This is a genomic window from Halomonas sp. KHS3 (assembly GCF_000830495.1).
In the GTDB taxonomy this organism is placed as follows: Bacteria; Pseudomonadota; Gammaproteobacteria; order Pseudomonadales; family Halomonadaceae; genus Vreelandella; species Vreelandella titanicae.
The window spans coordinates 227,626-341,091 of record NZ_JWHY01000003.1 but is presented as its reverse complement, the minus strand read 5'-3'; the positions used below and the strand labels follow the sequence as shown (position 1 = coordinate 341,091).

104 protein-coding genes, 3 tRNA genes, 2 pseudogenes and 2 riboswitches (2 of these 111 cut by a window edge) are annotated in these 113,466 nt (G+C 54.6%); of the genes and pseudogenes, 64 read left to right on the top strand and 45 right to left on the bottom strand.

Going from position 1 to position 113,466, the window contains the following annotated elements:
- Window positions 1-594: the final stretch of an ATP-dependent RNA helicase DbpA gene (gene dbpA, locus RO22_RS10445; protein ID WP_190374810.1), read on the top strand. It extends 840 nt beyond the left edge of the window; only the last 594 of its 1,434 coding nucleotides appear in the window; its start codon lies beyond the left edge, outside the window; its stop codon occupies window positions 592-594.
- Window positions 595-627: 33 nt separating this feature from the next.
- Window positions 628-1,503 (top strand): PA4780 family RIO1-like protein kinase, encoded by an 876-nt coding sequence (locus RO22_RS10440; RefSeq protein WP_009288324.1) that lies wholly within the window; start codon window positions 628-630, stop codon window positions 1,501-1,503.
- 80 nt (window positions 1,504-1,583) lie between these two features.
- Here RO22_RS10440 and RO22_RS10435 read toward each other — a convergent pair.
- Window positions 1,584-3,998: pseudogene (locus tag RO22_RS10435) on the bottom strand (transketolase family protein).
- A gap of 39 nt (window positions 3,999-4,037) precedes the next feature.
- Window positions 4,038-4,985, bottom strand: coding sequence for a transaldolase (tal, locus tag RO22_RS10425; protein WP_041158285.1), 948 nt, complete (start codon window positions 4,983-4,985; stop codon window positions 4,038-4,040).
- Window positions 4,986-5,341: 356 nt separating this feature from the next.
- Here tal and RO22_RS10420 point away from each other — a divergent pair, with 356 nt between their 5' ends.
- From RO22_RS10420 to RO22_RS10380, 9 genes are all read left to right on the top strand, one after another.
- Complete coding sequence (locus RO22_RS10420; protein WP_027959983.1) at window positions 5,342-5,815, top strand: RpiB/LacA/LacB family sugar-phosphate isomerase; 474 nt, start codon at window positions 5,342-5,344, stop codon at window positions 5,813-5,815.
- 93 nt (window positions 5,816-5,908) lie between these two features.
- Window positions 5,909-7,639, top strand: a complete 1,731-nt coding sequence (locus RO22_RS10415) for a dihydroxyacetone kinase family protein (protein WP_041158284.1) — start codon at window positions 5,909-5,911, stop codon at window positions 7,637-7,639.
- Between the two features lie 38 nt (window positions 7,640-7,677).
- A complete protein-coding gene (locus RO22_RS10410; protein WP_235208667.1) occupies window positions 7,678-8,646 on the top strand; it encodes a sugar-binding transcriptional regulator in 969 nt (322 codons plus the stop codon).
- Between the two features lie 434 nt (window positions 8,647-9,080).
- Window positions 9,081-10,187, top strand: a complete 1,107-nt coding sequence (locus RO22_RS10405; RefSeq protein WP_041158283.1) for an MDR/zinc-dependent alcohol dehydrogenase-like family protein — start codon at window positions 9,081-9,083, stop codon at window positions 10,185-10,187.
- A gap of 58 nt (window positions 10,188-10,245) precedes the next feature.
- Complete coding sequence (locus RO22_RS10400; protein ID WP_035538219.1) at window positions 10,246-10,890, top strand: DUF2291 family protein; 645 nt, start codon at window positions 10,246-10,248, stop codon at window positions 10,888-10,890.
- Between the two features lie 9 nt (window positions 10,891-10,899).
- Window positions 10,900-12,441, top strand: a complete 1,542-nt coding sequence (locus RO22_RS10395; RefSeq protein WP_052475594.1) for a sugar ABC transporter ATP-binding protein — start codon at window positions 10,900-10,902, stop codon at window positions 12,439-12,441.
- A 25-nt stretch (window positions 12,442-12,466) separates the two neighbouring features.
- The gene (locus RO22_RS10390; protein ID WP_022522473.1) at window positions 12,467-13,564 is read left to right on the top strand and encodes an ABC transporter permease; all 1,098 of its coding nucleotides are present in this window, start codon (window positions 12,467-12,469) and stop codon (window positions 13,562-13,564) included.
- A gap of 78 nt (window positions 13,565-13,642) precedes the next feature.
- Window positions 13,643-14,596, top strand: a complete 954-nt coding sequence (locus tag RO22_RS10385) for a D-ribose ABC transporter substrate-binding protein (protein WP_009288677.1) — start codon at window positions 13,643-13,645, stop codon at window positions 14,594-14,596.
- Window positions 14,597-14,701: 105 nt separating this feature from the next.
- Complete coding sequence (locus RO22_RS10380) at window positions 14,702-15,607, top strand: ribokinase (RefSeq protein WP_022522474.1); 906 nt, start codon at window positions 14,702-14,704, stop codon at window positions 15,605-15,607.
- Between the two features lie 104 nt (window positions 15,608-15,711).
- Here RO22_RS10380 and RO22_RS10375 read toward each other — a convergent pair whose 3' ends face one another.
- From RO22_RS10375 to RO22_RS10360, 4 genes are read right to left on the bottom strand one after another with little or no spacing between them, the layout of a single operon-like run.
- Window positions 15,712-16,500, bottom strand: coding sequence for an HpcH/HpaI aldolase family protein (locus tag RO22_RS10375; protein WP_027959990.1), 789 nt, complete (start codon window positions 16,498-16,500; stop codon window positions 15,712-15,714).
- Window positions 16,497-18,023, bottom strand: a complete 1,527-nt coding sequence (locus RO22_RS10370) for a tripartite tricarboxylate transporter permease (protein ID WP_041158281.1) — start codon at window positions 18,021-18,023, stop codon at window positions 16,497-16,499. The genes RO22_RS10375 and RO22_RS10370 overlap by 4 nt, the downstream gene beginning before the upstream one ends.
- A gap of 4 nt (window positions 18,024-18,027) precedes the next feature.
- Window positions 18,028-18,498: a tripartite tricarboxylate transporter TctB family protein gene (locus RO22_RS10365; protein ID WP_022522477.1), complete on the bottom strand. Its 471-nt coding sequence runs from the start codon at window positions 18,496-18,498 to the stop codon at window positions 18,028-18,030.
- Between the two features lie 30 nt (window positions 18,499-18,528).
- Window positions 18,529-19,527: a tripartite tricarboxylate transporter substrate binding protein gene (locus tag RO22_RS10360; protein ID WP_022522478.1), complete on the bottom strand. Its 999-nt coding sequence runs from the start codon at window positions 19,525-19,527 to the stop codon at window positions 18,529-18,531.
- 262 nt (window positions 19,528-19,789) lie between these two features.
- Here RO22_RS10360 and RO22_RS10355 point away from each other — a divergent pair, with 262 nt between their 5' ends.
- Window positions 19,790-20,812: a LacI family DNA-binding transcriptional regulator gene (locus tag RO22_RS10355; protein ID WP_041158279.1), complete on the top strand. Its 1,023-nt coding sequence runs from the start codon at window positions 19,790-19,792 to the stop codon at window positions 20,810-20,812.
- 302 nt (window positions 20,813-21,114) lie between these two features.
- On the opposite strand, the gene RO22_RS10350 is transcribed toward RO22_RS10355, so the two are convergent.
- Entirely contained in the window at window positions 21,115-21,591 is a 477-nt protein-coding gene (locus RO22_RS10350; protein ID WP_039860244.1) for a 6,7-dimethyl-8-ribityllumazine synthase, read from the bottom strand.
- Between the two features lie 97 nt (window positions 21,592-21,688).
- A riboswitch (FMN riboswitch) is annotated at window positions 21,689-21,857 on the bottom strand.
- 230 nt (window positions 21,858-22,087) lie between these two features.
- Here RO22_RS10350 and RO22_RS10345 point away from each other — a divergent pair.
- The 3 genes from RO22_RS10345 to RO22_RS10335 all read left to right on the top strand — a co-directional run bounded on the left by RO22_RS10345 (window position 22,088) and on the right by RO22_RS10335 (window position 26,180).
- A complete protein-coding gene (locus RO22_RS10345) occupies window positions 22,088-23,128 on the top strand; it encodes an AbrB family transcriptional regulator (RefSeq protein WP_041158278.1) in 1,041 nt (346 codons plus the stop codon).
- A gap of 104 nt (window positions 23,129-23,232) precedes the next feature.
- On the top strand, window positions 23,233-25,125 hold the full coding sequence (locus RO22_RS10340) for an ABC transporter ATP-binding protein (RefSeq protein WP_009288174.1): 1,893 nt from the start codon (window positions 23,233-23,235) through the stop codon (window positions 25,123-25,125).
- A 47-nt stretch (window positions 25,126-25,172) separates the two neighbouring features.
- Window positions 25,173-26,180, top strand: coding sequence for a zinc-dependent alcohol dehydrogenase family protein (locus tag RO22_RS10335; protein ID WP_041158277.1), 1,008 nt, complete (start codon window positions 25,173-25,175; stop codon window positions 26,178-26,180).
- Window positions 26,181-26,263: 83 nt separating this feature from the next.
- Here the strand turns inward: RO22_RS10335 and RO22_RS10330 are convergent, their stop codons facing one another.
- Window positions 26,264-26,530: a hypothetical protein gene (locus RO22_RS10330; protein WP_027959997.1), complete on the bottom strand. Its 267-nt coding sequence runs from the start codon at window positions 26,528-26,530 to the stop codon at window positions 26,264-26,266.
- A 172-nt stretch (window positions 26,531-26,702) separates the two neighbouring features.
- Here RO22_RS10330 and RO22_RS10325 point away from each other — a divergent pair, with 172 nt between their 5' ends.
- Both RO22_RS10325 and RO22_RS10320 read left to right on the top strand, forming a co-directional pair.
- A complete protein-coding gene (locus tag RO22_RS10325; RefSeq protein WP_041158276.1) occupies window positions 26,703-27,851 on the top strand; it encodes a hypothetical protein in 1,149 nt (382 codons plus the stop codon).
- A gap of 40 nt (window positions 27,852-27,891) precedes the next feature.
- Window positions 27,892-28,728, top strand: coding sequence for a mechanosensitive ion channel family protein (locus RO22_RS10320; RefSeq protein WP_041158275.1), 837 nt, complete (start codon window positions 27,892-27,894; stop codon window positions 28,726-28,728).
- Between the two features lie 6 nt (window positions 28,729-28,734).
- On the opposite strand, the gene RO22_RS10315 is transcribed toward RO22_RS10320, so the two are convergent.
- Window positions 28,735-29,469, bottom strand: a complete 735-nt coding sequence (locus RO22_RS10315; RefSeq protein ID WP_022522486.1) for a YebC/PmpR family DNA-binding transcriptional regulator — start codon at window positions 29,467-29,469, stop codon at window positions 28,735-28,737.
- 236 nt (window positions 29,470-29,705) lie between these two features.
- Here RO22_RS10315 and RO22_RS10310 point away from each other — a divergent pair, with 236 nt between their 5' ends.
- On the top strand, window positions 29,706-30,323 hold the full coding sequence (locus tag RO22_RS10310) for a LysE family translocator (protein WP_022522487.1): 618 nt from the start codon (window positions 29,706-29,708) through the stop codon (window positions 30,321-30,323).
- A gap of 58 nt (window positions 30,324-30,381) precedes the next feature.
- Window positions 30,382-30,873 carry a glutathione peroxidase gene (locus RO22_RS10305; protein ID WP_039860245.1) on the top strand — a complete coding sequence of 164 codons (492 nt, stop codon included), beginning with the start codon at window positions 30,382-30,384 and terminating at the stop codon, window positions 30,871-30,873.
- A gap of 20 nt (window positions 30,874-30,893) precedes the next feature.
- On the opposite strand, the gene RO22_RS10300 is transcribed toward RO22_RS10305, so the two are convergent.
- Window positions 30,894-31,280 (bottom strand): hypothetical protein, encoded by a 387-nt coding sequence (locus tag RO22_RS10300; RefSeq protein ID WP_041158273.1) that lies wholly within the window; start codon window positions 31,278-31,280, stop codon window positions 30,894-30,896.
- 289 nt (window positions 31,281-31,569) lie between these two features.
- On the opposite strand from RO22_RS10300, the gene fabV reads away from it, so the two are divergent.
- From fabV to RO22_RS10285, 3 genes are all read left to right on the top strand, one after another.
- Window positions 31,570-32,781, top strand: coding sequence for an enoyl-ACP reductase FabV (gene fabV, locus RO22_RS10295; RefSeq protein ID WP_009288181.1), 1,212 nt, complete (start codon window positions 31,570-31,572; stop codon window positions 32,779-32,781).
- Window positions 32,782-32,836: 55 nt separating this feature from the next.
- Entirely contained in the window at window positions 32,837-33,052 is a 216-nt protein-coding gene (locus RO22_RS10290; RefSeq protein WP_022522490.1) for a hypothetical protein, read from the top strand.
- Window positions 33,053-33,230: 178 nt separating this feature from the next.
- Window positions 33,231-34,208, top strand: a complete 978-nt coding sequence (locus RO22_RS10285) for a GlxA family transcriptional regulator (protein ID WP_171051191.1) — start codon at window positions 33,231-33,233, stop codon at window positions 34,206-34,208.
- A 6-nt stretch (window positions 34,209-34,214) separates the two neighbouring features.
- On the opposite strand, the gene RO22_RS10280 is transcribed toward RO22_RS10285, so the two are convergent.
- The gene (locus RO22_RS10280; RefSeq protein ID WP_041158272.1) at window positions 34,215-35,009 is read right to left on the bottom strand and encodes an SDR family NAD(P)-dependent oxidoreductase; all 795 of its coding nucleotides are present in this window, start codon (window positions 35,007-35,009) and stop codon (window positions 34,215-34,217) included.
- Between the two features lie 233 nt (window positions 35,010-35,242).
- Here RO22_RS10280 and RO22_RS10275 point away from each other — a divergent pair, with 233 nt between their 5' ends.
- The 5 genes from RO22_RS10275 to astB are packed head-to-tail and all read left to right on the top strand — an operon-like array spanning window position 35,243 to window position 41,462.
- Entirely contained in the window at window positions 35,243-36,457 is a 1,215-nt protein-coding gene (locus RO22_RS10275) for an aspartate aminotransferase family protein (RefSeq protein ID WP_041158271.1), read from the top strand.
- 50 nt (window positions 36,458-36,507) lie between these two features.
- Entirely contained in the window at window positions 36,508-37,572 is a 1,065-nt protein-coding gene (locus tag RO22_RS10270; protein WP_041158270.1) for an arginine N-succinyltransferase, read from the top strand.
- Window positions 37,572-38,603, top strand: a complete 1,032-nt coding sequence (gene astA, locus RO22_RS10265) for an arginine N-succinyltransferase (RefSeq protein WP_041158269.1) — start codon at window positions 37,572-37,574, stop codon at window positions 38,601-38,603. Before RO22_RS10270 ends, astA begins: the two co-directional genes overlap by 1 nt.
- Window positions 38,604-38,625: 22 nt before the next feature.
- The gene (gene astD, locus RO22_RS10260) at window positions 38,626-40,098 is read left to right on the top strand and encodes a succinylglutamate-semialdehyde dehydrogenase (protein ID WP_027960010.1); all 1,473 of its coding nucleotides are present in this window, start codon (window positions 38,626-38,628) and stop codon (window positions 40,096-40,098) included.
- Window positions 40,095-41,462 (top strand): N-succinylarginine dihydrolase, encoded by a 1,368-nt coding sequence (astB, locus tag RO22_RS10255; protein WP_041158268.1) that lies wholly within the window; start codon window positions 40,095-40,097, stop codon window positions 41,460-41,462. The genes astD and astB overlap by 4 nt, the downstream gene beginning before the upstream one ends.
- Before the next feature lie 157 nt (window positions 41,463-41,619).
- Here astB and arcC read toward each other — a convergent pair whose 3' ends face one another.
- Genes arcC through RO22_RS10235 form a run of 4 tightly spaced genes read right to left on the bottom strand, consistent with a single transcriptional unit; the run spans window position 41,620 to window position 46,258 of the window.
- Window positions 41,620-42,525 (bottom strand): carbamate kinase, encoded by a 906-nt coding sequence (gene arcC, locus RO22_RS10250; protein ID WP_009288186.1) that lies wholly within the window; start codon window positions 42,523-42,525, stop codon window positions 41,620-41,622.
- A 15-nt stretch (window positions 42,526-42,540) separates the two neighbouring features.
- Window positions 42,541-43,542 carry an ornithine carbamoyltransferase gene (gene argF / locus RO22_RS10245; protein ID WP_009288187.1) on the bottom strand — a complete coding sequence of 334 codons (1,002 nt, stop codon included), beginning with the start codon at window positions 43,540-43,542 and terminating at the stop codon, window positions 42,541-42,543.
- Window positions 43,543-43,560: 18 nt separating this feature from the next.
- Window positions 43,561-44,790 (bottom strand): arginine deiminase, encoded by a 1,230-nt coding sequence (locus RO22_RS10240; RefSeq protein ID WP_027960012.1) that lies wholly within the window; start codon window positions 44,788-44,790, stop codon window positions 43,561-43,563.
- Between the two features lie 22 nt (window positions 44,791-44,812).
- Entirely contained in the window at window positions 44,813-46,258 is a 1,446-nt protein-coding gene (locus RO22_RS10235; RefSeq protein ID WP_009288189.1) for a YfcC family protein, read from the bottom strand.
- A gap of 276 nt (window positions 46,259-46,534) precedes the next feature.
- Here RO22_RS10235 and RO22_RS24430 point away from each other — a divergent pair, with 276 nt between their 5' ends.
- The 5 genes from RO22_RS24430 (at window position 46,535) to RO22_RS10215 (ending at window position 49,548) form a co-directional block, all read left to right on the top strand.
- Window positions 46,535-46,768, top strand: a complete 234-nt coding sequence (locus RO22_RS24430) for a hypothetical protein (protein WP_152618902.1) — start codon at window positions 46,535-46,537, stop codon at window positions 46,766-46,768.
- Between the two features lie 141 nt (window positions 46,769-46,909).
- On the top strand, window positions 46,910-47,779 hold the full coding sequence (locus RO22_RS10230) for a sigma 54-interacting transcriptional regulator (RefSeq protein ID WP_009288190.1): 870 nt from the start codon (window positions 46,910-46,912) through the stop codon (window positions 47,777-47,779).
- A 278-nt stretch (window positions 47,780-48,057) separates the two neighbouring features.
- Window positions 48,058-48,522 (top strand): GNAT family N-acetyltransferase, encoded by a 465-nt coding sequence (locus RO22_RS10225; RefSeq protein WP_027960013.1) that lies wholly within the window; start codon window positions 48,058-48,060, stop codon window positions 48,520-48,522.
- A 70-nt stretch (window positions 48,523-48,592) separates the two neighbouring features.
- Window positions 48,593-49,099, top strand: a complete 507-nt coding sequence (locus RO22_RS10220) for a DUF523 domain-containing protein (protein WP_009288192.1) — start codon at window positions 48,593-48,595, stop codon at window positions 49,097-49,099.
- A 23-nt stretch (window positions 49,100-49,122) separates the two neighbouring features.
- On the top strand, window positions 49,123-49,548 hold the full coding sequence (locus tag RO22_RS10215) for a GNAT family N-acetyltransferase (protein ID WP_027960015.1): 426 nt from the start codon (window positions 49,123-49,125) through the stop codon (window positions 49,546-49,548).
- Window positions 49,549-49,675: 127 nt separating this feature from the next.
- Here the strand turns inward: RO22_RS10215 and RO22_RS10210 are convergent, their stop codons facing one another.
- The gene (locus tag RO22_RS10210) at window positions 49,676-50,314 is read right to left on the bottom strand and encodes an NAD(P)-dependent oxidoreductase (RefSeq protein ID WP_027960016.1); all 639 of its coding nucleotides are present in this window, start codon (window positions 50,312-50,314) and stop codon (window positions 49,676-49,678) included.
- A gap of 21 nt (window positions 50,315-50,335) precedes the next feature.
- Window positions 50,336-51,262 carry a DMT family transporter gene (locus tag RO22_RS10205; protein WP_027960017.1) on the bottom strand — a complete coding sequence of 309 codons (927 nt, stop codon included), beginning with the start codon at window positions 51,260-51,262 and terminating at the stop codon, window positions 50,336-50,338.
- A gap of 96 nt (window positions 51,263-51,358) precedes the next feature.
- Here RO22_RS10205 and RO22_RS10200 point away from each other — a divergent pair, with 96 nt between their 5' ends.
- Window positions 51,359-51,847: a MarR family winged helix-turn-helix transcriptional regulator gene (locus RO22_RS10200; RefSeq protein WP_027960018.1), complete on the top strand. Its 489-nt coding sequence runs from the start codon at window positions 51,359-51,361 to the stop codon at window positions 51,845-51,847.
- 19 nt (window positions 51,848-51,866) lie between these two features.
- Here the strand turns inward: RO22_RS10200 and RO22_RS24120 are convergent, their stop codons facing one another.
- On the bottom strand, window positions 51,867-52,025 hold the full coding sequence (locus tag RO22_RS24120; RefSeq protein ID WP_223828122.1) for a LysR family transcriptional regulator: 159 nt from the start codon (window positions 52,023-52,025) through the stop codon (window positions 51,867-51,869).
- An 88-nt stretch (window positions 52,026-52,113) separates the two neighbouring features.
- Here RO22_RS24120 and RO22_RS10195 point away from each other — a divergent pair, with 88 nt between their 5' ends.
- Both RO22_RS10195 and bluB read left to right on the top strand, forming a co-directional pair.
- The gene (locus tag RO22_RS10195; RefSeq protein ID WP_027960019.1) at window positions 52,114-52,869 is read left to right on the top strand and encodes an NAD(P)H-dependent oxidoreductase; all 756 of its coding nucleotides are present in this window, start codon (window positions 52,114-52,116) and stop codon (window positions 52,867-52,869) included.
- A 57-nt stretch (window positions 52,870-52,926) separates the two neighbouring features.
- Window positions 52,927-53,604, top strand: a complete 678-nt coding sequence (bluB, locus tag RO22_RS10190; RefSeq protein WP_009288193.1) for a 5,6-dimethylbenzimidazole synthase — start codon at window positions 52,927-52,929, stop codon at window positions 53,602-53,604.
- 8 nt (window positions 53,605-53,612) lie between these two features.
- Here bluB and RO22_RS10185 read toward each other — a convergent pair whose 3' ends face one another.
- Window positions 53,613-55,133, bottom strand: a complete 1,521-nt coding sequence (locus RO22_RS10185; RefSeq protein WP_041158267.1) for a GGDEF domain-containing protein — start codon at window positions 55,131-55,133, stop codon at window positions 53,613-53,615.
- Window positions 55,134-55,250: 117 nt separating this feature from the next.
- Window positions 55,251-56,234 (bottom strand): helix-turn-helix transcriptional regulator, encoded by a 984-nt coding sequence (locus RO22_RS10180; protein WP_041158266.1) that lies wholly within the window; start codon window positions 56,232-56,234, stop codon window positions 55,251-55,253.
- Window positions 56,235-56,382: 148 nt separating this feature from the next.
- Between RO22_RS10180 and RO22_RS10175 the strand changes: the two genes are divergently transcribed.
- From RO22_RS10175 to RO22_RS10150, 6 genes are all read left to right on the top strand, one after another.
- Window positions 56,383-57,018 carry a glutathione S-transferase family protein gene (locus RO22_RS10175; RefSeq protein WP_041158265.1) on the top strand — a complete coding sequence of 212 codons (636 nt, stop codon included), beginning with the start codon at window positions 56,383-56,385 and terminating at the stop codon, window positions 57,016-57,018.
- Between the two features lie 281 nt (window positions 57,019-57,299).
- Window positions 57,300-58,211: a LysR family transcriptional regulator gene (locus RO22_RS10170; protein WP_041158264.1), complete on the top strand. Its 912-nt coding sequence runs from the start codon at window positions 57,300-57,302 to the stop codon at window positions 58,209-58,211.
- A gap of 163 nt (window positions 58,212-58,374) precedes the next feature.
- Window positions 58,375-59,796 (top strand): amidase, encoded by a 1,422-nt coding sequence (locus RO22_RS10165; protein WP_041158263.1) that lies wholly within the window; start codon window positions 58,375-58,377, stop codon window positions 59,794-59,796.
- Between the two features lie 11 nt (window positions 59,797-59,807).
- Window positions 59,808-60,035 (top strand): hypothetical protein, encoded by a 228-nt coding sequence (locus RO22_RS10160; protein WP_027960159.1) that lies wholly within the window; start codon window positions 59,808-59,810, stop codon window positions 60,033-60,035.
- A complete protein-coding gene (locus RO22_RS10155) occupies window positions 60,028-61,521 on the top strand; it encodes a sodium:solute symporter (RefSeq protein WP_041158262.1) in 1,494 nt (497 codons plus the stop codon). The genes RO22_RS10160 and RO22_RS10155 overlap by 8 nt, the downstream gene beginning before the upstream one ends.
- A gap of 75 nt (window positions 61,522-61,596) precedes the next feature.
- Window positions 61,597-62,919, top strand: a complete 1,323-nt coding sequence (locus RO22_RS10150; RefSeq protein ID WP_041158261.1) for a DUF2252 domain-containing protein — start codon at window positions 61,597-61,599, stop codon at window positions 62,917-62,919.
- Window positions 62,920-62,939: 20 nt separating this feature from the next.
- Here the strand turns inward: RO22_RS10150 and RO22_RS10145 are convergent, their stop codons facing one another.
- The 3 genes from RO22_RS10145 to RO22_RS10135 form a co-directional block, all read right to left on the bottom strand.
- Window positions 62,940-64,739: a GGDEF domain-containing protein gene (locus tag RO22_RS10145; RefSeq protein WP_009288201.1), complete on the bottom strand. Its 1,800-nt coding sequence runs from the start codon at window positions 64,737-64,739 to the stop codon at window positions 62,940-62,942.
- 246 nt (window positions 64,740-64,985) lie between these two features.
- Window positions 64,986-66,038: an SPFH domain-containing protein gene (locus RO22_RS10140; RefSeq protein WP_041158260.1), complete on the bottom strand. Its 1,053-nt coding sequence runs from the start codon at window positions 66,036-66,038 to the stop codon at window positions 64,986-64,988.
- 2 nt (window positions 66,039-66,040) lie between these two features.
- Window positions 66,041-66,535: an NfeD family protein gene (locus tag RO22_RS10135; RefSeq protein ID WP_027960029.1), complete on the bottom strand. Its 495-nt coding sequence runs from the start codon at window positions 66,533-66,535 to the stop codon at window positions 66,041-66,043.
- A gap of 177 nt (window positions 66,536-66,712) precedes the next feature.
- On the opposite strand from RO22_RS10135, the gene RO22_RS10130 reads away from it, so the two are divergent.
- Window positions 66,713-67,429, top strand: a complete 717-nt coding sequence (locus tag RO22_RS10130; RefSeq protein ID WP_084625314.1) for a trimeric intracellular cation channel family protein — start codon at window positions 66,713-66,715, stop codon at window positions 67,427-67,429.
- A 17-nt stretch (window positions 67,430-67,446) separates the two neighbouring features.
- Here the strand turns inward: RO22_RS10130 and RO22_RS10125 are convergent, their stop codons facing one another.
- Window positions 67,447-70,464: a hypothetical protein gene (locus tag RO22_RS10125; RefSeq protein ID WP_041158259.1), complete on the bottom strand. Its 3,018-nt coding sequence runs from the start codon at window positions 70,462-70,464 to the stop codon at window positions 67,447-67,449.
- A gap of 109 nt (window positions 70,465-70,573) precedes the next feature.
- On the opposite strand from RO22_RS10125, the gene RO22_RS10120 reads away from it, so the two are divergent.
- Window positions 70,574-71,287, top strand: coding sequence for a DUF3581 family protein (locus RO22_RS10120; protein WP_009288206.1), 714 nt, complete (start codon window positions 70,574-70,576; stop codon window positions 71,285-71,287).
- Window positions 71,288-71,332: 45 nt separating this feature from the next.
- Here the strand turns inward: RO22_RS10120 and RO22_RS10115 are convergent, their stop codons facing one another.
- The 5 genes from RO22_RS10115 to RO22_RS10095 form a co-directional block, all read right to left on the bottom strand.
- Window positions 71,333-73,057 (bottom strand): potassium/proton antiporter, encoded by a 1,725-nt coding sequence (locus tag RO22_RS10115; RefSeq protein WP_041158258.1) that lies wholly within the window; start codon window positions 73,055-73,057, stop codon window positions 71,333-71,335.
- 93 nt (window positions 73,058-73,150) lie between these two features.
- The gene (locus RO22_RS10110; protein WP_022522530.1) at window positions 73,151-73,576 is read right to left on the bottom strand and encodes a hypothetical protein; all 426 of its coding nucleotides are present in this window, start codon (window positions 73,574-73,576) and stop codon (window positions 73,151-73,153) included.
- A 61-nt stretch (window positions 73,577-73,637) separates the two neighbouring features.
- Entirely contained in the window at window positions 73,638-74,504 is an 867-nt protein-coding gene (locus RO22_RS10105; RefSeq protein ID WP_022522531.1) for a transglutaminase N-terminal domain-containing protein, read from the bottom strand.
- Window positions 74,501-76,927 carry a circularly permuted type 2 ATP-grasp protein gene (locus RO22_RS10100; protein WP_041158257.1) on the bottom strand — a complete coding sequence of 809 codons (2,427 nt, stop codon included), beginning with the start codon at window positions 76,925-76,927 and terminating at the stop codon, window positions 74,501-74,503. Before RO22_RS10100 ends, RO22_RS10105 begins: the two co-directional genes overlap by 4 nt.
- 63 nt (window positions 76,928-76,990) lie before the next feature.
- Window positions 76,991-80,341 carry a DUF2126 domain-containing protein gene (locus tag RO22_RS10095; RefSeq protein ID WP_022522533.1) on the bottom strand — a complete coding sequence of 1,117 codons (3,351 nt, stop codon included), beginning with the start codon at window positions 80,339-80,341 and terminating at the stop codon, window positions 76,991-76,993.
- Window positions 80,342-80,705: 364 nt separating this feature from the next.
- Here RO22_RS10095 and RO22_RS10090 point away from each other — a divergent pair, with 364 nt between their 5' ends.
- Together RO22_RS10090 and RO22_RS10085 are read left to right on the top strand one after the other, a co-directional pair.
- A complete protein-coding gene (locus tag RO22_RS10090; RefSeq protein WP_022522534.1) occupies window positions 80,706-82,187 on the top strand; it encodes a circularly permuted type 2 ATP-grasp protein in 1,482 nt (493 codons plus the stop codon).
- Between the two features lie 4 nt (window positions 82,188-82,191).
- A complete protein-coding gene (locus RO22_RS10085) occupies window positions 82,192-83,202 on the top strand; it encodes an alpha-E domain-containing protein (RefSeq protein ID WP_022522535.1) in 1,011 nt (336 codons plus the stop codon).
- Here the strand turns inward: RO22_RS10085 and RO22_RS10080 are convergent.
- A complete protein-coding gene (locus tag RO22_RS10080) occupies window positions 83,199-84,269 on the bottom strand; it encodes a putative zinc-binding metallopeptidase (protein WP_041158256.1) in 1,071 nt (356 codons plus the stop codon). The two genes, RO22_RS10085 and RO22_RS10080, sit on opposite strands and share 4 nt — an antisense overlap.
- 286 nt (window positions 84,270-84,555) lie before the next feature.
- Here RO22_RS10080 and RO22_RS10075 point away from each other — a divergent pair, with 286 nt between their 5' ends.
- Window positions 84,556-86,055, top strand: a complete 1,500-nt coding sequence (locus RO22_RS10075) for a CoA-acylating methylmalonate-semialdehyde dehydrogenase (protein ID WP_041158255.1) — start codon at window positions 84,556-84,558, stop codon at window positions 86,053-86,055.
- A gap of 88 nt (window positions 86,056-86,143) precedes the next feature.
- On the opposite strand, the gene RO22_RS10070 is transcribed toward RO22_RS10075, so the two are convergent.
- A complete protein-coding gene (locus tag RO22_RS10070; RefSeq protein WP_009288215.1) occupies window positions 86,144-86,836 on the bottom strand; it encodes a hypothetical protein in 693 nt (230 codons plus the stop codon).
- Window positions 86,837-87,014: 178 nt separating this feature from the next.
- Between RO22_RS10070 and RO22_RS10065 the strand changes: the two genes are divergently transcribed.
- The 6 genes from RO22_RS10065 (at window position 87,015) to RO22_RS10040 (ending at window position 93,211) form a co-directional block, all read left to right on the top strand.
- Complete coding sequence (locus RO22_RS10065; RefSeq protein ID WP_022522537.1) at window positions 87,015-87,596, top strand: peroxidase-related enzyme; 582 nt, start codon at window positions 87,015-87,017, stop codon at window positions 87,594-87,596.
- Window positions 87,597-87,720: 124 nt separating this feature from the next.
- Window positions 87,721-87,826, top strand: a riboswitch (TPP riboswitch).
- A complete protein-coding gene (locus tag RO22_RS10060; protein WP_009288217.1) occupies window positions 87,816-89,228 on the top strand; it encodes a sodium:solute symporter family transporter in 1,413 nt (470 codons plus the stop codon). Its footprint overlaps the riboswitch before it by 11 nt.
- On the top strand, window positions 89,200-90,168 hold the full coding sequence (gene corA, locus RO22_RS10055) for a magnesium/cobalt transporter CorA (RefSeq protein WP_022522538.1): 969 nt from the start codon (window positions 89,200-89,202) through the stop codon (window positions 90,166-90,168). The genes RO22_RS10060 and corA overlap by 29 nt, the downstream gene beginning before the upstream one ends.
- Before the next feature lie 164 nt (window positions 90,169-90,332).
- Window positions 90,333-90,911: an NnrU family protein gene (locus tag RO22_RS10050; RefSeq protein ID WP_009288219.1), complete on the top strand. Its 579-nt coding sequence runs from the start codon at window positions 90,333-90,335 to the stop codon at window positions 90,909-90,911.
- A gap of 45 nt (window positions 90,912-90,956) precedes the next feature.
- The gene (locus RO22_RS10045) at window positions 90,957-92,147 is read left to right on the top strand and encodes a zinc-binding dehydrogenase (protein WP_022522539.1); all 1,191 of its coding nucleotides are present in this window, start codon (window positions 90,957-90,959) and stop codon (window positions 92,145-92,147) included.
- Complete coding sequence (locus tag RO22_RS10040; RefSeq protein WP_009288221.1) at window positions 92,147-93,211, top strand: proline racemase family protein; 1,065 nt, start codon at window positions 92,147-92,149, stop codon at window positions 93,209-93,211. The genes RO22_RS10045 and RO22_RS10040 overlap by 1 nt, the downstream gene beginning before the upstream one ends.
- Here RO22_RS10040 and RO22_RS24115 read toward each other — a convergent pair.
- From RO22_RS24115 to RO22_RS10030, 3 genes are all read right to left on the bottom strand, one after another.
- On the bottom strand, window positions 93,178-93,408 hold the full coding sequence (locus RO22_RS24115) for a DUF1289 domain-containing protein (RefSeq protein ID WP_084625311.1): 231 nt from the start codon (window positions 93,406-93,408) through the stop codon (window positions 93,178-93,180). The two genes, RO22_RS10040 and RO22_RS24115, sit on opposite strands and share 34 nt — an antisense overlap.
- Window positions 93,408-93,824: an alternative ribosome rescue aminoacyl-tRNA hydrolase ArfB gene (gene arfB, locus RO22_RS10035; RefSeq protein ID WP_027960041.1), complete on the bottom strand. Its 417-nt coding sequence runs from the start codon at window positions 93,822-93,824 to the stop codon at window positions 93,408-93,410. Before arfB ends, RO22_RS24115 begins: the two co-directional genes overlap by 1 nt.
- A gap of 97 nt (window positions 93,825-93,921) precedes the next feature.
- The gene (locus tag RO22_RS10030) at window positions 93,922-94,869 is read right to left on the bottom strand and encodes a D-2-hydroxyacid dehydrogenase family protein (RefSeq protein WP_041158254.1); all 948 of its coding nucleotides are present in this window, start codon (window positions 94,867-94,869) and stop codon (window positions 93,922-93,924) included.
- 122 nt (window positions 94,870-94,991) lie between these two features.
- Between RO22_RS10030 and RO22_RS10025 the strand changes: the two genes are divergently transcribed.
- The 5 genes and pseudogenes from RO22_RS10025 to RO22_RS25305 all read left to right on the top strand — a co-directional run.
- A complete protein-coding gene (locus tag RO22_RS10025; protein WP_022522543.1) occupies window positions 94,992-95,606 on the top strand; it encodes a flavin reductase family protein in 615 nt (204 codons plus the stop codon).
- 318 nt (window positions 95,607-95,924) lie between these two features.
- Window positions 95,925-97,046 carry an ABC transporter substrate-binding protein gene (locus RO22_RS10020; protein ID WP_230803113.1) on the top strand — a complete coding sequence of 374 codons (1,122 nt, stop codon included), beginning with the start codon at window positions 95,925-95,927 and terminating at the stop codon, window positions 97,044-97,046.
- A gap of 45 nt (window positions 97,047-97,091) precedes the next feature.
- Entirely contained in the window at window positions 97,092-99,191 is a 2,100-nt protein-coding gene (locus RO22_RS10015; RefSeq protein ID WP_009288225.1) for a methyl-accepting chemotaxis protein, read from the top strand.
- 111 nt (window positions 99,192-99,302) lie between these two features.
- Complete coding sequence (locus RO22_RS10010; RefSeq protein ID WP_022522546.1) at window positions 99,303-99,872, top strand: DJ-1/PfpI family protein; 570 nt, start codon at window positions 99,303-99,305, stop codon at window positions 99,870-99,872.
- A 139-nt stretch (window positions 99,873-100,011) separates the two neighbouring features.
- A pseudogene (locus tag RO22_RS25305) lies at window positions 100,012-100,245 on the top strand (ribbon-helix-helix domain-containing protein); the annotation flags it as partial.
- On the opposite strand, the gene RO22_RS25300 reads toward RO22_RS25305, so the two are convergent.
- Both RO22_RS25300 and RO22_RS10000 read right to left on the bottom strand, forming a co-directional pair.
- Window positions 100,234-100,296, bottom strand: a complete 63-nt coding sequence (locus RO22_RS25300) for a hypothetical protein (RefSeq protein WP_350340063.1) — start codon at window positions 100,294-100,296, stop codon at window positions 100,234-100,236. The pseudogene RO22_RS25305 and the gene RO22_RS25300 overlap by 12 nt on opposite strands.
- Before the next feature lie 107 nt (window positions 100,297-100,403).
- The gene (locus tag RO22_RS10000; RefSeq protein ID WP_009288227.1) at window positions 100,404-101,171 is read right to left on the bottom strand and encodes a DUF1499 domain-containing protein; all 768 of its coding nucleotides are present in this window, start codon (window positions 101,169-101,171) and stop codon (window positions 100,404-100,406) included.
- Window positions 101,172-101,282: 111 nt separating this feature from the next.
- Here RO22_RS10000 and RO22_RS09995 point away from each other — a divergent pair, with 111 nt between their 5' ends.
- Window positions 101,283-101,642, top strand: a complete 360-nt coding sequence (locus RO22_RS09995) for a hypothetical protein (RefSeq protein WP_041158253.1) — start codon at window positions 101,283-101,285, stop codon at window positions 101,640-101,642.
- Here the strand turns inward: RO22_RS09995 and RO22_RS09990 are convergent.
- Both RO22_RS09990 and RO22_RS09985 read right to left on the bottom strand, forming a co-directional pair.
- Window positions 101,639-101,872, bottom strand: a complete 234-nt coding sequence (locus tag RO22_RS09990) for a DUF3820 family protein (protein WP_022522550.1) — start codon at window positions 101,870-101,872, stop codon at window positions 101,639-101,641. The two genes, RO22_RS09995 and RO22_RS09990, sit on opposite strands and share 4 nt — an antisense overlap.
- A 32-nt stretch (window positions 101,873-101,904) precedes the next feature.
- Window positions 101,905-102,789 carry a LysR family transcriptional regulator gene (locus RO22_RS09985; RefSeq protein ID WP_041158252.1) on the bottom strand — a complete coding sequence of 295 codons (885 nt, stop codon included), beginning with the start codon at window positions 102,787-102,789 and terminating at the stop codon, window positions 101,905-101,907.
- 134 nt (window positions 102,790-102,923) lie between these two features.
- Here RO22_RS09985 and RO22_RS09980 point away from each other — a divergent pair, with 134 nt between their 5' ends.
- Complete coding sequence (locus tag RO22_RS09980) at window positions 102,924-103,349, top strand: VOC family protein (protein WP_022522552.1); 426 nt, start codon at window positions 102,924-102,926, stop codon at window positions 103,347-103,349.
- 20 nt (window positions 103,350-103,369) lie between these two features.
- Here the strand turns inward: RO22_RS09980 and RO22_RS09975 are convergent, their stop codons facing one another.
- A complete protein-coding gene (locus RO22_RS09975; protein WP_041158251.1) occupies window positions 103,370-104,263 on the bottom strand; it encodes an AraC family transcriptional regulator in 894 nt (297 codons plus the stop codon).
- 220 nt (window positions 104,264-104,483) lie between these two features.
- Here RO22_RS09975 and RO22_RS09970 point away from each other — a divergent pair, with 220 nt between their 5' ends.
- Window positions 104,484-105,545, top strand: coding sequence for an NAD(P)-dependent alcohol dehydrogenase (locus RO22_RS09970; protein WP_009288229.1), 1,062 nt, complete (start codon window positions 104,484-104,486; stop codon window positions 105,543-105,545).
- Between the two features lie 129 nt (window positions 105,546-105,674).
- Here the strand turns inward: RO22_RS09970 and lnt are convergent, their stop codons facing one another.
- The 5 genes from lnt to miaB all read right to left on the bottom strand — a co-directional run bounded on the left by lnt (window position 105,675) and on the right by miaB (window position 111,489).
- Window positions 105,675-107,156: an apolipoprotein N-acyltransferase gene (lnt, locus tag RO22_RS09965; protein ID WP_041158250.1), complete on the bottom strand. Its 1,482-nt coding sequence runs from the start codon at window positions 107,154-107,156 to the stop codon at window positions 105,675-105,677.
- Window positions 107,157-107,219: 63 nt separating this feature from the next.
- Window positions 107,220-108,119, bottom strand: a complete 900-nt coding sequence (locus RO22_RS09960; protein ID WP_009288231.1) for an HlyC/CorC family transporter — start codon at window positions 108,117-108,119, stop codon at window positions 107,220-107,222.
- 179 nt (window positions 108,120-108,298) lie between these two features.
- Window positions 108,299-108,784, bottom strand: a complete 486-nt coding sequence (ybeY, locus tag RO22_RS09955; protein ID WP_009288232.1) for an rRNA maturation RNase YbeY — start codon at window positions 108,782-108,784, stop codon at window positions 108,299-108,301.
- On the bottom strand, window positions 108,781-109,860 hold the full coding sequence (locus RO22_RS09950; RefSeq protein ID WP_009288233.1) for a PhoH family protein: 1,080 nt from the start codon (window positions 109,858-109,860) through the stop codon (window positions 108,781-108,783). Before RO22_RS09950 ends, ybeY begins: the two co-directional genes overlap by 4 nt.
- 285 nt (window positions 109,861-110,145) lie before the next feature.
- The gene (gene miaB / locus RO22_RS09945; protein ID WP_009288234.1) at window positions 110,146-111,489 is read right to left on the bottom strand and encodes a tRNA (N6-isopentenyl adenosine(37)-C2)-methylthiotransferase MiaB; all 1,344 of its coding nucleotides are present in this window, start codon (window positions 111,487-111,489) and stop codon (window positions 110,146-110,148) included.
- 198 nt (window positions 111,490-111,687) lie between these two features.
- Here miaB and RO22_RS09940 point away from each other — a divergent pair.
- From RO22_RS09940 to RO22_RS09925, 4 genes are all read left to right on the top strand, one after another.
- Window positions 111,688-111,763, top strand: a tRNA-Asn gene (locus RO22_RS09940).
- A gap of 93 nt (window positions 111,764-111,856) precedes the next feature.
- Window positions 111,857-111,932, top strand: a tRNA-Asn gene (locus RO22_RS09935).
- Window positions 111,933-112,028: 96 nt separating this feature from the next.
- Window positions 112,029-112,104: transfer RNA gene (locus tag RO22_RS09930), tRNA-Asn, on the top strand.
- Window positions 112,105-112,266: 162 nt separating this feature from the next.
- A complete protein-coding gene (locus RO22_RS09925; protein WP_022522558.1) occupies window positions 112,267-112,632 on the top strand; it encodes a metalloregulator ArsR/SmtB family transcription factor in 366 nt (121 codons plus the stop codon).
- Between the two features lie 92 nt (window positions 112,633-112,724).
- Here the strand turns inward: RO22_RS09925 and RO22_RS09920 are convergent, their stop codons facing one another.
- On the bottom strand, window positions 112,725-113,466 hold the 3' portion of the coding sequence (locus tag RO22_RS09920) for a carboxy terminal-processing peptidase (protein WP_041158249.1). It continues 1,382 nt past the right edge of the window; the window shows 742 of its 2,124 coding nt (coding positions 1,383-2,124); its start codon lies beyond the right edge, outside the window — the gene reads right to left on this strand; it ends in the stop codon at window positions 112,725-112,727.

Genomic DNA, 113,466 nt, shown 5'->3' with positions numbered 1-113,466 from the left:
ACCGATGCTGGTTTTAGCGCCGTGGCGCTCAATGGCGATTTAGAGCAGAAGGATCGTGATCGCATTCTGATTCTGTTCTCTAACCAGAGTGCGTCTATTCTGGTGGCCACGGACGTTGCCGCCCGCGGCCTTGATATTGCCCAGCTGGACGCCGTGTTTAACTACCAAATTGCCCGCGAGCTTGATGTTCACGTGCACCGGGTAGGTCGCACCGGGCGTGCCGGGGCCAGTGGCATTGCCTGTACGCTGGTAACCCCTAAAGAGAGTTACCGGCTGGAGCGACTGGAAGGGTTGCTGGAGCAGGCGATTAAAACTGAGCCCTTGCCTAAACCGCAGCACTCGGTGCCGTTCGAGCCGCTAATGGCGACATTGCAGTTAGCCGGTGGCAAAAAAGACAAGCTGCGCCCCGGCGATATTCTTGGCGCACTGACCAGTGAAGGCGGCTTGCGCGGCGATCAAGTGGGTAAAATTAAAGTGCTCGCCCGCAGTGCCTATGTGGCCGTTGACCGCGATGTGATTCAACAAGCTCAGGCCAAACTCGAGCGTGATAAATTAAAAGGGCGGGCTTTCCGTGTTCGCCGTATCCGTTATTGAACGCGTACCAAAGAGGAGCCGACGCAGCTAACCATGAAAATCCCTAAGCGATTACAACCCCTGGTCGATGATGGAATGATCGACGAGGTGTTGGTGCAGTTAATGAGTGGCAAGGAAGCGCAGGTCTACGTGGTGCGCTGCGGTGAAGAAGTGCGCTGTGCCAAGGTATTTAAGGAGGCCAAACAGCGTAGCTTTAAACAGGCCGTTCAATATCAAGAGGGGCGTAAAGAGCGCAATAGCCGCCGTTCACGGGCGATGGCCAAAAAAACCCGTTACGGCCAGAAAGAGCAGGAGCAGGCTTGGCTGAATGCCGAAGTCGACGCGCTCTACCGTCTTGCCTCGGCGGGTGTTCGGGTGCCCGAGCCTCATGGTTTTGTAGACGGCGTACTGTTGATGGAGATGATCAGCGACGCCGAAGGCAACGTCGCGCCGCGCTTGGACGAAGTCACGCTAACGCCAGAGCAGGCCGAGACCTACTACGCCAAGGTCATTCAAGACGTGGTTAAAATGCTGTGCGCGGGCCTGATTCATGGCGATTTGTCGGAATTTAACGTGCTGGTTGATGCCTCCGGTCCGGTGATTATCGATCTTCCCCAGGCCGTTGACGCCGCTGGTAATAACAGCGCGGCAGCAATGCTGTATCGCGATGTGGATAACATGCGCAATTACTTTGGCCAGTTCGCTCCTGAACTTCTGAATACCGAATATGGCAGAGAGATGTGGGCGCTGTACGAAACCGGTGAACTACACCCAGATAGCAAGCTCACCGGCCACTTCGATGCCGACACCCATATCGCTAACGTCGATGAGTTGATGGAAGTCATCGACGATGCTAAAGAGGAAGAGGCGGAACGCCAGGCGCGTATGCGCGACGATGATGACGACGGCGAGATTCCGCAGCCTTACTAAACAGCCTCAATAAAGCTGGCTCCTCTCGTTTGATAGCAAAGTGAGGAGCCAGATTTGAGCTTGTGCCTGCTTTTTAAGATTTAACCCAGTAGTTCATTCGCTTGCTTGACCACATTCTCGACGGTAAAGCCGAAGTGCTTGAACAGGTCCCCCGCCGGGGCGGATTCGCCGTAGGTGGTCATGCCGATCACGCGGCCGTCAAGACCCACATACTTGTACCAGTAGTCGGCATGGGCGGCTTCGATGGCGATACGCTTGGTCACCGCCTTGGGCAACACGCTCTCACGGTACTCGGCGTCCTGGCCGTTAAAGCGATAAGCCGAGGGCATGGAGACCACGCGTACCGCTTTGCCCTGCTGCTCGAGCTCGGCGGCGGCGTCCATCGCCAGGCCGACTTCAGAACCGGTGGCAATCAGAATCAACTCCGGCTTTTTGGGCGTGCCTTCGCTATCTTTCAGAACCGGGTCTTTAAGAACATAAGCCCCGTTTTGAATGGCTGCCAACTGCGCTTTAGTGCGCTGCTGGTGAGGCAGGTTCTGGCGTGACAGTACGAGCGCCGTGGGGCCGGAGTGACGCTTAATCGCCGCATCCCAGGCGGCGGCGGTTTCGACCGCATCACAGGGGCGCCAGGTATTGAGGTTCGGCGTGGTACGCAGGCTGGTGAGCTGCTCAATGGGTTGGTGGGTCGGGCCATCTTCACCCAGGCCGATGGAGTCATGGGTAAACACGTAAATCACCTGCTGGCCCATCAGCGACGCCATGCGGATCGAGTTACGCATGTACTCCATAAAGATCAGGAAGGTCGCACCGTAAGGTACCAGGCCGCCGTGCAGGGCGATGCCGTTCATGACCGCCCCCATGCCAAACTCACGGACACCGTAGTGCAGGTAGTTGCCGCTGGCGTCTTCCGGGGTGATCGCTNCGCCGTGCAGGGCGATGCCGTTCATGACCGCCCCCATGCCAAACTCACGGACACCGTAGTGCAGGTAGTTGCCGCTGGCGTCTTCCGGGGTGATCGCTTGGGCGCCTTTCCAGAAGGTCAGGTTAGAAGGTGCCAGGTCGGCACTGCCACCCAGCAGTTCCGGCATTTGCGGGCCAATCACATTGAGTGCTTCGAAGGAGGCCTTGCGTGACGCAATGGTCTCGCCGCGCTCTTGGGCCTGCTCGATCAAGGCTTCGGTGGGCAGTTCCGCGGGTAACTGGCGCTTCATCCGGCGGGTGAACTCCCGCGCTTCCGTGGGGAAGGCTTCCGCGTAGCGGGCAAACCGCGCGTCCCACGCCTGCTGAGCCGCTTTGCCCGCTTCACGGGCATCCCAGGCGGAGTAGATCGGCTCGNGTGGGGAAGGCTTCCGCGTAGCGGGCAAACCGCGCGTCCCACGCCTGCTGAGCCGCTTTGCCCGCTTCACGGGCATCCCAGGCGGAGTAGATCGGCTCGGGAATATGGAAGGGCGCATGGGGCCAGTCGAGCTGAGTGCGTGCCAGGGCCACTTCGTCGTCGCCTAAGGGGGCGCCGTGGGCGTCTTCCTTGCCCTGCTTGTTAATGGAAGGGCGCATGGGGCCAGTCGAGCTGAGTGCGTGCCAGGGCCACTTCGTCGTCGCCTAAGGGGGCGCCGTGGGCGTCTTCCTTGCCCTGCTTGTTAGGGGCACCAAAGCCAATGATGGTCTTGCAGATAATCAGGCTCGGCTTATCGTCGTGGCTCTTGGCCAGCTCAATAGCGGCTTTCACCTCTTCAGGTTTATGACCATCCACATTGGGCACCACGTGCCAGCCGTAAGCTTCAAAACGCTTGGCGGTATCGTCGGTGAACCAGCCTTCCACTTCGCCATCGATAGAGATGCCGTTGTCGTCGTAAAGGGCGATCAATTTACCCAACTGCTGGGTACCGGCTAGCGAGGCCGCTTCGTGGGAGATGCCTTCCATCAAGCAGCCGTCACCCAGGAAACACCAGGTGTGGTGATCGACGATGGTGTGACCGGGACGGTTAAACTGCGCCGCCAGGGTTTTTTCCGCGATAGCAAACCCCACGGCGTTGGCAAAGCCCTGGCCCAGCGGGCCAGTAGTGGTCTCAATGCCTGGCGCGTAGCCGAATTCCGGGTGGCCCGCGGTGGGGGAGTGCAACTGGCGGAAATTCTGCAGCTGTTCCAGGCTTAGCTCGTAGCCGCTGAGGTGGAGCAGCGAGTAAAGTAGCATGGAGCCGTGGCCATTGGAGAGCACAAAGCGGTCGCGATCGGCCCACTTGGGGTCTTCGGGGTTGTGCTTGAGGTAGTCATTCCATAGCACCTCGGCGATATCAGCCATACCCATGGGGGCGCCCGGGTGGCCGGCGATCGGCCCACTTGGGGTCTTCGGGGTTGTGCTTGAGGTAGTCATTCCATAGCACCTCGGCGATATCAGCCATACCCATGGGGGCGCCCGGGTGGCCGGACTTGGCCTTCTGAACGGCATCCATGGACAGGGCGCGAATGGCATTGGCCAGCTCAAAACGGTTATTCATAGCAGTGATACCTTAGTTGTTATATTGAGTAGCGTGTCGTTAGGCGCGAGCAGCCAAGCGTTGAGCAATCAGCGACTCTAATGTTTGTTGGTCGCTGGCGAAGCGTCGGATCCCGTCAGCCAGCATCTCGTTGGCCATTGCATCTTGGTTATGCTGCCAACGAAAGCCAGCTTCTGATAGCGGTGTGAATGCTTTACGAGTGACAGTTTTCTGCTGGATTTTTGAGGCCACCTCTCCTTCCATGCTATCAAGCTGTTCTAGCAGTGCGGGAGAGATGGTCAGGCGATGGCAGCCCGCCAACGCTAATACTTGATCGGTGGTACGAAAACTTGCCCCCATGACGACAGTGTCATAATGACCAGTGGCAGCCCTCTCGCAAATCCCCTTTACAAATAGCACGCCAGGGTCTTCTTCTGGTGTGAACTGTTCACCTGTTGTCTTTTGGTACCAATCGCTAACGCGGCCAACGAAGGGCGATATCAGGTACACCCCTGCATCAAAGCAGACCTGGGCCTGAGCATCGCTGAACAGGAGCGTTAAGTTGCAATTGATGCCTTCACGCTCTAATTGCTGAGCCGCACGGATCCCTTCCCAGGTAGACGCGAGCTTGATCAGCACACGGCTGCGATTAATACCCATTTTTTCATAGCGCTCAATCAGTTCGTAGGCCTTGTGAATACTGGCTTGGGTATTAAAAGAGAGATGTGCGGACACTTCTGTCGATATTCGTCCAGGTACCACATTGGCAATTTGTCCGCCAATCGCAACCGAAAGTTGGTCAACTATCCGGCTTAGGTCGCTCTCATCACGACATGATTCAGCAAGCACCTTGTCGATCAGCTCTTGATAGCGAGGCAGTTCGAAGGCTTTGAGAATCAAAGAGGGGTTAGTGGTAGCGTCCTGCGGTTGATAGCGTTTTATGGCATCCAAGTCGCCCGTGTCGGCCACGACCAATGAGTGTTCGCGTAATCCATCCAGAAGCGACATTGCCTACTCTCCTTGAAAATGAACATGCTGTGTTCAAATGATTGTCCATTTAGACCGATTTAGTCAAATCAGCGTGTCGCTTAAATCGATTTTAAGGTCATTGAACAAAAGTATAATGCTTGGTAGATAATGCTTTATATCCAAGTAATTCTTTTATTATCAATATATTATTGATTGTTTCTTGATTTTTATCCTGAATCCTCCAAAAAAATATAACTAGATCTTATGATCGGTGTGTTTACAAATGATCGGTTAGTGATAGATTGAATAGCGTCAGTAGACGGCTGGCAACTGCGTGGTGGTATTCATCGTTGTTAGTCGTCCGCGTTTCTATTTCCTAGAAAGGGAGAGCATGAATGTCTAGTGCGACGTCTTCTCTCAGAGTCGCCATTGGCGGTGATGAGGCCGCTTACGACTTGAAAGAGATTCTTATTGGTTATATCCGAGAGTTAGGCTACGAGGTTGAAGATTTTGGCACTTTTAATGCCCAGCCGGTGCTGTACCCCGATGTTGCCTTTGAGGTGGCTACGGCGATTAAGGAGGGGCGCTTCGATCGTGCAGTACTGGTATGTGGCACGGGAATCGGAGTGGCTATTTCTGCCAATAAGGTGCCCGGTATCCGCGCTGCGCAGGCACACGATACTTACTCAGCAGCAAAGGCGCGCACCAGTAATAATGCACAGATTGTCACGCTGGGATCCAGAGTGATTGGGCCAGAGTTGGCTAAATCAATAGTGGCAACCTTTTTGGGCAGCCACTTTTCGGGTGGAAATTCCGAATTAAAAATAGCAAAGATTGACGAATATGAGTCTCGATTGAATACTCCGTAACCGTGGTATCGCTCATATTCGTCGACGCTGATTAATAACAACAGCATGCAAGCTGTGATCACGCAGTTTGGCCTCACTCCAGAGGATATAATAATGACACGCCTATTTAATGATCCAAATGATTTCCCTGAAGAAGCTCGTTTAGGTTTAGTAGCTGCTCATCGCGATAAGCTGATGGCTGTGCCGGGAGGTGTCGTACGCAGTACGCGCAGCCAGCCAGATAGTGTTGCGGTCGTGGTTGGCGGTGGTAGTGGCCATTACCCCACCTTTGCGGGGTTGGTCGGGCAAGGGTTGGCCCATGGGGCGGTCATGGGAAATCTGTTTTGCTCGCCTTCTGCACAGCAAGTTTATTCCGTCGCCAAAGCCGCCAACAACGGCGGTGGTGTGCTGCTCTCTTTTGGGAATTATGCGGGGGACGTGCTGCATTTTGGTGAAGCGCGCGAGCGTTTGATTGCGGACGGTATTCCCTGTGAAATCGTGCTGGTCACTGATGATGTCGCCAGTGCACCCTTGGCGGAGCTTGATAAGCGCCGGGGCATCGCAGGTGATCTAACCGTTTTCAAGGCCGCCGCCGCTGCAGCAGAAAAGGGATTGTCACTGGAAGAAGTAGTTCAAGTGGCGAAAGAGGCTAATCGCTGCACACGCTCTTTTGGGGTGGCGTTTGAGGGGTGCACGTTACCAGGGGCAGCCGATTCGCTCTTTCATGTGCCCGAAGGCCGAATGGCTATTGGGCTGGGCATTCATGGTGAGCCGGGGATTAGTGAGACGGATATCCCTTCCGCAGATGGCTTGGCAGACATCCTCGTTACCCGATTATTGGAAGAGGTGCCAGAAGGAATCAATATTAAGGGGGCCCGGGTGGCGCCGATACTCAATGGCTTGGGTACCGTTAAGTATGAAGAACTGTTCGTTATTTATCGTAAGGTTGACGAGCTGCTGCAGAAAGCTGGGGTCATCATCGTCGAGCCGGATGTGGGCGAGCTGGTAACCAGTCTTGATATGGCCGGGGTTTCGCTGACGCTGTTCTGGATTGATAAAGACATGGAGCCGCTGTGGACTGCCGCTGCGGATGCGCCGGGCTATCGAAAAGGCAGCGTGACACCAGCGCAGGCGCTGGATCCGGCCGAAGTCGAGGTGGTTGTCGAAGATGAGATTCCCAAGGCGAGCGATGCCTCGCGGGCATTAGCCAGGGGCGTTGTTGAGGCGCTCGAAGTGCTCGCAAATACGGTCAATGAAAACTGCGAGATGCTAGGCCAAATTGATGCTGTGGCGGGCGATGGTGATCACGGCATTGGTATGCAGCGGGGTAGCAAGGCTGCGCTTGAAGCGGCCAAAGAGGCGCTCAATGGTGGGGCGGGCGCCGAGACAGTGCTGCAGTGGGCTGGTCAGCGCTGGTCTGATAAGGCGGGCGGTACCTCTGGTGCTATCTGGCGGGTGATCTTAAAAGCGATAGGTGAGTCGCTTGGCAATGAGCAGCCGCTCTCAGAGCAGCGTCTTGCTGCTGGTGTGGTCAATGCCCGCCAGCAAGTCATGGCATTCGGTAAGGCAGAGTTGGGCGATAAAACGCTTGTTGATGTGTTGGTGCCTTTTGCCGATGCCTTGTCTTGGGAAGCTGAGAAAGGCCAGGCAGCTTTGGCTTGCTGGGAGTCTGCTGCACGCATAGCGAGTGAGGCGGCTGAGGCTACCAAGCAATTAATTCCCCGTGTTGGCCGCGCACGCCCATTGGCTGAAAAAAGTGTGGGTACGCCTGATGCCGGTTCTGTTTCATTGGCGCTGATTATTCAGGCGCTGATTCCTGTGTTGAAAAAGTGTCAAGCAAGCTGACATGATACATGCCCTTCAACAACCCCTGGATGCCGAGGATGAATGGTCAAGACGCTGCAGATATAGACTTAATGACAGAGATTTCAACTCTCTACTATGTGCAGGGGGAAACGCAGGAAGCGATCGCAAATAGGCTCGGGCATTCGCGTGTGCGAATAGGGCGGCTGCTCAAGCGTGCCCAGGCAGAAGGAATTGTCGATGTTCGCGTGCGCCTGCATCCCGCCGTTAGTGTTGAGATTGAGCAGGAGCTCAAACGGCGCTTTGGCCTGAAGCGAGCGTTGATTGCTCTGGATAATGCCGACCCAGATGTGCAGCGCTCGTCAGTCGCTAGTCTAGTGGCAGACCATCTGTCGCGTAGTTTGACCGATGGCCAGATCGTAGCCGTTGGCATGGGGCGTAACGTCGCCGCGGTGGCGGATAATGTTTTCCTGGCGGAGTCGTTAAAAGTTTCATTTGTGTGTGCAATTGGCGGCTCGCTGCGTGCAGGCGAGCATATGAATCCTGACCATATTTGTCGACGTTTGGCGAGCAGGTTTGGCGGTGACAGTGAGACGCTTTATGCCCCTGCGCTGGTGCAGAACGGTGAGCTTAGGGATGCATTGTATGAAAACTCTACAGTGCGCCAGACACTAGACCGGGCTCGCCGTGCGGATACCGCTTTGATTGGTGTAGGCGATGTCAGTGAAGACAGTAATATGGTGCGTATGGGGTGGTTTTCCGCCCAGGAGATTGCTGAAGCACGGCTCTCTGGGACAGTGGGCGATATGATGGGCTATGACTTTATCGATATCCATGGGAAGCCTTCCGCAACGCAGATGCAGGGGCGTGTGGTGGGGCTTAATATACAGGATCTCACGCGTATTCCAGACGTTATTGCCATCGCCAGTGAAAATACTAAAGCGGTTGGGATACTGGGGGCGCTGCGTACCGGGGTTATCGATACCTTGGCGACTAGTGTCACTAACGCGCACACCATTCTGCGTCTCGATGAAGCGACTACCGGGTAAGTGCGCGCTTGATTTGTATTCAAAACCTAAGGTTTCTCGGCATCTTACGCTTAGGTCGGCCCAACTTTCTCTGTTGCATTTATTGGCTTTTCTTGGGCATGTGGGCACTCTTTGGCATGCTTGGTTTCCCCCTTGTCCCTCGCTCCGATGTCAGTGATATTTGGCGGGTGTTTGTACATTTGTACGATGCTGGAACATATAGCATGGCTTTAAGTGATGCTTTCGCATGGCCGTAATAATAAATAGTTTCCATTTTTAAAATTTAAGTATAAAAAACAATCAATTATGATATTGGTCTAAAGTATAAGATTAGAAAGCTCCATTATGGATTGACTCAGCTATGCTTAAAGCAGTTAATTCATATGTACACAACAAGATCTTTTGTAAAGCGTGCGTCGCTAGCCAAGCAATACAAGATATATTAGGAGTGAGTAATGCATAACGCCGATAACAACAATCACACCGAACTGCCTCTGACCATGCAAGCCGTCGTAGCCTACGCGCCTGGTGATTATCGTCTTGAAGAGGTGGGCGTGCCGAAGGTAGGAGAGGGTGAAGTCCTGATAAAGGTTGAAGCGTGCGGAATCTGCGCAGGCGATCTCAAAGCCTATGAAGGCGCCCCCAGCTTTTGGGGAGACGAAACCCAGCCCGCTTATATCAAAGCACCGATGATTCCAGGCCATGAGTTTATTGGTCATGTGATGGCTTTAGGAGAGGGCGTTAAAAACCTTGAGGTCGGTGATCGCGTTATTTCCGAGCAAATCGTGCCTTGCTGGGAGTGCCGTTTCTGTAACCGTGGGCAGTACTGGATGTGCGAAAAGCACGATGTGTATGGATTTCAACACAACGTAAATGGCGGTATGGCTGAATATATGGTCTTTCCTAAAGAAGCCATTAATCACAAGTTGCCAGATGAGATTCCGATGGAGAAAGCGATTCTTATTGAACCCTATGCTTGTTCGTTACATGCCGTTAAGCGTGCGCAGATTGAACTGGGAGATGTGGTTGTCCTCTCCGGGGCAGGCACCTTAGGGCTAGGAATGATCGGTGCGATCAAAAAGTCCGGGCCTTCCAAGCTGGTCGTACTGGATCTCAATAACAAGCGCTTAGAACTTGCTAAACAGTTTGGTGCTGACATTGTCCTGAATCCCGCTGAAGTTGATGTTATTGACTACGTTAAAGGCATAACGGAAGGCTATGGTTGCGATATCTATATTGAGGCGAGCGGTGCGGTACAGTCGGTAGAGCAAGGTCTTTATATGATCCGTAAATTGGGTCGCTTTGTCGAATTTAGTGTATTCAAAGAGCCAGTGACTGTTGATTGGAGCATTATTAGCGATCGTAAAGAGCTGGATGTGCTGGGTGCGCATCTAGGCCCTTATTGTTACCCACCTGTCATTGAAGGCATTGGTAATGGTGATTTCCCAACGGATCATGTGGTGACCCATAAGCTGCCGTTAGCCGAATTCCATCAAGGGCTAGATCTAATGCGCAATGACCCTAACGCATTAAAGGTTGTGCTTATACCTGACGGGAAGTAGGTAGTGGAAGTTTCTTATTTATAACTTTTTTATAACTACAATGATAACCGGAGTGATTATGTCGGCGACATTAAATTCGGTGCCCGGTGATAAGCGTATAAAGGTCTATGTGGCAGCTGCTTTTGCGTTAGTGCTGTTTGCACTCATGGCGCTCGATACTAAAGTCATTAGTCTTACTGAACTTGAGAGCGCGGTGGGGTTTTCACCACAGCAATTTGCTCAGGAAACATTTCCAGAGATCCAAGCGTATGTCGAGAATAACGCTGTAAATGCATCGGTATTGGCGCCAGAGGTTCTCCAGGATGCCGGAGCGGCAGGTGAGAAATACGGCGTCGCTGCCGGCATTGGCCATATTGTGCCGGTCTCTTTATCCGGAGTTGCTGTAGAAAGCCGGGGGGGCGTTTACACCCTAGAGGTTGCCGATGTGCCTTCAGATATCGTCATTCGTGTGCAAACAGGCCCAGCCATTAATGGCACTACGCTGAGAGATACAACCGGCAATATTCAATTTGGCGACTTTACCAATCAGATTGAGTACCAAGATGTCGGCGCAGCGCTCAATGATGAAATGAAGCGTCAAGTGCTTGCGGATATTTCCGGACAAGAGTTAACCGGAAAAACGTTAGAGGTAGTTGGCTCTTTTACCATGATAAATCCCAAAAACTGGCTAATTACGCCGGTGAGTATAGCGATCATTGAGTGAGGGGCGGCTATGAGTATCGATACATCAACAGTGGAAGTGGCTCCGGTGATTCTTTCTGCACGCAATATCGAAAAGCGTTTCGGTGCCGTGCAAGCCCTCAAAGAAGTGAACTTCGATATATATCGAGGACAGGTGACAACGCTCTTTGGCGAAAATGGAGCGGGTAAATCTACGCTGATGAAAATTTTGTCTGGTGTCATTGCTCAGACGGCTGGGGAGATTGTATTGGAAGGAGAGAGCGTCAGCTTTTCTTCACCGTCGGATGCTGAAGCGCTGGGGATTACCATTATTCATCAGGAGTTGAGCTTGGCCCCTAACCTGAATGTGCGTGACAACATTTTTATGGGGCGTGAGCTGACTAAAGGAAGAGGCAGCGTCGACTATAAAGAAGAGGCACGTCAGGCTGAATTGTTAATGGAGGAGCTGGATGAACCGATCCACCCTCTTACCCTGGTCGAAGATCTACGGGTGGGGCAGCAACAAATCGTTGAAATCGCGAGAGCGCTGTCCAAGAACTCTCGCATTTTGATTATGGATGAACCGACTTCCGCATTGAGTGCCACGGAAGTCGAGACGTTATTCAAAGTCGTCCAGGATCTCAAAAACAAGGGTGTGTCGATTGTTTATATTTCTCACCATTTGGAGGAGGCGCTGCAGATTACCGATCATGCCGTTGTTCTCCGCGATGGGGTCATGACTGCTTACGCTCCACGTAGTGATATCGACCTGCAGTGGATCGTCAGGCATATGGTAGGAGAGAGTTTCGATCTTGGCTCACCGCCCACAGGGTATGAGCAGGGCTCCACCGCGCTCTCTATCCAGAACCTTTACATAAGCGACGATAAAGTGGCAGGTCGCTATGTTGTTGAGGATCTTTCTCTTGATGTGCGCGCAGGCGAGATTGTCTGCATTTATGGGCTAATGGGCGCTGGCAGAACTGAGTTATTGGAGTGTGTGGCAGGGCGAACCCGGCAGTCCAAGGGAGATATCTTGCTCAACTCAACTGACGTATCCCATTACAACATTGCACAGCGAATCGAGAGAGGGTTGGTGTTAGTGCCTGAGGATCGCCAGCGTGATGGGTTAGTACCCACCCTGTCAGTCGGTAGAAATCTGTCGTTAGCCAGTATCCATGCGTTTACTCGCAAGGGGCTTACTTCTTCCAGCTTGGAGGCAGAAATGATTAATTCAGCTATCGATAAGGTGCACATTAAAACAGACGGCGGGGAGGCTTCCATTGGTTCATTGTCTGGCGGTAACCAGCAAAAAGTGGTGATCGGTAAGATGTTGGCTACCCATCCAGACGTCATCATACTTGATGAGCCAAGCCGTGGTATCGACGTGGGCGCCAAGGCCGAAGTGTTCAAGTTATTGAGCCAAGGGGCTCGGCGGGGGTTGGCGGTTGTCTTTACAACATCTGAAGTAAGCGAGTGCTTGAGTATTCCACACAGAGTGCTGGTGATGAGCAAAGGACGGATCTCCGCTGAATTCAAACCGGGTGTAACGAAAGATGAAATTATGGCTGCTTCGGGCGAATCAGTTGCTGCATGATTATTCAATCGGATAGGTAATGACTATGTCTCATCACAACAATAACGCGTTACAAGATGAAAAAGGCAGTATCGATATCGTCAAGATTTTGCTGGAAGGTAGGGCTTTTTTTGCATTAATCGTGATCATTATTGTCTTTTCCATGCTCTCGCCTGTTTATTTTTCAACGGGTAATTTTTTAACCATGTCTTCGCATGTGGCTGTTTTTGGCTTGCTAGGCATCGGCATGCTGTTTGTCATTCTGACTGGCGGTATCGATTTATCGGTTGGCTCTACGTTGGCACTTTGCGGAGTGTTCGCGGGTATGTTGTTAGAAGGGGTGGAGATTGAAGCGTTTAATTTGGCTTTCTATCCTTCAGTGTGGGTCGTCGTGGTACTTACTTGCTTACTGGGCGGCCTCGTGGGGGCTATAAATGGCGTATTAGTTGCCTACTTCAAAGTGCCTGCTTTCGTGGCCACACTGGGCATGTTGTATGTCGCGCGCGGAGCCGCACTGCTGCTAACCGATGGATTAACGTTCAATAGTTTAAGTGGTGACCCTACATTAGGTAATACTGGGTTTGAATGGCTTGGGTTTAATAAACTATTCGGTATTCCTGTAGGTGTTTTGATTCTCTTTTGTGCTGCGGTTATTTGCATGTTGGCGCTCAGTCGTACGCCGTTTGGCCGGTGGATTTACTCTACCGGTGGCAATGCGCGTGCTGCAGAGCTATCTGGGGTGCCCGTCAATCGCGTTAAGCTCTCCGTCTACATTATTTCCGGCGTGTGCGCAGCCCTGGCTGGGATTGTACTTGCCTCACAGTTGACCTCTGCTGGGCCAACGGCAGGTACTACCTATGAGCTGACAGCGATTGCTGCTGTTGTTATCGGTGGCGCCTCACTGATGGGGGGACGTGGCACGGTTCGAAATACTTTATTGGGCGCATTTGTAATTGGCTTTCTCGCCGACGGTCTGGTCATCATCGGTGTGTCTGCTTATTGGCAAATGGTCTTCACGGGTAGCGTGATTGTCTTTGCTGTCATGTTAAATAATGTCCAATACAGTGCTAAACACAAGTCCTCTCAACAAGCCGAGAAAACGACAGAAAGTAAGCGTGAAGGTTCTAGAGCAAGTGCTACTTAACGTAGCATTGCTTAGAAGTGTGGCCTGCTCAGGTCTACCGATTCAAAGACCAACAATCATAACTATGAGGTAATAATCATGCTTCCAAAAAGTAAAAAAGTGCTTTTTACAGCTCTCGCCAGTGTCTCGATGCTCTTTAGTAGCTCTATAGTTGCTCAGGACAAGGGACTGATCTCAATTATTGTCAATGATATGTCAAACCCCTATTGGCAAACGGAAGGAACAATTGCTGAGCGTACAGCAGAAGAATTGGGCTATGATGCAAATGTAAGTTCCCATGTGGGTGACACCAACACTGAAAGCAATCAGGTCGATACGGCAATTACCAATGGGGCTAAAGCAATCATTCTCGACCCTGCTAATGCGGACGGTTCCATTGGCGCTGTGCGAAGAGCAATCGAGGCGGGAATTCCGGTATTTATTATTAACGCTGAGATTAACCAGCAGGGATTGGCCAAAGCGCAACTGGTTTCCAATAATGCGCAAGGAGCCGCGTTAGGAGCGCAACAGTGGGCAATGCAACTAGATGGCGAGGGATCCTATATAGAGTTAAAGGGACCCCCTTCTGATAATAATGCTGCGACAAGATCCAATGGCTATGAGACGGTGCTTAGCCAATACCCCGATCTTAGCCTTGCTGCGTCTGACATCGCTAACTGGGATCGGACGGAAGGGCGCAATAAAATGCAGAGTATGCTCCGTTCTCATCCTGATATTCGAGGCGTCATTAGTGGTAACGACGAAATGGCTTTAGGCGCCATTGTGGCTCTAAAGCAGGAGGGGCGGCTAGACGATGTAATAGTAGGTGGTTTTGACGGTTCACCAGATGCTGTTGATGCGGTTCGCTCGGGTGAACTGGCCTATACCGTTCTACAGCCGGTGGCCGTATTTGCAGAACATGCAGTAAAAATTGCTGATCATTACATTAATACCGGAGAAACAGGGTTGGATAGTGAAAAACAGCTTTATGACTGTTTCCTTATTACTCAAGATAATGTAGATAGCTATACCTCCCCCTTTGTGTTGGAATAATAGGTTTTAGAAGAGTAAGCGTTAGAAGAGTAGGTGTTAGAGGAACTTGCCTAGAGGCCAGTCAGCTTTAAAGCTGGCTGGCTTTTTGAATAAGAGGGGGTGTCAATGATCTTTAATTTTGGTTCCATCAATATCGATTATACTTACCGTGTACCCTATTTTGTCCGCCCTGGCGAAACCTTGGAAAGCGGTGATTATAATATTGGGTTAGGTGGAAAAGGCGTCAATCAGTCACTGGCAATAGCGCGCGCCAAAGGAAGGGTGAGTCACTGGGGGCGAGTTTCATCGCTAGATGCCTGGGTGACCAGTGAGCTTGAGTCTGCGGGTGTTGGTGTGAAAGATGTCGAATTGACCCCAGAGCCAAGTGGGCATGCCATTATTCAAATTGACGCACTGGGTGAAAACGCTATTCTTTTGTTCTCTGGCGCCAATCATGGTTTTACGCAGGAGAAAATGACGGCTCTTATTGCGCAAACCGCTCCTGGCGACACAATACTTATTCAGAACGAATGTAACGGGCTTGATCAGCTTATTCCATTAGCAGTGAGCCACGGCTGCAAGGTGATATTTAACCCAGCACCAATGACCTCGAAGGTATCATCACTCCCTCTAGACCAATGTGAACTGCTTTTTTTTAACCGTACAGAGGCCGCCGCTTTATTAGAGATGCCGGTAGAGTCGAGCGCCGCAGATTTGCTAAGGCGTTGTAAAGAATCGCTTGGCGATGTCGAGGTGGTTCTTACCCTAGGTAGCGAGGGGGCTTGGTATCAGCGCAGCAGTGAGACTCTTTTTCAATCGGCTTTAAAGGTAAAGGCCATCGATACAACGGCCGCAGGCGATACCTTTGTGGGTTACTTCCTTGCCGCTAGGCAAGCTGGCCTAAAGCCTTCACAGTGTTTGCAAAGGGCAACAGCGGCGGCTGCCCTGGCGGTTCAAAAACGCGGCGCTGCCAGTAGTATTCCAATGGCGGAAGAGGTTGATAGATTGATGTGTCAACAAGAAGCGCTATAGAGTGCGGCAGCGATTTGTTTTCAGCATTATCTTGGTCACTTTATCTTAGCGTCTTCAGAAGGCCGGTGGCAGTGACGCCCCGGCCACTAAGAACCATATCCGAATCAGGATCCTCCGAAATCAGCGGATTGCTCACGCCATAGTGCCGCCTCGTGGCGTAGGGTGCTGGCGAGCAGTGCGATGTCGTTGGGGCCGGCCACGAAGCGGTAGCCACTATTGGTCAGAGTGGTGACATCGCGACCGGGCCCGGTGATGGTGCCCATCCAGCGCCCGCTATTGGCGATGCGGCGCTCAAGATCCTCAATCAGACTGCGTACCTCGGGTGCCTCGAGACGTTCGAGCAAACCCATTGAGCCCGCCAGGTCGTTGGGGCCGATGAACAGCATGTCTATGCCATCAACCTCGGCGATCGCCTCGACGTTATCTGCCCCTTCAGTATGCTCGATTTGGGTGATCAACAGCAGGTCATCGTTGGCTTGACTAGCGTAATCACTGAAAGCGCCGTAGCCTGAGGCGCGTACGATAGGAGCCGCATAGCCACGCTGTCCATGAGGAGGGTAGCGGCAGGCATCGACGATAGCTTGAGCCTGTGCAGCGCTATTGACCATCGGCACCATGATCGAGCGTACCCCCATATCCAGGATCTTCTTCAGGTAGGTGGGGTCGTTGGCGGGAATGCGTAAAACCGCTTCACCACCTGCTGCTTCGATGGCGCGAACTAGATGCGCGGTATGCTCGAGGCTGGAGACACCGTGCTCGTTGTCGATCAGAATGGTTTTCCAACCGGCCCAAACGGCAATTTCGGCTAGTTCGGGGCTGGCGCTTTCCAACCACAGGGCGCTAATGGCTCGACCCTGCTTAAGGGCAAGTTTGGTACGGTTGCGATGGCTCATGGATAGGTTTCCGTTTCCGCAGAGGGGCTAGGATGGCGACGACGCTGAACACTCTCATAGATACCGCGAGTCAGCAGCAACGCCCAGAGCAGCAGGGTGAGTGTGCCTAGCGCCGCCGCCCAGGGGCGATCGAAGAAGGCCAGCAAGTCGCCTTGGGCCTTCATCATCGATGTCATGAAGTTTTCCTCGACGATCGTGCCGAGAACGATACCCAGTATGGCGGGTGCCAGTGGAAAGCCATTGGCCTCCATGGCGTAACCCAGGACACCCAGCGCCAATACTGTCCAGATGGCAATGACCGAATTGGTAATGGCGTAAGCTCCCACCAACGAGAACAGTAGTACACAGGGCATGAGCACCCGACGCGGGATACGTACCACCTGACTGGAAGCCATGATCACCAACAGGCCAGCAGGGATCATCGCGAGATTGCTTAGTGCGAAGGCGCCGTAAAGGGTATGTACCAGTTCTGGTGACTCGGTAAATATCTGCGGCCCAGGTGACATCCCGTTGAGTAGCAGGATGCCGATGGCAATAGCCGTGACGCTATCGCCGGGGATACCGAACACCAATGCTGGCGTCCAGGCGCCACCGATAGCGGCATTGTTGGCGGAGCCACCATCGGTTACGCCCTCAATGTACCCCGTACCGTAGCGTTCGGGATGGCGCGAGAAGCGCCGTGAAATCGCATAACAGATCCAAGCGGCGATATCTGCCCCGGCGCCGGGCAGCGCGCCGATCAGGGTGCCAAGTACGCTGGAGCGGGCGATGTTGCGCTTGAAGCGGCGCAGTACGAGCGCTGCCTCACGCAGCGCTTTGGAAAATGACTCTTGTACTGCATTGGCAGATTGGTCGCGATGTCCTATCTGTGCACTGCGCAGAATCTCGCTGAGCGCAAACAGGCCGATGATGGCGGGAATAAAGCTAATGCCATCGAACAGTTCGTAATTGCCGAAGGTGAAGCGTGGATGGCCGACGGCGACATCGATGCCGATAGTGGCGATAAATAGGCCGAGGAAGAGGCTGGAAAAGCTCTTGGCGACGCTACCGTTACTAGTTAGTACCGCGCAACTCAGTCCTAGGCAGGCCAGCCAGAAGGTTTCGAAGCTGGAAAACTGCACTGCGACACGGGCCAACTGAGGGGCAATGAGCGCTAGAAGGGCGACACCCACCAGGCCTCCAATGCAGGCGGCGAACAATGACACCATCAGCGTCGAGCGGGAGCGTCCTGCGCGTGACAGGCGGTAAGCGTCCTCGACGTAGGCCGCGGAGGCGGGCGTGCCGGGGATACGCATCAAGGTGCCGGGTACGTCGCCAGCGAAAATCGCTGTGGTAGTTGTGGCGACAATGGCGCTGATGGCGATCAACGGATCCATGAAGTAGGTAAAGGGCACCAGAAGGGCCACCGCCATGGTAGCGGTTAGGCCCGGCATGGCGCCGATGAAAGTGCCATAGAGCGTACAGGCGGCGATGACCGCTAGGGAGGCTGGACTGAATAGGGAGGTGAGGGTCGAGGCGCTCATAGCGTCACCATGCCATTGGCGTCAGCAGGCCCCAGGGGAGCGGGACGCGCAGCAGTGAATAGAACAGCAGATGCACGCCGATCACCAGGGGGAGTGCTAGCAGCACTGCGCCCCCAGCACGCATCCCGAAGATCAGAGCTGTGGCGGAGACTGCCATGAAGGAAGCAATATGAAAGCCCAGGAGATCGAGCAATAGGCCATAGCCGAGTATCACGATCAGCAGGGCCATGGGGCGTGCTGCCATCCTCCATCCTGTTTGCCGAGGTGGCATCGTCGAAGTGCTCGGCGCCTTCCGCCGCCCCCGCGACCCAAAGCCGATTAGCGCTCCGCAAACTATCAGGCCAATCGCCGCGATAGAGGGAAACAGGCCGGGGCCGTACTCCAGCCCGGCCAGGGACGGGAAGGTTGAGGCGCGCCAGAGCACCAGTGCGCCGAAGAGAACCAGTAGGCTCCCCGACAAGCGATCATTGCACATGAACACCTCCTGCTTATCAATCGGCCTCGCTTATTTGGCGAGGCCGATCGCTTCGACCACTTCGCCCAATTGACGATCAGCCTCAGCGAGGAGTTGAGCGGTCTCGTGACGATTTTCGAACACTACCTGAGTGCCACTGCTGCGCTTGAACTCGGCCCAGGCTTCACTGTTGATAGCTGTCTCGATTGCTTGCTCGTAGGTGCAGGCGATCTCGTCCGGTAGACCGTCAGGGCCGCTGACCGTCACAAAGGCACTCAGTGTCCATCCACTCTCCAGTGTGTCAGCTGTCAAAGGGACTTCAGGCATCTGTTCCATCGGAGTATCGCTCATGTAGCCCAGCGCCTTTAGTTCCCCCTGTTCGATCAGGTTGCGGGCCTCAGCGAGTGAAGGTGTCGCAACATCAATGCCCCCTGCCATCAGTTCCTTGAGAGCAGGCCCAGCACCTTGGCTGGGGATCCAGCGAATGGCGTCGGGAGCCAGTCCTTCGGCCTTGAGCATACCGGCTAGGGCGAGATGCCAGATGCCGCCCTGGGCAGTTCCCGAAGCGGTCAATTCTCCGGGGTTCTGGCGTGCCTCGTCGAGTAGATCCTCAAGCGTTTCGTAGGGTGAATTATTTTGTACCACTACCCCAGGCGAGCTGCGGTTAATCAATGCGATGGGCGTGATGTCCTGGTAGGTCAGCGGTGTTAGGCCGAGCCAGTGCATGGTGTCGATCTCGACAGTGGCGGCACCAATGGTATAGCCGTCAGGTTTGCCTCGCGCGAGTGAGGTGTGGCCTACAACGCCGTTTCCACCGGTACGGTTGACGACGTTGAAGGGCACGCCCATTTCTTCTTCGAGCAGGCTGGCCAACCGACGTGCATTGGCGTCGGTGCCGCCACCGGTACCCCAGGGAACGATGAAGGTAACGGCTCGTTCGGGCTGCCAGTGACAGGTTTCAGGGTTATCGGCTGAGGCGGAAGTAGCTGCCAACGAGGCCCATAGGGCCAGTGAGATAGTCATTATTGTTGTCGAATTTGTGCTCATCATGCTGCGTGCTCCTGGCAGTGGCGAGGGATCTTGGCGGCGTTTTTGATAGTTGTTGGGATGCCTTCGTTGTCATTTTTTACACAGTTCAATCGATTGAATAAATACAACTTTGGTCGTTATGAAATTGGAATTACGTGCTTATGAGGCTTGCGATATCACTAAAAAATTCGCTATGAGAGTATGTTACTCATAATTCCAAAAAGAGGCTGGCGCACTAGATCGCGTTCCGTCGCCTATAAATCATGGGAGTTGAGATTTTTATATGGCAAGTCGTCCGACACTTAAAACGATCGCCGATCAGGTAGGCGTTACCGTTTCCGCAGTATCATTAGCCCTGCGTAATGATCTGCGAATTTCCCAAGCGACACGGGAGCGTATACAACAGGCTGCGAAGGAGCTGGGTTACGTCTATAACCGGCATGCGGCGGGGTTGCGGAGAGGCGATAGCGGCACTGTAGCAGTATGCCTTAATGATCTGAGCAACCCGTTTTTCACCGAATTCCTTGGGCACATGGAAGCGCGCTTTCGCGAGGCGGATCGCATGATGCTGTTCTGCCATGCCCATGAAACACCATTGGTCCAGGCGCGCTTCATTCGTCAGATGGCCGAGCATGGTGCCGCGGGGCTGATTTTGGTGCCTGTCGCCGGTACCACCCGAGAAGATCTTGATGGGCCGCAGGTAAGGCATCTACAGGATTTTCCGCTGGTGCTAATTTCCCGGGATGTCGCTGATACAAGTTTCGATCGAGTCATCAACGACGATGTGCTAGGCATCCGTCTTTTATTCGAACACTTATATGAAGCAGGGCATCGGCGCTTTGCTTGGTTGGGTGGTGGCGGTGATACGTCCACTGCCCGTGATCGAGAATGCTCCTTCCGACAGCAGATGGATGCTGCCGGTTTGCCTGTCACCAGTGATTCGGTTCACCACGGGCCAACGACACTTGAATTCGGTGACGCCATGCTAAAGCGGCTGCTTGCGATGCCGGAACCACCGACCGCAATTATGTGTTTTTCGGACATTATTGCCTTTGGTGTGCTGGCGGCGTGCTACCGGCATGGGGTGCGCCCAGGTGTGGATATTTCTGTCACCGGTTTCGATGATATGGCTGCGGCCGCCTACTCGGCACCAGCATTGACCAGTGTGCGGGTACGCACTGACCTAATTGGCCAGTGTGCCAGTGAGTTGCTGCTTTCTCGTATGGCGGGGGAGCAATTTCCGCCGGTTCTGAAGGTAATACCGCCCGAGCTGGTGGTGCGGGCGAGTACCGGGCCGGCAGCATGAGCTTCGCACTCACCTGACCTCTGCTACGGCGAACATAGCGGTGATGGTAACCGAACGTCCTTACATAGACGCCTATCGATCCGATCCTGCGCTACCCAACCTACCTATACCCATGATTGCCCACGTTATCAGCGTTAGGGCGTCACTTTGGGTCAGCCTCATGAGTTGAAAAGGCTTGAGTTACTTTGCAGCAAAGAGCCTAAACGGCTATTTAAGCGTCAAACGTCTATGAATTGACTCAGGTAGCGAGCTAACATTCAGATTGCCCGCTACCTAAGCATCTCCACAATTTTAGCAGTGACTTATTTTAGCCCTTGAATCCGTCGATGGTTTTCCAAAGTCATTACCAACGCTTCAGCCGCTTCCTTGCCTTTGGCACGGAAATGGTCATAGAAAAAATCATGATGTGTGCTGTGTTCATGGAAATGATGCGGCGTCAGCACGACAGAAAGTATGGGAATTTCTGTGTCCAGTTGCACCTGCATCATGCCTTCAACCACTGCCTGAGCAACGAAGTCGTGGCGATAGATGCCTCCATCAATAACAAAGCCCGCACCCACAATGGCGCTGTAACGACCTGTTTTGGCTAGCAACTTAGCTTGAAGAGGCACTTCATAAGCCCCCGCAACTTGGAATATTTCTATTTGATCAGCGGAAAAGCCATGCTCACTGGCAAGTTGAGCAATAAATGCTTCTCTGGCTTGGGCAACAATATCGTGATGCCAAGACGCTTCGATAAAGGCAACGCGAGGGAATGAAGAAAGTTGGGTCTGATTCATGGTCATCCTAAGGGGATTGGTTACCAGAACCAGGGCATGAGGCATCCAATAGCACAGCACCCGCATGCGTTGGAACGCTACGGGTAATATCACTAGGAAACCTTCTCTTTTATCCGGACTATTACCGTCGGCTTCGGGATCTCACCGAATCTGCTGTCCTCAACCGTTAGGTGACACCTCTGGTTGAGCGCTCGTGGGCTTATCCGCATCAATAAAGATATGGCATCACCACCGGTGGGGACTTACACCCCGCCCTGAGAAAGTTCGCCATTACTGGCGGAAGACATTATACGCTGGCTGGCCGACAGATACAGATAGCATGACCAAAAAATTAAGATGATGGATGACGTCTTGAAAGGTGAGCTTAGCAACCAAAAGCATACCTCTTCGCCATCATTGAAGCCCAAACCACTGGTTAAGTGCTAGACTACTGGATGTCATTAGCAGGTTAATTATTGCGTCAATAGGGACAGATTTTAAGATTTAGGGAGTCGATGTGAAGGGCGTCGTGTTGAATGCAGGGAGCGCAAAAGCGCTGGCAATATCACTAACCGTTGGCGCCGTTGGCGGTACGCTGTTTCAACTGTCCGGTTTGCCCCTTGCATGGATGCTTGGCCCTCTTATTGCCAACCTAGTGGTCTCTTCACAAGGCGTGAAGGTCGAAGTGCCTGAGCCACTGCGTAACGTATTTCTAGCCGTCATGGGGTTGGTGTTGGGTAGCCAGGTGACGCCGCAGCTGGCTCATCGCGTACTGGATTGGCCGGTTTCTGCTGCTCTCTTGCTGCTGGGAGTAGCCGTCTCCACTGCCGTAGCCGCTGCCTGGTACCGGCGCTGTGGTTTCGACCCCGTCAGTGCCTGGTTTGGTGCCTCGCCCGGCGCGATGACGGCGATGATTCTGTTGGGCGAAAAGTGCGGTGGCGACCCCCAGCGTATTGCAGTCGCGCAGTCGCTGCGCATCATTTTAGTGATTCTTTTTTTGCCGCCGCTATTTTGGGCCTATGAGGGCGGAGGCGAGGGCATCGGCCCTGTTCATAGCAGTTTTGAACACGGCTGGATGCTACTGATGATCCCGCTGCTGTTGCCGCTAGGACGCTGGCTGCGAATTCCCAGCCCTGCACTGCTGGCACCACTGCTAGCCGCTGCTCTATTATCCGGTGTTGATATTGCCAGTTTCGCTCTCCCGGAATGGGGGATGAACCTGATGCTGTGGGTGCTGGGCAGTGCCATTGGTTCGCGCTTTCAGGGCATGACGCGAAAGCTTTTTGGCCGCTATTTATGGCAGTCTGGTGTGGCGACGCTGTTAGCGTTGCTGGTACTTGCACTCTTTGCTGAGCTGATTCACCAACTGTTAGGGGTAGGGCGCGATGTGGCGCTGTTGGCGCTGGCGCCGGGGGGCATTGGCGAAATGGCTATTTTGGCCGTCGCGCTCAATATCGACCCGGTGTTTGTTGCCTTTCACCACCTGCTGCGCATGGTCACGCTGATGATCATTGCGCCTTTTTGGGCGCGTTGGCTGCTGCGCCACGCCACTTCTTAAATCTTAAACAATCAAACTGTTACATAAATAAGTTAACGTCTGTCACATCAATTTCAGACACACCAATTCCAGACACACCAATGCCAGTCACGTAAGGAAGCCTCATGCTATCGCGTGTTTTACAGCCGCTATTTCGTTACTTCGAAACGCGGGTAAACCCTTATCCGGAAGGCGAGGTTAAAACGCCGCCTAAGGGCTTAATGCCGTTTATTGTGCACTTTTCCCGTCCGATGCTGCCGCTGTTGCTGCTAATGACGCTGTTCACGGCGCTGGTCTCGGCGGCTGAAGTGGTTTTCTTTAGCTACATGGGGCAACTGGTCGATTGGCTGGGCAACGTTGAACGTGCAGGCTTTTGGGCTGAAAACGGCCTGTGGCTTGCTGGCCTGGGGCTATTGCTGCTGATCGGTTTGCCGCTGTTGGTGCTGATGCAGTCATTGGTCACCCATCAGAGTATTTTCGGTAACTACCCGATGATCGGCCGCTGGCTATCCCACCGCCATATGCTTAGCCAGAGCCTGGCATTTTATCAGGACGAATTTGCCGGGCGGGTGTCGCAAAAGGTGATGCAAACGGCGCTGGCGATCCGCGAGACCGTCACCAAGGTGATGGATTTATTGGTCTACGCCATCGTCTATTTCACTGGCGCGGCCTACCTGCTGGGCCGGGCGGATCTTTTGCTGCTGATCCCACTGGGACTGTGGCTGGTGGGCTACCTGTCGATCATGCGCTACTTCGTACCGCGCCTGCGCGATGTCTCCATGGCACAGGCGGACGCCCGTGCCCAAATGACCGGCCGCGTGGTGGACAGCTACAGCAATATCCAGACCATCAAGCTGTTTGCCGACACCGAGCGCGAGCAGCGCTACGCCAAAGATGCTATGGAAGGCTTTATGGTCACCGTTCACCGCCAGATGCGCTTGGTGACGATCATGAGCGTGGGTTTGACGCTGCTCAACACGGCGCTGTTGGTGGGCACTGCGGCCATGGCGATCAGCGCCTGGTACACGGAGGCGATTTCCCTGGGCGTTTTGGCGATTGCCATCGCGCTGGTCATGCGTATCCGTTTTATGTCTGACTGGATATTGTGGGAAGTCGCCGGGTTGTTTGAAAATATCGGCACGGTTCAAGATGGCATGAACACCATCGCTCAGAAGCCCACGATCAACGATGCGCCCAATGCTAAAGCGCTTCAGGTTCCCCATGGCGAAATTGTGTTTGATGCGCTGCGCTTTCAATACGCCCAGGCGAAAGGGGAGAGTAAAAACGTCTTTGATGGACTCAGCCTGACCATCAAGCCCGGCGAGAAAATCGGCCTGATCGGCCGTTCCGGGGCGGGTAAATCCACCCTGGCCAATCTGCTGCTGCGTTTTTATGACTTGCAAGGTGGGCAGATATTGATCGATGGGCAAAACATTGCCGAGGTGACTCAAACCTCTTTGCGCCACCAGATTGGCATGGTCACCCAAGACACCTCGCTGCTGCACCGCTCGCTGCGTGACAACATCCGTTACGGCAGTCCCCACGCCAGTGACGAAGATGTTTGGAACGCGGTGTGCCGCGCCCATGCAGATACCTTTATCAATGATCTGGTCGACCCGAAAGGACGTCGCGGCCTGGATGCCCATGTGGGCGAGCGCGGAGTGAAGCTTTCCGGTGGGCAGCGCCAGCGGATCGCGATCGCCCGGGTGCTGCTCAAAAATGCCCCTATTCTGGTTCTGGACGAGGCCACCTCGGCGCTAGACTCGGAAGTGGAGGCCGCCATTCAAGAGCAGCTGGATACGCTGATGGAAGGCAAAACGGTGATTGCCATCGCGCATCGGCTGTCGACCATTGCCATGCTCGATCGGTTAATTGTGGTGGATGAAGGGCGCATGGTGGAAAGTGGCACGCACCAGGAACTGCTTGCACGCAACGGCATTTATGCCAGCCTTTGGCAGCGCCAGTCAGGTGGCTTCCTGGGCCTTGATATCGACGGCAACGGCCCCAATCAACAGTAGATACATACATCAATGTACATATTCGAACTGTACATACTGAGGTAACGATGAAAGCGATCAAGCTGAATCAGCCCGGCGGTTTGGACAAGCTGGACGTTGTCGACATGGAAGCGCCTGGGGAGCCGGGCCCTGGTGAAATCCGAGTACGTCTACACGCCAGCTCTCTGAATTTTCACGACTACGCCGTGGTCGCTGGGATGATTCCCACCGACGATGGGCGTATTCCCATGTCAGACGGCGCAGGCGTTGTCGAAGCCGTGGGCGATGGTGTCAGTGAGTTCGCGGTGGGCGACCACGTGGTATCGACCTTCTTTCCCCACTGGTTGGAAGGCCCGGCGCGTGTCGGTGATTTTCGCACCACGCCAGGTGATGGCGTGGATGGCTACGCTCGTGAGCAGGTTGTACGCCCGGCTGAGTGGTTTACCCGTCAGCCCAAGGGCTATAGCCATGCGGAATCCGCTACCTTAACCACCGCTGGCTTGACCGCTTGGCGGGCGCTGGTCGTCGATGGTGGCATTAAAGCGGGGGATAGCGTGCTGGTGATGGGCACGGGCGGGGTATCCATTTTTGCCCTGCAGTTTGCCCGATTGATGGGCGCGCGGGTAATTGCTACCTCATCATCTAACGAAAAGCTGGCGCGGCTGCGTGAGATGGGCGCCGAGCACACCATCAACTATAAAGAGACGCCTGATTGGGGTAAGCGCGTGAAAGAGCTGACCAACGGCGAAGGCGTTGATCATATCGTCGAAGTGGGCGGGCCAGGTACGCTGCCGCAATCCTTTGATGCGATCAAAATCGGTGGGCATATCGCTTTGATTGGTATCCTCACTGGGCGTGAGGGTGAAATACCGACGGCTAAATTAATGGCCAAGCAGGCGAGTTTGAAAGGCTTGATTGTGGGCAGTCGTCGCCACCAGATCGAGATGATTCGTGCGCTGGAAACATTCGATATGCACCCGATCATTGACCGCGAATTCCCGCTTGCCGAGATCGCCGACGCTTTCCGCCACCAGGAATCTGGCCAGCACTTCGGCAAGATCTGCCTGACGTTTTAAAACAGTTGGCTTACTTTCGAGGAAGTGAGTCATAGATAAATAGTTTGCACGCCTTGCGCACTTGCCGGGCGTGCAAGTGCAGACTAATCTGGCAAGCGGCTGTAGACCACGCCTTTTACTTCAAGCTCCAATATCTCATCGTAGGGCACCATCACGCCTTCAACGTCACCCGGTGTGCGATGGCTGTTCTTAATCTCGGTTTCAGGTATCACCTTTACGCCCATTAGCCCAACGTGCTGGATTCTGGCGCTAAAGCGATTGCCCTCATGCTCAATCAGTAGCCGCTCACCGGCAATACACTTCTCAAGCTTGGCGTGGAGTTCTGTTTCGCTAACGTGGACAACACTCATTGCTTTCTCCTTTAGCTTTTGCCATTGCTCTCGCAATAAAATAATAATCCGTTATGTGCGCTAACGACTGTCTATAAAGACTTTATTTTAGACCATAAGTTCGTCTATGAGGTTAGAAGCTGCGCGCACCGTGCTAAAGTGAACGCTTATTGCTAACCATAGGGACAAGGTCATGGGGGAGCATTCATCATCAGCCGACACGCCGCTGTGGGCGGTCGTCGAGCTCGATCAGTTTCGTACCCCTGAGCAGACCCAGGCAAGCCAATGGCGACGTTCGTTCCGTTCGATCTCGTCGTGGCTGGGGGGCAAAAACGATGCTGAGCAGCAGGTAAAAGACGAAAGCGAGCTACGTGCGCTACCCGGGGTTAGGCTAGCACATTTAGTGCCGTCTATTGATTGGGCTCCCGCGGCGAGAGCGTTGGGGCAACAGCTAGAAGGCCAGGATGCGCCTGTAACGTTCTTTATTACCACGCCCTACAGTGGTCATGCTTCGGTGGTAACTCATTGGGCTGAAAAGCATCATGTTGCCTGCTTAGCGCCGCCCACGCTTAGCGAAATAGCCGAGGGTAGCACTCAGTGGATAGAGCAGTGTGTCAATCAACGAGAATGGGCCATTCCCGCTCTGGAACGTTATTTTTTACGCCACACTCAGGGTATTCAGGGCGTTCGAGAGTTTCTTGAGCGTGCTTTAAGTGGCCGTTTGGGTAAAGGTGTGATTGGTTGCGACAGCTGGACTTACGCTTTCCTTCATCGGGTGATCGGTATCGATGGGGCACCGGTGTTGACCCTTCAATCCATGGAGGGCGAGCAACTGGCACGCTATTTTGCACAAATTGCGGCCTATTCGGGGCAGCCGCCGCCTGTTTACAGCACGCGAACCGGTAAGCAGGTATTGTTCGACTCAGCATCTGAGCAAAAGAGTAAAGCGCCTAATAAAGAACTGCAGCGCTTAGCGGCTCACTGCCGCGGTCATATAGGTCTTGCATGGCACTACTGGCGCGAGCGGTTACGTGAGCCAAAAGCAGACAATGAAGAGGCCCTCTGGCTGGTCGATGCCCTAGCAGAGGCGGAGCTTGCCGTTGATACCGGCGATATCGCCACGCTGGTGATGCATGCGTTATTGGTTCATGGCGGTCTGGATGACGACTCTTTGGGGGAAGTGCTGCCGTTCTCTCACCATGAAGCACTCAATGCCCGTTTAGCCCTGCAGCGCAAAGGCATTGTTTCAAGCTGCGAAGGACGTTGGCAGATCACACCGTTAAGCTACGCGAGCGTTCGCCAGTTACTAGAGTCGCGTAATTATCTGGTCGATCCTCTGTAAGTAGCACCGGTATCAGCGACAGGCCCGCGGAGGGCAACCCATGGAAGAGCAACAGAAGTATGCGCGGCTTTTTAACGATATCGATAGCCAAGCGCTGATTACGTTGGGCGTAGTGCTGCTATCAACCATTGTGCTGATTATTTTCAGCCAACGGGGGCTTAACTGGATCGGCAACCGAATGCATGGTCAAGTTCGCTTTCGTATTTTTGCTCTGGTGCCGATGACGCGCTTACTGATATTGATTACTGCACTCGCCATCATCGTACCGGTTATTATTGAGCCGTCGCTGCGCAACATGGTGACCCTGTTGGGTGCACTGGGCTTAGCCATTGGCTTTGCCATGAAAGATTACGTGAGCAGCTTGATAGCAGGCGTTGTTTCAGCGATAGAGCTGCCTTATCGGCCAGGCGACTGGGTTCAAATTGAAGATACCTACGGCGAGGTCAAACACGTTGGCTTACGCACCGTAGATATCCAAACCCCTGACGATGATTTGGTCTATGTACCGCATTTAAAGCTGTGGGATCACGCCGTCTATAATGCCAACAACGGCGGTACCAGCCTGCAGTGCGTGGCGAGTTTTTACCTTCACCCCGAGCACGAAGCAGGCTGGGTACGTAAAGCGCTGCGCGATGTGGCGTTAACCAGCGCCTATCTGAAGTTCGATAAGCCAATTATTGTGGTGGCCGAAGAGAAACCCTGGGGCACCCACTACCGCATACGCGCTTACCCGGTGGATCCGCGCCAGCAGTTTTTGTTTATTACCGATCTAACTGTGCGCGGTAAAACAGTGCTGAGTGCCGCAGGCGTACAGTCAGCGATGTTGCCACCGGATGCTGCCCTGGATGCACGCAACGCGGCAGAATCTTCTTACTAACAGGCCTTAGGCGTCTGTAGACTCGGGCAGCTCACCGCTGTGATAGACGTTTTGCACATCGTCCAGTTCGTTGAGCATGCCTAGGAATTTTTCGAACATCGCTACATCATCGCCTTCCACCGGGGTGGTGGTTTGCGGCAGGAACTGAATCTCGTCTGCCTCAAAGTCAATCTCACCGAAGGCATCTAATAATGCCTGTTTGGCTTTGGCGTAGTCGGTATGTGGGGCAAAAACGGTGATCCGCTCACCCTCTTGCTCAATATCGGTGACATCCACATCGGCTTCCATTAATGCTTCAAGCACGGCCTCTTCATCGCTTCCGGCGAAGGAAAAAATCGCGCAGTGATCGAACATATGGCTGACGCTACCGGGAGTGCCGATTTTGCTCTTGGTTTTGGTGAAGCAGCCGCGCACATCGCCAAAGGTGCGGTTGGGGTTGTCGGTAAGGCAGTCGACAATCACCATCACATTGCCAGGGCCGAAGCCTTCGTAGCGTGCGGGCGAGAAATCCTCGCCACCGGCACCGCTGGCTTTGTCGAGCGCTTTATCAATAACGTGAGAGGGCACCTGATCTTTTTTGGCCCGCTCCATTAAGCCGCGCAGCGCCAGATTGCCATTAGGGTCGGTGCCGCCCGCTTTAGCGCAAACGTAAATCTCGCGTCCATATTTGCTGTAGACCTTGGTCTTTGCATCGGCCGTTTTGGCCATGGATTCCTTACGGTTCTGAAAAGCCCTACCCATGTTGCCGTCCTATGTTTTCTAGACCTATGTTTGCTATATGCCCCGCGCAATGAGCGGCGGGGCGGATGTTTTCAAAAGAGCGAATAAATCGCATAGAGCAAAAAGATTAAATTTTACCCAACAGCGTACCATGCTAACAGCGTTATTTAAGACGCTTACCGAAGTGTTGCTTGGCTTGGCGTATACTGGCCATCATTACTCATATTTTGATTTTGACACCTCAAGGAGGAAAAGACATGCCGTTAACACTCTGGCTATCGCTCGCCGCGATTTGTGCCATGGGCGCTATGTCGCCGGGGCCGAGCTTGGCACTGGTGCTGCGCCATACGTTAGGCGGCGGGCGTTTTACTGGAGTGACCGCGGCAGTCTTCCATGCCTTCGGCGTAGGCTTTTATGCGCTCCTGACCGTTTGGGGGCTAGGCGCGATAATCGCCGGTTTTCCGCTGCTGTTCCAGCTGATTACCTGGTTCGGCGCGGCTTATTTGGCGTGGCTAGGGGTTAAAGCGCTGCGTGCCGGGAAAGCCGGTGCCTTGGAGCCTAATGCGATTGTCACTAGCCGAGGGCAGGCGGCCAAAGAGGGCGTGCTGGTGGCATTAGGCAACCCGAAGCTGATTCTGTTTTTTGTTGCGTTACTGAGCCAGTTTGTGACCCCGGAAATGAGTGGGGTAGCTAAAGCTATCATTGTGTTAACGGCGATGATTATTGATGGCGGTTGGTACGTGTTGGTGGCGGTGGTGCTTTCCCACTCGCAGATTTTGCCCTGGCTACAGCGGCGTGCCCATTGGATTAACCGCATCACGGGCGTACTGTTAATCGCGCTGGCGCTACGAGTGGTCGCCGGACCGCTGGTGTAAAAAGCATAGCCGTGGCATGGTGATACCCATGCCGTTTGGGGTTTTGTGGGGCTGATTGATGCAAATATACGACCAAGACTGCTATACCCACCAAGGGCTGCCGTTCAATTTACGTGCGCTACGCGGCCAAGTGCTGCTGGTGGTTAACGTTGCCAGCCAGTGTGGCTTTACCCCGCAGCTAAGCGAACTCGAAACCCTTTTTCAGCGCTACCGGGATCGTGGCTTCACTGTGCTCGGTTTCCCGTGTAATCAGTTTGGCCGCCAGTCGCCGGAAAGTGCTCAAGCGTTTTGCCAGTTTGGCGAGCAGCAGTTTGGAGTCAGTTTTCCGCTACTGGAAAAGGTCAATGTCAATGGGAGTGATGCCCATCCACTGTTTGTGCTGCTCAAGCGCGAGGCGCCTGGAGTCCTAGGCACACAGCTGATCAAATGGAATTTTACCAAGTTCCTGGTGGGCCGTGATGGCAAGGTGATAGCCCGATTTGGGCCGCGCTATCACGGGCGCCCGCTACGCCTGGCATTAGAAGAAGCCTTGGATCAAACATACCCATAGCCCCACAGGGCACTATCCCTCTATGCCTGCTCGCCCCGCGCGACTGCTACACGATTCATGAGTGCGTTCCAGCGGTGACGCACCATCATGGTCGTTAAGCCTGAAAACAGCGCCCAGCTTTTGCGGCGCCAGCCCTTCAAGCGCATATTGTGATTGACCAACTGCTTCATCAGCTTATAGTCGTCAAATTGTCGCCACTCGCTGGCGATTGAAAGCTGATGGCGAGACATCACCGGTGCCATTTCCAGGCGAAACATCCATTCGAGCTCGTTAAGCGTCATATCATAACGCTCTATGACTTCGACCATACGCGCGTAATCGCGTTCGCTGGGTTCACGGTCCAGCCACAGCGGGGCTAGCGCTAGCCATAGATCGCCGCGTTCATCTACTAGCTGCTGTGCATTCATGATCGCCTCGTGGGAAGTCGTTGCTGATATAAGTACTTTGGCAGCTATCGTGACGCGAATGCGCCCCGAGCTCAAGGGCGGGCAGGAGCTCAAGGATGGACAGTCGCTCATGGGAGGACGATAGCTCAGGAGCGGACAGAGCGCACGGAGACAGCTAGAATAGCCTCTATGAGTCATGACACTGCTATGCCACAAACTATGCCAAAAGCTATGGCAAAACGGTGTCGCTAGTTATGATGTTGCCAGTTACGATATTAAAAGCTAAATCAATCCGATAAAGAGGTTCTCTGTGATTATTAAACCCAAAGTACGCGGCTTTATTTGTACCACTACTCATCCCATCGGCTGCGAGCAGAACGTTCGCGAACAGATTGAAGCGACCCGTGCTCGCGGTTTGGATAAGCAGGCTGGCCCAAAAAAAGTACTCGTCATTGGGGCTTCAAGTGGCTATGGGTTGGCAGCACGTATTACCGCAGCGTTTGGCTACGGCGCCGACACCTTGGGCGTTTTCTTTGAAAAGCCTGCCACCGATAAGAAACCCGGCACCGCAGGCTGGTATAACAGTGCCGCCTTCGATAAGTTTGCCAAGCAGGAAGGGCTGTATAGCAAGTCGATTAACGGCGATGCGTTTTCCCATGAAGCGCGGGAAAAAGCCATTGAACTGATCAAGCAGGACATGGGCGAGATCGATCTGGTGGTGTACTCGCTGGCATCACCCGTTCGCAAGCTGCCGGATAGCGGCGAGCTTAAGCGTTCGAGCCTCAAACCAATTGGCGAAACTTACCGCGCCACTGCTATCGATACCAATAAAGACGCGATTATTGAAGCAGAAGTAGAGCCAGCCACCCAGCAGGAAATCGACGACACCATTACGGTAATGGGTGGCGAAGATTGGGAACTGTGGATGGAAGCACTTGACCAAGCAGGTGTGCTGGCAAAAGGTGCGCGTAGCGTGGCGTTTAGCTATATCGGCACTGAAATCACCTGGCCGATCTACTGGCACGGTGCGCTGGGTAAAGCCAAGGAAGACCTTGACCGCGCTGCCGCGGCTATCGACGCCAAGCTGAAAGAGACCGGTGGCGGTGCCAATGTGGCGGTACTCAAGTCGGTGGTCACCCAAGCGAGCGCGGCCATTCCGGTAATGCCGCTGTATATCGCCATGGTCTACCGCATCATGAAAGAGCAGGGTCTGCACGAAGGCACAATCGATCAATTGAACCGTCTATTCGGTGAGCAGCTCTACTCAGCCCAAGGCAAGCGCGGTGAAATGGTAACTGATGAGGTAGGGCGCCTGCGTTTGGATGACTGGGAGTTGCGCGATGACGTTCAGCAAGCGTGCCAGGATCTGTGGCCGGAAGTGACGACCGAAAACTTATTCGAGATTACCGACTATGCTGGTTATAAGCACGAATTCTTGAAGCTGTTTGGCTTTGAGCGTGACGATGTCGATTACGATGCCGACGTCAATCCAGAGGTTACGTTTGATGTCGTGAATCTGTAAGCCATTCACAGAGGCGGTAGCGCCGCCCAATTCGACCGGAACGCTGGAGGTGTTTATGGACACTAGGGAAAGCAAAACCCCGGAAGAAGAGAAGCAGCATATTATCAATGAGCGAATACCTGAGGATTATGAAACCTCAAAACCGCATCTACAGCCTGAAGCCAAGAAGCGGCCAGGCGGGCTGTATAAGTTACTCCCGATAGTGGTGATCATTGTCGGCGTGATTGTGGTTAGTATCGTCGTGTTAGGCATTATTAACCGCGGTAATTAGTACTTAACCATTCTCTCTTTTTTGCCGGGCCTTGCGCCCGGCAATTTGCATTCATGCGTCACGTTTTTGTTGCAGTGGTCATAACGCTGCCATCCTCTACGCAATTGGGTAAGATGATCGTTTATCTATGTCGATGGCGGTCTTTCATGCATCTTTTCATGCAACTCAATCAGTTATCATGCAGCCCAACCCGTTAGCCTCACAGGCAGCGCTACCGCGTCGGCGGGTGGCCTTTCTGCTGCTACCAGGTTTTTCGTTATTGACCCACGCCAGCGCGCTGGAGCCGCTACAAATGGCTAACCAGCTGAGTGGGCAGATGCTTTACCACACCGTCACATTAAGTCTCAATGACGAGCCCGTGCGCAGCGGTGCTCAGCTTTCGCTCATTGCTCAGCACGCCTTAAGTACTGCATTAGGCCCGCTTGACCTGCTGTTGATATGCGCACCAACACCGCTGCCCTATACGTTACCCGCAAAGTTGAATGAGTGGCTGCGTGGGCACCAGGGGCGCGGTGTAGCACTGGGTGGGTTGGCAGGGGGCACGGAAGTGTTGGCGCGCTGTGGGCTGCTTGAAGGCTATCGTGCGACGCTGCCCTGGCAGCGTTTTGAGGCCTTTGCTCAAGCCTATCCGCAAGTGACGCTTTCTCAACAGCTGTTTGAAATTGATCGCGACAGGCTGACCTGCGCGGGGGGAACCGCGGCCATGGATTTGATGCTCACGCTGATTGGCCAGCATCACGGTGCGCGCTTGGCGGAGCAGGTGTCTGAGCAGTTTGTCTGCGACCGCATCCGCTTGGCAGATGAGCGCCAGCATGTGCCGCTGCGTAGCCGCCTGGGGCATGCGCCGCAAAGTCTGGTGGAGGCTGTCACGCTGATGGAAGCCAATATTGAGGAGCCGCTTTCGACCCTGGAACTGGCCGAACATCTGGGTATCTCTCGGCGTCAGTTGGAGCGGCTATTTAAGAAGTATCTGCAGGCGGTCCCTAGTCGCTACTACCTGGATTTACGCTTACAAGAGGCGCGCAAACAGCTTCGCGATAGTGACCGGCCGGTAGGCGATATTGCGTTTGCCACGGGATTTTCCTCAGGCGCGCACTTTTCTACCGCCTACCGTCACCATTTCGGCATGACGCCGAGAGAAGAGCGCCTGGGTTAGAAAGATTCAGGTTAATGTATCCACAATGCCACCTTCCACACGCAGTGCCGCCCCGCTGGTTGCACTGGCTTGGGGAGAAGCGGCGTAGACGCTCATACTCGCGACTTCTTCGGGTGTTGCTAAGCGCTGGATAATTGAAGAGGGGCGGTTCTCTTTAACAAAGCGTTCTTCCATCTCTTGCTGAGAGATGCCCTCTTTTTCCGCCATTTCCTCCATCATCTTGATCACGCCTTCTGAACGGGTCGGCCCAGGTAGAATGGCATTTACGGTGACCTGGGTGCCGCTGAGCACTTTGGCCAGCCCGCGAGAGACGGAGAGCAGCGCCGATTTGGTCATGCCGTAATGCACCATTTCACTAGGGATGTTGATCCCCGACTCACTGGAGATAAACTGTATGCGGCCCCAGTCGCGCTCGCGCATGCCCTGGGCGTAGTGACGGGAAAGCCTCACCGCGCTCATGATATTAATATCGAAAAATTGCTGCCACGTAGCGTCATCTACATCAAAAAAGTCCTGCGGGGCGAAAATGCCTACGTTATTGATCAGGATATCCGCGCTGGGTTGCTGTTTAATAAGCGTTAGGCAACCTTCAGCGGTGCCGAGATCAGCCGCCACGCCTTCTACCTTGGCATTGGGAGTGTCTTTTTTAAGTGCGCTGATGGCGCCATCAACACGTGCTTGGGTACGCCCTGTTATAACCACGTCAGCGCCTGCCTTGGCGAGCCCTTGAGCAATTGCAAAACCAATGCCCGCTGTAGAACCCGTGATAATGGCGTGTTTGCCGCTTAGATCAATCTGCATACGCTGGTCTCCTCTCATCCTGAGTGTCGGTGCTCATCACTATGCAACGCAGCTCAGCGAATAACCGCATAGCTTGCTAATAAGTATGGGGCTCTTTTAGAGTTCTTCAAGGCGGTTCAGTGATACGCCGAGACGCCGCTATTCATAATTTGCCGTCCCATTGCTGAAAGCGCTTGGACTCTTTACCACCTTATACTGTTGTTACTACTTTCCTCCACTGGAGCTAGCGACCCATGAGCCATACCCCAAGCCGTCAAGATTACGACCACTACATGACGCCCAACTACTCACCACAGCAGGTCATTCCCGTGCGTGGTGAAGGTAGCCGCTTGTGGGATCAACAGGGCCGTGAATATATCGACTTTGCCGGGGGCATCGCGGTTAACTCCCTTGGTCATTGCCATCCAGTACTGGTCAATGCGCTCAAAGAGCAGGGCGAGAAGCTGTGGCACCTCTCCAACGTATATACCAACGAGCCAGCGCTGAACCTGGCCAAGACGCTGGTCGAGCGCACCTTCGCCGATAAGGTGTTCTTATGCTCCTCCGGCGGTGAAGCTAACGAAGCTGCGCTTAAGCTGGCGCGCCGCTGGGCGGTGGATAATCACGGTGAGCACAAAGATAAAATCATCTCGTTCTATCAATCTTTTCATGGTCGCACCTTCTTCACCGTTAGCGTGGGTGGCCAGCCGAAGTACTCCCAGGGTTTTGGGCCAGTTCCCGGCGGTATCCTCCACGCCGATTACAATGACCTTGAAAGCGTGCGCAAGCTGGTTGGCGACGACACCTGCGCAATTATGGTTGAACCCATGCAGGGCGAGGGCGGTATCGTGCCCGGCACCCAACAATTCCTCCAAGGGCTGCGCGATCTCTGCGACGAGCACAATGCGCTGCTGATTTTTGACGAAGTACAAACCGGCGTGGGTCGTAGTGGCGAACTCTACGCTTATAAGAACTACGGTATTACGCCGGACATTCTAACCAGTGCCAAATCCCTGGGCGGCGGTTTCCCCATTGGCGCCATGCTGGCAATCGACTCGGTTGCTAAATCGCTGGTGGTTGGCACCCACGGTTCTACTTACGGCGGCAATGCGCTGGCATCGGCCGTTGCCCTGGCGGCGGTGGAGTTTATCGATACTCCCGAAGTGCTCGAAGGCGTTAAGCATCGTCATGACCTGTTCCGCGAACACCTGGAAACCATTAACCGCAAGCACGGCGTATTTAAAGAGATTCGCGGTATGGGCTTATTAATAGGTGCCCAGATGTCGGATGCCTATGAAGGGCGTGCCAAAGACATACTGCCGCTGGCGATTGAAGAGGGCTTGATGGCGCTGATCGCCGGGCCGAACGTACTGCGCATGGCGCCTTCTCTGGTCATTCCTGAAGCGGATATCGCCGAGGGCATGGCCCGCTTAGAGCGCGCGATTGAGCGATTAGTTGCGGCAGCATGAGTGAACAACAGGCTGCGTCAATCGTGTTAACTGAAGGGGAGGCATCGAGGATGCTGGTAGTTCGACCCGTTAAAGCGTCTGATCTCACGGCGCTTGAGCAATTAGCCGAGCATGCAGTACCTAAGCTTACTAACTTGCCTGCTAACCGTGAGCGGCTTCAGGAGCGCATTGCGCGCTCTCAAGACGCCTTTAATGGTGACGTCGAGTTTCCAGAAAACGAGCACTATACGTTTGTTCTCGCCGATGACACACGCGAGGAAGTGCTCGGTACCGCCACCATACGTGCCCAGGCGGGTGCCAATGAGGCCTACTACACCTACCGCCAGGAAACGCTGATTCACGCCTCCCAGCAGTTGAACGTACGTCGTGAAGTGCAGACGCTAGCGCTCTCCCATGAAGTTTCGGACGCTACCCTGCTGTGCGCCTTTTCGCTTAACCCGCGTTATAAAGGCACCAGCGCGGAGAGCCTGCTACGCCGGGCGCGGTTGATGTTTATCGCCCAATACCCAGAGCGCTTTTCGCGTATTCTGGCGGTGGCGTTTCCCGGCTACTTGGATACGCGCAGTGAATCGCCGTTCTGGGAAAGCGTGGGGCGGCACTTTTTCGCCCGCAGTTTCCAGGATATTAACCACATTGCCGGGGTGCGCTCGAAAAGCTTTATCGCCGAAGTAATGCCTCAGTTTCCGCTCTATTTGCCGCTGCTAACGCCTCAAGCGCGGGCGGCGATTGGCAGGGAACACCCGGCCCACGAAGAGGCGCTGGAAGAGATGCTGGCGGAGGGCTTTGTGCGCTCTCGCCATGTGGATATTTTCGACGCCGGGCCGATCGTCAAAGCCGAGCGCGAACGGTTGGAAACCTTCTGCAGTGCTGCCTGGCACCCGGTACGCATTCGCCCTGAACACGCTTTACCGGATGCTGAACCCGCGCTGGTTGCCAATCAAAAGCTTGGCGAGTTTCGCTGCATCGTCGCTCGCTACGCGCTGTCACCCACAGGCCAGTTGATGCTCTCTGCAGGACATGCCGAGCGGTTGGGCGTCACGGAAGGGCGTGCGGTGCTCGCCGCACCGCTAGCGCTCCCCACCGTGGTAGACGCGCTCGATGAAGGAGAAATGTAATGCGCATTCGACCCATTGCCCGTGATGATCTGGATGGGCTTCAGGCGCTTGCGCAGCAGGCAGGGGTTGGTTTTACCTCGCTGCCGGATAACCGCGAGTTTCTAGCCGGTAAGATTGAAGCGGCTGCCAGCGCCTTTGAAGAGCGCACCCCGGTGGATGACCGGCTTTATTTCTTTGTGCTAGAGGATGAAGTAAGCGGCGAGTTGGCGGGCTGCTGCGCCATTGAGGGGCAGGTTGGCCGCGAAGTGCCGTTCTACAACTACCGGCTGGGCACTTTGGCCCACTCCTCGGTTCAGCTGGATCTGCACCGCACCATCGATACGCTGTTTTTAAGCTCCGACCATACCGGTGACGCCGAAGTGTGCTCGTTGTTTCTACGCCCGGAATACCGCGGCGAAGCCAACAAACATTTGCGCAACGGTGCGCTGCTCTCCAAAGCACGCTGGCTATTTATTGCCCAGTTTCGTGACCGTTTCCCCGACAAAGTATTAGCCGAAATGCGCGGTGTGTTCGATGAAAACAACACCAGTCCTTTCTGGGAGAGCCTGGGCAAACACTTCTTCCCTATGGATTTCAGCGAAGCTGACCGCCTAACCGGCCTGGGGCAGAAGAGCTTTATTGGCGAGCTGATGCCTAAGTTTCCCATTTACACGACTTTTATGGCCGAAGAGGCACGGGCCTGTATTGGTCAGGTGCATCGCCACACCCGCCCGGCGCTGGAGATGCTTAAGAAAGAGGGGCTGCGCTGGGAAGGCTATATCGATATTTTTGACGGTGGCCCGACGGTGGAGGCGTACATTGATGACGTGCGTGCCATTCGCAACTCACGGCTCTGCCAAGTGGAAGTTTCTGCCGCTGCCAGCGAAGAGAGTGTCAGCCGCTGGCTGGCCGCCACCACCCAGATGCTGCACTTTACCGCCAGTTGGGTAGGCCGCGCGCCTGCTGATGACAACACCATCGTGCTTAGCGAACAAGAAGCGAAGCGCTTAGGCGTTGCCACCGGCGATACCCTAAGGCTACTCGAGACCTAGGCGACGTTTACAGGAGAGTTTTATGCACGCCCAACAGCAGCAACTGATCAATGGCGCCTGGGTCGCAGGCGACGCCGAGCCGTTGAGCAAGCACGATCCCGTTTCCGGACAGCCGTTATGGCAAGCAGCGACGGCCAGTACTAAGCAGGTCGCAGCCGCTGTAGAGGCCGCCCGCGGTGCCTTCCCCGGCTGGGCGCGCACACCTTTTGCCGAGCGCCAGGCGCTTGTCGAGCGATTTGCCGAGGTGCTAAAAACACGTGGTGAAGACCTGGCCGTGGCGATTGCCTCTGAAACCGGTAAGCCGCTCTGGGAGGCGCGCACCGAAGCGGGAGCCATGGTGGGCAAGGTGGCGCTGTCGGTTAAGGCGTATAACGAGCGCACCGGTGAACGGGAAAAAGCGGTGGGTAGTGCAAGCGCTGTGCTGCGCCATCGTCCTCATGGTGTGATGGCGGTGTTTGGCCCTTACAATTTCCCTGGCCACCTGCCCAACGGCCATATGGTGCCTGCGCTATTGGCGGGTAACTGTGTGGTCTTCAAGCCCAGCGACCAAACCCCGCTTACTGCGGATTTGACCCTACAGTGCTGGCTAGAGGCCGGGCTTCCGGCAGGCGTCATTAACCTGGTGCAGGGCGGTGTGCCGGTAGGCCAGGCACTGGCAGGTAACCCAGATATTGATGGCCTGCTGTTTACCGGTAGCGCCAAAGTGGGCGGTATGCTGCACCAGCAGTTTGCCGGACAACTGGATAAAATTCTGGCGCTGGAACTAGGCGGCAATAACCCCCTGGTAGTGAAGGATGTCGACGACGAGCGTGCCGCGGTATTGACCATTCTGCAGTCGGCGTACCTCTCCGGCGGCCAGCGCTGCACCTGCGCGCGGCGCTTAATGGTGCCGGAGGGTGCAGTAGGCGATCGATTGATCGATGCGCTTTCTGAGGCGATCGCCAAGTTACACGTGGCGGGCCAGTTCGAAGAAAATCCTGCGCCGTTCTATGGCGGTTTGGTCAGCGTAGCGGCGGCGGACGGCCTACTCAAGGCTCAAGATGAGCTGGAGGCCATGGGGGGCATAGTGATCAATCGCATGCAGCGCCTGAAAGAGAACACCAGCCTGTTAAGTCCCGCGCTGATTGATGTGACCGGTCTTGATGTGCCAGACGAGGAGCACTTCGGCCCGCTGCTGAAAATCCACCGCTATCGCGATTGGGATGAAGCGCTACAGCTTGCCAATAACACCCGCTACGGGCTCTCCGCCGGTTTAATTGGCGGTGATCGAGCCGATTGGGATGACTTCCTGCTGCGTATTCGTGCTGGAATCGTCAACTGGAACCGCCAAACCACCGGTGCATCCGGCGATGCACCTTTTGGTGGTGTGGGTGACAGCGGCAACCACCGTCCCAGCGCGTTTTACGCGGCGGATTACTGCGCCTACCCAGTCGCCTCCATGGAAGCTGACAGCCTGGAGATTCCCGAGACCCTGCCGCCGGGAGTGAGCCTGTGAGTGCCGCCGATCTCAGCAGCGTTAGGGAAGTCAATTTTGACGGCCTAGTCGGCCCAACCCATAACTACTCTGGGTTGGCCGTGGGCAATGTCGCGTCCATGAGTCACGGCGGCTTAGTCTCCAATCCCAAGGAGGGCGCGCTGCAGGGGCTGCTTAAGATGAAGTCGCTGATGGACGCGGGCTATGCCCAGGGCGTTCTGCCACCCCAACAGCGCCCCGATATTGGCGCACTGCGCGATTTAGGTTTTAGCGGTAGTAATGGTGAGGTGCTGGCTCGTGCTTCTAAAGAAGCGCCGCAACTGCTTCGGGCGGTGTGCTCGGCGTCCAGTATGTGGACGGCTAACGCGGGCACTATTACTCCCAGCATTGATGCACCCGATAGTCGGGTACACTTCACACCAGCGAATCTACAGTCCAGCTTTCACCGCTACCTGGAGCCGCAAACCACGGGACGTGTGCTGAAAGCGATCTTTCGTGACGAACAGCACTTCTGCCACCACCCGGTGCTGCCCGCTACTCCAGCCTTTTCCGATGAGGGTGCGGCCAATCACACCCGTCTATGCGGTGAGCACGGCGAACCCGGTGTTCACCTATTTGTCTATGGCCGTCAGGCGTTTGGTGACGTGCGTAGCGGTGAGCGCGAACCCAAGCGTTACCCTGCCCGACAGACCTTGGAGGCCAGCCAAGCGGTGGCGCGCCAACACGGGCTAACGGACGCACAAACGGTGTTTGCCCAGCAACACCCGGACGCCATCGACGCGGGCGTATTCCACAACGACGTCATTGCAGTGGGCAATGGCCCCGTGCTGCTCTACCACGAAATGGCCTTTCTGGATGAAGAAGGCACGCTCGATGAGCTGCGCACCAAAATGGCCAGCCCGCTGATTCCCGTGCGCGTGCCCTTGGAAGCGGTAAGCATGGAGGATGCGGTAGCCTCGTATCTATTTAATTCGCAGCTGCTCTCCAACCCGGATGGCACCATGACGCTGGTAGTGCCCGGCGAATGCCAGGAGCGCGAGGCGGTATGGCGCACCATTCAGGATTATCTGCTGGCGGGCAATAATCCGATCAGTGAAGTGGTCGTTAAAGACGTCAAACAAAGCATGCGCAACGGTGGTGGCCCCGCTTGCCTGCGCCTGCGCGTGGTGCTAACGGAGGCCGAACGTGCAGCGCTCTCTGGCCGCGTGCTGCTCACCAATGCACTGTACACTGACCTGACCGCGTGGGTGGAGCGCCACTATCGCGTTCGCCTCGCCCCGGACGATTTGGCCGATCCACAGCTGGCGGAAGAGTCGCTTGTTGCACTGGATGAACTGACGCAGTTACTGCAGATTGGTTCGGTCTACCCGTTTCAGTTGGGGTAGGGGATTGATTAAACAGAGTAAAGAGAGAATCAAAAGAGCCATCAGACTTGGTGGCTTACCTCTATTGGTTTTATAAGGCGGAGGCTGTGACAACTGATGAAGGCGTCCTTCGGTAGGTACACGTCCTCATTAAGTCTGCAATAAGCAGTAAAAAGCGTTAGCTAGCAACACAAGTGCCCGCCCGTAGTTTAAGAATATCTAGTGCATCCTCTAGACGGCCGATACCACTGATGCCTCCGCTTTCAGCGAAATTGCACGCGGCGTCCATTTTTGGCCCCATAGAACCAGCCGGCAGGTCCAGCTTGCGAGCTTCATCCAGCGTTAATTTATGGATAGGTGCAGCGGTGTCCTTACCGAAGTCACGGTAGATGGCGTCCACGTCAGTGAGAAGGAGCAAGGCATCTGCGCCCAGCTGGCTGGCCAGAAGTGCGCTGGCGGCGTCTTTATCGATCACGGCTTCGATGCCGATCATGCTGCCGTTCTCTCGGCGAAGAATGGGGATGCCACCGCCTCCGGCGCAGATCACCACAACGCCCTGTTCCAGCAGCAGCTGGAGCACCCTCATGTCGGGTATCTCCAAGGGCTTGGGCGAAGGCACTACCCGCCGCCACTTGTCACCATCCTGAGCGATGTGCCAACCGGCGGCTTCGGCTTTGGTCTCGGCTTCTTCCCTTTCGTAAACTGGCCCGACAAACTTGGTGGGATTGCTGAAGGCGGGGTCATTCTTGTCGACCAGAACCTGGGTAAGTAGGGTGGCCACAGGTCTGTTATGGTCCAGGGCGTTTTCCAGTTCCTGCTCGATGATGTAGCCGATCATACCTTCTGTTTCAGCGCCCAGTACATCCAGCGGATAAGCTTCGTCCGGCTTATAGGCAGCGCCCTGAAGCGCCAGTAAGCCTACCTGGGGGCCATTGCCGTGAGTGACTACCAGCTGGTGGCCGGCGCGGATGATTTCGGCCAATGATTCGGCGGCAATTTTCACGTTGGCGCGCTGGGCCTCGGCGGTCAGGGGCTCCCCTCGCCGCAACAGGGCATTGCCTCCCAGAGCTGCTACTACAAGCATGTCATGCTCCTCGAATCAGTTTCCAAGAGTGGCGACGAGCACCGCCTTAATGGTGTGCATTCGGTTCTCCGCCTGATCAAATACGATAGAGGCGGGACTTTCAAAGACATCGTCGGTGACTTCCATGGCATCGATGCCGAACTCGGCCTGTATTTCCTTGCCTATGGTGGTCTCGGTGTTATGGAAGGCCGGCAGACAATGCATGAACCTTACGCGGGGGTTGCCGGTTTTCTCCATCAGGGCAGCATTGACCTGGTAGGGCTGCAACAGTTTGATTCGCTCTGCCCACTTTTCCTTCGGCTCACCCATGGACACCCACACATCGGTGTAGACAAAATCCACGCCTGCCACCGCAGCATCGATGTCTTCCGTGATCATGATTCGTGCGCCGGTCTCACTGGCAATGGTCTGTGCTTCATTCTGAATAGCCTCGCTGGGCCAACAGGCCTTGGGCGCACACAAGCGCACATCCATTCCCATCATGGCGCCGCCGATCAGCAGGCTGTCGCCCATGTTATTCGCAGCGTCCCCGATAAATACAAAGGCAACATCCCGCAGCGGCTTTTCCACATTTTCCTGCATGGTCAGGAAGTCTGCGAGGATCTGTGTAGGGTGGAATTCATTGGTCAGCCCATTGTAAACCGGCACGCCGGCATATTGTGCCAGCTCCTCAACCACCGTCTGGCCGAACCCCCGGTATTCGATGGCATCGTAAACGCGGCCGAGCACACGGGCGGTATCCTTGACGGATTCCTTGTGGCCGATATGGGTGCCCGTCGGGCCCAGATAGGTTACTCGGGCGCACTGATCAAACGCTGCAACCTCAAAGCCTACCCGGGTTCGGGTGGAGTTCTTTTCAAAGATTAGCGCTATGTCCTTGCCCTGCAACTGCGGTACTTCGGTGCCAGCGTACTTGGCTGTTTTCAGGTCGGTGGAAAGCTTGAGCAAAAAACTGATCTCTCGGGGCGTAAAGTCCCTCAGGGTCAGGAAGTGCCGGTTCTTGAGATTGAAAGCCATGGTTCTGCTCCTTCCTTGTCAGACTGTATCTCGTATTGTCGGGCAGCTCATGCAACGCCCGCCGCCCCGGCCCCGGCCCAACTCCGCTCCGGGTATGGCCAGTACCTCTATGCCGGCTGCCTCCAGCGCAGCATTGGTATCGTCGTTGCGGTCATAACCGATGACGACCCCCGGACTCAGTGCTAGCACGTTATTGCCATCGTTCCATTGTTCTCGCTCCCGTTCGGCAGGGGTATCGCCACCCGTGGCGACCACTTCCAGGGACGGGTAACCAAGTACATCGGCAACAACATCAAACAGCGGGCGGCTGTCCTGGAAGAACGACAGGTGCTTGCTGCCTTCCCCCGGACGCAGGTCGTAGCAAACCATTTCATCTGCGACTTCCTTGAAAGTGGTCACTACATTGCCGCCACAGAAGGTAAACACGGTATCCAGGTGCATGGCAGAACGGGTCTTGGGAATCTGGCAGGCAATTATCCGTTCTGCAGTGCCGTTAGCAAAAAGCGTCTTGGCCAGCTGGCCAATGGCTTGCGGGGAGGATCGTTCCCCCATCCCCACCAGCACGACACCATTACCCACCGGCATGATGTCCCCTCCTTCCAGGGTCGCCAGCGCATGATCTTCAAGCGGGTCGCCCCAATGCACGTTCACCTTGCCGGCAAACTTCGGATGGAAACGGTAGATCGCGCTCATTAGCAGCGTCTCTGGTTTGCGCGCAGCCCAGTACATAGGGTTCAGGGTGACACCGTCATAAATCCAGGCGCTGTTATCCCGGGTGAACAGTAAGTTGGGCAGTGGCGGCAGCACAAAGCCGTGAGGCCCCAGATGGTTACCGAACAGCCCTGAAGGGTCGAAAGGCAGGTCTCCTACTTCCAAACCACCAATGAGAAATTTCGCCAGCGTATTACCCGGCAGTTCGTTCATCCATGCGCGAAGGTCGGATACCATGCCTACCCCGATATGATTCCAGGTAATACGGTGGTCTAGAACCCAGGTACGTGCTTCGGGAATATCAAGCGTTGTCGCCAGCAGGTCGTTAACGTCCAGAACCTCCACACCCCGTTCACGCATTACCTCGGCGAATACGTCATGGTCTTTCTGTGCCTGCTTGACCCAGAAGACATCGTCGAACAATAACGCATCGCAGTTGGAGGGAGTCAGTCTTCTATGGGCTAGCCCAGGGCGGCAGACGATAACTTGCCGTAAAGTCCCAGTTTCCGAGTGAACGCCCAAAGTGTGTTCTGACATGTCGCATACTCCTTTGCCCTGGTTATAGAAATGCACCAATGCTAATAACTGCACTGATAAAAACAGTCAAAATAAGAAGGAGAGGCCAGATAAATACTAGCCAACGGTCATAAGAGATACGGCCTATCGCTAGGCCACCGACCACTACGGCAAAGGTCGGGTTTATCAGATTAACCAGGCCGTTGGCTGATTGGTAAGCAGTTACCACCAAGTCACGTCCCACGTCAGCAAAGTCGCCCAAGGGCGCTAAAATAGGCATGGATAGTACGGCAAGTCCGGATGAGGAGGGTACGAAGAAACTCATTCCTACCTCGATCCAGAACATCAAATTGATAAAGGTTAGTTCAGGCAATCCACCTAATGTACTTTCGGCGCTATGCAAGATGGTATCGGCAATCATGCCTTGTTCCATGATCACCACGATGCCGCGTGCCAGACCAACGACCAGGGCTACGCCGAGCAGATCGCGGGCGCCGTCGACAAAACTACTGGTCAGCTTTTTCTCGCCCAGCCGAGCGATGATGCCGATCACAATGGCGGAACCAAAGAAAAGTGCGCCCATCCTAGCCATCCACCAGCCTTGGGACGAGACGCCCCAAATCATCGCAATGAAGGTCAGAGCAAAAATAACAAGGGTAATTTTCTGAGTGCCTGAAAGATCAAAATTTTCCAGCTCGTCGTGTCCCTGTAGAAAGAGTTTGCGGTGTGCATTCTGTTGTCTGGCCACAACGGAGCGAGCAGGATCCAACTTAATGCGTTTGGCGTAGCGCATCACGTAGACTGAACAAATCACCAGCCCGCCAATCAGCAGCACCAGCCGAAGTACAATTCCATCTGTAAAAGGAATATCCGCTGCGTTAGAGGCAATGACAGTAGCGAAGGGGTTGATGGTGGAGCCCAGCACACCAATACCAGCGCCGATCAGAATCACGGCGACTCCTGTGATCGCATCATAGCCAGCAGCGATGATGATGGGGATTAGAATGGCATAGAAGGCCAGAGTCTCTTCTGCCATGCCGTAGGTGGTGCCTCCAAGGGCAAACAGCGTCATCAGGATGGGGATCATCCAGATCTCTCGGCCTTCCAGCCGATGCATCACGTTACGTATCCCCGTGTCGATTGCGCCGGTAGCATTGATAACGCCTAAGAAGCCACCCAAAAACAGCACAAATAAGGCAACGTCGATGGCATTGGCGGCATAGCTGTCGGGATCATAGAAACCCGCCGTGGGGGCCAGCATGATGTCCACAAAACCTTGAGGGTTTGAATCAACCGTTACATAGGTGCCAGGTACTGCAATTTCGCGTCCGACCTCTTCGTTCATCGTACGTTCGTATTGCCCGGCAGGAATGATCCAGGTCAGCGCCGCTACAAGAATAATTAGCAGGAAGAGAATTGAGTAGGCTGTAGGGAACCGTGTCGCTAGATCCTCTTCAGGCTTTGATGGAGTGAGCTTTTCATCTGACATGCGTTGTCTCCGACCTATGGTTAAGGAGCAATCAACTATATTCAGTGTAGTCCCATTACAATGGCTTGAATTGATTTAGATCAATCACGCAAAAGTGCATGCAGATGCAGCTAATAAATGGCGAAAAATTTAATTGGTCGAGCCGTGCTTGCTGCTGTAACTGGTAATGCAGATTTTGAGCTTTGGTATGTTCTGAAGACGAGCTGGTAAGTTTTTCGTAGCTTTAACTATTATTATCTTTTACGTTTTTACTTCCTGGCTAGGCGATTCACGGGATTGAACGATACGACAATCGCGCTTTCACGCAGCGGGAAAGTGCTGTACGCGACTGACCGAGCGCTAAGGGGTCTTCGTCATCGATGCCCCCGCTTGCTGGACAGTCAGAATGGTAGGTTGGATCTCGGCCAAGACGGCATCAGGATGACCTCAGTGAGTTTCACTGAATTCATCGAAAAAGTGATTCCCGGCGTGCGCTGTGAGCCAGTGATGGAGCAGAAGCTGATCGGCTAATTCTCATTCTGCCCAATGCCTCTCCAGCGGCGCCTGCCAAGAGGTTGATCCAGCCGCAACGGAGCATCGGTTTCGAAGATATCATCGGCGAAAGTCACATCATGCTGGAAACTTGTGTGACCGCACGAAAGATGGCGCAGAGTGGTGCCCCCCATCCTGATCGAGGGCGAGACGCGGGTAGGCAAGGAGCTGTTCGCGCGTGCTATCCACAACGAATTGCCACGCTCGGGTTCGTTCGTCCCGATTAACTGTGGCGCGATGTCCCGTGAATTGATGGCCAGTGAGCTGTTCGGTTATGAAAAGGGGGCTTTTACCGGTGCGGATCGCTCGTCTGCCGGCAAGATCGAGGTGGCAGATTGTGGCACTCTATGCCTTGACGAAATCGGCGAATTGCCGCCCGGTATGCAGCCGTATCTGTTACGGGTACTGGACGACGGTATCGTCTACCGTATCGGCAGCCATCAGGAAAAGCGGGTAGCCATCGGTCTGGTATCGATGACCAACCGCAACCTGGCCAATGAAGTGGAAAAGGGCACCTTTCGTCAGGATCTGTTTTATCGCATTGCTACGCTGCGCTTGAGGGTTCCGCCTCTGCGCGAGCGGGGAGACGACGTGCTGTTGATCGCCGAGCAGCTGTGCAGAACGCTTGCCATGCAACGGGGAACAACCCCCGTTTCACTGTCGAGCGAGGCCCAGGACTGCTTGAGTCATTACCATTGGCCCGGAAACGTGCGCGAGCTGCGCAATGTTCTGGAAATGTCGATGCTAATGGCTTCGGGGAAATGCATTGAATGGCACGACTTACCCGAGGAGGTTCGTATGAACCAAGAGGCCCCTTCAGCGACGAATAGGCTAGAATATACGTCGACTTCTGATCTCAGGACAACGGAAGAGCTTCTCATCAAAGAAACAATAGCGCGCCAAGGAGGTAACTTGACCCAAGCGGCAAAGCAACTCGGCATTGCCCGATCCACGCTCTACAGCCGGTTGGCTAAAGAGGCGAAACGGTAGCGGTAGTAGCCCTGATTTGACGAAGCCACATTACCAGATTCGTTTGATAATAGACGCTCTTTATCTTCCCGGTGTGAACTCGTTCTAACCGCCAGCTTGCTTTGTTTTATGCGCCCAGAAGAGAGCAATGCAACAATATATGTTGACTTTTAGTGGATGAAGAAGGCATTGCAATGGTGCGTCATTGGCGGCAAACGCGATAAGTCCAAAGCATTAAACGCTACCGCTGTGATCTCTTGGATGTTCGACAATCACAATACCATCGAGATTATGCCGATATGCCCTTAATCGACATCCGCACTGCACTCGTAACCGATTTGACAGACATTCAGTCCTGCGCTCGTTTGGCCTATTCAAAGTACATCAGTCGCATTGGTCGTGAACCTGCGCCCATGCATGCAGACTACGCAAGCCTAGTCGGCTACGGCTACATAGATGTTGCTATCCTTGATTCACATTTTGTGGGCTATGTTGTGTTCTACCCCGAAGGCGATCATTTTCACCTCGAAAACGTTGCCATACTACCCGAGTATGGTGGCCTCGGCATTGGGAAGCGATTGATCGATCACGTGGAATGTTCAGCCGAGGAAAAGGGATACGAAGCCGTGGAACTTTATACGAATGAAGCCATGATAGAAAATCTCGCCATGTACCCCAAACTAGGATACGTCAGGGGCGAGTGTCGGCATGAAGCGGGGTTTAATCGAGTGTATTTCCGAAAGCAGCTAAAGTTAAATGGCTGACAAGAAGAGCTTTCCTAGTTGGGTCGATTCAGTTAAAACGTCACTCTTGAGTTCATCACCGTATTGGAGATTGGAGATTGGTGATTTGAGAAAAGTATTAATGAGCGCCTGTCTCTTGGGTAAACAGGTTCGCTATGATGGTGGCGCCCTTTCCGTGGATGATCAGATCGTTGAGCAGTGGCGTTCTGAAGGCCGAATCGTTTCTGTTTGCCCCGAAGTTGAGGCGGGGATGAGTATTCCCAGGCCGCCCGCGGAGATTTTCCAAGGCAGTGGTAAGGGTGTTTTAAACGGTGAGGTCGATGTTATCGAAAACGATGGAGGCAAGGTGACCAATGAATTTTTAGCAGGTGCCTCTATCGCTTTGAACCTGTGCCGTAAATTCGCTATCGATATCGCAGTGCTTGCTGAGTTCAGTCCTTCATGCGGAAGCACCGCTATTTATGACGGCAGTTTCTCTGGTAAAAAAGTACCGGGTATGGGAGTAACAGCCGCACTGCTTCGGGAACATGGTGTGCACGTGTTTAGTCAGTATGAAATAGCCCAAGCTAACACTGCACTTCTTGCTACAAGTTCGTGAAAGCAGCATTAGGATATCGAGATATGACGCCTATTATTCGGTCTACTAACGACAAGGCGTTCGCGGAAAAATTAATTCGCCAAAATATGTCTGCTTACTACGAACAGTTGGATATGCGCTGGAATACAGCCCTGTTTGATAAACAATGGGATGAGTTAGACAGTTACGAATTAGTTATTAACGCTAGCCCAGTAGGGTTGTTATGCATAAATCACGATGAAGCCGCTTACTATATTCGAGAGCTACAAATTGATCAGAAGTGGCAGCGCCAAGGCTTAGGTACAGCGGCAATCCGCCACACGAAGGAAATCGCCCAACAGTCGGGCATCCGCTTACTTCGGCTGCGTGTGTTTTGTATCAACCCAGCAATAGCGCTATACGAGCGTATGGGGTTTCGCGTGCGTAAAACAGAGGGTGGGACTCACTATATGGAGCGGAGCATACTCTAACCCGTTAAATTAATGGGGCTTTACTGTTAAGTACTACAAGAGATTGCGCCGGTGCTGCTGCTGGAACCTACCGACGCTCGCTTTACTTTTTTAGGTTGGATGACGGGGTAGTTTGCCGATTTTTGTATTAATAACCTACCGTAAAGGCTTTCTGAATATGCTGGGGCGTCTCTGCTTCATCAAGCATCGCTACCGCGAAATCCTCCATTGAAATGCGAGATTCTCCGTTATTGTCCACGACGAGGGTATCGGTGCCAAGACGATATCGTCCCGTACGCTCTCCAGGCATGAGCATGGCGGCAGGGGAGAAGTAAGTCCACGCTGTGCTGGTTTCACCCAAGCAGAGTTCATACTGAGCTTGGCATGCCTTGGCAATTTCTAGCGCAGAGGCAGGAAGGAAATCGGGGGCTGTTAAGACCGTATCACCGGCGCGCCCGGGGATTAGCAATCGTGCGGCTCCGCCTACCAAGAGCACTCGCTGACCCGGAAGGGCACTCGCCATTAGAGAACGGGTTAGCGCCACCAGCGTCGCTTCTTTTCCATCGGGTGGGCGAACGGCGCTGATCAGCACGTCTTGTCCTTGAATAACATGAGCTAGCTGGTGTGAGTCCGCTATATCCGCGACACAGCGGCTGGCTTCAGCGGGCAGTTTGTTAAGCTGACTCTCTGTTCTCACCACGCCGGTTACGTTATGACCACGTGCTAATGCTTCATTCATAATGCGTTTGCCAACGTCGCCAGCGGCACCAAATATTGCAATTTTCATGATATATCTCTCTTGGGTTCATTAGTTAAGTTGTTTGGCTTTGCCAATGTTGAGCAGGGTAATTCCGGCTCCAATTAATAGGGTGCCAAGCAGTAAGCCTTCGGGAGCGGTTTCTCCTTGTAGCAATATGGCGACCGGAACGCCCACCACGGCGCCGACGGAACCCAATAGGCTCAGAAACACCGGGCCGCCGCTTTTCTGTAGCAGGAAGAGCAGTAAGAACTGGCCTGCGAAGACCATCGCCTGGAGTGCCATCAGCAAGAACGGCAGGGGACGTTCTGTCGGAACGTTCAGTGAGAAGCCAGGCAGAAACCCCACGCTGAGGAGAATGATGGCCGCTGCGATAAGCATCCCCGGCGCCAACGCATCGCTGGATACGCCTTCTGGCCAGCGTAAGGTTCGGTAGATGTTGCCGATAGCCAGCAGAACGGGACCAATTAAAGCGAGGAGAATCCAGAGGTAATTGGCATCCGGCGCCGAAAGCTTATGGAAGGCCAGGGTGACGGCCCCCGCGAGGGCTGATATAACCCCCGCCGCACGCAACACCTGAAACCGCTCCATTTTTAACGCTAATGCGCCGATGTAGGTGAGTAGCGGTGGCAGAGTGATGATTAATGCCACGAACCCCGCACCCACATGGGGGATAGCTGAGAAAAAAAGCAGGTTGGCACCCGCTACGCCCAGCAGACCTGAAATAGCGTAATACTCAACGGTGCGAACGTTAACCGGCGGCAGATTGCCGCGGAAGGCCGCGAGAACCAATAGAATAAGCGCCGCTCCTGAAATTGACCAAAACAGAAAAGCGAGTGCCGGTAGCTGAATGTCACCGGCAAGTTTTGCCAAATTAGTCGATAGACCCAGCAAGGCGCCGCCGGATAACAGATACACCAGTGGGGCAAGCCAAGCTCTTTTGCGTGAGTGTGTGCGGGTAGTGCTTAATGATGTCATTCGCGTAGTTCTCATTGGTACCGTTTCGAAGTGTCTTGATATCAAGATATGTGTGATTAATCTTGACGTCAAGATAATTAAGCGCAAAATACACTCATGGATCATGTAGACAACATTCTCAAACAGTGGCGGCAGGAGCGGCCTGACCTCGATGTAGCGCCGATGGCTACCATCGGGCGGGTCAAACGGCTGAATCACACCTTAATGCGCGCAATGGAGAAGACCTGGGCGAAATACGGTCTGACTGACGCGAGCTTTGACGTTCTGGCAACTCTTCGCCGTGAGGGGGCGCCCTACGCGCTATCACCGGGGGATTTGATGGCATCCACCATGGTGACTTCAGGCACCATGACTCACCGCATCAATCAACTGGAAAAGGCGGGTTTGATCAAGCGGGTCAAAAACCCCGACGATGGTCGTGGTTTTCTCATCTCTCTTTCCCAGCGTGGATTCGAGTTAATCGATGAAGCCGTTGCTGCTCATGTGGAAACCCAGGCGCAGCTGGTGAGCGGCCTAACTGAAGAGCAACGAGCGCAACTCGATGAGCTGCTTAAACAGTTCTTGGCGGGATTGGAGCAGGAGTGATGTGTGTCGTAGCGGCAACTTAGCCACTATTGAAAAGAGTCACGCCTAGACTTTGTTCCATCTCGCTTAAACACTTGAATACGTTGGCATGGCTGATACACAGCGCTCGGCTGGCGCCGGATAGCGACCCCGCCTCTGCAATCGCTAGCTCGTCCCACCTTATTTGCTGTTCATTCATGCAAACTGAGTTGTCATTTTCCGCGAATGTTTGAGCGTATTTGAACAGGTTAGTCTGTCGTTGAACCAATCAATAGGGGAAGCGCAGAATGAATGTGTTGATCGTCTTGGCTCATCCTGAACGCAAGTCGTTTAATGGCGGCCTAGTGGATGAGGCGGTAGAACAGCTGGTGGGCGAGGGACATACAGTGGAAGTGGATGATCTCTATGCTGAGCAGTTTGATCCGGTGGAGCGCCCTGAGCAATATCCGCATAGCACCGTGGCGTCGGACTACTTCTATCCCCTCAATGAGCAGCGGGCTCACTACGAGAAAAACACATTACCGCAGGATATCCAGCGGGAGTTGGCGCGGTTGGAGTGGGCTGACTTGGTGATCTTCCAGTTTCCCTTATGGTGGCACGCCCAGCCTGCCATTTTGAAAGGCTGGTTTGATCGGGTGTTGGTGTATGGCGGGCGCTATACAAGCCGCATGCGTTACGACAGAGGCTACTATCGCGGTAGGAAGGCGATGCTATCAGTCACCACGGGCTCACCGGAGAAAGCATTTCAGCCTTTTGGCCGAGCTGGCAATATGGTGCACTGGCTGTGGCCCATACACGCATCGTTGTACTACGTTGGCTTTGACGTGCTGGCGCCTCAGGTGAGCTACGGCATTCAGGGCGGCGGTATTCGTTACCAAGAGGAAGCTGACATCATTGGTCACCTAGAGGTCTGCAAAGCGGCTTGGGTAGATCGTCTGAGAAACTTGGACAGCGAACTGCCCATCCCCTTTACCGGATGGGATGACTGGGACGAAGATGGCGTTTTACGCCAAACAAACCCGCTGAGATGGCGGCTAGGCTGAGCTCGTGTAGACTCTTACTGTCTATAAAACAGATCAGCAAAAGGCCCAATCAGCGCCATGACCACCTCGAACCACCGTTTTTCCGATGCTGAGCGCCGTGGGCTCTACCGCGCCATACACGAGCGGCGCGATGTGCGCTCGCAATTTCTGCCCGACAGAATACCTCCTGATGTACTGGCCCGCCTTTTGGAGGCCGCGCATCATGCGCCTTCAGTGGGATTTATGCAGCCCTGGGATTTCATCGTGATTGAAAGTCGCAGCGTCAGAGAAGCAGTGCTGGCGATGTTCGAGCAGGAGAATCAGAAGGCCGCCGAACGCTTTGAAGGCGAGCGTCAAGCGCATTATCGCAGCCTTAAGCTGCAAGGTATTATGGAGAGCCCGCTTAATCTCTGTATTACCTGTGACCGAAGCCGGGGCGGGCCTCACGTGCTGGGGCGCAATAGTATGGTGGATACCGATCTTTTCAGCACTTGTCTCGCTGTACAGAATCTCTGGTTGGCTGCGCGGGTAGAAGGTATTGGCGTTGGTTGGGTGAGCATTCTCGACCAAGAGCAGCTGAGCAAGGCGCTGAATCTGCCTGACCACGTTTACCCCTTGGCGTATCTCTGCCTTGGCTATGTTAGCGAGTTTTTAGACCAACCAGAGCTTGAAGCCAAAGGCTGGCGCTCTCGCTTGCCATTAAGTGAACTAGTACATGGCGATCAGTGGGGGCAGCCGCTTGCCAGTGGTTTGTGAGGAAGTTTTTATAAGGGGGGCCAGCTCGCTGTGCCCAAGTCATCTACTCTTTGCTTGCGGCGCTGGTTCTTGTCTTCGTACATGCGCTGGTCTGCCAGAGCAAATACCTGTATGGCAGGCACTTCGCTGGAGCTGGCGAATCCCAAGCTCAAATGAAGCGTCAGTTCTTCACGTTCACCGCTAGCGGTGTCGATAATGCAACGCTGTTCAGGCAAATTGTCTCTGATCAAGTTGGCCATACGCTTGGCTGCCGTCAAGTCGGCAGAAGGAAATAGAATGACGAATTCATCGCCACCGCAGCGTGCAAGTATGTCGCTGTCCCTGCAGTGAAGTTGCAGGTACTTGGCAACGCTGGAAATCAGTTGATCGCCCGCAATATGACCATAATGGTCGTTCACTTCCTTAAGCTTGTCGACGTCCATCATCAATACAGCAAAATCCAGGCTCGGCGTCTGCGCCTTGCCTTGAATGCTCATTTGCAGCGCGGCTTCCAAGAAACCTCGGTTATAAAGGCCGGTGAGTCCGTCACGCTCAGCCGTTTTCTTCAATTCCAAATGTAGCAATTTATTTTCGGTAGCGGCCGCAAGTTGGTCGGCAAAGAGGGAAAGTATTTGCTCCAAGCCGTCTTCTCGGCTGGGAGCTTTCATGATCAGCCAGCCTTCGTACAAGCTTAGACGGCCTTCCATGGACATGACATATAGGTTCTCGCCTTCGTCTGTTTGTGGCCGTGTGTCCGGCTGTACTCTTTGCCTATGAACGCTGGCCAATAGATGCTTTAGACGCTGTTCATCCTTTGGGCTTAGTCCCGCAACAGCCGCGTAGCGTGTCACTTCACAACGTTGTCGTTCTTGTACAAAAACAGCAAAACCGTAGTCGGGGAAATGGGAGTGTAGGTGGTTTAATGAGTCATCTAGCAGGGTATGGATATTGGTCGCACGATTTGCCACCGTCCCGAGATCAAGCAGCGCGTGAAAGACTCGGTTCTGAAACTGAATCTCGCCAATGCTGCGGCCGATCTGACGATTCTGACTGTACGTTATGCGGCCTATGGTTAGAAAATAGATGACTGCCCCCGTCCATTGGTAGATGTCTAAATTGTTGCTCACATAGGGGCGAAACTTGAATCCCGTTAAGGCGCTTCCAATCAAGGCTGCGGTTGTGAAAAGTACGGCTGAAATAAGCATCTTCCGTACTCCGCCGACCACTAAATTGTTCATCAAACAGGCAAGCCCAATGGTGATGGTGGCTAAAACGTAAAAATCCAGCACGCTGCACCAAAAACCAAATAGCAGGCTGTCATAGAGGAGATTTCTGAACTCGGCACGCTTGGAGTTCTGGGCGCTTACAGCAAGCGCATAGGCAACACCGGGCCATAGCAGCAGCAAAATCCCGGGCAGAATAAGTGTCCAGCCGCTACCTTCTACCACGGCAATCCATACGGTGAGTCCGAAGGTATGGCAAAAGGCAAAAATTCGCGGGGCAATTGTCGCCAATGCAAGACGGTGTGTGCGCCTTGATGAATGTTGCATTTGTGAGTCTGTATTAAAAGTTATTTGATTAACAGACTAGCACTTAAGAGGCTAAGAAGCCTTATCCTTAAAATCAGGCGAATAGCGCCTTCATTATCTCCCAGGTTTTAGACTGTTTCAGGGCATATCTGTTGAATATGGTGAAGCGCTCTCACAACTTGCTAGTAAATGGTTGGCGTGTTCGCGAAGCGCCTCTTTGAGGCCGTCTGGTTTGAGGATGGTAAATTGAAATGGGAGCTGTGCCAGCCAATAGGCAAACCACTCGAAACTATCCGTGCGGGTATGGAGCAGTAGTCCACCTTCAACCTGTTCGAACTGACCTGTACAGAAAAATTGGTTCTCAAAGTCAGCGGACGCGGCATGATCAATGTGTAGCACCAGTGATACTTCATGAGTGGGGCCCCAGGACATGAGGCTTTCGCTCAAAAAATCGGCTGCATCAAAGCGGGTGGGGCGTATGAAGGTACCTGAGAGTAGGTGCACGCCGCTGATACGATCTAATCGAAATGAGCGCATGGCTCCCCGTAGATGGCAAAAACCGATGGCATACCACCTACCTTGTTGGAAAACTAGCCCGTAGGGGTCGATCTGACGCTCAATCGGATCATGCTGCGGGGAGTGGTAGGTAAGCCCCACGGTTCGCATGACCTCTGTGGCTTTAGTCAGCGTCTCAAGGGCGCGGTCATCACGGCTGGGTTCGCGCCGGGGTAAGATCACCTGAGTGGTCTCACTGATGCCTCGAACACGGCTTTTTAAATTAGCTGGCATCACTCGCTCGAGCTTCGCTTGTACGCTGGCAATGGCGGGCGCTGCGTTTGTTAGTCCCAGCTGGCTAGCGGCCAATAAGCCTAACGAAACGGCGAATGTCTCTTCGTCGGTAAACATCATGGGTGGCAGCTTGAAGCCAGCCACCAATCGGTAGCCACCGTAGCGCCCTTGCTCGGTCACTATCGGCACGCCTATATCTTCCAGCGCCGTAATGTATCGCCGTATAGTGCGCCGATCCACGCCCAGGCGTTCGGCCAATTCAGCGCCGCCCATTTGGCCATTAGCTTGCAGCAACTCAAGCACCGCAAGTACGCGTGTTGTGGGGCCTGCCATTACTGCCTCCCTATTGAAGCCATCGTTAAAGTCTTGCAGAAAAATGCATTGTTGCTTTTATTTAGGGCGGATTCTCACCTATTAACAAACTAATCTGATCTGGCAGTACCTTGTGTCACCGGAAAATTGACTGAAAAAGGAGCCTAATATGTCAGAGCTAACGTTTTACACCCACCCTATGTCCCGCGGGCGCGTTGTGCGCTGGATGTTGGAAGAAGTAGGCATAGACTACTCGGTAAAGGCGATGGAGTTCGATTCAGAGATGAAATCTGAGGACTACTTGGCCATAAACCCCATGGGCAAGGTGCCTGCCATCAAACATGGCAACACTGTTGTGACGGAAGTGGCGGCTATCTGCGCGTACCTGGCGGATCAGGTTCCGGATAAAAAGCTTTCACCACCCCCGCAATCTCCCGAACGTGGAGTTTATTATCGCTGGCTTTTTTTTATGGCGGGTCCGTTTGAAATGGCTACTAGTGCAAAGGCCTACAATTGGAAAATCGACAGCAGCAACGTACAGGCCGTTGGTTGTGGCCAAGTGGAAGACAGTATCAATACGCTTGAAAAAGTACTCAGTGAAAACGCTTATATTTGCGGCGATCAGTTTACTGCCGCAGATATATTGGTTAGCAGTTATCTCTGGTGGGAAACAATGCAGGAGAATATCCCACCAAAAGAGGTGTTTAAGCATTACATAGAGCGTATGGAAAGCAGGCCAGCAGCCAAGCGGGCCAATGAGTTGGACGATGAACTGGCTAAGAAAATGAAGCCTTTGTCCGTCTGATGGCTTAATTGCATTGCCGCTTTTGTATTAAGTTGGCAATTGCTTTCAAGGTAGATGAACCCTATCTGGTTGCAGTTTTTGCTACAGATAATAGCAGTAAAGCCTCTGGCCAACGGCGTGTGCGGAAGGTATCGGCGCTGGCCAGCCTACCCATATATCGCTACTGTATTCGCCTATGCTAAATAATAAGATAGGGCGCCATTCATGCAAAGCGATATCACCCTCCAGCGGCTAAGAGCTGACGCCCCTAATCGCGGCAGTTGGGGCTTTAAGGGGGGCTTATGATCAGTGGTCGCGCATTATTCTATTTCGATACTGTGGCCCGGTGTCGTTCGCTGCGCCAAGCTGCCGCCCAACTGCATATTGCCCCCACAGCGATTAGCCGCCAGATCGATTTACTGGAACACCAGCTTGGCGCACCACTCATCGAGCGTGGCCCCAACGGCATTAGCCTGACGGCGGCGGGGGAGTTGTTGGCTGCCCAGGCGCAGCGTACCCTCCGTGACCTAGAGCGGGTGCAGGAACATATTGCCGATTTGAAGGGCTTGCGAACTGGGCGGGTCAGTTTGCAGGTGGCGGAAGGCGTTGTGGCTGGCTTGCTAGCGCCTACGTTAGCCAAGATGGGGCAGCGCTATCCCCATTTGAGTTTTGATATCGGGATCGTCAGTGCTAGCCAAATGGTGGAGGCGCTACGCCGAGGTGATGCCGATATTGGCTTGTCCTTCTTTATGCCCCGCCATGATGACATTGTGCCCTTTGCTAGCGCCGAGTTGCACCACCATGCAGTGATGGCTCCAGGCCATCCATTGGCCGCGGCTTCTGAGGTGAGTCTTCACTCCCTGGCAGCGCACCGGCTGATCCTGCCTGATGAATCTTATGGCGTGCGCCAAGCGCTGGAGCGCGCCGCTCATCAGGTCGGGATAGTTCTGGCCCCCACCTTTAGAACCGCTTCACTGGAAACTCAAAAAGCACTCGCCCTTAACGGTGCAGGTGTTCTGGTATTGCCACCGATGGCGGTAGCTCGGGAGTGCCAATTGGGTCAACTAGTTAGCATTCCCTTGGCTTCTTCAGAGCTTGAAGCAGCGCGGGTAGATCTCTGCGTTTATCGCCATCGCCAGCGTAGCTTTGCCACCGAGGCGTGCCTTTCGCTGCTGGCAAGTGCCCTACAAACACTACAATCTCCTTCATCTTGAAAGATATTGAAAGAAGATCCTGAAAGAATAGAGTGCACACAAAAAGTGGACACGCTGCGGTCAAGATTGAAATACCAGAAGACACGGTGTGGGTTCATGCTGAGATTGTTGATAACGAAAGCCTGATAACGTCAGTCTGATAACAACAGCAAAAGGTAATGTGATGCCTGAACTACACCAACTCACCGCCATCCAATTAATTGATGGCTACCGAGCTTATAGGTTCTCGCCAACTGAAGTAGCCAGCGCCTTGGTTGAGCATATCGACGCCTGGGAGCCGCACATCAATGCGCTGTATGCCTATCAACCTGATGCGTTCATTAAAGCAGCCGAAGCCTCCACCCAGCGCTGGGCTAGGGGGCAACCTAGCGGCGCGCTGGATGGCGTGCCAATCACCCTTAAAGAGCTGATTGCAACGAAAGGGATGCCAGTGCCGGGGGGAACCGGGCTTGGTGAGCAGCCCGTTGCCAGCGAAGACGCTCCCCCCGCTGCTCGTTTAGCGGAAGATAACGCTCTGCTGCTGGCGAAAACTACCTGCCCCGACTTTGGCATGCTCTCATCCGGGCTCTCGTCGTTTCATGGTTTGACCCGCAATCCATGGGATTTAGCTTGTAATACCGGCGGTTCAAGCGCGGGCGCGGGCGCTGCCGCCGCTGCTGGGCTTGGGCCACTGCATGTGGGCACCGATATTGGTGGCTCGATACGCCTTCCTGCGGCGTGGTGTGGTGTCGTCGGCTTTAAGCCCACTTTGGGCCGGGTACCGATAGACCCTTATTATGTAGGCCGCTGTGCCGGGCCAATGACCCGAAGCGTAGCGGATGCCGCGCTGATGATGACGGCGCTTGCCCGCACAGATCGACGCGATGCGATGCGTCTGCCGCCGGAAACGATTGACTGGATGGATCTGGAGCTTGACGTTAAAGGTTTGCGAGTGGGTGTGATGATGAAGGCGGGCTGCGGGTTACCTTTGGATGATGAGATTCGCCACCACGTGGAACAGGCCGCAAAGCAGTTGGAAGCCGCTGGGGCAACGCTGGTGCCGATGGCGCCAGTGCTGACCCGCGAAATGTTAGAGGGACTGGATCACTTCTGGCAGGCCCGTCAGTGGGGCGAGCTGTTAAAGCTCTCGGCTAACGAGCGTGAGCAAGTGTTGCCTGCCATTTTAGCCTGGGCCGACGGTGGTGCACACTTAAGTGGCGTAGAAGCAGTGCATGGTTTTCAGCAAACCATGGCGATGCGACGCGCCACCGAAGCCGTATTTGATGAGGTCGATGCGGTGATTTCACCCACCACACCCAATATCGCCTTCCCAGCCGAGTGGCCATCGCCTACCAATGATCCGCGCCAGCCCTTTGAGCACATTGCTTACACCGTGCCGTGGAATATGGGCGAGCAGCCTGCGATCTCGCTTAATGCTGGGTTTAGCCGTTCCGCTAGTTCCGTCAATATGCCGATAGGCGTGCAGTTGGTTGGCCCGCGCTTTGGAGATCACTTTGTGCTGAAACTGGCGCGACAGCTAGAAATGCGTTTGGCGTTGCCCATGCGCTGGCCGATGTTGCCAGTGATTAACGCTGCAGTTAAATAAGAGGAACACTCATGGAACGTTTATTGGTACTGCCTACCTCCCGGGCGGGCTGGGGTCTGTTAATTGCGTTTGTGGTGCTGGTGCTGGCGGGAACGTGGCCGGTGATTGGTTGGGTAAACAGAGCCACCTTAGTGATGGGGTTGCCTCTGTTAGTGGTGTGGAGCTACCTGGTGATTTTTGCCTGCGTAGTGGTGATGCTGATCGGCAATCGCATTGTGGAGCGAGACGACCATGAATAGCCCTTGGCCACTGTTGATAACCTTGACCTATGTCGCCATTGCCATGGTGATTGGCCTACGCGCCAGAGCAGGGCGCTCCATGAATAGCTTGGAGGAGTGGGGCGTAGCGGGCCGCAGCATGGGGCCGGTGACGCTCTACCTACTGATAGCCGCCGGTAGTGTGAGTGCTTACACCTTTATGGGAGCGCCCGGATGGGCTTATTCCAAAGGGGTGGCGGTGTTTTATGTAGCGATTTACCTCTCGTACCTGGCCCTGGTCGCTTGGTATTTCGGCCCTAAAGTGTGGCAGTTTGGTGAGCAGTTTGGTCACGTGACCCAGGCAAGTGCCATATCTGACCGCTACCAGAGCCCCGCGCTAGGCGCACTGGCGGCGCTTGTTATGGCGATCGGCTCTATTGCTTATGCGGTGCTGCAGACCATAGGTTCGGCTTATATTCTGTTTGTGATGAGCGGCGGTTTGATTCCGATTTGGTTGGGGGTCGTGCTGGTACTGGCCTGTATTGCCGTTTACCTCTATGCCAGTGGTCAGCGGGCGATTGGTCGCACCAATGCCTTTCAAGGCGTGTTGATGCTGATTGTGGCTTGGGCCGTTGGCCTCTGGGCCGTTCATAGCGCCACCGGCGGGTTGAGCTTTGTGGGCGTGTTCGAGCGTATCCAAGCCGAGCATAGCGAGTTTCTCACTCTGCCCGGCGCAGGCGGCGATATGAGCTTTAGCTTCTGGACGACCTCGATCATCGTTTCGATGTTTTCGTTTATGCCGCCGGTGTGGACGCAGTGGATGAGCGCCTCCTCGGCACGTACTATTCGTCGCAGCGCAACGTGGCTACCCACGTATTACGTGGTTATTCTGCCTATGGTTGTTGTAGGCTTCATCGGCATTTTTTCGCTGCCTGAGCTGGCTCGGGCCGATACCGTGGTACTTGAGTACGCCATGCAGCACTTGCCGGTGGTATTAGTAGGATTGCTTGGCGCAGGAACCCTGGCAGCCTCAATGTCTTCCAGCGAGCCGTTTATTCATTCGGTATCGCTGTCACTCAGCAAAGATGTGCTTCAGCCGGTGTTAAAACTCTCGGATGGCGTTACTGGAAAACTTGCGCGGCTGCTGATCCTGCCCATTATGTTCTTCGTGGTCGCGCCGCTCGCAATTGCCGAGCCCGGCAGTTTGGTAATGATTCTGTTAGTGGGGCTCGGGTTTGCCTCCCAGGTGCTGCCTGCCTTTATCGGCATGTTCTTCTGGCCGCGGGCTTCTCGCTTGGGTGTAATGGCGGGTATCGTAGCGGGCTTTCTGATTACCGTGGCGTTTACGACTCTTTGGCCACACCCAATGGGTATTCACGCGGGCTTCTGGGGGCTGATGCTCAACCTGCCGGTATTTGTCGCCGTCTCTTTGATTACGCCTGCTACCCACGCTGAGGTGGTGGAGCGCTTCTTTCGTATTGCCGCTCCACGAGGTTTTACCCAACGGGGACGTCGAGCTGCGGTGTGAGTGCTGACTTAATCTATTCATGGTTATCGACTACCTTTGTACTAAAGTGTTTTTTGCATCAACAAAGGTAATTCGATGAGTCATGCATTGACTGGACATAACCGCCCTCAGCAGGTGATTGAGGCCACCCACCAGGCGAATAACGCCTTACCAACGGCCATCCGCCAAGCCAAGTACGCCAAAATGGCTGCGTCGCCCTACCGCTTTTATCGCGGCAGTAATCATTTGTACTGGAATGATGTATGGCACGATTGGCGTTTTGCCCTGTTTGGTGGCTGGCCGGAGACCCAAACCTGGTTGCAGGGCGACGCCCACGTCTATAACTTTGGCGCTTATGGTCACCACGATGACCAAGTGCGCTACGGCATGGATGACTTCGATGATGCGCTGATTGGCGACTACCAATATGACCTGTGGCGGCTGGCTATCAGCGTCGTATTAGATGCTCGTGAAAATGCTGAGCTGGATCCAAAAGCGATTGATAAAGCGCTTAAAAAGTTAATAGAGGGCTATTACCAAACGCTGGTCGATCACGTTGATAGTCAGCCCGTGCAGGCCGTGACCCTTGATAGTGCAAAGGGCCTGCTTAAGCCCTTTATGAGTAAAGTCGCCGATAAGCAGAGCCGTGCGCGGATGCTCGAAAAGTGGACGACCCTAGATGGGCAGAAAGGCCGCCAGTTCGCCGAACGGCCTGGCAAGCTCGCTAACCTGCCTGCGGATGTGGCCAGCCAACTACGCCGCTTAATTGAGCAGGAGTATCAGCAAACGCTACAACACGCTATTAAAGAGAGTGATCCCCACCATTTTCGCGTCAAAGATACGGCACGGCGTTTGGATGCAGGCACCGGTTCGTTGGGTGTCGAACGCTATTACGTCTTGATTGAAGGCGGTGTCGAGCACGAGCACGATGACATCATCCTGGATGTTAAAGAGCAGGTACCTCCAGAAGCATTTCGATTAATGGATAAAAAACAGCAGCAGGCGTGGCGTAAGCTGTTTCCTAACGAAGCCATCCGTCATGCAGCTGCCTTCCACGCCATTGCTGAGCACCCAGATGCCTATCTCGGCTGGCTAACCATGAACGGAAAGGTGTTTTCGGTGCGTGAGCGCTCGCCGTTCAAGAAAGACTTTCCGACCCATAAGCTTTCTGGCGGTAAGTCATATCGAAAACTGGCAAAGCAGTGGGGAGAAATTCTCGCCCGTGAACACCTGCGCGGTGCCCAGGCGCTTAACCAGGGTGACTCAACACGCTTTGCCAAGGCCGTTTGCCAACGATTAAAAGGGCGTGAAGACCTGTTTATTGAGGTGGTTACAACACTGGCGGTGGCTTACGCCGACTGCACAGAGCAGGATTACGCTGTGTTTATTGATCACTTCCTGGCGTCGGGGGCTGCTTAATTACCCAATACCATGAGTGGTTATTGCGGCTGTTGCCTACCGAGCATAAATCCCTGCTCTTCAAGTGTCTCTTCCCATACTACACAGCGGTTACGGCCGCTGTGCTTGGCTTGATAAAGCGCTTCATCGGCAAGGCGCAGCAATTTCTTAGGGTCTTGAGTGTGATCAGGATATGTTGCGACACCGCAGGAAAGCGTGATTTTCCGCAGAGAAGAGCCTTGATGAATAAATGCCTGATGAGCAATGGATGTTAACAGCGCCTTTGCGCGCGTCTCGGCAGCGATTCGGGAGGTAGCAGGTAGCAAGGCAACAAATTCTTCGCCCCCAAAGCGACAGATCACATCCAAATCTCTTAAGTGGTGCCGCAATAACAGGGCGATTTCGACCAGCACGGCATCTCCTGCGTCATGACCAAAATCATCGTTAATCTGTTTGAAGTGATCCACATCCAGCATTAGCACGGAGAGTTGACTGTCATGCTGCTTAGCTCGCTGGCAATGGTGCTCGAATGCCGTGTCGAAATGGCGACGGTTGTGCAAGCCTGTTAATGGGTCTTTGCGTGAGAGCCCTTCCAGTTCTTGAACTAACCGGTCGAGGTCGGCGGTTCGCGCCGCCACCTGCTGCTCTAGAGTCTCATTGGCCATGGCAAGTTGTTGCTGTGTATGCCGATAGTGCCACAGAAAAATAGCCGCGTTCGCTAAAGAAAAAGCCAGTGTGCCGTAGCTCAAGGGCACACTGCGCCAGCCCACAAAGCCGTGGGCGACCACCATATCGGCGAGTAGCAGCGGGGCAAAAAAAGTAAAACTCACTACCAGAAGCCGTTGTTCAAGGGTGAGCTTTTGAAAGCGCATGAGCGCAAGTGCCAGCATTATGGGGAGCGTTAAGGCCAGCATGACATCAAAGATGGGGAAGGTTAATGAAAGGCTCAGCACTCCCAATTGAACCAAACCAATCGCCAGCACCAGATACACCAAGTGAATAACCCAAAGGAGAGTTATCCAGCGCTTAGCGGTGCCCTCCAACCAATAGCTGAGTAACAACCCCAGTGCCACCGGCAGGGTGTAGTAACTGGCTGCTCGGAGTGTGTCCCAGGTCAATGGCTCATCGGCAATGAGTTGACGGGCTGGGGTCTCCGCAAGCAGCATTAGCCCTGAAGCATAAGCAAACAACGCAATAGACCCAAAACCACGGCGTTCGGGACCTATTAACGCGAAAATGGTGGCCAGGATAGCGAGCACCAATACCAAAGCACTCACACCGAGATCCTGAGCAGATTCATGGATAATTTGCTTTAAAACCTCAATGCGTTCCATTACCTGGACTTGGCCCCATAAGCCAATACTGGTGTAGTAAGAGTAAAAGCGAAAGGTAAGCGTCTGACCGGCGGCATTTTCTGGTAGGTCTATCATGTGCCAGGGCCAGCCCGCAAAATCGCCTTTTCCCTGTTCGTCAAATTCACCATATTGATAGATCAGTTCATCGTCTAGATAAACTTGCCCAATCAAATTGATACTGGTGATAAAAAGTACTGGATCGTTCCAATCACCGGCGGGCACTGTCGTACGTAACCAGAGGTGTTCGTGCCCGTTGCGGCCAGGTGGGTTCGAAGGGGAGTCAATCGACTGCCACTCTGTCGAGTCGCTTTGCAGCCATTGAGGATGGCTATCGGCATCGTAAGGAGAGTCGCCCCAGCGATACTCCCAATTATGGAGCGGTTTGGGAGAGGTATCAGCTAGTAGGTAGCCTGAATATGCCAACAGTAACGCAAGCGTTAAGAGCAGTAGAGTGCTTCGGCGAATGGCGAACCCACTAGGCGGCATGGTGAACGTCCTAATCTCTTGGTCGCGATCTTGCTATTAATAAGTGCTACATAGGGGCCATCATTAACGACGCTACGTGCACAATAAAAGTGAGGCTGAGCATTAAGCGTAGAGTTTAACGAATATGAACCTTACGCAGGTGATGTTTTCTTCAACGGTTGCTAGCGGTTAGCTTCTTGTACTTAACCCAAAAGCCTGGCTACTCGGGCCAGGCTTTGCAAAGCATATAAATACTCAAGTACGCTTTTAGTTACCGCTAGCGGCTCCGCCTACCAGCCCACTGCGAAAATCACTGTCACTGTGATTACGGCTTTTAAGGTGGTTTGCGACTGTATCTTCTGGTGAGCCGGCCATTTCGCGGAACATGCCCATTGAGCCAAGCAGAGCAGAGGACTCGTAGGGTACGAATACTCGCTCACCATTCTTCGCCATATTGGGTAGTACCTTGATATAGCTCTGGCCCAGCAGGTAGCCCACTACGGTGCGCTTATTCTCTTCACTATCGCCAATGGCACTAAGCACCAGTTTAATAGACTCCTGCTCACCCTGGGCACGTAGAATGGCCGACTCTTTGTCACCTTGAGCGTTGAGGATCGAGGATTCACGTTGCCCCTGGGCCATTGCAATCGCCGCTGATTTCTCCCCCTCGGCCTCGGTGACGGTGGCACGGCGCTTACGTTCGGCGGCCATTTGCAGGCGCATTGCAGTTTCCACCTCTTCCGGCATAGCGATGTCCTGCACTTCGACGCGGGAGATTTTGACCCCCCATTTAGACGCAGGCTCTTCCATCGCGGCCTGAATCTCATTATTCACTTCCGCACGGGATTCAAACAGTTTATCCAGTTCCATTTTACCGACCACTGAACGTAGCGTGGTTTTGGCCAGTACTTCGACGGCCTGGCTCATATTCTCTACCTCATAGACGGCCCGCTTGGGGTCGATGATTTGGTAGTAGAGCGCGCCGTTGATACGAACGGTGACGTTATCGGTGGTGACGACCGGTTGACCGGGGAAATCCATCACCGTTTCGCGGCGGTCAATGCGGGTTTCGTCGGTGGTGATAGCGGTATAGTCCTCACCCATTTTGCGATAGCGCAGCATGGTGATCGCGCGGGGTTGTTCGATAAATGGAATGATAATGTTAATGCCGCTTTCTAAAACGCGGTGAAAAGAACCTAGGCGCTCAACCACCATTACTTCCGATTGGCGAATAATAATTAGGCCTTTAGAGATGATCAGTACTGCGATCACGACAATAATGAGGCTTATTAATAAGCCGGGGCTTATAGGTAGATCCATGGTTAAGGCTCCTTGCGTTGGGAATTGTCATCTTGAAAGGCTGTGTCTTCAGGCTGATGTAATGCGACTAGCGCAGTGGTGCCTTCAAATCGTTTAAATATGACCAGCGTACCGCTGGGTAGCTCGGTTTCACCGCTTTCAAGTACGCGCAGGCGGTAGAAATCGCCGTTGACTTTAATGCCCGTGGCATCATCAAAATCCCGGCGTAGAGTAGTGTAGCGATTACCTTTTTCCACACCTGTGCCTGTTGTGCCATAAGCAACGCCGCGGGGGGAGAAGCGCGGGCGAATGACCATAATGCATATTGGCAGCAGTACCCCGGTAAAAATAGCCATGCCAAGCAGTTGCCAAGGAAGCGTTAATCCTAGCGCTGTAACGGCCGCTGTTAGCGCAGCGGCAATACCCAGCGCTAGCAGCACCATCGCGCCAGAAGTCAGCTCTGCCAAACTTAATAGTAAGGCGAGTACCAACCAGCTATAAGCCGGGCTCCAGTCCATAGCAGTGTTACTCCGTCGTGAATGCAAGTGTTAATGACAATTCGGTCAGCGTAACCTAATTATGTGAACTTATCTTGCTTAGGTCGCAAGCGTGTTCTTGGGTGCGAGCATATCCTCTGAAGGGTGCTATCCTGCCTGCCTTTAAAGATAGCGAGCATAAAAAAGGAGAAGGGCGTGTTGTCGGGCGTGGTCTATTGGCTGGATATGGCGGGTGTCATCGTGTTTGCGCTTTCGGGCGTGATTTTGGCGTGCCGGTCGCGCATGGATCCTATAGGTATGCTGGTGCTGGCAGCGGTGACCGGCATTGGTGGAGGCACGCTGCGTGATTTAGTGCTCGGTGTAAGGCCGGTGTTCTGGGTGACGGATCCAACCTACCTGTGGGTGATTTTAGCCACCGTGGGTGTGTCGTTGATGGGCTTTCACTATATCCACCGGCTGTCGCGGGGCTTTTTACCGATCGCTGATGCGTTTGGCTTGGCACTGTTTACTGTGATTGGGACTCATAAAGCACTGCTGCTGGGCACGTCTGGAACGGTAGCTGTCTTGATGGGCATGATGACCGGCGTAGCAGGCGGCATGATACGTGATGTATTGGCCCAGCGAGTGCCCATGGTGCTTCGCGAAGAAATTTATGCGACGGCAGCGATGGCTGGGGGAATCGTTTACGTGGCGCTGTATGCCCTGGAGGCGCCGCTAACCATGGCGATTGGCGCCTCACTAAGCGTCACCCTCGGGCTGCGTTTGGCGGCGATCCATTGGCACTTGGCGCTGCCGGTGTTTGCCTGGGTCACGGTGCCACCGAAAACCCATGATGAGGCGGCAGCACCGCTCTCTACACCGCAAAAGGCTAAAGAGCGGGTGAGGATGATTCGCCGTGAGCGCAAAAAACGCTAAGGGCTAATCATTAGAGGCTAATTATTAGGGCTTAGGGAACGGTTCATCTCACGCCAGCGGTCAAACCAGCGGCGGGGTTGAATAACGTGCAAGGTTGGTTCGCTGTCCTCAAGTTCAACCCCTAATCCAAGCACGCCAAGGCGGGCATAGAGCGCGCCGTTTGCGCTGCGGTCTGCCAGAGCGACATCGGAAAGCAGCAGCAGCGGGCCACCAGCGAGCGTCAAGTCGCTAAGGCTGATCTGCTTGCCGCTGATCTCTAGCTGCGCCGTGCCCTCGATATCGTGCACATTGAGCAGTCGCCCTAACCAGTCGCTATCCCTTGCGCGTGCGAGAAATAGCCGGGCGAGTAAACCGGTATCGCGCATCTCAAGGCGGAGCTGGCTGACGAGACGAATAGGATCTTCCCACGCCAATTGCGCATCCAACATGGAAAGCGTTACCCACCAACCGGCATCGGCAGAGCCATTTTCACTTTGTCGGCTAACGTTCTCCAAGCGTAAGAATGAGTCATCTGCGTTAAAACGACGCGTTTCCAGGTCGCCGTCGGTTAGGTGTAAGTCGAGATGAACATCGCCGCGAAGCTGCTGATCCAACAGCGCTAGCTCTGCGCCAAAGGCGCGCAGGGTTAGTTCGCCCTGTGCATTTAATCCTTCCAACAGCCACTCGCTTTCCAGGCTGGCTTGCCCATCCAGCAACCTAACACCCGCGCCTTCGGGCAGGTAGCGGTTGTAACGGGTGAAGTCGGGCACCTCGGTAATCGGCAGCGCGATGCGCGTGGTGAAGTGCTCGGGCTGGGGAGATTCAAGCACATCGCTAAAACGCTCGGTTTGCGTGGTGAGAGCAAAGTGGCGTCCTTCCAGGTGCGGGCTATTATCGCCTTGGCGACTCAAGGCAAAGCGGGGGATGCCAAGCGAGAGCTGGGCCCGCTCGGTGCTATCCAACTGGGCGGTGAGCTCGCCCCGTCCGGTAGCGAGATAATCTAAAAAAGTGACTTCTAACTGGTCGGCGTTGACCCGCAGCCGAGTGGGTGCCAGCAAGCGGTTATCTCGAAAGGCGCCCTGAGCAAAGAGTTGTCCTTCACCCGCGATGGCTAAACCGTGGGCGTCAGGCAAAAACGCATTTAAAAAGCCTAGCCGTTGCACGCTTCCCTCGAGTGAAAATTGCCCGCTTGGTACGTCACCTCTGCGTTGAAAGCGACCATCATTTAGCACCAATATGCTCTCTAAGCGTTCGCTCGGTTGGTCGATATCGGCCACTTGCCAGCTCAACCGGGTGCCGCTGATGTTCAGCGTTGAGCCATTCATTGCTGCCTGCTGAATAGGCAGGAAAAGCTGCATATCACTGGTTAGCGTGTCGACTTGTTCGCCGTGTTGCCAGCGTGTGGTAAGCCCGTTTCCGGCTAAATGTATCTCTCCGCTGAGCTGTTTTGACGCCATGGTGAGCTGGCCGTGGCTTGCGGCTTTCCCGCTAAGCAACTGCAGTGGCGCGGGGTCAGGTAAAATGGCGCCTAAGTAGGTTTGTAAAACGCTGATATTAGGCAGTTGCGCGGATTGCCAGCTCAATGTCGCGGATGCTTCTTCACGGGCCTTTTCTGGATCAGCTGGGCTCGATGCCGAGACGTTGATAGCGGCATCGTCAAGCAGCAGACGCTCCTGGTGGTGCAGCGTGGCGTCGGCAAAGTTAAGCGTTGCTTCGATAATTTCTTGTGGCGTTAGCTGGGCATCTAATGAGCCGCCACCTCGGGCAATGAAGCCACGCGTATCTGCCATCAACTCAGTTGCTTGAATACTTAGTTGGGCATCAAAAAGGCGCGATTGGCGAATGCTGGCAGAGGCCTCAATTTGCCCATGGCCGGAAAGACTGATGCCTTCCAGTTCAGAGTTCTCATGTTCAGAATCCTGTCCTTCAGAACTCTCTCCTTCAGAACCCCGTTCTCCTATACCGGGCGAAAGATATCGATCCAGCATATCCAGGCGGGTGATATCGCCTTGCAAGGCGAGTGTCGCTGAGGTGGGAAGGTCGAGTTGATCCAGTCGCTGATTAGGAATTTGGGTCGCAAGGCGTAGCTCGGTATGCTCTGCGTAAGGGTGCGTGTCGGCTAGCTCAACATCGGCCAGCTGCGTTGAAAAATGCAGTTGATCGTTCTCAACCGACAAACGCACTTGGCCTTCACCCGTAGCCGTGTGGCGAGGCGGAGGGGTATCCGCCAGTATCCAGCGCGGCGAGTCAGTCGGCGCATGTAAACGTTGCTCATCAATCGCTAAGCGTAGCAGGGGCGCGTTCAGTATAAGCTTGCTGCCGGGCTGTAATTCTCCTGCGGTGAGCTCCAGTGCTCCAGTTAGCGCCCCGCGCCCTTCAATGGTTAGCCAGGGCAGGGTGCCTAGGTAGGGCATAAAGACATTCCAGGCATCCGCCTGGGCATCCAACTGAAGCTGCGCTGAGAGCGCTGCTAGTAGGTTGGGGTTCAGCTCGCCGCTGGTAGCGTCGACAGGAGTTATCGAATTGAGCGTTGCATCAGCGTTAAGGTTAATATCACGCACTAAGGTCTCTTGATCACTCAAGCGAACTAAACGACCATTGGTAATGGCGAGGGAAACGTTAGGAATCGCTAGGGTGTCGCGACTTAGCGTGGTCTCCGTTACCTGCAGCTGGCCGTCAGCTTCAAGCGCGATGTCACCAACGGTCAGGCGGCGAATACCCTCGGCATCGAGTGTGTCGATATGTAGTTCGCCGCGTAATAGAGCCATTAGCGAGAGCGAAAGGGTGGCGCGTTCGGCTTCAATTGAGATGGGCAGTGCTTCATCTTCACGAGCGAGATAGAGTCCCTCTACTTCCCAGCGGCCTGGGTGGCGGCTAACGCCTTGCTCCCAGCGGATGTCGATGCCCTCGAATTGTGAAATGCGCTCGGGCAGCCACTGGCTGTTAAGCAGCCAATAGCTGCCCGCCACCCAGGTAAAGAGGATAAACAGTAGGCCAACCAACGCCCTTCGCAGCAGGCGAGGTAGGCGATTTTTACGAGTGTTCGCGTCTGACATAGTGGCTTCCCTAGCAGATAACTCCTGTTGGGACGTGTTTTATGGCATTATGCGCGGCGTTGGGCAGTGACGGGTTTTCGATTTCAACGCTAGGCAGGCAACAAACGCCATGTTCAAGGATTTTTACGCGCAGCGCGGAGAGTATGTAGTGATCTCCGCAGAGCAGGCCAGTCGCTTCGCCAAAGGCGTGGCGGGTGACTACAACCCTATTCATAACCCGGATGCACGCCGTTTTTGTGTGCCCGGTGATCTACTGTTTGTACTGATACTCACAAAGTTTGGGTTGTCGCGGCAAATGGAATTTCGCTTCACCAACATGGTGGGCGCTGATACACCGCTTAAGTTTAGCGAAGCAGACAACGGTGCACTTCACGTCTGTGATGAGAGCGGCAAATGTTACTTACAGGTGGTGCGTAGTGGTGACATTACCCACGATCCTGCGGTGGTGGAAGCCTTTGCGCGTTGCTATGTCGCGTTTTCAGGCAAAAACTTTCCGCACTATCTCAAACCGCTGATGGAAGAGCACGGGGTCATGTTTAACCCTAAACGTCCACTGGTGATCTACGATAGCATGGGGTTTTCACTCGAGCGTTTGGATGGTTTTGCTCCAGGCTTGACGCTGAATCACTCTTCGCTGGAGGTGCACGGTAAACGCGCCGATGCACTGCTGGAGTTCTCTATTGAGTCCGCCGGAGAGGCCGTAGGGGTGGGTTCCAAAAAGCTCGTAGTGAGCGGCCTTTGTGACTATGACGCCGATGAAATGGCCGCTATTGTAGAAGAGTTCTATCGTCTCAAGGCCGCTTACGAGACGGCCTCGACTTGAACACTGGTACTTAGCCTCTTGCGAGGCTAAGTATGGATAAGACGCTTATTGGTCAGGCTTGTCCTGCACCGTCAAGCCAACCGTGGTAATACGGCCACCGAGTGTCGCCAGTACCGCCAGCATGATGCCATCGAGCTGAAGTGAGTCGCCTATCTCCGGTTGGCTGGAGAGTGTATTGCGCAGCAGCGCATCGAGAGTCGTCTGGCCATCCTCCCCTTCGATCAACACGCCATACGAGTGGCGTAAATCGTCTATCCTGGTACTGCCCTTGAGCTTCAGCTCCTGATCGGGCAGCTCGTCACTGACCACGCCCACCGCATCTGAAAAGACACAGTCGATAAACGGTCTCGTCTCGGGACGCAGCACCACGAACAGGTGATCGCCAGCCATTAGCTCTGTCGAGCCTCGCGGGGGAATTACGTCCTTACCCCGGGTAATCATTGCGACGACCGTCGTATCGGGTAGTGCCATTTGTGAAAGCCGCCGACCCGCTGCGCGTGGATGGTCGCTCAGGGTGTACTCCACAATATCGGCATCTACCTCTTCCAGCGCGGTAATCTCAAGGCTGGCCGCCGGTACCGCTGGCGGTTTTTCAGTCAATCCCAGCTTGCGGGCCACCACTGGCAGAGTGGTGCCCTGGATGGTTGCCGAGATCAGCACCACGAAAAACACCACATTGAAGATTAATTCTGCACCCTCCAGCCCAAACATCAGCGGAAAAATAGCCAGGATAATAGGGACGGAGCCACGTAGGCCTACCCAGGCCACTAAACTGGCTTCACGGGCATTGAAGCCGAACAGTTTCATGACCGGCAACACGGCGATTGGCCGGGCAACCAAAATCAGTACCGCAGCAATCACCAGCCCTTCCAGCCATACATCCAGCAGAGACACCGGGTTTATCAGCAGCCCCAATACCACGAACATCACGATCTGGCTTAGCCAGGCGAGCCCATCATGAAACAGGAATGTGCTGCGCTGAAAGGCGATACGGTGGTTGCCAATGAACACCCCGGTCAGGAAAATGGCCAGGAATCCGCTCCCCCCTGCGTTGGCTGAGATACCAAAGGAAAGGAAGCCACACGCGGCCACCATTACCGGGTAAAGGCCCGAGGCCACCAGATGGATGCGGTTAATGATCTTGACCGATGCCCATCCTACGCCAAGCCCTACCAGGCCCCCTACGCCCATCTGCATGACGAAAAGCTCAAGCAGCCCCGTGCCTGGTTTCATGCCATTGACCAGCACTTCCAGCAACCCGACGGTAAGGAAAATAGCCATCGGGTCGTTTGAGGCGCTTTCGATCTCTAGCGTGGATTTCAGTTTTTTATTGATATGTATGCCGGCGTTTCTTAACAGCGAAAATACCGCTGCGGCATCTGTGGAGCCCACGATAGCCCCTAGTAGCAGGCCTTCCAGCAGCGGTAAGTCGAGAATGTAGGCGGCTGCCACGCCGGTGATTAGAGCCGTGATCAACACCCCGAAAGTGGCGAGCAGGGAGGCGGGTTTCCAGACTTTTCGAATCGATGAGGTAGGCGTTTGAAGCCCGCCGTCAAAGAGGATCATTGCCAGCGCCAGCGTGCCTAGGGCATGTGCCCCCGCTGGGTTGTCGAAGGCGATCCCTCCAATACCACTCTCACCGGCCAGCATGCCAATGACCAAGAACAGAACCAGGACAGGTAAGCCAAGGCGGGCAGATAATTTGCTCGATACAATGCCCACCAATATCAAAATGGCAGCAAGTAAAATGAGCTTGTCAACGGGAAACATAAACGGAGAACCCTTCTAAAAAGGTACTGATAGTTTGAATGGCAGCGTGTCTCTAAAGCGGTGCCACTAATGAATAACTGAACAACTACGTAGTTAGCTCTTTGCGAGGATAGGCGGTGCCCGACCGGGGGGAAGAAGGAGGGCACAGCCGCTGGTGTCGTTTGAAACGACACGGCCAAGAATTGCCTGGCGGGAGATAGCTGAATGCAGCGAGGCGAAAAAGCTAACGGGAGGGGGATCGTCGGCTGACCATTTGATGGCCTTCAAAAGCTCTTTATCTACCTGCCGCTTGGTGGCAGCGTTTCTTATTCGTAGCTTGGTGGGGAGTGGCGCGAAAGCGTAGTGACTCGAAAGACTTTTCAGGCTTTCATCGGTCTGTTGCAGCTCGGTGAAATGTGGCTTGTAAAACTGTTCGACGGCACCCGATAGCAAGACCAGAAAACAGCCCAGAAGCAGGATCTGGGATGCCCAGAGAGGCGCATGCCCGACGTTTTTACCATCACCATCCCTTTGCTGCATCGGGTCTTCCTTGAACAAGCCAGCTATGTATCTGTTATACCTTAGGTGGGGTTGGTTTGCATCAGCCCACCAGTGGCATGACATCCACTTCGACTTCCAGGCGGTGTTCGCCGCCCCCGTTCATGACGCCTTTTAGCGGGGCTACGTCGGCGTAATCTCGCCCCCAGGCCAGTACAGGGTGCTGTTCACTGGCCACGGTGCCATTGGTGGGGTCTAGGGCCAGCCACCCCCATTCGGGAATCCAGGTCGCCAACCATGCATGGGAAGCATCTGCGCCGATCAGGCGTGGCTGCCCGGGCGGGGGCTGGGTTTCCAAATAGCCACTGACATAGCGCGCAGCAAGACCTACCGAACGCAATGCACCAATCGCGAGATGAGCAAAATCCTGGCAGACACCCCGCCGGTTGGCGAGTACTTCGCTTAGCGGCGTTGCGAGTGTGGTAAAGCTGGGGTCGTACTCGAAGGTTTGATGAATCAGTTCATTGAGCGCGAGAGTCGCCTCGACTATTGGCCTGCCTGGGGTAAAGCAGCTGTGGGCAAAGGTGGCCAGCTCATCATTACGGCGAATAAACGGTGAGTCGAGGCGGTAAAGTTGAATGTCAAAACTGTTGTTCTGGCTAAGCTGCTGAGCGACTTGTTCCCACGTCGTTGAGGTGGTGGGTAGCGCTGCTAAGGGGTGTGTACTCAACTGCGTTACCACCGTGACATCCAAGGTTTGATGAACTTCCTCCATGGCGAAATAGAGCACTCGATTGCCGAATACATCGCGGCGCTCCATCTGTACCTGCGGCGTGGGGCTGATCTGCAGTTCCGAGGCACCACAGTGCTGATGCGGCGTTTTACGTGGTAGTACCCGAGCTTCACTATGGCACAGCGTCACGGGGGCGCTGTAGTGGTAGCGGGTGGTATGGCGCAGCGTGTAGTTCATGCATCAGGCTCCATGCTGACTAACTGGCGTGGCCGCTCCACGTGGCTGAAATGACTCTGACTGATGGCTTCAGAAAGCGCGCTTAAGGGTTCAATTAAAGCATCCAGCAGTTGCTCTAAGGCATCCTGTGCCTCCGGTGTATCGGCTAGATGACTTAAGCGATCAATGTCGGCCAGGTGCAGTGCCGCATTGGCCTGAATTAATAGCCGCCGTTCGGCGTTACGGTAGGGCGATGAGCTGCCCGGCAGGCGATCCATCTGTCGTTCAATGCGCTTGAGCATATAGCCCACCGAGCGAGGATTGGTTTCATCGAACAGCAGTAGATCGAGAATCGCCGCAGGGTGAAGCTCACTGCGGTAGCGGCGGCGATAGGCGGTAAAGTTATCGGTGGTGGCGAGCACGACTTCCCACAACGCCAGCCCCGGCGAGTGCGGCGCATTGAGGGTGAGCTTGAGCAGCGAGAGCAGTCCCAGTACGCGATCCAGGAAGCGACCAATATCCATAAACCGCCAGCCGTAGTGATGGGGCATGGTTTCGTTACACAGCCCGAAGAAGGCGGCTAGCTGAGCAGACAGCCCCTCGCAAGCGCGCCGTGCCGCGCTGGCCCCCAAGCTTGGGTTGAAGGTGGCCATGCGCTGACGCAGCTGGTGCACCACCCGCCAGGAGTCATCGCCTAAGTGGTCACGCACGCTGCGTGCGTTGCGCATTAGTTGGGCAAACAGTGGCTGTAAGGCCTGGGGATCCACGTCATCAAACTGCGCCAGTAACGCGGCGCGCTTTAGATCAAAACCAATCAAAGGTGCCTGTAGTCGCTGTTGGTCCTCTTCGTTTAGCGTGGTGATATCCAGTGCCAGCAGAAGTTCATCGAGCAGCTGATCGGCGATCTCATCCTGGTCGTACTCCATTAGCCTCATTAGCGCTTCACGCAGCAGTCGCGCGCGGGTGTCTAAGCGCTCGCCGTAGCGGCCTAACCAAAACAGGCTTTCGGCTACTCGGCTGGGTAGGTCGGTGCCGTCACGGGTGGCCACCACCGGGCCGCGGGCCTGGCGGAGCTGGCTGACATGGGGCTGAGGAGAGGCTGCCGTAACCCAGACATCTTTAACGATGGTGCTGCTTAGTGATGGCAAGCCAGGTTCGCCAACCCAAGCTAAACCACCGGGCATTACTTGGTACTCGCCAGCCGCACTATTTTTAGCAGCAGTGCTGCTTTTGGCAGTGGCATTGGGGGTGCGTGTTACAAAGCAGCGTAGGTTGAGCGTGGTGGGCTCCAGGCGCTGTAGGTGGCTATCAAAAACCGGCGCGGTGGCTGGCTGCGTCGTGGCATTGACGTTGGGCAGCAGCAGGGTCTCACCCAGAAGATGCTCGCACAGCATCGGTAAGTAGTCCGCTAACACCGGGGCTTCCAAAATGCCTACCCCCAAGGCGTTAGATAGCGCCACGCCGCCTGAGCGCATGGCCTGGAGTAGCCCGGGTACGCCCAGCTGCGAATCGCCGCGCAGTTCCAGCGGGTCGCAGTAAGCGTCGTCGCAGTGGCGCAGTATCACATCGACTGGCTGTAGACCGCCCAGGGTGCGCAGCCATACTTGGGTATCGCGTACGACTAAATCCTGGCCTTCTACCAGTGCAATATTGAGGTAATTGGCTAAATAGGCGTGCTCAAAATAGCGTGGGCTCCCCGGCCCCGGCGTTAATAAGATAAGCGTGGGGTTATCGCGATGCTGATAGGCCATGGCGATCAGCGTGCGGTGGTGTAGGTCAAGAAACCCCGCTAGCCGCTTTAAGGGCGCATTGCGATACATATCCGGCAGGGCGCGGGCCATCAGTATACGGTTTTCGAGCGCAAGCCCAGTACCGGATGGCGCCTGTAGGCGGTCTGCCAACACCCGCCACTGGCCCTGAGTATCCTGAATCACATCCACACCGTGGAAAATAATCGGCGCGCGGTCATTGGGCAGCGACTGGTGGCAGGGCAGTAATAAATGCGCTGAGGCAAGCAGCTCTTGGGTGGGGAGTAGTCCAGCCTCAAAGAGCGTTTTGGGCCCATAGATATCGTCGTAGAGGGCGCTCAGCAGACGACTGCGCTGGATTAGCCCCGCTTCTAATGCTTGCCACTGTGGTTCATCAATCACCCAGGGTAGCGGGTCGAGCCGCCACGAACGCCCCTGGGTTTCATCATGCATATTGAAAATTACGCCGTTTTCAGCCAGTAGGCGCTGAATCTCGTCATGCTGCTGGTGACGACCCGTCGGGCCCAGGCCCTCCAATGAGCCGAGTAAGCTCTGCCAGCCAGGGCGTAACTGCCCCTGGCCATCGAGCATGGCGTCGAACGTGCCGGGCTGTCCCTTGCCTAGCTGGTGTAAGTAATCCTCAACGAGCCCGTTAGCCACGGGCGCGAGAAGTGAGGGAGAGACAGGGGCCGTCATTATCCTTGTAATCCTAAGCAGTAGGAGGCGGATTATCCTGCACTAGTCGCTAAGAGAAAAGCATTAGCTAGGCGTCCAGCGCAGGTCGAGGGTCTGCGGCAGTTCCAGGCTGGGGGTTTCCAGCTTGGGAACCTGATGGCCATGACTATGGCCGCTGTCACTAAAACGCCCCAGTCTTCGCGCTTCGGCTTCAAACGCATTGACCGGGAAGGTATCGAAATTACGCCCTGTGGGGTGCACTACGTAGTAAGTACAGCCCGCGACTGAGCGCTGGTTCCAGGTGTCGATCACATCAAACACCAGCGGCGCGTGAATGGGGATCTGCGGATGAAGCGCCGAGGGCGGCTGCCAAGCGCGGTAACGCACCCCGGCCACCGCTTCGCCGTTTCTGCCGGTAGCTGAAAGGGGCACCCGGCGGCCGTTGCAGGTCACCACATAGCGGTCACCGCTCATGCCACTCACCTTGACTTCCAGGCGCTCCACTGAGGAATCCACGTAGCGGGCAGTGCCGCCAGCTGAGGCCTCTTCGCCCAATACATGCCAGGGTTCGATGGCTTGGCGCAGCTCAATATCCAGCATGGGGGTGTGCAAGCGTCCGTGCAGCGGGAAGCGAAACTCCAGGAAGGGGGCGAACCACTCTAGATCAAAATCGAAGCCGTGGTGGCGCAAGTCACCCAGCACGTCGTCAAGGTCGCTCCAGAGGTAGTGGGGAAGCATCCAGCGATCCTGCAAGGCGCTGCCCCAGCGCACCGGTTTGGCTCGGTAGGGCGTTTTCCAGCAGCGGGCTACCAGTGCGCGGATCAGCAGCATCTGCATCAGCCCCATGCGGGCATGGGGTGGCATCTCAAAGCCGCGTAGTTCCAGTAAGCCGAGGCGACCGCTGTCGCTATCCGGCGAGTAGAGTTTGTCGATACAGAATTCGGCGCGGTGAGTATTGCCGGTTAAGTCGGTGAGCAGGTGGCGCAATAAGCGATCGACCAGCCAGGGCTGCACCACTTCGCCTTCGGGCATTTGCTGTAGGGCGATCTCCAGCTCATAGAGGGCTTCATGGCGAGCTTCATCCACCCGCGGCGCCTGGCTGGTGGGGCCAATAAACAGACCCGAAAACAGGTAAGAGAGACTCGGGTGGTGCTGCCAGTAGGTGACTAAACTGGCGAGCAGATCCGGACGACGCAAAAACGGTGAATCGTCAGGCGTCAACCCGCCCAGGGTGACATGGTTGCCACCGCCGGTACCGGTGTGGCGGCCATCGAGCATAAACTTTTCAGTGCCCAGGCGGGTTTCACGGGCTTCCGCATACAGCCGTTCGGTTTGTGCCACCAGGGTTTGCCAACTGGCCGCAGGCATAATATTCACTTCGATCACGCCTGGGTCGGGGGTGATCATAAAATTTTCCAGACGCGGATCCCGAGGGGGCGAGTAGCCCTCTATCATGACCGGGCAAGCGAGTTCCTTGGCGCACTCCTCAACGGTGCTAAGTAGATCCAGGTAGTGCTCTAAGCCGGTCAGCGGGGGCAGGAAAATATTTAGGCGACCATCCCGTGGCTCCACACATAGGCTGGTGTGAATAACATTACTTTCCCTATCGCTGTTTGCCGGGGGCTGCTGTTGAACGGATTCGCCCTCGGGGTGTGATGGGCTCGGGTGGCTTGAGCGCCCCAAGCGTTCGGCATCACTGATATGCAGCTGTTCGGCGTTGCGGCGGGCAACTTCACCGTGAATATCACCCAGTTCAGGCCGAGGAGCGAACAGCGATTCAGGCTGCGGCTGCTCCTCTGGGTCAGCCCAGGGAAGCGTTGAAAGGGGTAAGCGTAGGCCCATGGGCGAATCGCCGGGCACCAGAAATAAGTGGTCGCGCTTGAGCGGCCAGCGGCCGCTCTCCCAGCGGTGGGCTTGGCTGATCGAGTGGCGCAGCGGCAGGGCGTAGCCCACGACTTCGTCTAACCCCTGCTCCAATAAGCGAGCTAAACGGTGGCGTTCGGCGTCATCTTTTAGATTGGCTTCGCGTGGGTCGACATTGACCGGCAGCGATTGCTCTTTCCAGAGGTAGTAGTAGGCATCTTCATACGCCGGAATCCAGTAGCGCTCAGCCACGCCCAGGCGTTCGCTAAGTGCTTTGGTAAAGCGTTGGGCAGTGGTGTCATCCACGGCTACCTTGGGGGCGCCTTCCATACAAGCTAGCCATTTTGGATCTCGCCATAGCGGCACGCCATCTTTCCGCCAATAGCAGGCCAGCGCCCAGCGCGGTAACGGTTCACCGGGGTACCATTTGCCCTGCTGTTGCTGAATAGCGCTGCCGGGCGCATAGGCGGCTTGCAGCCGGGTTAGCAGTGCCTCGGCGCGCTCGCGCTTGTGCTCACCTAACGCTTCGGTATTCCACTGTGGGCTCTCCATATCGTCGACGGATACAAACGTGGGTTCGCCCCCCATAGTAAGGCGAACGTCCTGCTGTAAGAGTTCAGCGTCCACTTGGTCGCCCAGCGTGCAGATACGGTGCCACTGTTCATCGCTATAGGGCTTGGTGACCCGTGGGTCTTCATGGATGCGCTCGACCTCCATGGTCACATCAAAGGTGACTTCACACTTATCCGAAAATCCGGTGATGGCCGCGGCGCTACCCGTCGTCGGAGTGGCGGCGAGGGGAATGTGTCCTTCGCCAGCGAATAGACCTGAGGTGGGGTCAAGGCCTACCCAGCCGGCGCCGGGCAGGAAGACTTCGGTCCAGGCGTGCAGGTCGGTGAAGTCCACCTCGCTGCCGCTCGGGCCGTCCAGCGCTTTAACATCTGACTTGAGCTGAATGAGATAGCCGGACACAAAACGAGCGGCGAGGCCCAGATGGCGGAAAATTTGCACCAGCAGCCAGGCACTGTCGCGGCAGGAGCCGCTGGCGAGTGTCAGCGTCTCTTCGCAGCTCTGGACACCGGGCTCCAGGCGCACTAGGTAACCGATGTCATTCTGCAGACGTTGATTAAGCGCGACCAGAAAATCGACGGTGGTAGTCGGTTCACGGGGAACGGCTTTGAGCCACTCCATCAGCCGTGGCCCTGATTCGGTTATTTCAAGATAGGGGCTTAGTTCTTGGCGCAGCGCTTCTGGGTAAGCAAAGGGAATCGTTTGCGCAATGTCGTCCAAGAAGAAATCGAACGGGTTAATCACCGTCATCGGGACGATTAGCTCGACGGCAATGGTTAACTCTTGGCGCGGTTCAGGGAACACCACGCGAGCATTGAAGTTGCCGAACGGATCCTGTTGCCAGTTTAAAAAGTGGTCATCGCCGGAGAGTTTGAGCGAGTACGCTTCGATATGAGTACGGCAGTGGGGCGCTGGGCGCAGTCGAATAACATGGGGCGAAAGACGCACCGGGCGGTCAAAGTGGTAAGTCGTACGATGATACAAGGCAACGCGAATGGTCATGAGCCACCCTCAAAAGAACCGTTATTAACCGGCTGGTCGGTTGGGTTAAGGAATAACCGAACGTTTCGCAAGTATCGTTCCACTTTTACTTTTTTGCAGCCGCTATCTTAACTAAGACGTTTAACTAAAGTGGAAATCGCGTTATGCACCAACTTGATGCCTCTTGCGCGCACCAAGATAGGGCGTAAAGGCGTTTTAATTTCCTCGTGCTCTCTGTCAAGTAGCGTTTAAGTAAGTGAACGTTGAAATATCGCAAAAGATGGTACGCATTTTGCTCTCAATTGTTTGATTGTTTTGCACGCGGCAGGCCTACACTGAGCATTGAGGAAGTTGCCGCTTCCACCCCAGCGCCAGGAGAGCGCCCATGAGCCAAGTGAATTGGAATAACTATGCGTGTCGTGATTACTACGATGAGCTGATGGCCGCTCCCGGTCAGCCACGCGAGTCAGCGGGTGAATTGTGCAACATGTTGGCAAGGTTTAGCGCCGAGGAGTTAGCGGAGCGAAAAACCGCGGCGGAGATCGCTATTCGTACCATGGGGATTACCTTCACCGTCTACTCTGAAGGCGCGATGATTGACCGTGCCTGGCCCTTTGATATTGTGCCGCGAATCATTCCCGCCAGTGAGTGGCGTAAAACCGAGGCAGGCCTTAAGCAGCGCGTGCAGGCGCTGAATCTATTTATCGATGACCTTTACCATGATCAAAAAGTCATTAAGGACAAAGTACTGCCCGCCGAGGTGCTGGCACAATCGGTTAATTTCCGCCCCCAGTGTGTTGGCATTAACCCCCCTCACGGCGTATGGGCTCATGTATGTGGCTCTGACCTGGTGCGCGATGGCGACGGGACGCTCTACGTGCTGGAGGATAACTTACGCATTCCTTCCGGTGTCTCCTACATGCTGGAAAACCGCAATGTCACCAAGCGGGTACTGCCGGAGTTGTTCGCCTCAGGCAAGATTTTGCCCGTTGATGACTATGTGGCTCAGCTTTACGACATGCTGGCGGAGATGTCGCCAAGGCCAGGTGATGACCCCCAGGTAGTGGTACTGACTCCCGGGATCTACAACTCTGCCTATTTTGAGCACGCCTATCTTGCCCAGCAAATGGGCGTCGAGCTGGTGCAGGGAAGTGATCTACTCGTTGATGACGATGATGTGGTGTACATGCGCACCGTGGAAGGGCTACGCCGGGTCGATGTTATTTACCGCCGTGTAGACGATGAGTTTCTCGACCCGGAAGCATTTAACCCGGAATCCATGCTGGGGGTGGCGGGCCTAATGCGCGCCTGGCGGGCGGGGAAAGTAGCACTTGCCAATGCGCCGGGGGCTGGCGTGGCGGACGATAAGGTCGTTTACGCCTTTGTTCCCGCGTTGATTCGCTACTACCTCGATCAAGAGCCGCTGATCCCTAACGTGCCCAGCTACTTGTGTATGTTCGAGGACGACCGCCGCTATGTCCTCGACCACCTGGATGAATTGGTAGTGAAACCGGCCAATGAGTCGGGGGGCTACGGTATGCTCATTGGCCCACGCTCAACCAAAGAGACCCGCGAAGAGTTTGCCCGTTTGATTAAGGCGAACCCGCGCAACTATATGGCTCAGCCTACCCTGGCACTGTCGACCACGCCTACGCTGGCGAATGGGTTACCGCAGCCGCGCCATGTGGATTTACGCCCCTTCATTCTTTCGGGGCCAGAAATCCATGTCACCACCGGTGGTCTGACCCGCGTGGCATTGATAGAAGGTTCGTTGGTGGTGAACTCTTCTCAAGGTGGCGGTAGTAAAGACACCTGGATTGTAGAAACCGACGACAAGGCGGCAGCGGCCGCGGTGAAAGGAGCCTAACGCCATGCTGTCACGCGTTGCAGAGAACCTCTACTGGATGGCGCGCTATATTGAACGTGCGGAAGACACTGCCCGTTTGCTGAGTGTCAATAGCCACCTTATGCTCGATTTGCCGGGGCGCCTGCCGTTAGGTTGGGCACCGCTTATCGAAATGACCGGCAGTCTGGAAGCCTTTACCGCACGCCATAAAGACTTTGATGAACGCAATGTGGTGCACTTTTTATGCGCTGATACTGACAATGATATTTCGATTATCTCTGCGCTTGCCAGTGCCCGTGAGAACCTCAGAACCACTCGGGATGTGGTGCCCCGGGAGATTTGGGAAGAGGTTAACCAGCTCTATCTGAGCGTGGCCGATCATGCCGAAAACGGTGTTAGTCCACGCCGTCGCGATAGCTTTCTCAAAAGCGTCATCCGTAGCTGCCAGGCGTTGACGGGCCTGATTGAAGGCACGTTAAGCCATGGCCCTGCGCGTACCTTTATTGAGCTGGGGCGTCAGTTAGAGCGGGCCGATATGACTACTCGCATCGTGGATGTGCGCTCTGCCAGCCTGCTGCCGCAAAACCCTGAAGAGCTGCTGCCGTTTGAAAACCTGCAGTGGATGAGCGTACTCAAATCGCTCACCGCCTACCAAATGTACCGTCAGCAGGTACGCTTACGCGTTCGGGGCCCGGATGTGCTGCGCTTTTTGCTGCAAGATCCTAATCTGCCACGCTCCATTGCCTGCAGCTTGGAGACGCTGGGCCATGAGCTGACGCTACTGCCAAGACAGGATCGACCGGCAGCGACCGTTTCACTGGTGCGCGCCGATGTGGTGGATGCCGATATTCAAGCGCTGGCCCACTCACCCAGCAAGCTGCACCTGTTTATCGACGAACTGCAGATCGGCTTTGCCGCTATCCACGATACGCTTAGCGCAACCTACTTTGTGAATGACGACAGCGTGCCCCGCGTCACCCAAACCCAGAGTCAGAGCCAGAGTCAAAGCCACGCAGGGGATAACGATAACGACTAACCAGTGGGGGAGCCGCGCTCTAGCGGGCTGGCGGCCTGCACGGTTCGATGCAGGTACGCCAGCTTCTCGCGCACCGCTGGGGCAAGCACTCCTGGGGCCAAATCGAGCAGGCCCATATCCCGGTTGAGCTCATTCACTGCCATCCCTACCTGATGAAAGGCAATCAGCATGCTCTCCAGACTGCCGTCGTACTCAACGGGGGTAATACCCATGTGCAGTGCGGTATTCAGCACGGCGACCATATCCAAGTAGTAGGCAAATGTTTCAGCAAAATCTTCCCAGGGGTGCATGGTGGCGTAAGCAGAGATGAAGTGATTAGGCCAGTCGCTGGGCGCCCCCTGCTGGTAGTAGCGCTCTAACGCTTCAGCATAGGTTGGCCGGTGGTGATTGCCAAATACCGCACGGCAATTCTCTTCATCGCGATCCTTAACCAATACATCCCAATAGTAGTGGCCGATTTCATGGCGGAAATGACCAATTAATGTGCGATGGGATTCGTTCATGTCGACCCGCAAGCGCTCGCGTTCAACGTCGTCGGCTTCTTTGATGTTGATGGTGATATGCCCTGCTGCATGGCCGGTATACACCTTCTCTGGCTTGGCAGTGGAACGCCATAAGCCCTGGTCGGGGAGGGCATCAGCCATAAATGAGAAGCTTAACGGCACAGCAATGTCGTCGTCTTTGGTACCGTGGGGAAGTTTAAGTAGATCCAGAGTATGAAAAAGGCGCCGTTTAGCAGCCTCTAGTGCCGCCCAACGCTCACGGTGGCCTGCAATATTGAGGTTGGGTATTACTTCGTTGTAACGACAGCAGTCGCAGAGCGTGTCCGCTTGGCCGTGTTCCATCACCACCAGCCGATTACACACGTTTTCAACAGCGTAGTTGTGGCACTTCATTAGCGCCGTATCGCAACCCGGGTGGGTACAGCGATAGCCGCCGTTATCCAAGGGCTCAATGGCCACGATATTGCTACAAGCAGGGCACCAGCCTACTTCTGACTGACAGGCAAGGCAGTGGGTGTTTTCGTAGAACAGCGGATTGCCACAGCGGCAGTGAAAGGTCTGCATAGATAATTCCCTGTGTTTAAACACGAGCTTTCGCTATGGATGAACCGCGAGGTAGCGGCGTACTCATTAGTCGTTTACTAGCCGAAGCATAGCCAGCGCGGTGCCACAATGGAAAGGCTAATTGACGCCTAGGTGTAGATTTTGTTTACTCATGAGATACTTGGTTGACGTTAACGTCAACTTGCTGCTATACCCTGTGTACTTGCCTTACCGAGATGCGTTTTAAAAACAGCTTTTTTTAATACTCGCACCCATAACAACCACAACCATAAATAGGAGCAACGCTATGTCCGTTCGCGAAATTCCCATGTATATCGATGGCCAGCCCGTGCAGTCGCAAAGCCAGGAGTGGCGCGATGTGGTCAACCCCGCCACACAAGAGGTGGTGGCTCGAGTGCCGTTCTGTACCGCTGACGAAGTAGAACGCGCTATCAGTAGTGCCAAAGAGGCGTTCAAGGAGTGGCGTAAAGTGCCGTTGGGGAAGCGCATGCGCATTATGCTCAAGCTGCAGGCGCTGATTCGTGACAATACCGCTGAACTCGCGGCACTGATTACTGAAGAGCACGGTAAAACCCTGCCCGATGCAGAAGGCGAAGTGGGTCGTGGTCTGGAAGTGGTAGAGCACGCCTGTTCGATTACCTCGCTGCAGTTGGGGGAATTAGCCGAAAATGCTGCCAACGAGGTAGACGTTTACACCATGCATCAACCGCTGGGGGTGGGGGCTGGGATTACCGCCTTTAACTTCCCGATTATGTTGCCCTGCTTTATGTTCCCGCTGGCGGTTGCTACCGGTAATACCTTTGTGCTTAAGCCCTCTGAGCAGGATCCCAGCTCCACCATGCGCTTAGTGGAGCTAGCCCACGAAGCGGGTATTCCTGCGGGCGTGCTCAACGTAGTGCACGGCGGCCCGGACGTGGCCAATCAAATTGCCGATCATCAGGATATCAAAGCGCTCTCGTTCATCGGCTCTACCCATGTGGGGTCGCTGCTGTATAACCGAGCGGCAGCGGCGGGCAAGCGCATGCAGGCGATGATGGGCGCCAAGAATCACTGTGTGGTGATGCCCGATGCTAACCGTAGTCAGGCGATCAATAACCTGCTGGGCTCAGCCTTTGGTGCTGCGGGCCAACGCTGTATGGCAAACTCGGTGGTGGTACTGGTCGGCGAGGCGCGCGAGTGGCTAAGCGATATTGTCGATGCGGCGCGAGCAATGAAAGTAGGCCCAGGCACTCAGCTTGATGCGGATTTGGGGCCGCTGGTGTCTCCCGCTGCCCGTGACCGTGTACTGCGTTTAATCGATGCAGGGGAGAAAGAGGGCGCCAAACTGATGGTTGATGGTCGCAAGGTTCAGGTAGAGGGTTACCCCAACGGTAACTTCGTGGGGCCGACCCTGTTTGCCGATGTAACCGCCGATATGACGATTTACCGGGAAGAGATTTTTGGCCCCGTGCTGTGTGTGGTCAGCGTTGAAACCCTGGATGAAGCGATTGCCTTTATCAATGCCAATCCCAACGGCAACGGTACCTCCATCTTTACTAACTCAGGCTGGGTAGCGCGCCGGTTTGAAACCGATATCGACGTTGGACAAATTGGTATTAACGTGCCAATTCCCGTACCGGTCGCTTACTTCAGTTTCACTGGTTCAAGGGCTTCAAAATTGGGAGATTTGGGCCCTAATGGTAAGCAGGCGATTGCGTTCTGGACACAAACAAAAACGGTGACGGCGCGTTGGTTTGAACCAGAAAATGTTTCCAGTGGTATCAATAGCACGATTTCACTGGGTTAAAAAAGTGGCGCTAACTGGCTCCGCTTAAGCGGGGCCAGTTGCTAACGAGGTCGGTTAACCGCTTGGCAGATCAAGCCAGGTGGCTGGCTTAAAAGTTGTCAAACAGCGGAAGGCTCTCTTCAAGCAGCTGTTCAATGGGGCCGAGCTGGCTTTCATGCAATACTAACAGCGACTCCTTACCCATAAAGTGTTCAGCGGGGGGGACGAGCAGAGCAAACTCACCCTCTTCAAGGTGAAACTCATGTATTTCGCGCATTCCCAGCGGAGTTACACACTGCGTGCAGCGGTAGGTGTCATCTTCGCCATAAATCAGCCGATGGTACATTTTAAACAGCGTATATAGTGCCAAACCACCCTCAAAGGCTGGCCAGCGCGCAGGGGTCTCGCGAATATCGTTGGTAAGGTCTTGCCCTTCGGCTTCGGCGTCTGCAATTGCATTGGCAAGCGGGGCGGCAAGAATGGCGCTATTGTCGGCAGGTAACGGCGTGTTGTGCTTAGAAGCGTGTTCAAAATCTTGTACAGCGCGCTTAAAGTCAGGAACGCCATCAAGAGTATAGTCGACATGCTGGAGGTCTTCGGGCTCACAGCCGCCATTTTCCCAGCCATGAATGACGCGAAGTGTCATTTGACCCCGTGTCATTGGGCGGGCAAGCAGCATATGTAGCATTATACGAATGTGCAGCTGACGCTCATCGGTATCATTTTCAAATGCTCGGTAAGGGTCAGTAAACAGCTCGTTTAGACGACCGGGGGTATGTTCCTTGGCTTCGTTATGGCTCATGACAGTGTCCCTTTGAACGAACTGTTTATTAAGAGTAGCGCATGTTTTTTTGTCACAGAACGAATCTTCAGTATGGCGAGTAGGGCGGCTGAATAAAAGCCTCTTAATTCAGCTTTTTGTTACACAACCGCTAAGCCGTTTTTATGAGATGGCTAAACTTAACAAGAAAGAGGTGAGCATGTCTTCATCATTAAGTCGTTTTAACGTGCCTGAAACATTGGATGACCTGCCTGACGATATTCGCAGTACCATTTTGACCGTTCAGGGTAAAGCGGGTTTTGTGCCCAATGTCTTTCTGATGTTGGCCCATCGCCCTGCTGAATTTCGTGCTTTTTTTGCCTATCACGATGCGTTGATGGAGCGCGAATCAGATACCCTCACCAAAGCCGAAAAAGAGATGATTGTAGTGGCTACCAGCGCACGTAATCGCTGCCTATATTGTGTGGTTGCTCACGGGGCACTGGTGCGCATTTACAGTAAAGACCCGCTACTCGCTGACCAAGTGGCGATCAACCATCGGGTGGCGCCGATTAGCGAGCGCCACCGGGTGATGCTCGATTTCGCCATGCACTGTGCCATCGATGTGGGTGAAATGACTGATGAATGGCTTGCCCGCCTGCTGGAAGTAGGCTTTAGCCAAGAGGATTGCTGGGATATAGGCGCGATCGCGGCGTTTTTTGGCTTGTCGAATCGGTTGGTTACCCTGGCAGGTACGCCACCCAATGAGGAGTTCTACCTGATGGGGCGAGTGCCTCGCTAAGAGGCGACCAGCGCACCTTAACTTTACTAAGCTATGATTTTGATTGAGAATAGTTCTTGAGACAGCGCTTCGAAAAGTACCCAAAAACGTACTTAGAAAAAGCGCTTAGCAAAACACCTACATTCACTGTCGCCAGGGGAGCCCTGCATAAAAGGGCTGAGATGCGGCTACGCAGACCCTGGAACCTGATCCGGTTCGTACCGGCGGAGGAAGTGCGACATGCTTTACCTAACGTTAGCCGTGCTTGGTGCGGCGCTGTGCTGCTTTGCTTACTTAGGCCTCCGGGCTCGCTGGGTGAATGGCCCACTTGATGACTATGTCACCGCCCGTAACTCGCAAACGGCATCTACCCTGGGGCTCTCCTTCCTTGCCTCCGGCATGGGCGCATGGATTCTCTTTGCTCCTCCTGAAATCGGCGCCTTTGTTGGCCCGCTGGCCCTGGCAGGCTATGCATTAGGCTCTGCGCTGCCGTTTATCGTCTTAGGACTGTATGGGCCGAAGATTCGCCGGGCGTTGCCCGAGGGGCGCAGCATCGCCGAGTTTGCTGAAGCGTGCTATGGCCCTGGTGTAAGGCGCTGGGTAACGCTGGTATCAATCGCCTATATGGCGTGCTTTTTAGCTGCCGAGCTAACCGCTATTGGCGCCATTACCGCGCTGCTTTCCGATGTGCCCCCCGCACTGGTGATTATTGGCGTGGCGCTTACCACGCTCATCTATACTGCGGCAGGTGGTCTACGGGCCAGCCTTGCCACTGACCGTTGGCAGGCGTGGTTGTTACTGGTACTGCTGTGTGTGGTCGGTGGCATGGCCCTATGGCGGCTTCCCACTATTCCCAACGAGGCTGCGCTTCCTGCCATTCCCATCACCAGTGCGCTCAGCGTAGCGTTAACGCTAGTGATCGCGGTTACCGCGGCCAATCTCTTCCATCAAGGCTATTGGCAGCGCGTGTGGGCCGCTCAAGACGATCAAAGCCTGGGGCGCGGGGCATGGTTAGGTGGCGCAATGACGGTAGTCGTCGTCATGGTGATTGGTGGTCTGGGTGTATTGGCCGCGATGAGTGGTGTGCCATTAGGCGAGCCGCCGATGCCATTTTTTGCCCTGTTAAGTGATGCTCCTGTTTGGCTGACGCTACCCGCCTTGGTATTAGCGGTGACCTTGGTGGCCTCCAGTGTTGATACGCTGCAAAATGGTATTGCCTCGTTGGTGGTCGCGCGCAGCGAGCAGCAGGGCGTATCACTGGTGGCTGCCCGCTGGGTGACAGTGGTAGTAATGGTACCGGTGGTATTAATTGCCTTGCAGGGGTTGTCAGTACTGCGTCTGTTTTTGATTGCCGACCTGCTGTGTGCTGCCATTGTGGTACCTGTGCTGTTGGGCCTGTGGCAACGAATGACGCCACTGGCCGCCATTGTAGGTGGCATCGCGGGGCTGCTGGGTGCCATTCTCCCAGGGTGGTTAAGCCAAGGAAGCTTGGTCGCCGGGATGGTGGCCGCCAGTTTTCCGGGCAGTGTCCCTACCTTGGGGCCATTCGTCGGGGCGTTAATCGCCTCAACGCTGGTGAGTGTGCTGTTAGCCTACTTAACGCTAGCTATTCGCAAGGACATCCATGATTCGAACTCTTCTGACTACCCCTGAAGGTGAGACCCACGAGGGGGATGAAAGCCTGTTGGCTGTCTGGCAGGCGACGCCTGGCAGCCATATCTGGATCGATATGCAGGGCGAGTCCCAACAAAGCGAGCGGGCGATTTTAGAGGCGTTTGAGTTTCACCCCATGGCGATTCAAGATGCCCACAAAGAGCGCCATCCGCCAAAAATTGAAGAGTTTGATAATCACACCTTGATTATTTATCGTGGCATCTCCTCCTTTGATGCCGAACTAAACTATCTGCCTCAACAGGTCTGTTTCTTTGTGGGGGAGCGATTTCTGGTCACCCTCCATCCCGGCCAAGCGCTCTCCATAGAACGGCTATTCAACGAGCACGGTAAAGCCTTGCTGGCCCATTCGCCGGAACATGTCGCGCTGCGGGTGATGTATATTTCTGCGGGCTTTTATATCGATAGCCTGCTTGAGTTCGAAACGGCGTTAAGCGATCTGGAAGACGAGCTGCTGGAAAATGGTAATGATGTGCTAATGCGCAAGATCATCACTTACCGTTCCCGGCTGGTTAAAATGCGCCGCATCTTTAGCTACCACCAGGGGATTACCCAAGAACTCACCGCTTATGACTATGAGCATTTACCGCGGGAAGAGAGCGAAACCCTGCACGCCATCAACGATGTAGCGGATCGCTTCGAACGCCTCTACACATTGACCCAAATGTACTACGACATTTGCGGTGACCTAATCGATGGCTATATCTCTATTTCCTCCCACCAGCTAAATATCACCATGCGGGTGCTCACGGTGATTACCGCGATTTTTGTGCCGCTCACGTTTATTGCCGGGATTTACGGTATGAACTTCGAAAATATGCCCGAGCTGCGTTATCAGTATGGCTACTTTTTTGTCTGGGGAGCCATGTTGGGTATTGCGGGTGTCATGATTTGGCTATTTAAGCGCAAGCATTGGTTTTAAGGACAGGTTTTAAGGACGGGGTTTAGTCTCCCCATAGAACGACTCCAGGAAACAAAAAGTTGACCCATGCATAGGTGGTCGGTGGCTGAGTGTGGCATCCTCTCCAGCGACCAAGACTATAAGGCATAAAGCCGTCGACTAGCGTTTTCACTGGGAGTTGTTCCATGACGATTATGATTATCGGGCTGCTGATTTTTTTAGGCAGCCACTCTGTACGTATCTTTGCTGAAAACTGGCGTCAGCAGCAGATTGCGAAACATGGCGAAACCACTTGGAAAGTCGCCTATTCGGCGGTATCCATCGTTGGCCTGGCCATTGCTATATACGGTTTTGGCCAGATGCGCCTTGATCCCATCTATATCTGGTACCCGCCAATGGGAATGCGCCATGCGGTGGCGCTGCTGATGGTGCCGGCCTTTATTATGCTGGTGGCGGCATACATTCCGCATAACGCGATTAAGGCCAAACTTGGCCATCCGATGATGCTGGCGGTGAAAGTCTGGGCTTTTGCTCACCTGCTGGCCAACGGTCGCTTGGGTGATATTATCTTTTTTGCTGCCTTTCTTATCTGGGCTATCCTGGCGTTCAAAGCCGCCAAAAAACGTGGCCGTCTTGCACCGCCCGCGCCCGTCAGCACCCATAAAATGGCCACCATTGTTACCGTACTCGTCGGCTTGGTAGCGTATGTGGTGTTTGCCTTTTACTTGCACACAGTACTGATTGGCGTCCCTGTTTTTAGCTAATCTATTTTTAGCAGTTTGACGTTAGCCCAACCTAGGAGTCACTCCATGGCCGAGACAACACACACGGTGCCCACCACAATGGCTGCTATGCTTTTGATCGGACATGGCGGTATCGAAAAGCTGGAATACCATCAGGATGTCGCCACGCCGCAGCCCAAGGCGGGCGAAGTGCTGGTGCAGGTGACCGCCACGGCGAAGAACAACACTGATCGCAAAGCGCGTGAAGGGCTGTACCCTACCAAGGACAAAGGCGATGTCACGTCCTTTGCCATGGGAGGTACGCCAACCTTAACTTTCCCGCGTATTCAAGGCGCCGACGTCGCTGGCCGCATAGTGGCGGTGGGAGAGGGCGTTGACGCTGAGCGCATTGGTCAGCGAGGTTTGCTGGATTTTAATATTTACGCCGATGAACGCCGTGATATTAATCTAACCCCGGATTACTATGGCCATGGAGCCGACGGCGGCTTTGCTGAGTATATCGCTGTGCCTGCTGATCAGTTTTATCACGTGCCCAACCCCGAGCTTCACGACGCTGAATTGGCCTCAATGGGCATGTGCTCTTATCAAACGGCTTACCACATGATGACTGCCGCCAAGGTGAGTGCTGGCGAGCGTGTGCTGGTCAGCGGTGCCAGCGGCGGTGTGGGCACTGCGCTCATTCAGCTCTGCCGTATTGTTGGCGCTATCCCGTATGCCGTTAGCCAGTTAGATAAAGCCGAGGCGCTCAAAGCACTAGGCGCAGAAGCGGTCATTGATCGTGGCGACCTACCGACGTTTGTTGACCGGGTGCTGGAAACCACTGGCGGCAAACCAATCGATGCGGTGATGGACTTGGTCGGCGGTGAGATGACCAACCTGTTTATTGACACCATGATTGTCGATATGCAGGGGCGTAAGAGCTACCCCCGTCTCTCTATTGCCGGTGCCAGCGGTGGGAACCTTAGCGAAATGATGTGGACCCGCGTGTATCTTTATCAAGTACAGATATTTGGCGTTTCCCATGGCACCCGAGAAGAGGCCGAACAGCTGGTGGCGTGGATTCGCAGCGGGGAATTAAAACCGGTACTTCACGCCGCTTTTAAGCTTTCTGACCTGCATGCCGCCGAGCGCTATTTTGTTAACCGGGGCAGCAATTATCTAGGCAAAATTGTGCTTGTTCCCGATGCTCAGTGGGCATCTCACGGTGCGCCGTTCGCCCTTGAAAATCCTTCTTCTGCCGTTCAGGAGCGCCGCTAGTGCATAACCTTCATACTATCCAGCTAATGGACACTCATGCCGGTGGTGACGTTAGCCGTATCGTCACAGGGGGTATTGATGTTCTGCCTGGCGCCACCGTTCGCGAGCAGATGGAGTACCTGCGTGATGACGCCGACGGTTTGCGCCGCCTGCTGCTCGAAGAGCCCTACGGCATCCCGGAAATGTCGGTCGATTTGTTGGTGCCGGCCACTCACCCTGAGGCGGTGGCGGGTTACATCATTATGGAAGTGATGGGGTACCCTATTTACTCTGGCTCCAACACGCTGTGTACCGCCACGGCCGTGCTGGAGAGCGGCATTGTGCCCAAGCAGGAAGGCATACAGCGCTTTAAGCTTGAAGCGCCGGCGGGGCTAGTGCAAATCGAAGCGAAGGTGCATAACGGTGTGGTGGAGTCGGTGACTTGTGGCGGCCTTCCCAGCTATATCGATACCTATCGCGATACGATTCAAGTGCCGGGGATTGGCGAAGTCACCTATTCGATCGCCTATAGCGGTGGCTTTTACGCCTTGGTCGATGCAACCGAGCTGGGCTTTAAGTTGGTGCGTGATGAGGAGCGCGCACTTTCAGAGTGTGCCTACAAAATTGTTGAGGCAATAAAAGCGCAGCGGGGCTTTTCTCACTACACTCTGGGCGATGTGGGGCCTCTGCCATTTTTGCACTTTATGGGGCCTGAAGAGCAGATAGGGGAGGGGTATACACGTTCACGGTCAACGACCTACGTTCATCCAGGCGTTATTTGCCGCAGCACAACGGGCACCGGCACCTCGGCACGTCTAGCGCTAATGAACTACGAAGGGCGTTTGAATGTAGGTGATAAGCTAGAGACGGTGTCACTGCGTGAGACGGGGTTTATCGGCACCTTCATTGGCACCCATCAGGAAGGGGCTTACCAGGTAGTGGAAAATACCATTACTGGCCGCAGCTATGTATTGGCCCACTCGGATATTGTGATTAACTGTGATGACCCGATGGTCGCGTGTGGCGAGCTACACCATATCTTGCGCGACCGTCACTCGCCGGAAGCCCTGCCTTTAGAAACATAGCCGTTAGAAACATAGCCTTCGCCTATTAAGCGTTCCCATACCGGGGTCTTTTCGGCCTCGGTCATGCTGCCCCAAACCGCAATTTCATCCAGCGTGCGACCACACCCTTCGCACACCGATGTTGTTGGTTCAATCTGACAGATTTGTATGCAGGGCGAAAGGGGGCGCTGAGCAGGAGGTGCGGCGTCTTTAGTCATTAAGAGGCCGACACCTTACCGCGCAGCGATTTAATTTTGCCCTTACGGGTTTTGTGATCGACGCGGCGGCGCTGTGAACCTTTGGTGGGCTTAGTGGCACGGCGTGCTTTTTGCTGCTTGGTGGCACTCTGTATCAGTTCTTTTAAGCGTGCCAACGCATCCTCTTTATTCAGCTCAAGCTTACGATGGCTCTGGGCTTTAATAATCACCACGCCCTCTTTACTGATGCGCTGATCGGACAGCGCCATTAAGCGCTCTTTGTACAGCGGTGGCAGTGTTGAGCTAAGAATATCGAAGCGCAGATGTACCGCTGAAGCGACTTTATTGACGTTCTGGCCGCCCGCGCCTTGGGCGCGAATCTGGCTAATATCAATCTCCCAATCAGCCAGGGTAACATTGCTAGAAATGGTGAGCATTAATGGCCCCTGTGTTACTCGTGAACCCATAAGGCTAGCACAATTGGCACAGAGGCGATGGTCGTTAGGTGCTTAGCCCACGTTTTAGCGCGCCCGGTTAGCCAGCTAGGTTGTTAACGGGCTGACCATTAATGTAGGCCAGCAGGTTACTGAACGCATCGCCAAAGTAGAGCTCGTAGCTATCCTTTTCCACATAGCCAAGGTGTGGTGTGGCGACCAGATTGGACAGTCCCAGCAGTGAGTTTTCGAATACAGGTTCTGCATCGAATACGTCTACCGCAGCTTGACCGGGTCGCCCGGCTTTTAGTGCTCTTTCCAGCGCCCCAGGTGCCACTAGCTGAGAACGGCTGGTATTCACCAACAGAGATGTGGGCTTCATCTGGTCGAGGGTTTCAGCGTTGACGTTACCGCGAGTATCGTCGTTTAAACGAAGGTGTAGGCTGAGCACATCCGCACGCTGGAACAAATCAGCCTGATTTTTGGCTACCTCTAGTCCAGCATCTGAAGCGCGCTGGCGGGTGCCTTCTCTTCCCCACACCAAAACGTTCATTTCAAATGCCTGGCCATAGCGCGCTACTAAGCTGCCGATTTTGCCATAGCCAAAAATGCCTAGGGTGCGGCCTTTAAGGCCCGTGCCTAAGGTACGCTGCCAACGGCCCGCTTTCAGGTTCTCGACCTCTGCGGGTATATGGCGCATCGCGGCAAGCACCAAGCCCCAGGTTAATTCTGCCGCCGCATAGGGCGAGCCAGTGCCCGTCATAACAGTGATGCCATGACGGCGGCAAGCCTCCATATCCACGTGCGCTGCACCACCACCCGTTTGGCTAATGACTTTCAGGTTGGGCAAGCGTTCAAGCAGGGCGGCCGTGATAGGCGTGCGTTCACGGATGAGTACCAACGCCTCGGCATCCTGAAAGCGCGCGCTCAATGCATCCAGGTCAGTAAGCGTATCGTGATAAACCTTTACCTCTTGACCTTCTAGCTGCTTGAAAGCGTCTAAACTGCGCACACAGTCCTGATAATCATCAGCAATGACAATTTTCATTGAATCGGTTCCTTGCTGGGCAGCATATGTTTGTAAAACGCGTCTATGCTGGCAATGCTGTTGTAAAGTGATAGCTGTTATAGGTTGATAATACGCCTAAACCCATTACTCAGGAGTCAAAAATGAGCGACTACCTATTGGATGATTCCCCACTAAGCCCAGGGGTTATTTATCGGTTGCTGTCGGGCACTGTTTGCCCCCGGCCTATTGCCTGGGTGTCTACCCAGAATAAGCAAGGAAATACCAATTTGGCGCCATTTTCCTTTTTTAACGTGGTCAGCGTGAATCCACCGGTGCTGGCGTTTTCTCCACTGCTGAATGGTAGCGGTGAACTTAAAGATACCGTGCGCAATTTAAAAGAAGTACCTGAATGTGTCGTACATGTGGGTAGTGAAGGGTTGATAGAAGCGCTCAATACCACTAGCGCCAGCTTGCCGCCAGGAGAGGATGAGTTTGCGCTGGCCGACCTTGAAAAAGCTGAGATGCCTGGGGTCAGCGTGCCACGCATTGCCAACGCTCCCGTGGCGTTTGGTTGCAAACTATTCGATATGATTAGCTTTGGTGACCAGCCGCTAGCAGGTACTTTGGTGCTGGCTCAGGTTGTCTCCATCCATATTGACGATTCGCTGTGGGATGGTCGCCATGTAGATATGGATCGACTCAAACCTGTTGGTCGGCTTGCAGGCAGTGATTACATCCGTATCAGTGACCGTTTTGCCATCGAAAGACCTGCTTAAAAGCATAATTTTGCGCTAATGGCGGGTGTGACATCAACTGTTACAATCTAAGTAATATTTGTTACTTAGCAACCAACGATAATTAATCTTTAGTCGTATATCCTCCCGCCGATAGAGATAAGAACTGGTTGGTGATTTCGAACGCGTGCGGTGTTAACCATTGCACGTATTCGATATTGCCATTTATGTAGTGGGGAAGTGATCTAGCCAGCAAGGAGCAGATCAATGCAACGATTGGGAATCGGGTTGTTAATAAAAGCCTTGTCACAAAAGGTCTTATTAAGAAAATACTTATCGAATATAGCATTAGCAGTGGGAATGTTTGTTCCACTTCTTGCGCAGGCAGAGCTGAGTTTCGGTATTGTTGCTCCTTCCAGCGGTGGGGCCGCACCGCTAGGATTGGGTATGCAAAAAGGTATCGAGACCTACTTTGCCGAAGTCAACGAGGCAGGCGGGGTTAATGGTGAAACCCTGGCGTTAATTGCCCGGGATGATCAGTACAAACCGCTGCAGGCCGCCAGTAATACCCGACAGTTGATTCAAGAGGATGAAGTGCTCGCGGCGATCGGAAATGTCGGCACTCCGACGGCCACCGTTACTATTCCCATCTTTAATGAATATGAAACGCTGCTGTATGGCGCTTTTACTGGCGCGGGTGTGCTGCGCAAAACGCCGCCTGACCGCTACGTGATTAACTACCGGGCAAGCTATGTACAAGAAACCGCCGCCATGGTGGGCGGGCTGTTGGAGGCAGGTGTTTTGCCCGAGGAGATCGCCTTCTTTACGCAGAACGATAGCTTTGGCGATGCAGGATACAATGGTGCCACCCAGGCATTAACTGCCCATGGCGTCGACAATATCGCGGCACTGGCTCATGGCCGCTTTACTCGTGGTACACGTAATATTCACCAGGGCTTAGCGACCATTCTGGAAGCGCCGGTGACACCACGCGCCGTTATCATCGTCGGTACTTACGGCCCCGCAGCGGACTTCATTCGTGAAGCGAAAAAGGACCTACCTGATACGCTATTTCTGAACGTTTCTTTTGTGGGCAGCCAAGCACTTATGGATGAACTTGGCGATCTAGCGGAAGGCGTCATTATTACCCAAGTCGTCCCACCGCTAAATGCTGACCTGCCCGCCGTTGAGGCCTACCGCAAAGCGCTGGAAACCCATGCCCGTGGTAGTGAGCCTGACTTTATTTCCCTGGAAGGTTATTTGGCGGCAAAACTCTTTGTTGAGGGCGTAAGAGCGGCCGGTGCTAACCCTGACCGTGAGGCGATTGTGGATGGTCTGCTTGGGTTGGGCTCGGTTGATATTGGTTTGGAAGAGCCGTTGAGCTTGGGGCCAAATGACCATCAAGCCAGTGATGCGGTATGGCCAACCATTATTAAAAACGGCCGTTTCGAGTCGGTGGAATGGGCAAGCCTGTTGCCCTAAAGCTTACGTTACCTGTCTGTCCCCTGACACAAGTGAAAACAGATAATGAAAAAAACCTTAAGTATTCGAGCGATGTTGATCAGCCTGTTCTTAGCCGCAGTGCTAGGCGCTGTGGTGCTGGCGGCAACCGGTTGGACGACCAACCAACGGCTAATCGACTCACAGCGTTATATTACCAATGAAGTATTGCCGCTTCAGGATGCCAGCATGGGCATGGTGCTTACCATGGGGGCATTTGGTCAACGCCATGCGGATTTGCTTGCCGCAGAAAGCGTGACTGATCTAGATGAGACCACCTCTCAAGCGGCACTGGATGAGCGTTTTAATGATGCACGGCAAGGCCTCCATGGGGTTGATCAAGCGCAAGGGTTGAGTGAGCTGGATAGCCACTATCAAGCATTGCTGGAAGGAGATACGGCGCTGGAAGCCGTACGCCGCGAAGAGCTGAGCCTACAAACCCAGATGGCTGAGCGCATCAGTGCAATGCAAGCGCTTATTTCTCAAGTAATACTAAGTGCCGAAGATATTGCCGGGCGGACGGCGCTAGCACAGGTTCGCAGTGACCGTGAACAGCGCGAGTTAGTGGAAGCCTGGCGCGAAGATGGCATGACCACGTTACCGACCCAATTGCTCGACAATATGTTTACCGCGCAAGCGGACATCGGACGCCTGAGCGGCAATGCGCGCATGGCATTAGCGCAGCTGTCAGATCTTGGCCGCCAGATGATGCAAACGACTAGCGTCGATGCGCTGGTCAATTTGCGTCACAATGAAATTGCCCAGCAGGTGGGTCTAGCTCGCCAATCACTGGCGGCGATCGCCGACGCGCCTAGCACCGAAGTAGACCAGCGCGCGCAAATCAGTGATCTAGACGATGTCATCGTAGAGCTGGATGGGTTGATGGTATCCGATGACAACGCTGTCTATGAGCTGCGTTTACAGCAGTTAGAGTTAAACGCCCAGGTGCAAGCGGCGCTCACTAATGTTGCCCAAGCCATGGCGCAGATGCGCACGGCGCTGAGCGACGTGGAGGCATTTACCGTGGCTCAGGCGGACAGCGCCGCGACCCAGGCCGAAGCATTAGCCAACGCCGGGCGTTCACTGCTGATTATGGTTACTCTGGCGGTCATCGCGCTGCTTGCCATCTTTGGCTGGCGTACCATGGTGCGTGTATTGGGCCCGCTAGTGGCGATGCGCCAGCAAATGGAAAACATCAGCGGAGCCGCAGGGGAAAACGCTGACCTTTCTAAGCGACTAGAGCTTAAGCGCAATGATGAAGTGGGCCAAACTGCCCAAGCGTTTAACAACATGATGAATACTTTTGAAGGCATGGTGGCACAAATTCGTGAAAGTGCCGAAGCCATCGCGGCCAGCAGCCGACAAATTGCCGCCGGTAATGAAAACCTCTCCCAGCGTACTGACCAGCAGGCAGCATCGTTGGCGGAAACGGCTTCAAGCCTCGAGCAGATCACGGCCACGGTGAAACAGACCGCTGATTACGCTGACCAAGCCAAAGACGCTAGCGGTAATGTTGATCAGCGTGCCCGTGCCGCTGGTGAGGTATCAACGCGCACCACGGCGGCAATGGGTGATATCCGCGAGGCGAGCGAAAAGATTACCTCGATCATCAAAGCCATTGACGATATCGCTTTTCAAACCAACTTGCTGGCGCTCAACGCTTCTGTTGAAGCGGCGCGAGCGGGTGAGCAGGGCCGTGGGTTTGCCGTAGTGGCCCAAGAAGTGCGCAAATTAGCGGGACGTAGCGCCGATGAAGCGGCCCAAATTCGTCATTTGGTAGACGACAGTGTCGCCAAGGTAAGCGAGGGTGAGCAACTGGTAAACGCCTCAAGCAAACACCTGCAGGAAATCATTGATAGCCTGGGAGAGGTGACGCGCTATGTTACCGAGATTGCTGGGGCGACCCATGAGCAATCTGCTGGTATTGATCAGATCAACCAGGCAATTTCGCAGCTGGATCAGGTGACACACCAGAACGCCCGCTTGGTGCAAGAAGCGACGACTGCCAGCCATACGCTGGATGATCGTGCCGGTGATATGCATTCACTGGTAGGGCGCTTTCGGGTCGGCGACGCGGCAGGGCAACGGCATCTAGCGCTTCCGCAGCAGGAGAAAGTGACTCAGTAGTAAGCAATTACTACCTATTGTCGGAAAGCGCTTGCTAGTCTCATCTAACACGCCCTGCGTGTGCTCAAACACTCGATCAATAACCATAAGATAACCAAGAGGAGCACTGAGATGAGCAGCAAGCGCATTTTAATGATCACCGGCGATTTCACTGAAGATTATGAAACCATGGTGCCATTTCAGGCACTTATGGCAGTCGGCCATCGTGTCGATGCAGTTTGCCCCGGGAAAGCCTCGGGCGATACTGTGGCGACGGCGATTCATGACTTCGAAGGCGATCAAACCTATTCCGAAAAGCCCGGCCACCGTTTTGCCCTGAATGCCGATTTTGCCAGCATTAATCCCGCCGATTACGATGCCTTGGTAGTGCCTGGTGGACGTGCACCTGAATATCTTCGTTTGAACAAAGAGGTGCTAACCATGGTTCAGCACTTTTTTGAGACCAATAAACCCGTGGCGGCGATTTGCCACGGCGCTCAGCTATTAGCCGCTGCAAAAGTACTGGAAGGGAAGCAGTGCTCCGCTTACCCGGCCTGCCAGCCGGAAGTAGAGCTTGCGGGTGGCCACTTTGCCAACCTGGAAGTGACCGATGCGGTAACCGATGGCAACCTGGTCACCGCCCCCGCATGGCCTGCCCACCCAGCCTGGCTGGCGCAGTTTATGGCGCTACTGAATAAGTGAGCTTGGCCCACTAACCTAACGAAATTTGCGCCCAGCACCCGCTGGGCGCTCTTGTTTGCTGTGCCAATAATTGCCGCTATGCTCTAATCAGAGGATTCCTGATAATGCGTGTGGTTACGAACACCCCGAGAGACAGCCTATGTGTAAACTGTTTATTCAAGCCGACCCAGAGCTGTGGCGCAGTGCGACACACTCGCTGCGTATCGATGGCATGGTTACCAGCGTGCGAATGGAAAATTACTTCTGGCACATTCTCGAAGAGATTGCCCAGCGTGATGGAATGAACACGGCCCAAATGATTACTCGGCTTTATCATGAATCTATCGACGCCGGGCACGATTTGGGTAACTTTACCTCGTTTTTACGCGTTTGCGCTCTGCGTTATCAGGCGCTTCAATTGACGGGTGATATTCCTACCCAGCATCAAGTGCCTATCGCCACCCTGGATGCTGAGCAAATTTTAGCTCGCGAGGGCGGCAATAGACGTGATCCATTGCATTGACGGGAGTGAGTAAGGCGTTATTGAAGCGGTCACTCAAGTCGCGCTTCCAGCGCCGTTAAAAATTTTTCAATACGCGCTGCGTTGGTGCCCACGTCGCTGGCACCCAGACGTGATGCCGAGCGCATATCCACCTGTACTCCGTTCTCAAGCTCGGTTAGGCGAATGACCACATCATCCTCAAAGCCAAACCAGCGCGTGGTCGCGGTGGCTTCTATGTGGTTGTCGGTAATTCGTGCGATCCGCCAGCCAGCCTCTTCGGCCTCAGCTTGTGCGGCAGCGAGTACCATTTGTGGGGCCTCGTCCAAGACCAGCGGCTTGATATAAGGGTAGGCTGCTTGCTGCTGCTGAGCGGTGGCGTCGCCCGGGTAGTCAACCGCGTTAGGCGCCGCTTCTCGTGCGTCAGCTAACGCTTCAAAGACAGGAGGGTTCTGCGTATCGGTGGTGATGTCGTGAATCGCGGGCACTTGTTGAGCGCGTTGCCAATGCTGCCAGGGTACGTAAAGCAGTGCAGCAGCGGCGACGATAACCAGCGTGGCTATTAAGGCGGGCCTAGAGCGATGAACCAGCAGGCTAAACAGTAGCGTGACAATACTGACCGCGACTGCTCCTCCAGCGGCATAAACGCCGTTACGGAGTAAGTTGAACGCCTCGCCTAGGCTGATAAATTCGCCCCGATAAGCAGGCCCGGAGCCCGCCATCATTAGGGTCGCCACCGCTAGCAGCAAAATGGCTAAGCCAGCTAGCACGCCTGGCCAACGGCCTCCACGAGGGCGTACCGTTGTTAGTCGCGTTACCATGTTCTCTCCTTATCACAGCGTATTTCGCTATTCTTAGCACAACTATTTCTTAGCACAAACACTGGGTCAATGGGCAATGTGAACGTGTTAAAACCTGACGATAGGATATATATGACCGATAACGTAGCCGCTCTTCGCCAGCTACTGCTCAGCGCACCGCGTGACGCCCTGCCAATGACATATCAGCAGGTGGCTAGCGCGCTAGCGCTAACACCGCCGCGGACTATCGCTCAAGTCACTCAGGCGTTAGAGCAGTTAATGCGCGAAGACGCCGCACAGCAGAAGCCTTTCATCGCAGCACTGGTGGTCAGCCGGCGAGGCGGCGATTTACCTGCGGCTGGCTTTTTTGAACTAGCGGTCACCTTAGGCCGCTTTCCTGCGGATACCGCACAGCACGAGGCCGCTTACCGCGCTGAGTTTCAGGGTGCTCTTGACGAGCGTGAGAACGCAGATAAAAACGCTCAGCCTTAAGTTTCGCCACGCTGGCTAGGCGTTTTTCGCAGTGGGTCAAGCAACGGGCCAAGCCCATTATGATCAATTTCGTGCATCAGATGCAGCAGTTGGCCAATTTCCCCGGAGGGAAACCCCTCCCGAGCGAACCAGTTTAAATAAGGGCCGGGAAGGTCAGCGATAAGCCGACCCTCGTACTTGCCAAAGGGCATGGTACGCGTCACTAGCTTTTCCAGATCCTCTGGTTTCATGTAGTTACTCCTTTGATATTGAAAGAAACATTTTAGGCGCCATTATCAGGCCGCTGGGCGATTTCGCCAATCAATTGGGCCAGCGCCCGGGCGGGTTCGCTCAAATGGCCGCTACTGGGATGTATCAGCCCTATGTCGCGGTGAAAGGTGCGTTCGCCTAAATCAATCGCACGCACTTTCGCTGGCCAGGGTTGCTGTGCAATCGCTTGGGGCACCAGAGCAACGCCTACCCCTTTGGCGACCAGTTTAACGATGGCCTCTAGTTCATCCACTTCGCATACTTCACGTACATTGCAGTGATTGTCACGCAGAAAGCGTTCGACCTGCCGTCCCCCAAAGGAAGCACGGTCGTAGCGGACAAACGGCTGGCGGGCGATCAGCTCCTGCCAGTGATCGCCCTCAATATGGCGCGGCACGATTAAACGAAATGGCTCGTGGGCAAGGGGCGTCCAGCGTAAATCGCTGTGCAGTGAAAAGGGCGGGCGAATAATCACCGCCATATCCAGCTCCCCAGCGTCGACTTGATTCACCAGCTCCATGGAGAGCCCTGGCACCACGCGGGTGCGGCATTCGCTATAGGTGTGATGAAAGCGCGCCAGCGCATCGGGCAGTAGCGAGCGCTGTATGGACGCGATGGCTCCAATGTTGACCCGTTGAGTGGTGGCTTGGCCTGCAGTCGTCGCACCCAGTGTGCTGTAGAGGGTGAGCAGTGCATGAGCTTGCTTTAACGTTTCCTGCCCACGCTGCGTCAATATGGCGGTACGCCCTTTACGCTCAAACAGTGGGATACCCAACTCTGCCTCAAGGCGTTTCATTTGTGCGCTTACCGCCGCTTGAGTCAGGCCAATTTTGTTGCCCGCTGCGGCAAAGGTGCCTTCCTGTGCTACCGCAATCAGCGTTTTTAGCTCGCGGATCATTGATCAATCCTTTTTGTGAATCAGCTAAATAGTTATTGATTTTATTTTCCCATGAGCGGCCCTAGGATTAATACAGCGGGGCTGCATAAAGTGCCTGCTAACCCTCATAAAACCCAATAATGTGGAGAATGACCATGAGCCTTTCACCCTTTCATCTGGCGATACCTGTTTACGATGTAGCGCTGGCGCGGGCGTTTTACAACGATGTGTTTGGCCTGGAAGAGGGGCGTTCCAGCGAGCAGTGGGTCGACTTTAATTTCTTTGGCCACCAACTGGTCATTCATGAGCAGCCCAAAACGCCGGGGCAAGAGAGCGCCCACACTAATCCGGTAGATGGGCACAACGTCCCGGTGCCGCACTTTGGCGTAATATTAGCGTGGGACGAGTGGGAAGCCCTGGCCGAGCGCTTGAAATCGCGCGATACGCAGTTTGTGATCGAGCCGTATATTCGCTTTAAAGGCGAAGTAGGTGAGCAGGCCACCATGTTTCTGCTCGACCCCTGCGGAAATGCCCTGGAGTTCAAGGCGTTTAAAGATATGAGTCAGGTGTTTGCTAAATAAGCCCTGCATTAAATCTCGTTTTAAGCGCGTAACGCTTGCTCCTGGCGGCGATGCTGAAGCGGGGGCTCGCCAAAGTAGCGCTTATAGTCACGGCTAAACTGAGGCACGCTGCGGTAACCCACCGCCGCAGCGGCCTGATTAACGTTGTGATTATCCTGCAGCAGCAACTGCTGCGCTTTGATTAGGCGCAACCGCTTTAAGTACTGAGCCGGTGATGAGCGGGTAATTTGCTTAAAGTGCTGGTGAAAAGTCGAGGGGCTCATATGGGCCTGTGCTGCCAACTGCTCCACGCTAAAGTCGTCGGCAAAATGGGTGTGGAGCTTAGAGAGCACCTGCACAATGCGTGAATAGTTACCATGCCCCAGTACGAGCGCCCGTAAAGCAGGCCCCTGTTCTCCCTTCAGCGCTTCAAACACCACGTCACGAATGCGGGCGTTGCCCATGGCGCTGCACTCTACCGCTACGTTTAGCGTGCGCGCTAAGCGCCATACGGCGTCCTGCATGCCCTCTGTCATGGCCACCGAGGCCATTGGCAGCGGTGCCTGGGCGTGATGACCGGTATCGCCCATAGCTGTCACCATCTCGCTTAATAATGCCGGATCCAGGCGCACCGATATACCCAGCAAAGGGGCTTCCGGCGAGCCGTAGGTTTCGCACTCAAAGGGCAGTGGTAGCGTTTGCACTAAGTAGTGGCCGGGGTCGTAATAGATTTCGCGATCACCCAGATAACCCATTTTACGCCCCTGGGCAATGATGGTCAGGCTCGGCTCATAGAGCAGTGGCGTACGTACCTGATGGCGGCTTAAACAGAGTAACGACACGCCGGGTAGCTGCGTGTTATTGATTCCGTCGCTTTTAACCAGTGGCGCGATAACGGCAGCCAGCGCATTGCCAGCCTGAGCGGTGGAGGTCATGAGGGTTTCTCTCGGGTTTCTGGTGGTTTTTGTATAATCATAACGATTTATGGCTATTTTTTGTTATTTTATTACGTGGTGTCGGAGTATTTGGCAAAAATGACGTAGCTTCGTTCATCGCTATCATCACTGATTAGGCGAATACTATCGGCATACCTCGCATGCGGGGAAATGTCTGCTGATTTATATGGCAGTCTTTTGCTGATAAGGAGTTTCACCGATGAGCCAAGCATTATCCTACGCCGCATTCGCTGCCGATAAGCCCTTAGCACCGTTTACTTTTGATCGTCGCCAGCCGCGCCCCGATGACGTCGCCATCGAAATTCTCTACTGTGGTGTCTGCCACAGCGATCTGCATTTTGCTCGCAATGACTGGGGCATGAGCCAGTATCCCGTCGTACCTGGCCATGAGATTGTCGGACGCGTGACCTCTGTGGGCGATAAAGTATCGCGTTTTAAAGCCGGTGACCTGGTGGGTGTCGGTTGCATGGTCGATTCATGCCGTACCTGTGCTGCCTGTAAAGATGGCGTAGAGCAGTACTGCCTGGAAGGCTTCACCATGACCTACGGCAGCGAAGATCGTCAGGATGGCACCCTAACCCAGGGTGGCTACTCCGATTCCATCGTGGTGAGCGAGCACTTTGTGCTACAGATGCCTGATGGTATTGATCTGGCCTCAGCGGCGCCGATTCTATGCGCCGGTGTAACGACTTACTCACCGCTCAAGCATCACGGCGTGGGCAAAGGCCATAAAGTCGGTGTGATCGGTATGGGTGGCTTAGGCCACATGGGCGTTAAATTGGCCAAAGCGTTGGGCGCTGAAGTCACGGTGTTCACCCGTTCCGACGCCAAGGTTGAAGAAGCGAAGCGTAACGGTGCAGACCACGTGGTGGTTTCCAGCGACCAGGCACAAATGGATGCCGTGGCTGAAACCTTTGATTTCATGCTCGACACCGTACCTGTCCAACACGATCTAAACCCCTACCTAACGTCGTTGAAGTATGACGGTACCCATATCATTGTCGGCTTGTTAGAGCCCATTGAGCCTGCTATTGAAGCGTTCAATTTGGTCTTTAAGCGTCGTGTGGTTGCCGGTTCACTAATTGGTGGCATTGCGGAGACTGAAGAGCTGCTCAAGCTGTGCGCCGATCAGGGCATTACCTGTGATATCGAGATGCTCGATATCAATAACATTAACGAAGGTTTTGAGCGCATGGAAAAAGGCGATGTGCGCTATCGTTTCGTGATTGATATGGCCACGCTAAAAAACAGTGCAGCCTAAATAACGGATTGTCTAGCTGCCTATCTATCCACTCAGGTAGGTAGCTAGCTGGAGCAAAACAAAACGGCCCGAGTCCTGCAGAGGACTCGGGCCGTTTTTCTAGCTAGCCACTTTAGCGCCTGAGGCGTTTCAACTTCGTGGTTGGCGTGTGACTCTTGCTGCCACCACGCCGGGCAAGAGCATCAAGCCTGCTAACAGCCAAGCTGGCCAGCTACCCAAGCGGGTGAAAGGCGTTAGACCCTCCATGGCGTAAAACTCACCGGTGAGCGTGGTTGTCTCAAACTGCGGCGCGCGTTCAACAATGCGCCCACTGGAATCGATAATAGCGGTAATGCCATTGCTGGTGGCGCGGATCACATAGCGTCCATTCTCTAGCGCGCGTAGGCGTGCCATCTGCAGATGCTGGTGGGGGCCAATTGAGGCGCCAAACCAGGTGTCGTTAGACACCGTCATGATGACACCGCTGTCTTGGGCTCGGCGGGCGACTAGCTGTGGGTAGATGATCTCATAGCAAATAGCGTTACCAATATGAATCCCGGCGGCCTGCATCGGTGTTTGCTCATGCTCACCTTTGGTAAAGGTCGACATGGGCAGGTCAAAAAAATCAATCGCCCCGCGGAGTACACTCTCCAGCGGCAGGTACTCACCAAAAGGCACCAGGTGTTCTTTCTGGTAGCTGCCCTCTACGTCGCCGACGCCAATCACGCTATTGAAGTAACGCTCCTGCTCGTCGCGCTGAACGATGCCGGTGAGCAGAGCGACGTCGGGCGGTAGGTTCGCTTGCACCCGCTCCAGCACCGGGCGAGCCTGGGTCTCCATCATTGGCAGGGCGGTTTCTGGCCAGATGATCAGGTCAACCTCATCGGCGACTTCGCGGGTGAGGTTGCTATAGGTATTCGCCGCCGTGCGCTGCCCTTCGGGCGTCCACTTCAGCAACTGCGGCAGGTTGCCCTGTAGCAGTGCCACGCGCGTGGGCTCGTCCACAGGCGTGGTCCACTGATGGGGGAGTGCCAAGGGAATTAGCCAAATAGCCGCCAGTGGCGCAAGTGTCCACCACTGACGGCGCCGCAGTAGTTCAGCGCCAAGCGCACCGCTAAGTGCGACCAGCAGCGAGAGCAGGTAGACGCCGCCAACGGGTGCCCAGGCAGCCAGCGGCGAGTCGACGTAGCCAGAGCCCAGCAACAGCCAGGGAAAGCCGGTAAACAAGTAGGTGCGTAGCACCTCGCCCAGTACCCAGGCGCCAGCAAAGCTGATAAACGCAAGCCGGGCGGAGGTGAAGCGCCGGTAGAGCCAGAAAGTGCCGGCAAAAAACAGCGCCAGAATCGTCACAAACAGCGCTGTTAGGAAAACAGCTAGCGGTACACCGGTGTAGCCATAGTCGTGGATAGAGACATACACCCAAGAGGTGCCGCTGGCGAACAGTGCCACGCCATATAACCAGCCCTTCAGGGCCGCTTGGGAGGGGGTTAAAGTGTGCAGGCCCACATAGAGTAAGCCAATTGCCACCGGGCCAAGCCACCAAAGCTCAAAAGGGGAAGCCGTTAGGGTGGTGAAACCGCCCGCCACCAGGGCGGCAAGCAGCTGTAACAAAAACGCGGGGGGTAAACCCATAGCGATAACCTATCTACGGTAAAGTGCGAGGGAGTGGAGAGAAAACAGCGCGACAACAAGCGCCTAGGCTGGCTTGTTCTCCTGGTCATCATCCTCTTCGTCATCGCGGCGGGTGTCGCGATAGGCTTCGAGTAGACGGATGCGTCGGGTGTCAGCATTGAGAATCACAAACCGCCAGCCGCCCAGAATGGTGTGTTCACCGCGCCGCGGTAGATGGCCAAACTGCTGCATTACCAGGCCGCCAACGGTATCGAACTCATCGTCAGAGAACTCGGTGTCAAAGCGTTCGTTGAAATCTTCGATGGGGGTCAGTGCGCGAATGGCGTAGCGGCCATTCTCTATTTCGCGGATATCGTCCTCTTCATCGGTATCGTGCTCATCTTCGATGTCGCCAACGATCTGCTCAAGAATATCTTCGATGGTGATAATGCCCGCGGTGCCGCCGTATTCATCCACCACCACTGCCATGTGATTGTGGGTATCCCGAAACTCTTTGAGTAGGCTGTTTAGCCGTTTTGATTCAGGGATAAACATCGCGGGGCGCAAAATGTCATCTAACTTGAACGCATCACGCTGGGCCTGTGTCTGGGAGAGCAGGGGGAGTAAATCTTTTACCAGCAGAATGCCTTTTACATCGTCCAGATTTTCGCCAATCACCGGGTAGCGGGAGTGGCCGGTTTCCTGAATCAGTGGTAGGTAGCCGTCGCTGGTTTGATCCAGAGCGATGGCTGAGACCTGGGAGCGAGGTATTAGCACTTCACGAACCTGCTGATCGCTGATATCAAGCGCCCCTTCGATGATCATAATGGCGTCTTGATCCAGCTTTAATTTCCCTGCGGTATGGCGTAAAAACGTCATCAGCTCATCGCGTGAGCTGGGTTCGTCATTGTCTCCGGAAAGGGCGCCAAAGAGTTTCTCGAGCCAGGATTTTTGATTGGGGTTGCTCGATCGGTCTTCGCTCATGCGTCAATTCTCTCGTTTGCGGGCAGACAGTTGCTATCTCGTTGACGACATCGTTATATAAACCATGTCGTCAGGTAGCTGTTTTATCACTGAAACGGGGGATAGTACCAGATTAGTTGTTACGTGATTTAACGCACTCACCGCTAAATAATAAAGAGGTAAGGGGCTAAGCGTGTTCCCTATTGAGCGGGGGGGCTGTCAGCATACGGATCAGGAATGCTTAGCTCGGCTAACAGCTCGCGCTCAAACTGCTCCATTTCCTCGGCCTCGTGATCATCAATATGATCGTAGCCCATTAAATGCAAGATGCCATGCACGACCATATGGGCGTAGTGGTGCTCGATCGACTTGTTTTGCTCGTTGGCTTCTTTGGCCACCACGGCATGGCAAATCACCAGGTCGCCGAGTAACGGTAAATCCACACCCGGCGGGCTCTCAAAAGGGAATGACAGCACGTTGGTGGTTTTGTCTTTGCCGCGGTAATCACGGTTGAGCGTTTGGCTTTCAAGCTCATCCACAAAGCGAATAGTCACTTCAAGACGCTGATCGTCAGGGTGGTGGGCAAACACACAGCCCACCCATTGGGTGAGCTGTGGCAGGCTGGGTAGCAGTGGTTCGTCAATCGCCGCCTGACGATCAACGATGACTTCAATGGCCTCGCTCATCGCGAACTATCCCATGCGTCTTCGCGTGCCTGCATACGTGCGTCACGCTCTTGCTGGCGTGCCTCGCGGCGAGCACGCTCTTCCACTTCCTGCTGGGATTCGAACATATCGTAGGCTTCGATAATGCGCTGTACCAGCGGGTGGCGTACCACATCCTTGGCGGCAAAGTGGGTGACGCCGATGCCTTGAGTGTCTTTCAACACGTCGAGCACCTGAATCAGCCCTGAACGCTGGCCTTTGGGGAGATCGACCTGGGTCACGTCGCCGGTAATCACGGCGGTGGAGCCAAAGCCAATCCGGGTCAGGAACATTTTCATCTGCTCCGGGGTGGTGTTCTGGCTCTCATCCAGAATGATGTAGGAGTTATTGAGTGTGCGGCCACGCATATAGGCCAGCGGGGCAATCTCAATCACCTGACGCTCAATCAGTTTTGCCACCTGCTCGAAGCCAATCATTTCATACAGGGCATCGTAAAGGGGCCGCAGGTAGGGATCGATTTTCTGGGCCAGGTCGCCGGGCAAGAAGCCAAGTTTTTCACCCGCTTCCACCGCCGGGCGCACGAGCAGGATGCGGCGTACTTCCTGTTGGTTGAGTGCCTCAACCGCGGCGGCAACAGCGAGGTAGGTTTTACCGGTACCCGCAGGGCCAATGCCGAAATTGATGTCGTGTTCACGGATACTTGATACGTAGCGCTGCTGGTTGAGCCCGCGCGGTTTGATCATGGTGCGTGGGGTGCGCATGATCACTTCATCGCTGCTGCCGACGCCGTCAGCTTCCTCTTCCAGCGCTTCAAGCCCGGACTCTTGCAGGAACAGGTGCACAGTGTCGGCCTCAAGTTCGCTCGCCGCTGTTTCGCGATAGAGGTGTTCCAACACGTTCGCCGCTGCTTTGATGCGGTTGGCTGGGCCCGCCAGTTGGAACACATTGCCCCGGTTGCGCAGCGTCACATCTAGGCGGCTTTCAATCAGCTTCAAATGCTCGTCCTGCTGGCCGCAAAGGCTAGCAAGGCGCTGCGGATCATTGGGTTCAAGGCTTAAGGTGATGATGCGATTGGCCTGAGGTGTTGGCTGGCTCAAGAGTGGGGAACCCCTCGTTAGTGTGTGTATCGTTCAGCTTACTGCCCCACCAGAAGCGGGGCAATGATCTATGCTAACTGAAAGGTACTTTATACAGTACGGTGCCGAGAGCAGGTTTCCGCGAGGGCGCTGTGAACCCTTCCTTGGGCGCTACTTTTGCCATCTGACCGCCATGGATGGCGGAAATGCCGGAATTGTTGGGAACCCTTTCCGGCCCTGGCAAAAGACCCTCGCTACAACCTGTTCTCGCACTCGTTATCGGGCATTTATAAATGCGTTAAACAATCAATAGCGCTCAGGTGAGGCAAGCTCACCGCGTAGCGAATTGGGAAATGCCTCGGTGATCTCTACATCGACAAAGTAGCCGATTAGTTCGGTGGGGTTGGCAGCGCGGAAGTTAACCACTCGGTTATTCTCGGTACGCCCTGAGAGCTGGCCGGGGTCGCGGGGCGAAAAGCCGTTAACCAGTACACGCTGTGTGCTGCCGACCATGCGGCGGCTAATTTGCGCGGTTTGCTGAATGATCCGCTCCTGCAGAATCGCCAGACGCTGCTTTTTGACACTCTCCGGTGTTTCATCCGGCAGGCCAGAAGCAGGTGTGCCGGGGCGTGCGGAGTAAACGAAGCTGAACGAATGATCGAAGCCGATTTGATGAATTAAATTCATCGTCGCTTCAAAATCTTCTTCTGTTTCGCCAGGGAAGCCGATGATGAAGTCAGAAGAGAAGCTGATGTCCGGGCGGTTGGCGCGGATGCGCTCCATCTTTTCAATGTATTCGGCCGCCGTATGCCCGCGCTTCATGGCAGTAAGAATACGGTCTGAACCCGACTGTACCGGCAGGTGAAGGTGGCTCACCAGCTCAGGGATATCGGCAAAGGCGTCAACTAGGCTGTCGGTAAACTCCACCGGGTGTGAGGTGGTAAAGCGGATGCGGTCAATGCCCTCAACCGCCGCAACGCAGGCAATCAGTTCGGCCAGGTCGATTTCATCGCCAAGCTGGTTTTCACCGCGGTAGGCATTGACGTTCTGGCCCAACAGGTTGATCTCGCGCACGCCCTGGTCGGAAAGGTGAATGACTTCATCCATTACCGCCTCAAAGGGGCGCGAGACTTCTTCACCGCGGGTGTAGGGCACCACGCAGAAGGTGCAGTACTTTGAGCAACCTTCCATGATCGACACAAACGCCGTTGCGCCATCAGAAGAGGGCTTGGGCAGGTGGTCGAATTTTTCGATCTCTGGAAAGGTGACATCTACCGCCGCAATCTGATTATTGCCACGGGCATCCAGCATTGAGGGTACGCGGTGCAGGGTTTGCGGCCCGAACACCATGTCCACGTGAGGCGCGCGCTTGCGAATGGCTTCGCCTTCCTGGCTTGCCACGCAGCCGCCCACGCCAATCACCAGGTTGGGATTGGCGTCTTTAAGTTTTTTCCAGCGTCCCAGCTGATGAAAAACTTTTTCCTGCGCTTTTTCGCGAATCGAGCAGGTGTTTAACAGAATGACATCGGCTTCACGCTCATTATCAGTGAGTTCGAGCTGGTGAGATTCGCCGAGTAGATCCGCCATGCGGGAGGAGTCGTACTCGTTCATTTGGCAGCCGTGCGTTTTGATGAAGAGCTTCTTCGCCATCGGTACCTGTCATCTATGAGTCGTCGGGGGACGAGGATGAATGGAGTGTCGTCGTGCGGTCGGCAGTGATAGTGCCCGAACCGCTATCGTTAGTTGGCGCATTATACGGATACAAGAAACCAGCGGCTAGCGTTCATCCATAATCGATACTTGACCCTCACGATTCTATGGGTATACTACGCACCGTGTTTGAGCAGTTCCTCGATAGCTCAGTTGGTAGAGCAAATGACTGTTAATCATTGGGTCGCAGGTTCGAGTCCTGCTCGAGGAGCCAATCAATTGCTGGAAGTTATTAGCAATTTTGGTTTCGCTTTAAACACGATAGCGTTTGAAAAGACAGCGCTTATGAAAAAATAGCTTAAGATGTTCCTCGATAGCTCAGTTGGTAGAGCAAATGACTGTTAATCATTGGGTCGCAGGTTCGAGTCCTGCTCGAGGAGCCAAGTTATCACATCAGTACTTCACAGGTACTGCGCATTAGCTAGCTGTTTAAGATATGCCGATACGGGGATATCTTCATATAACAGGTAGTGCACTGTTCCTCGATAGCTCAGTTGGTAGAGCAAATGACTGTTAATCATTGGGTCGCAGGTTCGAGTCCTGCTCGAGGAGCCATTTAATCCCCCTGTTAGTCTAAGTCTCACTGTTTCTTTAATACCCGCTGCTTAATGGCATCTGGGTGTTTTTCTGTGCCTGAATGCCGCGCATTCGCGTGGTGCTTACTGCTAACGGTTCTTGTGGCGTAAACTACACATAGTCAATCAGTCTGGGAAGTTTATGGTGGGCAAAGTGAATACACCGCAAGCCTTGCAGGTGTTTAAATGTTTAAGCGATGAGACGCGTTTGATGCTGGTGCTGCTGGTGGCTCAAGAGCAGGAGCTTTGCGTGTGCGAAATGACTTATGCGCTGCAGGAGTCCCAGCCTAAAGTATCGCGTCATTTGGCTCAGCTGCGTCAGTGTGGGTTGCTGAGTGATCAGCGTGAGGGGCAGTGGGTCTATTACCGGCTTGCCCCCCAGTTGCCTGCCTGGGCTCATGAGGTGATTCGCGCGGGTGGCCAGGGCAGTGCCGCCCAGTTAGCTGCGCTGACTCGGCGCTTAACCAAAATGGGTGACCGGCCAGCCCGCCTGGCGGCGCTCTGTTGAAACCAGGGTTAAAGCCAAAACGTTAAAACCAAAACGCCGCCCCTTGCGAAGGGGCGGCGTTTTTTTAACTAGCTTATTTTAACTCGGCGTACTTAGCGCTTTGCGGCTAACCGCTGAGTGTCTTGCAGGCGGGCGTAGTCGAGCAGGATTTCAGCCGATTCGAGCACATAGGCGCGATCAACAGCCAGTGCGTCATCTTCGTCGCTTTCCCCTTCACTGTCTTGGGTTGCCTCTGCGTCCTCAATTCCTTCTGTGACGCTTTCGGTGGCATCCGTACGAGCATCCATCCACTCATCCAGTTCTTCAAGGCCCAGTGCTCGGCGGCGTTGGTTTTCCAGCGAAAGCTGCTCGGCTTCCTGGGCTTCCATTTCACGCTTACGCTGCTCGCGATTTAGGCTCACGCTGGTATGCTGCTCGCGTAACTGGCGGGCCAGCGTGGACTGACGCTCTAAATAGCGGAAGTTGGCGTTGTCCTGGGCGCGTGCGTCGTGCTGGGCTATCAGTTTATCCAGCATGGTTTCAGGTTCGCCATAGCGGCGATACTGGACGTTCTGAACGGTGTCCCAGGCCAGGGCATTATCCAGGCTGCTCTCACCAATCCGCTCGGGGTCAATCAGGCTGGGGAAGTCGATGTCCGGCTCAACGCCGCGGTTCTGGGTGCTGTCGCCAGAAATGCGGTAGAACTTGGCGCGAGTCAGTTTGATCTGACCATGGCTCAGCTCGTTGAGCGTCTGCACGGTGCCTTTGCCAAACGTCGGCGTGCCCAATACTAAACCGCGACCATAATCCTGAATCGCACCGGCAAAAATCTCAGAGGCAGAGGCGGAGAGGCGA

What these genes read in the sequence shown, in the direction of transcription:
- RO22_RS10395 (WP_052475594.1), top strand. Translation starts at nt 10,900, where the DNA reads ATGAGTATCGATACATCAACAGTGGAAGTGGCTCCGGTGATTCTTTCT.
- RO22_RS24115 (WP_084625311.1), bottom strand. Translation starts at nt 93,408, where the DNA reads ATGACTAAAGACGCCGCACCTCCTGCTCAGCGCCCCCTTTCGCCCTGC.
- tal (WP_041158285.1), bottom strand. Translation starts at nt 4,985, where the DNA reads ATGTCGCTTCTGGATGGATTACGCGAACACTCATTGGTCGTGGCCGAC.
- ybeY (WP_009288232.1), bottom strand. Translation starts at nt 108,784, where the DNA reads ATGAGCGAGGCCATTGAAGTCATCGTTGATCGTCAGGCGGCGATTGAC.
- RO22_RS10290 (WP_022522490.1), top strand. Translation starts at nt 32,837, where the DNA reads ATGGACACTAGGGAAAGCAAAACCCCGGAAGAAGAGAAGCAGCATATT.
- RO22_RS10285 (WP_171051191.1), top strand. Translation starts at nt 33,231, where the DNA reads ATGCAGCCCAACCCGTTAGCCTCACAGGCAGCGCTACCGCGTCGGCGG.
- RO22_RS10370 (WP_041158281.1), bottom strand. Translation starts at nt 18,023, where the DNA reads ATGAGCGCCTCGACCCTCACCTCCCTATTCAGTCCAGCCTCCCTAGCG.
- RO22_RS10200 (WP_027960018.1), top strand. Translation starts at nt 51,359, where the DNA reads ATGGATCATGTAGACAACATTCTCAAACAGTGGCGGCAGGAGCGGCCT.
- RO22_RS10080 (WP_041158256.1), bottom strand. Translation starts at nt 84,269, where the DNA reads ATGCAGACCTTTCACTGCCGCTGTGGCAATCCGCTGTTCTACGAAAAC.
- RO22_RS10325 (WP_041158276.1), top strand. Translation starts at nt 26,703, where the DNA reads ATGGGGGAGCATTCATCATCAGCCGACACGCCGCTGTGGGCGGTCGTC.
- RO22_RS10065 (WP_022522537.1), top strand. Translation starts at nt 87,015, where the DNA reads ATGTCTTCATCATTAAGTCGTTTTAACGTGCCTGAAACATTGGATGAC.
- RO22_RS10420 (WP_027959983.1), top strand. Translation starts at nt 5,342, where the DNA reads ATGTCTAGTGCGACGTCTTCTCTCAGAGTCGCCATTGGCGGTGATGAG.
- RO22_RS10135 (WP_027960029.1), bottom strand. Translation starts at nt 66,535, where the DNA reads ATGGACTGGAGCCCGGCTTATAGCTGGTTGGTACTCGCCTTACTATTA.
- astD (WP_027960010.1), top strand. Translation starts at nt 38,626, where the DNA reads ATGCACGCCCAACAGCAGCAACTGATCAATGGCGCCTGGGTCGCAGGC.
- RO22_RS10440 (WP_009288324.1), top strand. Translation starts at nt 628, where the DNA reads ATGAAAATCCCTAAGCGATTACAACCCCTGGTCGATGATGGAATGATC.
- RO22_RS10060 (WP_009288217.1), top strand. Translation starts at nt 87,816, where the DNA reads ATGCTTTACCTAACGTTAGCCGTGCTTGGTGCGGCGCTGTGCTGCTTT.
- RO22_RS10070 (WP_009288215.1), bottom strand. Translation starts at nt 86,836, where the DNA reads ATGAGCCATAACGAAGCCAAGGAACATACCCCCGGTCGTCTAAACGAG.
- RO22_RS10320 (WP_041158275.1), top strand. Translation starts at nt 27,892, where the DNA reads ATGGAAGAGCAACAGAAGTATGCGCGGCTTTTTAACGATATCGATAGC.
- astA (WP_041158269.1), top strand. Translation starts at nt 37,572, where the DNA reads ATGCGCATTCGACCCATTGCCCGTGATGATCTGGATGGGCTTCAGGCG.
- RO22_RS10300 (WP_041158273.1), bottom strand. Translation starts at nt 31,280, where the DNA reads ATGAATGCACAGCAGCTAGTAGATGAACGCGGCGATCTATGGCTAGCG.
- RO22_RS10415 (WP_041158284.1), top strand. Translation starts at nt 5,909, where the DNA reads ATGACACGCCTATTTAATGATCCAAATGATTTCCCTGAAGAAGCTCGT.
- RO22_RS10305 (WP_039860245.1), top strand. Translation starts at nt 30,382, where the DNA reads ATGCAAATATACGACCAAGACTGCTATACCCACCAAGGGCTGCCGTTC.
- RO22_RS10020 (WP_230803113.1), top strand. Translation starts at nt 95,925, where the DNA reads ATGTTTGTTCCACTTCTTGCGCAGGCAGAGCTGAGTTTCGGTATTGTT.
- RO22_RS10385 (WP_009288677.1), top strand. Translation starts at nt 13,643, where the DNA reads ATGCTTCCAAAAAGTAAAAAAGTGCTTTTTACAGCTCTCGCCAGTGTC.
- RO22_RS09990 (WP_022522550.1), bottom strand. Translation starts at nt 101,872, where the DNA reads ATGAAACCAGAGGATCTGGAAAAGCTAGTGACGCGTACCATGCCCTTT.
- lnt (WP_041158250.1), bottom strand. Translation starts at nt 107,156, where the DNA reads ATGGGTTTACCCCCCGCGTTTTTGTTACAGCTGCTTGCCGCCCTGGTG.
- RO22_RS10180 (WP_041158266.1), bottom strand. Translation starts at nt 56,234, where the DNA reads ATGGCAGGCCCCACAACACGCGTACTTGCGGTGCTTGAGTTGCTGCAA.
- RO22_RS10050 (WP_009288219.1), top strand. Translation starts at nt 90,333, where the DNA reads ATGACGATTATGATTATCGGGCTGCTGATTTTTTTAGGCAGCCACTCT.
- RO22_RS10390 (WP_022522473.1), top strand. Translation starts at nt 12,467, where the DNA reads ATGTCTCATCACAACAATAACGCGTTACAAGATGAAAAAGGCAGTATC.
- RO22_RS10075 (WP_041158255.1), top strand. Translation starts at nt 84,556, where the DNA reads ATGTCCGTTCGCGAAATTCCCATGTATATCGATGGCCAGCCCGTGCAG.
- RO22_RS10175 (WP_041158265.1), top strand. Translation starts at nt 56,383, where the DNA reads ATGTCAGAGCTAACGTTTTACACCCACCCTATGTCCCGCGGGCGCGTT.
- RO22_RS10380 (WP_022522474.1), top strand. Translation starts at nt 14,702, where the DNA reads ATGATCTTTAATTTTGGTTCCATCAATATCGATTATACTTACCGTGTA.
- RO22_RS10030 (WP_041158254.1), bottom strand. Translation starts at nt 94,869, where the DNA reads ATGAAAATTGTCATTGCTGATGATTATCAGGACTGTGTGCGCAGTTTA.
- RO22_RS10150 (WP_041158261.1), top strand. Translation starts at nt 61,597, where the DNA reads ATGAGTCATGCATTGACTGGACATAACCGCCCTCAGCAGGTGATTGAG.
- RO22_RS10195 (WP_027960019.1), top strand. Translation starts at nt 52,114, where the DNA reads ATGAATGTGTTGATCGTCTTGGCTCATCCTGAACGCAAGTCGTTTAAT.
- RO22_RS09975 (WP_041158251.1), bottom strand. Translation starts at nt 104,263, where the DNA reads ATGACCTCCACCGCTCAGGCTGGCAATGCGCTGGCTGCCGTTATCGCG.
- RO22_RS10125 (WP_041158259.1), bottom strand. Translation starts at nt 70,464, where the DNA reads ATGTCAGACGCGAACACTCGTAAAAATCGCCTACCTCGCCTGCTGCGA.
- RO22_RS10270 (WP_041158270.1), top strand. Translation starts at nt 36,508, where the DNA reads ATGCTGGTAGTTCGACCCGTTAAAGCGTCTGATCTCACGGCGCTTGAG.
- RO22_RS10110 (WP_022522530.1), bottom strand. Translation starts at nt 73,576, where the DNA reads ATGCAGCAAAGGGATGGTGATGGTAAAAACGTCGGGCATGCGCCTCTC.
- RO22_RS10405 (WP_041158283.1), top strand. Translation starts at nt 9,081, where the DNA reads ATGCATAACGCCGATAACAACAATCACACCGAACTGCCTCTGACCATG.
- RO22_RS10185 (WP_041158267.1), bottom strand. Translation starts at nt 55,133, where the DNA reads ATGCAACATTCATCAAGGCGCACACACCGTCTTGCATTGGCGACAATT.
- RO22_RS24120 (WP_223828122.1), bottom strand. Translation starts at nt 52,025, where the DNA reads ATGAATGAACAGCAAATAAGGTGGGACGAGCTAGCGATTGCAGAGGCG.
- RO22_RS10155 (WP_041158262.1), top strand. Translation starts at nt 60,028, where the DNA reads ATGAATAGCCCTTGGCCACTGTTGATAACCTTGACCTATGTCGCCATT.
- RO22_RS10010 (WP_022522546.1), top strand. Translation starts at nt 99,303, where the DNA reads ATGAGCAGCAAGCGCATTTTAATGATCACCGGCGATTTCACTGAAGAT.
- RO22_RS10120 (WP_009288206.1), top strand. Translation starts at nt 70,574, where the DNA reads ATGTTCAAGGATTTTTACGCGCAGCGCGGAGAGTATGTAGTGATCTCC.
- RO22_RS10280 (WP_041158272.1), bottom strand. Translation starts at nt 35,009, where the DNA reads ATGCAGATTGATCTAAGCGGCAAACACGCCATTATCACGGGTTCTACA.
- RO22_RS10105 (WP_022522531.1), bottom strand. Translation starts at nt 74,504, where the DNA reads ATGAACTACACGCTGCGCCATACCACCCGCTACCACTACAGCGCCCCC.
- RO22_RS09960 (WP_009288231.1), bottom strand. Translation starts at nt 108,119, where the DNA reads ATGAGCGAAGACCGATCGAGCAACCCCAATCAAAAATCCTGGCTCGAG.
- RO22_RS09985 (WP_041158252.1), bottom strand. Translation starts at nt 102,789, where the DNA reads ATGATCCGCGAGCTAAAAACGCTGATTGCGGTAGCACAGGAAGGCACC.
- RO22_RS10170 (WP_041158264.1), top strand. Translation starts at nt 57,300, where the DNA reads ATGATCAGTGGTCGCGCATTATTCTATTTCGATACTGTGGCCCGGTGT.
- RO22_RS09970 (WP_009288229.1), top strand. Translation starts at nt 104,484, where the DNA reads ATGAGCCAAGCATTATCCTACGCCGCATTCGCTGCCGATAAGCCCTTA.
- RO22_RS10000 (WP_009288227.1), bottom strand. Translation starts at nt 101,171, where the DNA reads ATGGTAACGCGACTAACAACGGTACGCCCTCGTGGAGGCCGTTGGCCA.
- RO22_RS10115 (WP_041158258.1), bottom strand. Translation starts at nt 73,057, where the DNA reads ATGTTTCCCGTTGACAAGCTCATTTTACTTGCTGCCATTTTGATATTG.
- RO22_RS10160 (WP_027960159.1), top strand. Translation starts at nt 59,808, where the DNA reads ATGGAACGTTTATTGGTACTGCCTACCTCCCGGGCGGGCTGGGGTCTG.
- RO22_RS10165 (WP_041158263.1), top strand. Translation starts at nt 58,375, where the DNA reads ATGCCTGAACTACACCAACTCACCGCCATCCAATTAATTGATGGCTAC.
- RO22_RS09925 (WP_022522558.1), top strand. Translation starts at nt 112,267, where the DNA reads ATGGTGGGCAAAGTGAATACACCGCAAGCCTTGCAGGTGTTTAAATGT.
- RO22_RS09995 (WP_041158253.1), top strand. Translation starts at nt 101,283, where the DNA reads ATGACCGATAACGTAGCCGCTCTTCGCCAGCTACTGCTCAGCGCACCG.
- RO22_RS10410 (WP_235208667.1), top strand. Translation starts at nt 7,678, where the DNA reads ATGAATGGTCAAGACGCTGCAGATATAGACTTAATGACAGAGATTTCA.
- RO22_RS10210 (WP_027960016.1), bottom strand. Translation starts at nt 50,314, where the DNA reads ATGAAAATTGCAATATTTGGTGCCGCTGGCGACGTTGGCAAACGCATT.
- RO22_RS10225 (WP_027960013.1), top strand. Translation starts at nt 48,058, where the DNA reads ATGCCCTTAATCGACATCCGCACTGCACTCGTAACCGATTTGACAGAC.
- RO22_RS10025 (WP_022522543.1), top strand. Translation starts at nt 94,992, where the DNA reads ATGAGCGACTACCTATTGGATGATTCCCCACTAAGCCCAGGGGTTATT.
- RO22_RS10340 (WP_009288174.1), top strand. Translation starts at nt 23,233, where the DNA reads ATGCTATCGCGTGTTTTACAGCCGCTATTTCGTTACTTCGAAACGCGG.
- arcC (WP_009288186.1), bottom strand. Translation starts at nt 42,525, where the DNA reads ATGCTTGTAGTAGCAGCTCTGGGAGGCAATGCCCTGTTGCGGCGAGGG.
- RO22_RS10215 (WP_027960015.1), top strand. Translation starts at nt 49,123, where the DNA reads ATGACGCCTATTATTCGGTCTACTAACGACAAGGCGTTCGCGGAAAAA.
- RO22_RS10360 (WP_022522478.1), bottom strand. Translation starts at nt 19,527, where the DNA reads ATGATGAGCACAAATTCGACAACAATAATGACTATCTCACTGGCCCTA.
- bluB (WP_009288193.1), top strand. Translation starts at nt 52,927, where the DNA reads ATGACCACCTCGAACCACCGTTTTTCCGATGCTGAGCGCCGTGGGCTC.
- RO22_RS10335 (WP_041158277.1), top strand. Translation starts at nt 25,173, where the DNA reads ATGAAAGCGATCAAGCTGAATCAGCCCGGCGGTTTGGACAAGCTGGAC.
- RO22_RS10375 (WP_027959990.1), bottom strand. Translation starts at nt 16,500, where the DNA reads ATGAGCCATCGCAACCGTACCAAACTTGCCCTTAAGCAGGGTCGAGCC.
- RO22_RS10090 (WP_022522534.1), top strand. Translation starts at nt 80,706, where the DNA reads ATGAGCCAAGTGAATTGGAATAACTATGCGTGTCGTGATTACTACGAT.
- RO22_RS10400 (WP_035538219.1), top strand. Translation starts at nt 10,246, where the DNA reads ATGTCGGCGACATTAAATTCGGTGCCCGGTGATAAGCGTATAAAGGTC.
- RO22_RS10100 (WP_041158257.1), bottom strand. Translation starts at nt 76,927, where the DNA reads ATGACGGCCCCTGTCTCTCCCTCACTTCTCGCGCCCGTGGCTAACGGG.
- RO22_RS10085 (WP_022522535.1), top strand. Translation starts at nt 82,192, where the DNA reads ATGCTGTCACGCGTTGCAGAGAACCTCTACTGGATGGCGCGCTATATT.
- argF (WP_009288187.1), bottom strand. Translation starts at nt 43,542, where the DNA reads ATGGCTTTCAATCTCAAGAACCGGCACTTCCTGACCCTGAGGGACTTT.
- RO22_RS09980 (WP_022522552.1), top strand. Translation starts at nt 102,924, where the DNA reads ATGAGCCTTTCACCCTTTCATCTGGCGATACCTGTTTACGATGTAGCG.
- miaB (WP_009288234.1), bottom strand. Translation starts at nt 111,489, where the DNA reads ATGGCGAAGAAGCTCTTCATCAAAACGCACGGCTGCCAAATGAACGAG.
- RO22_RS10095 (WP_022522533.1), bottom strand. Translation starts at nt 80,341, where the DNA reads ATGACCATTCGCGTTGCCTTGTATCATCGTACGACTTACCACTTTGAC.
- RO22_RS10355 (WP_041158279.1), top strand. Translation starts at nt 19,790, where the DNA reads ATGGCAAGTCGTCCGACACTTAAAACGATCGCCGATCAGGTAGGCGTT.
- RO22_RS10350 (WP_039860244.1), bottom strand. Translation starts at nt 21,591, where the DNA reads ATGAATCAGACCCAACTTTCTTCATTCCCTCGCGTTGCCTTTATCGAA.
- corA (WP_022522538.1), top strand. Translation starts at nt 89,200, where the DNA reads ATGATTCGAACTCTTCTGACTACCCCTGAAGGTGAGACCCACGAGGGG.
- RO22_RS10365 (WP_022522477.1), bottom strand. Translation starts at nt 18,498, where the DNA reads ATGTGCAATGATCGCTTGTCGGGGAGCCTACTGGTTCTCTTCGGCGCA.
- arfB (WP_027960041.1), bottom strand. Translation starts at nt 93,824, where the DNA reads ATGCTCACCATTTCTAGCAATGTTACCCTGGCTGATTGGGAGATTGAT.
- RO22_RS10315 (WP_022522486.1), bottom strand. Translation starts at nt 29,469, where the DNA reads ATGGGTAGGGCTTTTCAGAACCGTAAGGAATCCATGGCCAAAACGGCC.
- RO22_RS10240 (WP_027960012.1), bottom strand. Translation starts at nt 44,790, where the DNA reads ATGTCAGAACACACTTTGGGCGTTCACTCGGAAACTGGGACTTTACGG.
- RO22_RS10205 (WP_027960017.1), bottom strand. Translation starts at nt 51,262, where the DNA reads ATGACATCATTAAGCACTACCCGCACACACTCACGCAAAAGAGCTTGG.
- RO22_RS10145 (WP_009288201.1), bottom strand. Translation starts at nt 64,739, where the DNA reads ATGCCGCCTAGTGGGTTCGCCATTCGCCGAAGCACTCTACTGCTCTTA.
- RO22_RS10235 (WP_009288189.1), bottom strand. Translation starts at nt 46,258, where the DNA reads ATGTCAGATGAAAAGCTCACTCCATCAAAGCCTGAAGAGGATCTAGCG.
- RO22_RS10140 (WP_041158260.1), bottom strand. Translation starts at nt 66,038, where the DNA reads ATGGATCTACCTATAAGCCCCGGCTTATTAATAAGCCTCATTATTGTC.
- RO22_RS10045 (WP_022522539.1), top strand. Translation starts at nt 90,957, where the DNA reads ATGGCCGAGACAACACACACGGTGCCCACCACAATGGCTGCTATGCTT.
- RO22_RS10310 (WP_022522487.1), top strand. Translation starts at nt 29,706, where the DNA reads ATGCCGTTAACACTCTGGCTATCGCTCGCCGCGATTTGTGCCATGGGC.
- RO22_RS10330 (WP_027959997.1), bottom strand. Translation starts at nt 26,530, where the DNA reads ATGAGTGTTGTCCACGTTAGCGAAACAGAACTCCACGCCAAGCTTGAG.
- RO22_RS10275 (WP_041158271.1), top strand. Translation starts at nt 35,243, where the DNA reads ATGAGCCATACCCCAAGCCGTCAAGATTACGACCACTACATGACGCCC.
- RO22_RS10015 (WP_009288225.1), top strand. Translation starts at nt 97,092, where the DNA reads ATGAAAAAAACCTTAAGTATTCGAGCGATGTTGATCAGCCTGTTCTTA.